At 67.7% G+C, this 103,654-nt stretch carries 87 protein-coding genes and 3 pseudogenes; 42 read left to right on the forward strand and 48 right to left on the reverse strand.

All coding sequences use genetic code 11. From position 1 onward, the window contains the following. The 8 genes from BUB20358_RS07305 to BUB20358_RS07340 all read right to left on the reverse strand — a co-directional run. Positions 1–295, reverse strand: a 295-nt coding sequence (locus tag BUB20358_RS07305; RefSeq protein ID WP_174905060.1) for an iron chelate uptake ABC transporter family permease subunit, incomplete at its 3' end; no start/stop codon positions are given. Between the two features lie 14 nt (positions 296–309). Next, complete coding sequence (locus BUB20358_RS07310; RefSeq protein ID WP_035974660.1) at positions 310–1,218, reverse strand: heme/hemin ABC transporter substrate-binding protein; 909 nt, start codon at positions 1,216–1,218, stop codon at positions 310–312. Next, positions 1,215–2,306 carry a hemin-degrading factor gene (locus BUB20358_RS07315; protein WP_006766572.1) on the reverse strand — a complete coding sequence of 364 codons (1,092 nt, stop codon included), beginning with the start codon at positions 2,304–2,306 and terminating at the stop codon, positions 1,215–1,217. The genes BUB20358_RS07310 and BUB20358_RS07315 overlap by 4 nt, the downstream gene beginning before the upstream one ends. Before the next feature lie 50 nt (positions 2,307–2,356). Further along, on the reverse strand, positions 2,357–4,621 hold the full coding sequence (locus BUB20358_RS07320; protein WP_006766571.1) for a TonB-dependent hemoglobin/transferrin/lactoferrin family receptor: 2,265 nt from the start codon (positions 4,619–4,621) through the stop codon (positions 2,357–2,359). 243 nt (positions 4,622–4,864) lie between these two features. Continuing rightward, positions 4,865–5,092 carry a hypothetical protein gene (locus BUB20358_RS07325; RefSeq protein ID WP_035975390.1) on the reverse strand — a complete coding sequence of 76 codons (228 nt, stop codon included), beginning with the start codon at positions 5,090–5,092 and terminating at the stop codon, positions 4,865–4,867. A 126-nt stretch (positions 5,093–5,218) separates the two neighbouring features. Continuing rightward, a complete protein-coding gene (locus BUB20358_RS07330; RefSeq protein ID WP_035974657.1) occupies positions 5,219–5,602 on the reverse strand; it encodes a DUF6232 family protein in 384 nt (127 codons plus the stop codon). Positions 5,603–5,744: 142 nt separating this feature from the next. Next, entirely contained in the window at positions 5,745–6,005 is a 261-nt protein-coding gene (locus BUB20358_RS07335; protein WP_035975389.1) for a DUF2866 domain-containing protein, read from the reverse strand. A gap of 206 nt (positions 6,006–6,211) precedes the next feature. Beyond that, a complete protein-coding gene (locus BUB20358_RS07340) occupies positions 6,212–7,372 on the reverse strand; it encodes a porin (protein ID WP_006766567.1) in 1,161 nt (386 codons plus the stop codon). A gap of 383 nt (positions 7,373–7,755) precedes the next feature. Between BUB20358_RS07340 and BUB20358_RS07345 the strand changes: the two genes are divergently transcribed. Further along, positions 7,756–8,562 carry a MetQ/NlpA family ABC transporter substrate-binding protein gene (locus BUB20358_RS07345; RefSeq protein WP_035974655.1) on the forward strand — a complete coding sequence of 269 codons (807 nt, stop codon included), beginning with the start codon at positions 7,756–7,758 and terminating at the stop codon, positions 8,560–8,562. A gap of 152 nt (positions 8,563–8,714) precedes the next feature. On the opposite strand, the gene BUB20358_RS07350 is transcribed toward BUB20358_RS07345, so the two are convergent. From BUB20358_RS07350 to BUB20358_RS07375, 6 genes and pseudogenes are all read right to left on the reverse strand, one after another. Beyond that, positions 8,715–9,830: a succinylglutamate desuccinylase/aspartoacylase family protein gene (locus BUB20358_RS07350; protein WP_035974654.1), complete on the reverse strand. Its 1,116-nt coding sequence runs from the start codon at positions 9,828–9,830 to the stop codon at positions 8,715–8,717. A 268-nt stretch (positions 9,831–10,098) separates the two neighbouring features. Next, positions 10,099–10,881 carry an ABC transporter substrate-binding protein gene (locus tag BUB20358_RS07355; protein WP_006766564.1) on the reverse strand — a complete coding sequence of 261 codons (783 nt, stop codon included), beginning with the start codon at positions 10,879–10,881 and terminating at the stop codon, positions 10,099–10,101. A gap of 227 nt (positions 10,882–11,108) precedes the next feature. Beyond that, positions 11,109–12,029, reverse strand: a complete 921-nt coding sequence (locus BUB20358_RS07360; protein WP_006766563.1) for a LysR substrate-binding domain-containing protein — start codon at positions 12,027–12,029, stop codon at positions 11,109–11,111. 448 nt (positions 12,030–12,477) lie between these two features. Beyond that, a pseudogene (locus BUB20358_RS07365) lies at positions 12,478–13,967 on the reverse strand (alkaline phosphatase family protein). A gap of 516 nt (positions 13,968–14,483) precedes the next feature. Then, a complete protein-coding gene (locus BUB20358_RS07370) occupies positions 14,484–15,872 on the reverse strand; it encodes an NCS2 family permease (protein ID WP_006766561.1) in 1,389 nt (462 codons plus the stop codon). Positions 15,873–16,307: 435 nt separating this feature from the next. Then, on the reverse strand, positions 16,308–16,991 hold the full coding sequence (locus BUB20358_RS07375; RefSeq protein WP_006766560.1) for a TetR/AcrR family transcriptional regulator: 684 nt from the start codon (positions 16,989–16,991) through the stop codon (positions 16,308–16,310). A 47-nt stretch (positions 16,992–17,038) separates the two neighbouring features. On the opposite strand from BUB20358_RS07375, the gene BUB20358_RS07380 reads away from it, so the two are divergent. Then, on the forward strand, positions 17,039–17,704 hold the full coding sequence (locus tag BUB20358_RS07380; RefSeq protein ID WP_006766559.1) for an O-methyltransferase: 666 nt from the start codon (positions 17,039–17,041) through the stop codon (positions 17,702–17,704). 166 nt (positions 17,705–17,870) lie between these two features. On the opposite strand, the gene BUB20358_RS07385 is transcribed toward BUB20358_RS07380, so the two are convergent. The 6 genes from BUB20358_RS07385 to BUB20358_RS07410 form a co-directional block, all read right to left on the reverse strand. Next, entirely contained in the window at positions 17,871–18,824 is a 954-nt protein-coding gene (locus BUB20358_RS07385) for a cyclase family protein (RefSeq protein WP_006766558.1), read from the reverse strand. A gap of 24 nt (positions 18,825–18,848) precedes the next feature. Continuing rightward, positions 18,849–19,964 (reverse strand): alkene reductase, encoded by a 1,116-nt coding sequence (locus BUB20358_RS07390; protein ID WP_006766557.1) that lies wholly within the window; start codon positions 19,962–19,964, stop codon positions 18,849–18,851. Between the two features lie 74 nt (positions 19,965–20,038). Beyond that, positions 20,039–20,845, reverse strand: coding sequence for a 2,5-didehydrogluconate reductase DkgB (dkgB, locus tag BUB20358_RS07395; protein WP_035975387.1), 807 nt, complete (start codon positions 20,843–20,845; stop codon positions 20,039–20,041). A gap of 155 nt (positions 20,846–21,000) precedes the next feature. Then, the gene (locus tag BUB20358_RS07400; RefSeq protein WP_006766555.1) at positions 21,001–21,951 is read right to left on the reverse strand and encodes an LLM class oxidoreductase; all 951 of its coding nucleotides are present in this window, start codon (positions 21,949–21,951) and stop codon (positions 21,001–21,003) included. 13 nt (positions 21,952–21,964) lie between these two features. Further along, positions 21,965–22,288 carry a MoaF-related domain-containing protein gene (locus BUB20358_RS07405; RefSeq protein ID WP_006766554.1) on the reverse strand — a complete coding sequence of 108 codons (324 nt, stop codon included), beginning with the start codon at positions 22,286–22,288 and terminating at the stop codon, positions 21,965–21,967. A gap of 28 nt (positions 22,289–22,316) precedes the next feature. Further along, positions 22,317–23,519 carry an MFS transporter gene (locus BUB20358_RS07410; protein ID WP_006766553.1) on the reverse strand — a complete coding sequence of 401 codons (1,203 nt, stop codon included), beginning with the start codon at positions 23,517–23,519 and terminating at the stop codon, positions 22,317–22,319. A gap of 101 nt (positions 23,520–23,620) precedes the next feature. On the opposite strand from BUB20358_RS07410, the gene BUB20358_RS07415 reads away from it, so the two are divergent. After that, positions 23,621–24,565, forward strand: coding sequence for a LysR family transcriptional regulator (locus BUB20358_RS07415; RefSeq protein WP_006766552.1), 945 nt, complete (start codon positions 23,621–23,623; stop codon positions 24,563–24,565). 92 nt (positions 24,566–24,657) lie between these two features. Here the strand turns inward: BUB20358_RS07415 and zwf are convergent, their stop codons facing one another. The 3 genes and pseudogenes from zwf to BUB20358_RS07430 all read right to left on the reverse strand — a co-directional run. After that, complete coding sequence (gene zwf / locus BUB20358_RS07420) at positions 24,658–26,133, reverse strand: glucose-6-phosphate dehydrogenase (protein WP_006766551.1); 1,476 nt, start codon at positions 26,131–26,133, stop codon at positions 24,658–24,660. A gap of 211 nt (positions 26,134–26,344) precedes the next feature. Beyond that, positions 26,345–26,899 carry a hypothetical protein gene (locus BUB20358_RS07425; RefSeq protein WP_123806746.1) on the reverse strand — a complete coding sequence of 185 codons (555 nt, stop codon included), beginning with the start codon at positions 26,897–26,899 and terminating at the stop codon, positions 26,345–26,347. Positions 26,900–27,532: 633 nt separating this feature from the next. Further along, positions 27,533–28,075: pseudogene (locus BUB20358_RS07430) on the reverse strand (substrate binding domain-containing protein); the annotation flags it as partial. Positions 28,076–28,229: 154 nt separating this feature from the next. Between BUB20358_RS07430 and BUB20358_RS07440 the strand changes: the two are divergent. Beyond that, a complete protein-coding gene (locus tag BUB20358_RS07440; protein ID WP_158380427.1) occupies positions 28,230–28,370 on the forward strand; it encodes a hypothetical protein in 141 nt (46 codons plus the stop codon). Between the two features lie 98 nt (positions 28,371–28,468). On the opposite strand, the gene BUB20358_RS07445 is transcribed toward BUB20358_RS07440, so the two are convergent. Then, positions 28,469–29,356, reverse strand: a complete 888-nt coding sequence (locus tag BUB20358_RS07445; protein WP_035974647.1) for a LysR family transcriptional regulator — start codon at positions 29,354–29,356, stop codon at positions 28,469–28,471. A gap of 89 nt (positions 29,357–29,445) precedes the next feature. Between BUB20358_RS07445 and BUB20358_RS07450 the strand changes: the two genes are divergently transcribed. Further along, on the forward strand, positions 29,446–30,414 hold the full coding sequence (locus tag BUB20358_RS07450; RefSeq protein ID WP_035974646.1) for an NAD-dependent epimerase/dehydratase family protein: 969 nt from the start codon (positions 29,446–29,448) through the stop codon (positions 30,412–30,414). Between the two features lie 136 nt (positions 30,415–30,550). Here the strand turns inward: BUB20358_RS07450 and BUB20358_RS07455 are convergent. Continuing rightward, a pseudogene (locus BUB20358_RS07455) lies at positions 30,551–30,820 on the reverse strand (MFS transporter); the annotation flags it as partial. Between the two features lie 419 nt (positions 30,821–31,239). On the opposite strand from BUB20358_RS07455, the gene BUB20358_RS07460 reads away from it, so the two are divergent. Then, a complete protein-coding gene (locus tag BUB20358_RS07460; RefSeq protein ID WP_006766547.1) occupies positions 31,240–32,430 on the forward strand; it encodes a M20 aminoacylase family protein in 1,191 nt (396 codons plus the stop codon). 52 nt (positions 32,431–32,482) lie between these two features. Continuing rightward, on the forward strand, positions 32,483–33,814 hold the full coding sequence (locus BUB20358_RS07465) for an MFS transporter (protein WP_006766546.1): 1,332 nt from the start codon (positions 32,483–32,485) through the stop codon (positions 33,812–33,814). 33 nt (positions 33,815–33,847) lie between these two features. On the opposite strand, the gene BUB20358_RS07470 is transcribed toward BUB20358_RS07465, so the two are convergent. Then, positions 33,848–34,771 (reverse strand): LysR family transcriptional regulator, encoded by a 924-nt coding sequence (locus BUB20358_RS07470; RefSeq protein ID WP_006766545.1) that lies wholly within the window; start codon positions 34,769–34,771, stop codon positions 33,848–33,850. 134 nt (positions 34,772–34,905) lie between these two features. On the opposite strand from BUB20358_RS07470, the gene BUB20358_RS07475 reads away from it, so the two are divergent. Together BUB20358_RS07475 and BUB20358_RS07480 are read left to right on the forward strand one after the other, a co-directional pair. Next, on the forward strand, positions 34,906–35,679 hold the full coding sequence (locus BUB20358_RS07475) for a transporter substrate-binding domain-containing protein (protein WP_006766544.1): 774 nt from the start codon (positions 34,906–34,908) through the stop codon (positions 35,677–35,679). A 47-nt stretch (positions 35,680–35,726) separates the two neighbouring features. Further along, entirely contained in the window at positions 35,727–36,842 is a 1,116-nt protein-coding gene (locus BUB20358_RS07480) for a succinylglutamate desuccinylase/aspartoacylase family protein (protein WP_035974643.1), read from the forward strand. A 209-nt stretch (positions 36,843–37,051) separates the two neighbouring features. On the opposite strand, the gene BUB20358_RS07485 is transcribed toward BUB20358_RS07480, so the two are convergent. Then, positions 37,052–37,837, reverse strand: coding sequence for an IclR family transcriptional regulator (locus BUB20358_RS07485; RefSeq protein WP_035974640.1), 786 nt, complete (start codon positions 37,835–37,837; stop codon positions 37,052–37,054). A 257-nt stretch (positions 37,838–38,094) separates the two neighbouring features. Here BUB20358_RS07485 and pcaF point away from each other — a divergent pair, with 257 nt between their 5' ends. After that, positions 38,095–39,297 carry a 3-oxoadipyl-CoA thiolase gene (gene pcaF, locus BUB20358_RS07490; RefSeq protein ID WP_045552227.1) on the forward strand — a complete coding sequence of 401 codons (1,203 nt, stop codon included), beginning with the start codon at positions 38,095–38,097 and terminating at the stop codon, positions 39,295–39,297. 514 nt (positions 39,298–39,811) lie between these two features. Here pcaF and BUB20358_RS28290 read toward each other — a convergent pair. After that, a complete protein-coding gene (locus tag BUB20358_RS28290; RefSeq protein WP_223296955.1) occupies positions 39,812–40,060 on the reverse strand; it encodes a hypothetical protein in 249 nt (82 codons plus the stop codon). Between the two features lie 294 nt (positions 40,061–40,354). Here BUB20358_RS28290 and BUB20358_RS07500 point away from each other — a divergent pair, with 294 nt between their 5' ends. Then, positions 40,355–41,899 carry a methyl-accepting chemotaxis protein gene (locus tag BUB20358_RS07500; RefSeq protein ID WP_035974636.1) on the forward strand — a complete coding sequence of 515 codons (1,545 nt, stop codon included), beginning with the start codon at positions 40,355–40,357 and terminating at the stop codon, positions 41,897–41,899. Positions 41,900–42,020: 121 nt separating this feature from the next. Here BUB20358_RS07500 and gabD read toward each other — a convergent pair whose 3' ends face one another. Together gabD and BUB20358_RS07510 are read right to left on the reverse strand one after the other, a co-directional pair. Beyond that, positions 42,021–43,490 (reverse strand): NADP-dependent succinate-semialdehyde dehydrogenase, encoded by a 1,470-nt coding sequence (gabD, locus tag BUB20358_RS07505; protein WP_035974633.1) that lies wholly within the window; start codon positions 43,488–43,490, stop codon positions 42,021–42,023. Between the two features lie 77 nt (positions 43,491–43,567). Beyond that, complete coding sequence (locus BUB20358_RS07510) at positions 43,568–44,851, reverse strand: 4-aminobutyrate--2-oxoglutarate transaminase (RefSeq protein ID WP_035975382.1); 1,284 nt, start codon at positions 44,849–44,851, stop codon at positions 43,568–43,570. A gap of 126 nt (positions 44,852–44,977) precedes the next feature. Here BUB20358_RS07510 and pdxR point away from each other — a divergent pair, with 126 nt between their 5' ends. After that, positions 44,978–46,486 carry a MocR-like pyridoxine biosynthesis transcription factor PdxR gene (gene pdxR / locus BUB20358_RS07515; RefSeq protein ID WP_035974631.1) on the forward strand — a complete coding sequence of 503 codons (1,509 nt, stop codon included), beginning with the start codon at positions 44,978–44,980 and terminating at the stop codon, positions 46,484–46,486. 108 nt (positions 46,487–46,594) lie between these two features. Here the strand turns inward: pdxR and BUB20358_RS07520 are convergent, their stop codons facing one another. Beyond that, positions 46,595–47,431 (reverse strand): EamA family transporter, encoded by an 837-nt coding sequence (locus BUB20358_RS07520; protein ID WP_006766538.1) that lies wholly within the window; start codon positions 47,429–47,431, stop codon positions 46,595–46,597. A gap of 111 nt (positions 47,432–47,542) precedes the next feature. On the opposite strand from BUB20358_RS07520, the gene selD reads away from it, so the two are divergent. The 3 genes from selD (at position 47,543) to BUB20358_RS07535 (ending at position 50,597) form a co-directional block, all read left to right on the forward strand. After that, on the forward strand, positions 47,543–48,607 hold the full coding sequence (gene selD / locus BUB20358_RS07525) for a selenide, water dikinase SelD (protein WP_035975381.1): 1,065 nt from the start codon (positions 47,543–47,545) through the stop codon (positions 48,605–48,607). Between the two features lie 70 nt (positions 48,608–48,677). Further along, a complete protein-coding gene (locus BUB20358_RS07530) occupies positions 48,678–49,268 on the forward strand; it encodes a LysE family translocator (protein ID WP_006766536.1) in 591 nt (196 codons plus the stop codon). A gap of 255 nt (positions 49,269–49,523) precedes the next feature. Next, a complete protein-coding gene (locus BUB20358_RS07535) occupies positions 49,524–50,597 on the forward strand; it encodes a purine-nucleoside phosphorylase (RefSeq protein ID WP_006766535.1) in 1,074 nt (357 codons plus the stop codon). Positions 50,598–50,827: 230 nt separating this feature from the next. Here the strand turns inward: BUB20358_RS07535 and BUB20358_RS07540 are convergent, their stop codons facing one another. Further along, entirely contained in the window at positions 50,828–51,082 is a 255-nt protein-coding gene (locus BUB20358_RS07540) for a DUF4148 domain-containing protein (protein ID WP_006766534.1), read from the reverse strand. A 463-nt stretch (positions 51,083–51,545) separates the two neighbouring features. Then, positions 51,546–52,550, reverse strand: a complete 1,005-nt coding sequence (gene ceoR, locus BUB20358_RS07545; protein ID WP_035974629.1) for a putative multidrug efflux transcriptional regulator CeoR — start codon at positions 52,548–52,550, stop codon at positions 51,546–51,548. Between the two features lie 231 nt (positions 52,551–52,781). Here ceoR and BUB20358_RS07550 point away from each other — a divergent pair, with 231 nt between their 5' ends. Genes BUB20358_RS07550 through opcM form a run of 4 tightly spaced genes read left to right on the forward strand, consistent with a single transcriptional unit; the run spans position 52,782 to position 59,668 of the window. Then, positions 52,782–53,642 carry an alpha/beta hydrolase gene (locus BUB20358_RS07550; RefSeq protein ID WP_035974626.1) on the forward strand — a complete coding sequence of 287 codons (861 nt, stop codon included), beginning with the start codon at positions 52,782–52,784 and terminating at the stop codon, positions 53,640–53,642. Between the two features lie 31 nt (positions 53,643–53,673). Further along, on the forward strand, positions 53,674–54,891 hold the full coding sequence (gene ceoA, locus BUB20358_RS07555; RefSeq protein WP_006766531.1) for a multidrug efflux RND transporter periplasmic adaptor subunit CeoA: 1,218 nt from the start codon (positions 53,674–53,676) through the stop codon (positions 54,889–54,891). A gap of 45 nt (positions 54,892–54,936) precedes the next feature. Beyond that, a complete protein-coding gene (gene ceoB, locus BUB20358_RS07560) occupies positions 54,937–58,122 on the forward strand; it encodes a multidrug efflux RND transporter permease subunit CeoB (protein WP_035974624.1) in 3,186 nt (1,061 codons plus the stop codon). Positions 58,123–58,132: 10 nt separating this feature from the next. Beyond that, positions 58,133–59,668 carry a multidrug efflux transporter outer membrane subunit OpcM gene (opcM, locus tag BUB20358_RS07565; RefSeq protein ID WP_035975380.1) on the forward strand — a complete coding sequence of 512 codons (1,536 nt, stop codon included), beginning with the start codon at positions 58,133–58,135 and terminating at the stop codon, positions 59,666–59,668. Positions 59,669–60,165: 497 nt separating this feature from the next. Here the strand turns inward: opcM and BUB20358_RS07570 are convergent, their stop codons facing one another. The 5 genes from BUB20358_RS07570 to BUB20358_RS07590 form a co-directional block, all read right to left on the reverse strand. After that, positions 60,166–61,017, reverse strand: coding sequence for an alpha/beta fold hydrolase (locus BUB20358_RS07570; RefSeq protein ID WP_006766529.1), 852 nt, complete (start codon positions 61,015–61,017; stop codon positions 60,166–60,168). A gap of 285 nt (positions 61,018–61,302) precedes the next feature. Beyond that, positions 61,303–61,632 carry a DUF3579 domain-containing protein gene (locus tag BUB20358_RS07575; protein WP_035974622.1) on the reverse strand — a complete coding sequence of 110 codons (330 nt, stop codon included), beginning with the start codon at positions 61,630–61,632 and terminating at the stop codon, positions 61,303–61,305. A gap of 23 nt (positions 61,633–61,655) precedes the next feature. Then, positions 61,656–63,017, reverse strand: a complete 1,362-nt coding sequence (locus tag BUB20358_RS07580; RefSeq protein WP_006766527.1) for a sigma-54-dependent transcriptional regulator — start codon at positions 63,015–63,017, stop codon at positions 61,656–61,658. Next, positions 63,007–64,890 carry a sensor histidine kinase gene (locus tag BUB20358_RS07585; protein ID WP_006766526.1) on the reverse strand — a complete coding sequence of 628 codons (1,884 nt, stop codon included), beginning with the start codon at positions 64,888–64,890 and terminating at the stop codon, positions 63,007–63,009. Before BUB20358_RS07585 ends, BUB20358_RS07580 begins: the two co-directional genes overlap by 11 nt. Positions 64,891–65,009: 119 nt before the next feature. Next, positions 65,010–66,374 (reverse strand): 2-hydroxycarboxylate transporter family protein, encoded by a 1,365-nt coding sequence (locus BUB20358_RS07590; protein ID WP_035974614.1) that lies wholly within the window; start codon positions 66,372–66,374, stop codon positions 65,010–65,012. Between the two features lie 408 nt (positions 66,375–66,782). Here BUB20358_RS07590 and BUB20358_RS07595 point away from each other — a divergent pair, with 408 nt between their 5' ends. Genes BUB20358_RS07595 through BUB20358_RS07620 form a run of 6 tightly spaced genes read left to right on the forward strand, consistent with a single transcriptional unit; the run spans position 66,783 to position 73,056 of the window. Continuing rightward, on the forward strand, positions 66,783–67,646 hold the full coding sequence (locus BUB20358_RS07595) for a MetQ/NlpA family ABC transporter substrate-binding protein (protein WP_035974610.1): 864 nt from the start codon (positions 66,783–66,785) through the stop codon (positions 67,644–67,646). 11 nt (positions 67,647–67,657) lie between these two features. Beyond that, positions 67,658–69,076 carry an LLM class flavin-dependent oxidoreductase gene (locus BUB20358_RS07600; RefSeq protein ID WP_045552289.1) on the forward strand — a complete coding sequence of 473 codons (1,419 nt, stop codon included), beginning with the start codon at positions 67,658–67,660 and terminating at the stop codon, positions 69,074–69,076. A 19-nt stretch (positions 69,077–69,095) separates the two neighbouring features. Next, positions 69,096–70,286, forward strand: coding sequence for a methionine ABC transporter ATP-binding protein (locus BUB20358_RS07605; RefSeq protein WP_006766522.1), 1,191 nt, complete (start codon positions 69,096–69,098; stop codon positions 70,284–70,286). Further along, positions 70,279–70,935, forward strand: a complete 657-nt coding sequence (locus BUB20358_RS07610) for a methionine ABC transporter permease (protein WP_035974608.1) — start codon at positions 70,279–70,281, stop codon at positions 70,933–70,935. Before BUB20358_RS07605 ends, BUB20358_RS07610 begins: the two co-directional genes overlap by 8 nt. Before the next feature lie 55 nt (positions 70,936–70,990). After that, complete coding sequence (locus tag BUB20358_RS07615) at positions 70,991–71,848, forward strand: hypothetical protein (RefSeq protein ID WP_006766520.1); 858 nt, start codon at positions 70,991–70,993, stop codon at positions 71,846–71,848. After that, positions 71,845–73,056: an acyl-CoA dehydrogenase family protein gene (locus BUB20358_RS07620; RefSeq protein ID WP_006766519.1), complete on the forward strand. Its 1,212-nt coding sequence runs from the start codon at positions 71,845–71,847 to the stop codon at positions 73,054–73,056. Before BUB20358_RS07615 ends, BUB20358_RS07620 begins: the two co-directional genes overlap by 4 nt. 122 nt (positions 73,057–73,178) lie before the next feature. Here BUB20358_RS07620 and BUB20358_RS07625 read toward each other — a convergent pair whose 3' ends face one another. Beyond that, the gene (locus tag BUB20358_RS07625) at positions 73,179–74,024 is read right to left on the reverse strand and encodes a helix-turn-helix domain-containing protein (RefSeq protein ID WP_035975378.1); all 846 of its coding nucleotides are present in this window, start codon (positions 74,022–74,024) and stop codon (positions 73,179–73,181) included. A 176-nt stretch (positions 74,025–74,200) separates the two neighbouring features. Further along, positions 74,201–75,580 (reverse strand): MFS transporter, encoded by a 1,380-nt coding sequence (locus BUB20358_RS07630; protein ID WP_035974606.1) that lies wholly within the window; start codon positions 75,578–75,580, stop codon positions 74,201–74,203. 248 nt (positions 75,581–75,828) lie between these two features. On the opposite strand from BUB20358_RS07630, the gene BUB20358_RS07635 reads away from it, so the two are divergent. Then, a complete protein-coding gene (locus tag BUB20358_RS07635; protein ID WP_035974604.1) occupies positions 75,829–77,406 on the forward strand; it encodes an aldehyde dehydrogenase (NADP(+)) in 1,578 nt (525 codons plus the stop codon). Positions 77,407–77,695: 289 nt separating this feature from the next. Further along, positions 77,696–78,250, forward strand: coding sequence for a hypothetical protein (locus tag BUB20358_RS07640; protein WP_006766515.1), 555 nt, complete (start codon positions 77,696–77,698; stop codon positions 78,248–78,250). 166 nt (positions 78,251–78,416) lie between these two features. Here BUB20358_RS07640 and kdgD read toward each other — a convergent pair whose 3' ends face one another. Then, the gene (kdgD, locus tag BUB20358_RS07645) at positions 78,417–79,331 is read right to left on the reverse strand and encodes a 5-dehydro-4-deoxyglucarate dehydratase (protein WP_006766514.1); all 915 of its coding nucleotides are present in this window, start codon (positions 79,329–79,331) and stop codon (positions 78,417–78,419) included. Positions 79,332–79,560: 229 nt separating this feature from the next. Between kdgD and garD the strand changes: the two genes are divergently transcribed. The 4 genes from garD (at position 79,561) to BUB20358_RS07665 (ending at position 82,910) form a co-directional block, all read left to right on the forward strand. Beyond that, a complete protein-coding gene (garD, locus tag BUB20358_RS07650; RefSeq protein WP_006766513.1) occupies positions 79,561–81,114 on the forward strand; it encodes a galactarate dehydratase in 1,554 nt (517 codons plus the stop codon). Between the two features lie 228 nt (positions 81,115–81,342). Continuing rightward, positions 81,343–81,735, forward strand: coding sequence for a nuclear transport factor 2 family protein (locus BUB20358_RS07655; protein ID WP_006766512.1), 393 nt, complete (start codon positions 81,343–81,345; stop codon positions 81,733–81,735). Positions 81,736–81,824: 89 nt separating this feature from the next. Then, positions 81,825–82,280, forward strand: a complete 456-nt coding sequence (locus BUB20358_RS07660; protein ID WP_006766511.1) for an RbsD/FucU family protein — start codon at positions 81,825–81,827, stop codon at positions 82,278–82,280. 192 nt (positions 82,281–82,472) lie between these two features. Further along, positions 82,473–82,910 (forward strand): DoxX family protein, encoded by a 438-nt coding sequence (locus tag BUB20358_RS07665; protein ID WP_035974601.1) that lies wholly within the window; start codon positions 82,473–82,475, stop codon positions 82,908–82,910. 105 nt (positions 82,911–83,015) lie between these two features. Here BUB20358_RS07665 and BUB20358_RS07670 read toward each other — a convergent pair whose 3' ends face one another. Both BUB20358_RS07670 and BUB20358_RS07675 read right to left on the reverse strand, forming a co-directional pair. After that, positions 83,016–84,326, reverse strand: a complete 1,311-nt coding sequence (locus BUB20358_RS07670; RefSeq protein ID WP_035974599.1) for an MFS transporter — start codon at positions 84,324–84,326, stop codon at positions 83,016–83,018. A gap of 297 nt (positions 84,327–84,623) precedes the next feature. Continuing rightward, a complete protein-coding gene (locus BUB20358_RS07675; RefSeq protein ID WP_035975376.1) occupies positions 84,624–85,760 on the reverse strand; it encodes a branched-chain amino acid ABC transporter substrate-binding protein in 1,137 nt (378 codons plus the stop codon). Between the two features lie 526 nt (positions 85,761–86,286). Here BUB20358_RS07675 and BUB20358_RS07680 point away from each other — a divergent pair. Then, a complete protein-coding gene (locus BUB20358_RS07680; protein WP_006766507.1) occupies positions 86,287–87,081 on the forward strand; it encodes an AraC family transcriptional regulator in 795 nt (264 codons plus the stop codon). A 161-nt stretch (positions 87,082–87,242) separates the two neighbouring features. Here BUB20358_RS07680 and BUB20358_RS07685 read toward each other — a convergent pair whose 3' ends face one another. The 4 genes from BUB20358_RS07685 to BUB20358_RS07700 all read right to left on the reverse strand — a co-directional run bounded on the left by BUB20358_RS07685 (position 87,243) and on the right by BUB20358_RS07700 (position 91,724). Further along, complete coding sequence (locus BUB20358_RS07685; RefSeq protein WP_123806748.1) at positions 87,243–87,770, reverse strand: hypothetical protein; 528 nt, start codon at positions 87,768–87,770, stop codon at positions 87,243–87,245. 261 nt (positions 87,771–88,031) lie between these two features. Beyond that, complete coding sequence (locus tag BUB20358_RS07690; RefSeq protein ID WP_035974595.1) at positions 88,032–88,298, reverse strand: hypothetical protein; 267 nt, start codon at positions 88,296–88,298, stop codon at positions 88,032–88,034. Between the two features lie 972 nt (positions 88,299–89,270). Then, complete coding sequence (locus BUB20358_RS07695) at positions 89,271–89,534, reverse strand: hypothetical protein (protein ID WP_035974591.1); 264 nt, start codon at positions 89,532–89,534, stop codon at positions 89,271–89,273. A gap of 297 nt (positions 89,535–89,831) precedes the next feature. After that, on the reverse strand, positions 89,832–91,724 hold the full coding sequence (locus BUB20358_RS07700) for a bifunctional sugar phosphate isomerase/epimerase/4-hydroxyphenylpyruvate dioxygenase family protein (RefSeq protein ID WP_035974589.1): 1,893 nt from the start codon (positions 91,722–91,724) through the stop codon (positions 89,832–89,834). 255 nt (positions 91,725–91,979) lie between these two features. Here BUB20358_RS07700 and aroQ point away from each other — a divergent pair, with 255 nt between their 5' ends. The 3 genes from aroQ to BUB20358_RS07715 are packed head-to-tail and all read left to right on the forward strand — an operon-like array spanning position 91,980 to position 94,650. After that, on the forward strand, positions 91,980–92,435 hold the full coding sequence (gene aroQ / locus BUB20358_RS07705; RefSeq protein ID WP_006766505.1) for a type II 3-dehydroquinate dehydratase: 456 nt from the start codon (positions 91,980–91,982) through the stop codon (positions 92,433–92,435). Then, on the forward strand, positions 92,432–93,286 hold the full coding sequence (locus BUB20358_RS07710) for a shikimate dehydrogenase (protein WP_006766504.1): 855 nt from the start codon (positions 92,432–92,434) through the stop codon (positions 93,284–93,286). Before aroQ ends, BUB20358_RS07710 begins: the two co-directional genes overlap by 4 nt. 32 nt (positions 93,287–93,318) lie before the next feature. Further along, the gene (locus BUB20358_RS07715) at positions 93,319–94,650 is read left to right on the forward strand and encodes an MFS transporter (RefSeq protein ID WP_006766503.1); all 1,332 of its coding nucleotides are present in this window, start codon (positions 93,319–93,321) and stop codon (positions 94,648–94,650) included. A gap of 75 nt (positions 94,651–94,725) precedes the next feature. On the opposite strand, the gene BUB20358_RS07720 is transcribed toward BUB20358_RS07715, so the two are convergent. Further along, complete coding sequence (locus BUB20358_RS07720) at positions 94,726–95,835, reverse strand: 2-aminoethylphosphonate--pyruvate transaminase (protein ID WP_006766502.1); 1,110 nt, start codon at positions 95,833–95,835, stop codon at positions 94,726–94,728. A gap of 303 nt (positions 95,836–96,138) precedes the next feature. Here BUB20358_RS07720 and phnS point away from each other — a divergent pair, with 303 nt between their 5' ends. Genes phnS through BUB20358_RS07755 form a run of 7 tightly spaced genes read left to right on the forward strand, consistent with a single transcriptional unit; the run spans position 96,139 to position 103,427 of the window. Beyond that, a complete protein-coding gene (gene phnS, locus BUB20358_RS07725; RefSeq protein ID WP_006766501.1) occupies positions 96,139–97,230 on the forward strand; it encodes a 2-aminoethylphosphonate ABC transporter substrate-binding protein in 1,092 nt (363 codons plus the stop codon). Positions 97,231–97,264: 34 nt separating this feature from the next. After that, positions 97,265–98,368, forward strand: a complete 1,104-nt coding sequence (gene phnT, locus BUB20358_RS07730; protein ID WP_006766500.1) for a 2-aminoethylphosphonate ABC transport system ATP-binding subunit PhnT — start codon at positions 97,265–97,267, stop codon at positions 98,366–98,368. Then, the gene (gene phnU, locus BUB20358_RS07735) at positions 98,346–99,266 is read left to right on the forward strand and encodes a 2-aminoethylphosphonate ABC transporter permease subunit (RefSeq protein WP_006766499.1); all 921 of its coding nucleotides are present in this window, start codon (positions 98,346–98,348) and stop codon (positions 99,264–99,266) included. The genes phnT and phnU overlap by 23 nt, the downstream gene beginning before the upstream one ends. Then, complete coding sequence (gene phnV / locus BUB20358_RS07740; RefSeq protein WP_035974586.1) at positions 99,256–100,116, forward strand: 2-aminoethylphosphonate ABC transport system, membrane component PhnV; 861 nt, start codon at positions 99,256–99,258, stop codon at positions 100,114–100,116. The genes phnU and phnV overlap by 11 nt, the downstream gene beginning before the upstream one ends. Further along, positions 100,113–101,417 (forward strand): phosphonoacetate hydrolase, encoded by a 1,305-nt coding sequence (gene phnA, locus BUB20358_RS07745; RefSeq protein ID WP_006766498.1) that lies wholly within the window; start codon positions 100,113–100,115, stop codon positions 101,415–101,417. The genes phnV and phnA overlap by 4 nt, the downstream gene beginning before the upstream one ends. After that, complete coding sequence (gene phnY, locus BUB20358_RS07750) at positions 101,417–102,871, forward strand: phosphonoacetaldehyde dehydrogenase (protein WP_006766497.1); 1,455 nt, start codon at positions 101,417–101,419, stop codon at positions 102,869–102,871. Before phnA ends, phnY begins: the two co-directional genes overlap by 1 nt. Before the next feature lie 4 nt (positions 102,872–102,875). Beyond that, positions 102,876–103,427 carry a phosphonate degradation HD-domain oxygenase gene (locus tag BUB20358_RS07755; RefSeq protein ID WP_035974584.1) on the forward strand — a complete coding sequence of 184 codons (552 nt, stop codon included), beginning with the start codon at positions 102,876–102,878 and terminating at the stop codon, positions 103,425–103,427. Positions 103,428–103,654 lie beyond the last annotated feature (227 nt).

Raw genomic sequence — 103,654 nt, forward strand, 5'->3', positions numbered from 1 at the left:
CCTGCATCGCGGCGCCGGCCGCGCCGAAGCCGGCGCCGACGAGCAGCGCGAGCACGACCCGCGGCGCGCGGATGCCGACGAGCACCGCGCGCGCCTGCTGCGCGGTCGGGTCGCCGCTCAGCGCCGCCCAGGCCTGTGCGAGCGGAATGCGGTACGCGCCGATGCACAGCGCGACGATCGACATCGCGCACACGAGGACGACGAGCACGGACAGCGCGAACGGTGCCGCGCGGCGCGACGCGCCGATACGCGCCGCATGCGGCACCGCAGGGAAACGCGAAACGGAAGCCGGCATCGGACGCTCCGCAATCAGGCGAGCGCGTCGGATAGACGCCGATGCAGCGTCGTGACTGCGAGCGGCAGCCGCGGACCGAAGCCGAGCAGCAACAGTGCATCGAGCGACACCACGCGCTGCGTACGGCCGGCCGGCGTCGCGGCGAAACCGGGTGCGCCCAGCAGCGCGGTGCGGCCGCCGACGGCCGCGAGCCCTTCGTCGGAAATCAGCACGACGTCCGGCGCGGCCGCGGCGAGCGCTTCGGTCGTCAGCGGCTTGTAGTGATCGAAGCCCTGCATCGCGTTGCGTGCGCCTGCGTAGCGGATCATCGCGTCGGCGGCCGTGCGTTGGCCGGCGACGAGCGCCTGGTTGCCGGTGTGGTTCAGCACGAACAGCACGCGAGGCGGCTGCGCGCCGCCGGGCGGCCGCGCGGCCACTGCGTCGCGCGCGGCCTGCCAGTCGCGATCGAAGCGCTGCAGCAGCGCGGTACCCGCATCGCGCACGTCGAGTGCACGCGCGACGCCTGCGATCTTCGCGCGCACCGAATCGGCATCGTGGCGCTCGTCGAACGTCGTCACCGCGACGCCCGCGCTTTTGATCTGCGCGATTGCGGCCGGCGGCCCGGCTTCCGCCGATGCGAGCACGAGGTCGGGCCGCAGCGACAGCAGTCCTTCGACCGACAGTGCGCGCTGATAGCCGACCTTCGGCAGCTGCTTTGCGGCATCGGGATAAGTGCACGTCGTGTCGGCGCCGACGAGCCGATAGCTGCGCGTGTACGCGCCGCCGAGCGCGAACGCGGTTTCCGCGAGCGCACCGCCGATCACGACGACGCGCTTCGGCTCGGCCTGCGCGAACGCACGGCCGGCCACCGCGCCGGCGAGCGCGCCGGCAAGTGTGCGCGCCAGCAGTGCGCGGCGCCGCGGCGCGAACGGTCGCGCGCTCATCGCGCGTCTCCGCGGCCCGCCGGCGGCAGTGCCGCGACCAGCGAGCGCCAGTCGTCGCGCTCGGGCTTGCCGGGCTTGCGTTCGCCGAACAGCAGCGCGACGTGCTCGCGCCGACGGTCGAACAGTTCGAGCGACGTGACGATGCCGTCGCTCGTCGGCTTCTTCACGACCCACGCGGCGGCGATCATGTCCTCGCGCACGTGCAGGTTGAAGCCCGGATCGAGCACGTTGATCCACGCGCCGACTTCACGCACGTTCGCGACCGGCCCCGTATGGATCTGGATCATTCCCGCGTTGCCGACGAACACCATGATCGGCTGGCCGCTCTGCGCGGCACGCTCGAGCACGTGGCGCAGCGCATGCGCGGGCTCGACCGGATACGCGTATCGCGGATCCGCGAGACGCAGCGCCTGCATCCGGCTGACGCCGAAGCGCTGCGTGATCCCGAAGAACTGGTGCGTGTCGGTCATCGCGTCCCACGCGGCGCGGAAACCCGCGACGTCGATGTCGGTGTCCGCGCGCTCGGGCGTCTTCGGCACCGCGGGCGCGACGTCGAGGCCGGGCGTTTGCGACGCGGCACGCCAGCGCTCGACGAACGCGCCGTAGGCCGCATGATCGCTGTGCGCACGCAGATAGACCTTGTGAATCGCATGACCTTGCGCGTCGAAGAACTGCAGGCTCTTCAGCGGGCCGTGCGCGGTTTCGTCGTGCACCGCGAACGCGGACGCCCAGTGTCGATAGAAGATGCGCAGATCGATGTCGCCGAGCGCGAGCCCGACGGGGCCGTCATGACTCATCTGCGCATAGCGGCCGTCCTTCTCGTGCACGGCCGCATCGTTGCGCGTGAGCGCCATCACGCGGCCGAGACGCGGCATTTCCTCGAACATCGCCGGAAAGCGCGCGTCGAGGCGCACGACGTGTTCGCCGACGAACGCGGCGAGCGCTTCGCCTTCGCTGACGCCGAGCGCCTGCGCGACGTCGCGGTTGCGCAGCCGGCGCTCGGCCTTGAGCTTCACGAACGCGTCGCGCAGCGCAGCGGCCGAGCGCGCCGGTGCGGCCGGCTGACCGGAAACGGCGGATTGCATCATGTCGAACTCCTTCATGGGACGGTTGGGATGGGCAACGCGAGCGACGCGCGTCAGAAATCGACCTTCATGCTGACGGCGACCGTGCGTCCGGGCGACGTATACGCGTCGAGCACCTGCGAGTCGGCCGCGATGCCGCGCACGTCCGACCAGTTCCAGTATTTGCGGTCGAACAGGTTGCGGATGCCGACCGTCGCGCTCACGTGCTTGTTGAAGCGGTAGCCGCCGCGCAGATCGACGACGAGCGACGACGGCGGCGCGAAGCATGCGCGGTTCGAGCAGTCGGACCGGTCGATGTCCTTGTCGCGTTTCGCGGCCTGGAACAGCAGATCCGTCTGTACGAACCAGCGTTCGCCGGGCTCGTAGCGCACGCCGAACACGGCCGAGAACGGATTGACCGTGTTCAGCGGCTGGCTGGCCGCGCCGTCGTTCTGCGTCGAACCCTTCGTGAACGCCATCGCCGTCTTCAGCGTGATGCCGTTCGGCATCGCCCATTCGGCGCGGCCTTCGATGCCGTGAATGCGGGCGTCGGCGAAGTTCACGTACTGGAAGACGAACGGATCGTTCGGCCTGCCGTTGCCGGCGATCGTCGTGCGCGCGATGAAGTTGCGGTAACGGCCGGTGAATGCGGCGGCGCTGTAGCGGACGATGCCGTAGCCGGTGCCCGCTTTGCCGCGCAGCCCGGCTTCGAACGTGTCGCTCGTTTCGGGCTTCAGGTTCGGGTTGCCGATCGACGTGTAGCCGTACACGGGATTCGAGAAGCTGCTGTTCACCTGATCGGGCGTCGGCGCGCGGAAGCCGTGTGCGTACTGCACGTACGGAATCAGTGCGGGCGCGATCTCGTACAGTACCGAGACGCGCGGTGACAGCTCGTTCGCGCTCGTCGACACGGCCTTGCCGGTAAACAGCGGATCGTTCTGCGCGGCGCTGAGCCGATACGTGTCGAAGCGCAGGCCGGGCGTGACGAGCAGCCGGCCGTAGCCGATCCGGTCCTGCACGAATGCGCCGAACAGCGTGTAGTCGGTGTCGGGAAATGCCTTGTTCGGGAACGATTCGCCGACGCCGGGCACCGTGCCGTCGCGCAGGTTCGTCACGCGCGATACGCTGCCGTCGACGCCGACCAGCAGCTTGTGCGCGAGCGGACCGGTGGAGAAGCCGCTTTCCGTGAACGCTGCGCCGCCGAACGTGCGCTCCTTGTACTGGTTGTCGCGCGAACGCGAGCGCTGCGTGCCACGCGTCTCGAACGCGTATTGATCCTGTTTCGCGTCCTGGTAGTAGAACTGCACGTGCGCGTTCTGGAACCAGCGGAACGTATCGTCGCGGAAGTCGTAGTCGACGCTGAAGCGGTTGCGCTCGAGCCGGTCGCGAGTCGTGAGGCCGAGCGTGGCCGGCGCGTTGATCGCCGACAGCACGTCGGTGCTCACGCGGCGCTGCACGGTTTCGGCGGTGAACTTGATCGTGTCGCGTGCGGTGGGCGTCAGCACGAGCTTGCCGAGCAGCGATTCGGAATAAACGTCCTGCGGGTTCGACGTCGTGCGCAGCGTGCTGGCCGAGTTGTTGCTGCCGCGCGTGTCGATTTCGTGGCCGCGCCGTCCGTCCGCGATGATCATGCCCTGCACGCGATCGTTGCCGCCGGCGGCCGACACCGTCGCGCCGATGCTGCGATCGGTCGAGTCGTAGCTCGGCCGCAGCGAGAAGTAATACGGGCGGCCGTAGATCGACAGCAGATCGCGCGGATCCTTCGTGATGAAGTTCACCGCGCCGGTCAGCCCGTCGCTGCCGTACAGCGCCGATGCCGGCCCGCGCAGGATCTCGATGCGCTTGAGCATGTCGAGGTCCGAATAATCGCCGCGGCCCGCTTCGAGCGGTCCGAACGAGAATGCATAAGGCAGCCGGATGCCGTCTTCCATCAGCAGCACGCGATTGCCTTCGAGGCCGCGGATGTTGATGCTCGAGTCGCCGTCGCGGCCGCCGCCGAGCGCGGCGCTGCCGGGGCGGTACGCGGTGCGTCGCACCGTGACGCCGGGTTCGTAGCGCAGCGCGTCCTTGATGTTCGTCGCCTGCTGCTCGTCGAGATCGTCGTCGGTGATCACCGATACCGACGCGGCCGTGCGGCTCGCCGCCGTGGCGGTGCGGGTGGCCGTGACGGTGACCGGATCCAGCAGTGCCGCATCGGCGCGCGACGAAGCGGCGACGGCGACAGGTAAAGGCGTGGCGCTTTGCGGCGACGAATCGGCGTAAGCGGGGGCGGCGGACAAGCCGAGCGCGCCGAACAGCGCGGCGCAGATCGGCCGCCGGGCGAGCGGATAGCAATGCACAGGTGGTCTCCCATTGACGAAAACGAGCCCGAAGGCTGGCTGGGTGACGCGTCCACCTGGCTGGCCCGTTCGCGCGGCAGGCGGCGAACGGCGAATTGAAAGGTAACCGACAATTTCGCCAGTCTAAATGAGAATCATTATCGATACAAGGACGACAAGCGCGTCGCAGCGGCGAGCGTTCGCCCGCGCGGCCGATGCGCGCGGCGGCCGGAAATTGGAGAAAACGGGCGCGGCGGGGCGCCGCTAGGACAGCGATTCGATCCGGATCAGCAGGTTGCGGGCATGTGCGACGAACGCGTCGTGCGCGTCGCGCTCAGCGCGACCTTCGAGGCCGGCCTGCTCGGCGAACGCGAGCTGTTCGGAGTAGACGTCGACGAGCGCGCGGCGTGCATCGACGGGAAGTGCGCGGATCATCGACACGAGCAGCAGTTCCTGCGCGCGAAGCATGCCGGACAGCGATTGGGCGTTCATGCCGACCTCCACGGACGATGCGGCGGCGTGCCGCTTTTCCATACTAGGCGGTCGGCGTGCGCAGCGGGAGTGCGGCGGCGAAGCGGTGAAACGGTGAAACGCACGCGCGGCGCGCGACGGCGAAAGTCAGCCGGCGGCGGTCGTTGCCCGCGCATCGCGCACGACCTGCGCGACGCGTTCGACGAATTCGGCATCGACGCTCGACAGTGCCTCGCGCGCGCCGTCCGGCATCTCGACCATCAGGCGATACGTGACGTCCTGCGTCGTCCATGCGAGATAGCCGACGACGACGAGCATCACGCCGACGACGAGCGCCGCGCTCGATGCGCCGATGCCGCCCGCGACGGCGGCAGCCGCGCCGATCAGCGAGATCAGCGACGGAACGACACGGTTCTTCGGGATCTTGACGACATCGACGCGGCGGATGTCACGCAGCGGGAACACCTGCCCGGCGGTCGACAGGCCGTTGCGCGTGACGGTCACGCCGCGTTCGTTGAATGCGTTTTCCATCGTGTGTTGCGTAGACGAAAACGCGCAGCGTAGCAGACTTCGCGGCCGCATCAAACGAGGCCGACTGCCGCACCGCGCGTGCGGGACGGCGGAAACCGGCGTCGAAACCGGTCAAATGGGCGAACGGGGCGGGACGACGACGTCAGAACTGCAGCCGGCCGTCGCCGTACAGCCGGCCCGGCACGTGCGACGCGACGACTTCCGCGATTTCCTCGTCGGTCGACTCGGCCGGCACGATCTGTCGCCGTGCGGGCGCATCGAGATGCATCGTCCATTCGACGAGCCGGTACGGGCGTCCCCACGGACGCTGCATTTCGACCGACACGCGGCAGCTCTGGACGGGCAGCGAATGCTGGTGCGTGAGCAGCGTGTGCAGATGGCTGAAAACGGTATCTTCGATCATCATGGCCTCCGATCCTGTCTTGTTGGCAATCGATGGCGGCGCCGTCGGGCTCTCAAAAAAAAAGCCGCCGATGCTCAGGCGGCCAACAGGGGGGGTGAACGCATCGTCTCAGCCCAGAATTAAGCGAAACTTAAAAGCCCATAAAAAAGCGCCCCGCGTGGAGCGGGGCGCTTGTTGCCGTCGTGATCCGCGGTTGAGCGGATGCTTTAGAACTTGTGACGGATACCGACGCGGGCTGCGATCTGGTTCGACGAACCGTTGCCCGACGTGTTGAAGTAGCTCGTGCTCGAGCCGATCTGCGCCTGCACGTTGTTGCCCGAGGCCTTCTGGTAGATCACGAGGCCGTACACGTCCGTGCGCTTGCTGAGCGCGTAGTCGAGCGCGACGTTGCCCTGGTTCCAGTGCGCCGAGCTGCCGCTCTGCGTCGCGTTCGTGTACGTGTAGCCGGCAGCGGCCGACAGCGCCGGCGTGATCGCATACTTCAGGCCGGCTTCGTACGCGTTGTAGAACGTGCCCGATGCGCCGCTCGCGAGCGGGGTGAACTGCGTGCGCGTCCACAGCAGCCATGCGGTGGCCGGCCCGAAGATGTAGCGGCCGCCGACGCCGTACGTGCGCAGGTCGCGGATGTTGCCCGTGCTGATGTTCGCGATCGTCGTCGAGAATGCCGGCGTGGCCTGGCTCGGGAAGCGGATGTCCGTGTATGCGGCGCCGAGTGCGAACGGGCCGTTCGCGTAGTTCAGGCCGAAGCTGTACGCGCGCGACGAGCCGGCCGTCGTCGTGGTGCCCGACGTCGTCGCCGGTGCGCCCGCGAAGTCGGTCGAGTTCGAGAAGCCGTACAACGCGCCGAACGTGAAGCCGGCGTAGTTCGCGCTCTGGAACTTCACTGCGTTGTTGATGCGGCTCGACGTGAGCTGGTCGACGTCGTTGACGTGGTACGCGTAGTTGCCTGCGACCGTGTTGCCGCCCGTCGAGTAGTTGGAACCGAGGATGTCGGTCGAGAACGAGTACTGACGGCCGAACGTCAGCGTGCCGTACTGCGACTGGCTCAGGCCGACATAGGCTTGACGGCCGAACAGCGCGCCACCTTGGCCGAGTGCGCCCGTGCCGCTGTTGAAGCCGTTTTCGAGCACGAAGATCGCCTTCAGGCCGCCGCCCAGGTCTTCCGTGCCGCGCAGGCCCCAGCGGCTGCCTTGCGCAACGCCGTCGTCGTACTTGAACAGCTTGCCGCTGCCGCCGTTCGCGGTCTTGCTGTGGTTCACATAGCTGATACCGGCGTCGATGATGCCGTACAGCGTCACGCTGCTTTGCGCGTGTGCCGTGCCTGCCGTTGCTGCGAGGATGGCGATGGTCAACAGTTTCTTGTTCAAAGGATTCTCCGAGCGAATGTAATGGCGTGTCCAGTTGCGGTGCCGGCGCTCTCTGCGGGCGCTTTCACGGACCGGCGGCAACTTTATCGGCGGGCCACGTAATGAATGTGACAGCCTGTGTCATATGAAGAATGTGTGGCGCCGATGCGACATCGGCGCCTGCTTGCAGACGGAACGTGCATCGGCGATTCCGCGCATTCGCAGCCACGTTCGCTCTGCAGGCAGGCCCGAATTCTGCCCGGTTGCGTCGCCGGCGGTTATACCGAATTCGCGGGTCTTTCGATCCGGATCAGGAATATGCACATGAAATAAGCTTGGTTGGTCGCGTTCCGGCCCCGTGTCACGATGCGCGCTTCCATCACGACACGGGATACGAGGACACCATGCGACGTTCGATTCTGACCGGGCTGGGCGCGCTTGCCGCGGCGCTGGCTTTCGCGGCGCCGGCCGCGCACGCGGATCCGCAGACGCTGAAGGTCGGCACGATGAGCGGCCCCGACGCGCAGATCTGGACCGAGGTGACGAAGGTCGCCGCGCGCGAAGGGCTCGCGATCAAGGTCATCGAATTCAACGACTACGTGCAGCCGAACGCGGCGCTCGACGCCGGCGATCTCGACGCGAACGGCTTCCAGCATCAGCCGTTTCTCGACAGCCAGATCAAGCAGCGCGGCTACAAGATCGTCAACGTCGGGCTGACCTATACCGCGCCGATGGGCTTTTACTCGAAGAAGCTCAAGTCGCTGAAGGACTTGCCGGCGGGCGCGAAGGTCGGGATCCAGAACGATCCGTCGAACGGCAACCGCGCGCTGCTCCTGCTGCAGAAATACGGGGTGATCAAGCTGAAGCCGGGCGTCGGCACGAACGGCGTGAACGCGACGCCGCTCGACGTCGTCGAGAATCCGAAGAAGATCAGGATCGTCGAGCTCGACGCCGCGCAGCTGCCGCGCGCGCTGCCCGACCTGGACGCCGCGTCGATCAATACCGACTACGCGGTGAAGGCCGGGCTCACGCCGGTGAAGGACGCGATCGCGATCGAGGATCTGCGCGGGCCGTACGCGAACCTGATCGCGGTGCGCGCGCAGGACAAGGACAAGCCGTGGGTGAAGAAGCTCGTCGCGGCCTACGAATCGAACGACGTGCGCAAGTTCATCGAGCAGAAATTCGGCGGCGCGATCGTGCCCGCGTTCTGATCGCGCGGTGCTGTACTGTCCGGCCGCTGCGCCGGACCCGTCGAAAAACGAAATCGCCCGCGCGAAGCGGGCGATTTCGTTGATGTGCTCCGTCGCGTGCCGTCACGCTTCGCGCGGGCCGAGCACGGCCCGACGCTCCGCGGCCCGACCGCTCACGCCGACAGCAGCGAGCCGGTGCGGATCGGCGTCGCGCCGGCGACGCGCGCGACTTCCATGCCCGCCGTCGCGAAGCGCACGACCTGCCGCGCGTACAGCACGCCCGCCACGCTGCTCTTCAGCGTGACGACGCGATCGGTCAGCGGATCGACGATGTCGGCCACTTCCTGGCCGGCCTCGATCATCGCGCCGACCGGCGTGCGGAACACCAGCACGCCGGACACGGGTGCGACGAGCGGGTCGGTGCCGGCGAGCGGCGTGGCCGGATGCGCGAGCGGCGGCAGCGGCGCGGGCGTGCCTTCGATCACGCCGCGCTCGGTCAGGTATTCGACGATTGCCTGCGCATCCTTTTCCGCGAGTTCGTACGACACGTCACGCTCGCTGCGCAGCTCCACCGTCACGGAGATCGAGCCGTTCGGAATCGGGAAGCGGTCGCCGAACCGGCTGCGCAAGTCGGACCAGCAGAAGCTGTGGATCTCGTCGAACGGGTTGCCGACCGAGTTCAGCGCGAGCAGCGACGCCTGCGCGTCCAGATAGCGCGCGAGCGGCTCGACGTCTTCCCACAGGTCCGGGTTCGTATAGAGGTGCATCACCGCATCGCTGTCGCAGTGCAGGTCGAGCACGATGTCGGCGTCGAACGACAGTTTCTGCAGCGCGAGACGCTGCGATTCGAGTTCGGTGCGCGGCTTCTGCTCGTCGAGCGCTTCGCGCATCGCCGCGCGCACCGCGACCAGGTTGCGCTGCGCGTCGGACGTGAGCCGGCCTTCGATGCGCGGCAGCACGAGCGCCGCGAGATCGTGGAAATTGCGGTTGAAGTTCTGCATCGAGCCGAGCTCGAAGCGGCCGAGGTGATCGCCGAACACGTGCTGCGACAGGCCGATCGGGTTCGGCACCGGCACGACGACGATCTCGCCGCGCAGTTTGCCGGCCGTCTCGAGCGCGGCGATCTTGCGGCGCAGCAGCGCGGCGACCAGCATGCCGGGCAGTTCGTCCGCGTGCAGCGACGACTGGATGTAGACCTTCTTCCCGCCGCGCGGGCCGTAGTGGAAGCTGGTGATCTGGCGTTCGGTGCCGATGGCGGGGGAAATCAGCGGGTGGGTCTGCGTTTGCATGGTGAGGGGAGTGCGGCGCAGCCGCGAGTGACCGATGTGCGTGGAACGTCGATTGTACGTTGCCTTCGTCGGCCCCATCAAACCGCGCCCGCCGCATCCGGTTTCCCGTTCCGAATCAGCGGGTTGGCGCGAAAAAAATCACGTCGCGGCCGCCGTGTCCGCATGCGTGTCCACCGCTTTTCGTCGCGCGCAAAAAAAGACGGGCGCCTGCCGGAGCCCGTCTGCGCGAAGGCGGCGCGCACGCGAAGTTGCGCGCCGATGCATCGCGTTACTTGCCGTAGACGTCGAAATCGAAGTACTTCTTCGCGATCTTGTCGTACGTGCCGTCCTTGCGCATCGCGGCGATCGCCGCGTCGATCTTCGCCTTCAGGTCGGTGTCTTCCTTGCGCAGACCGATGCCCGCGCCTTCGCCGAGCGTCTTCGGATCGTCGAGATCCTTGCCCGCGAAGTCGAAGCCCGCGCCGCGCGGCGTCTTCAGGAAGCCGATCTCGGCCTGCACCGCGTCCTGCAGCGCGCCGTCGAGGCGGCCCGCGATCAGGTCCGCATAGACCTGGTCCTGGTTCTGGTACGGAACGACCTTCACGCCCTTCGGCGCCCAGTAGGTCTTCGCGTAGGTTTCCTGGATCGTGCCCTGCTCGACGCCGATCGACTTGCCCTTCAGCGATTCGGCCGTCGGCTGCAGGCCCGCGCCCTTCTTCGTGACGAGGCGCGTCGGCGTGTTGAACAGCTTCGACGAGAACGCGATCTGTTCCTGACGCGCCGGCGTCATCGACATCGACGACAGCACGCCGTCGAACTTGCGGGCCTTCAGCGCCGGAATCATCCCGTCGAAGTCGTTCTCGATCCACACGCACTTCGCGTTCATGCGGCGGCAGATTTCGTTGCCGAGGTCGACGTCGAAGCCGACCACCTTGCCGTCAGGGCCTTTCGATTCGAAAGGCGGGTAGCTTGCGTCGACGCCGAACCGCACGGTCGTCCAGTCCTTCGCGTATGCGGTGCCGGCCGATACGGCGAGCAGGGCTACGGTCACAGCCGCAAGAATCTTTTTCACTCGGTGACTCCTCGTTTTGTTCGATGGGTGCGCGGTTGTGCCGCGCCGTAAGCGTTCGGTCCGGCGCGGCTTCGCGTCGGACTGTCCGTTTCGCCCGCCCGATGCGGGCGCGCGACGTGCGCAAGATTATCAAGACAAAATACCGGCAGGGCGCCTAGGACATGCCCCGATACCGGGCCCCACGGCTGCGCAGCGTGCGGCGCGGCCGTTTCAGAGCAAGGAACGATTCAGCCGAGCGTTTCGTTGACCGCGCGCTGCAGGCACGTGACGAATTGCGACACGGCGGGCGTCGGCAGCAGGTCGCGCCGCGCGATGATCGACAGCTCGAAGCGCGGCAGGGTTTCGTCGAGCTCGGCCGTGCGGATGCCGAGCGGCGCGACCATCGCGGCGAGCGGACGCGTGAAGCAGCCGATCACGTCGGAGCGCGCGACGAGCCCCAGCGTGACCGCAAACGACATCGGCGAGCGCAGCAGCCGCTTCGGCAGCGGCAGCCCGCGCGCGTCGAACATCGCCATCATCACGCTGTGCGGAAACTGCTCGGCGCCGACGGTGACGATCCACTCCGCATCGAGCAATTCCTCTAATCGGCGCGCATGCGCGAGCGGATGACCGTCGCGCATCACGACCGCGAATTCGGTCGACAGCAGCGGCGACTGCGTGAAATCGCGTTCGAGCGCCGGCACATGGTGCATCGCAGCGATGTCGAGCGTGCCGTTGCGCAGCTGCGCGAGCGCGTCGGGCACCGTCACTTCCTCCAGATGCAGGCTGACGTTCGGCATCGAGCGGCGAAACGCGGTGACCGCGTGCGGCAGCGCGGTCAGTGCGATCGACGGCATCGTGCCGACCGCGACGCGCCCCGACATCTCGCCTTTCACCTGCTCGACGGCTTCGACGGTGCGACGCATGTCGCCGAGCAGCTGCTCGGCGCGCGGCAGCAGCGCATGACCGCACGCGGTGAGTTCGACGCCGCGCACGCTGCGGATGAGCAGTTCCGCGTTGAGCGCCGTTTCCAGTTCGCGGATCGTGTGCGTGATCGCGGGCTGCGTGACGCGGAGTTCGCGCGCGGCGGCGCGCAGGCTCTTGTGATGCGCGGCGGAGACGAACGCCTGCAGCTGCGCGATGTTCAGGGTGTGGCGGATGCGGGTCATCGGTCGGGTTGAAAGGTGCGGCCGTGTCTTGAGCGACGTGTCGCGCCTGTGGTCTTCGTTTGCGCATTCTGAACGATGCGTGCGCGACGCGTGCTTCGGCATGTGTGCGGGAGCGCCGTATCGAACCGAATCGTGGCTCGACAAAATTCGCGCTGTGCGCATCGCGATGGCGCGAAGGGTTTCGCCGGCGCGCGCCGTATCCGGTGCGCGGCGCACTGCGGGCTGCGCGCGTCCCTGCACTGAATGCAGCGACGGTCTCGGCGCAACGCAATGCCGGGCAACGCAACGCCGGGCGCCGACGGCGCTGTGTATGAACCGCTCGCGAACGAACGCGATGGTCGAGGCCGCGAGCCGGCACCGCGGCAGCCGCTTCGCTTCCGGATCGCCGAGCGCGGCACTTCGCGACGGCGCCGCGCCTCCGGCAGCCTCGCTCGCCCACACGTGAGCGTCAGCCTCCGGTCGCGAAACCCAGCGCAGTGGCTTTCGCGCGCAGCTCGGCGAAACGCTCGGTCGTCGGATTGGCGGCCATTTTCGACGGATCGATCCCGGACACCGAGCTTGATGGAGCCGGCGCGGTCGCGCCCGCGCACAGTCCGCCGAACGGCCCTTGCGGCACGCTGAACGCCGGCGCGTCGGTGCGCGGCGCGTCGGTGAAGTCCAGCGCATACGCGAGATTGAACGTCGCCGGATCGCGGCCGCGCACGCCGAGCGGCTGCAGCCCGAAACGCCATTGCAACAGTGCGTGGATCGAACTCGGGTCGAACGGATAGCGCGTGACCGTGCCTGCACGAACGCGCGGGCCGAGCAGCGCGAGCGGCACGCGAAAGCCGAGCTTGCCGTCGTTGCCGACCGCGAGCTCGTTGTTGCTGATCGGCCTGACCGGCGGCACCACGTGGTCGAGAAAGCCGCCCCATTCGTCGTAGACGACGATCATCAGCGTGCGGCTCCACGTCGGGCTCGTGCGCAGCGCGTCGTAGACCTGATTGAGAAACGCCTGGCCGTCGCGAATGTCCGCATGCGGATGATCGTCCGCGGAAAGGCCTTGCAGCTCGCCCGCGAATCTCGGGTCGACCATGCAGAACGACGGCAGCGTGCCGGCCGCCGCGTCGGACAGGAACGCCGAGAACGGATGCGAGATGCCGACGTAGCGCGTGCCGTACAGCGCGGTGAACTGCACGTCGTGATAGTAGTAGCGGCAACCGACGTTCGCGTCGCTCAGGTTGTCCCAGATCGTGCGCAGCGACGAGTTGTCGACGCCGTCGTCGAGGCGGTCGGTCGCGCCGCTGTGCAGATAGAGGCGATTCGGAAACGTGCTGGTCAGAATGCCGCTGAAGTAGAAATCGCCAATCGTGTAGCTGTTCGCGACCGCGCTGAAGAACGGCAGATCGCTCGACGTGTAATAGCCGATCGGCAGCAGGTCGCCCTGGTTCTGGCTGGTTCCGGGCGGAGCAGCCAGCCGTTCATCGCGCCCGACGCCAGCTGCGTGCGTGCGCCTTCGTAGCCGTGATTCGGATCCTGAAACGCGCACGCCTGATAGCCGTACGCGGTGTTCGACGCGAGCGGAAACGGCGCGTGCATGGCGCCGAACGCATCGTTGAACTGCTGGTTCGCGGGCATCCCTTCGGCGCCCGGCACCCAGTTCATGAAGTGGTCGAACGAGCGGTTCTCCATCGTGACGAGCACGATGTGGTCGATTCCGGAGCCCGCCGGATCGGGCAAGGCCGGCCGCGGCAGGTTGTAGCGATCGGCCGCGTTCGGCGCAGGCGTATTGCCGATCGACGGCGCCGGCGCGTTGCCGTCGGTGCCCGGCGCGCTGCCGCCGTCGCCGTCTCCGCCGCCTCCACCGCAGCCCGACAGCGCGACACTGCCGGCCACCGCCGCCACGCCGGCGAGAAAGCGGCGGCGGTCGTGATGCGGATATGCGTCCGTCTCGTCCATGACAACGTCTCCTTCGATCAATGCGGCGCTGGCCGACCGTCCGTGCGCCGCGGCCACGAAGCGACGCGCGCCCGCCGCACGGCGCGGCGAGGCCGCGCATCGGAGGCAAACGTCGTGCCTGTCGCGAAGCGGTTCGTGCTCCGCGCAGCCGCGCGCGACGTACCGCGCGCTACGCGGCCGGCAGCGTGCTTGCGGCGAAGCGAAAGCGCGATCGTCGTTCGATGCCGTTTGGGCATTCGCTGTCAAAAAGGAACGTGCAGAGGAACGTGCAGCGGAAACATCGATGCGCGCGCAATCGTCGGCGTAATCGATGCGACGCTGGTACGACGAAAGCGATCGTCGTCGTTCGTGAAGCGCCGGCTTCATCGACGTGATCGACGCCGGGCGTCATGCCATATCGGCATCGCATCGCATCGTCACGACGTGCGACGCACGAAAAAAAGCCTGGAAACATGCGTTCCAGGCTCGAGTCCATCTTCAAGATGGCGGAGGAGACGTCGCCGGCCGAATCGTCGATCAGATCGCCCAGCCGCCGAGATAGAACGTGACGAGCACGACGGCGATCAGCACGGTGCCGACGTTCAGCTTGCGGAACTCGCCGCTTGCGACGCGCCCGATCACGAGCGTCGAGAAGCCGAGCATGATGCCGGTCACGATGTTCGCGGTCAGCACGATGAACACCGCGCACACGAGGCCCGACATCGCGTCGACCATGTCGTCCATGTGCAGCTTGCTCACGCTGCCGAGCATCAGCAGCCCGACGTACATCAACGCGGGCGCGGTCGCATACGATGGCACGAGCGCCGCGAGCGGCGAGAAGAACATCACGACGAGGAACAGCAGGCCGACCATGGCAGCCGCGAGCCCCGTCTTCGCGCCGGCGGCCACGCCGACGCTCGACTCGATATAGGCGGCCGCCGGTGCGCCGCCGAGGAAGCCGGAGAAGATCGAGCTCACCGAATCGGCCGTCAGCGCGCGGCCGCCGTTCACGATGCGGCCGTGCTCGTCGAGCTGGCCGGCTTGTCCGGCGACCGCGCGGATCGTGCCGGTCGCGTCGAACACGGCCGTCATCACGAGCGCGAGCACGCTCGGCAGCACGGCCATCGACAGCGCGCCGCGCACGTCCATCGCGCCGATCAGCGATGCATGACCGGGTGCGCTCAGCGACGGCAGCGCGAAGATGCCGCGGTATTTGACGGCCGGATCGAATGCGAGACCGATCGCGGAGATCGCGATGACGACGAGCAGAATGCCGCCCGGCACGCGGCGTTTCTCGAGCCCGAAGATCGCGGCGAGGCCGACGACCGACATGATCGCCGGGAACGCGGTGATCTGGCCGAGCGACACCGGCAGGCCGGCGCCCGGATTCTTGATCACGAGGCCGACGTCGTTCGACGCGATCAGCAGCAGGAACAGGCCGATGCCGATGCCCGTGCCGTGCGCGACGCCGGCGGGCAGATTGCGCAGGATCCACGCGCGCACGCCGGTGATCGAGATGCCGGTGAACACGACGCCCATCAGGAACACCGCGCCGAGCGCGACCGTCGGCGGCAGCCCCTTGCCGAGCACGAGACCGAATGCGGTGAATGCGGTCAACGAGATCGCGCAGCCGATCGCGATCGGCAGCTTCGCCCACACGCCCATCAGCAGCGAACCGAACGCGCTCGTCATGCAGACCGCGACGAACACGGCGCTCGTGTCGAAGCCGGCCTTGCCGAACATGCCGGGCACGACGAACACCGAGTACACCATCGCGAGAAACGTGGTCACGCCCGCGACGATCTCGCGGCGCTGCGTGCTGCCGCGCGACGAAATGCCGAAGTACCGGTCGATGACGCCCTGGGTGCCGAAGTCCGTTTCTTCGGCGCCGACGCCGATCGTCGGCTGCACCGGGGTATCGCTCATGAGCTTGCTCCTTTATCAGCATGCTGAAACGGCTCGTTGCAAGCCGTCGTCAGGGTTGTCTCGTATCGGGTTGGAATAGTCGGCAGTGTCGCGACGCGCCGCGTGCCGTGCGTCGTTCGTGCGCGGAGCGCGCATCGGAGCGCCGGCGGCGACGTCGCGGCGGGCGACGCGGCGTGTCGCTTCGTCACGTGCGCTTTGCCGTAGCGAAGGTTAGGCGAACGGCCCGGCGCGTCCCATTGGGAGACGAGCATGCAGCGCATGTCGCAGCGCTTATATCGGCGTGCAGCGGGGCTTCGTCGCGAAGAAACGCGTGTATACGCCTAGTTGAAATCCGTTAAGGCGATTATTCGAGTGCGGCGCCGGTTGCCGTCGTGGCGGCAACGGCCGGTGCTCGGGGGCGGACGAGCGGTGTCGCTAGTCGGCCGCGACCGGGCGTCAGCTGCGGGTTTTCCCGATACGTTCGAGATACGCGCAGAACATGTCGGCCATTGCGGCCGAGTAGCGGTCGATCTCGTCTGGCGTGCGCTCGGTTTCCGAGAACGCCTTGCCGCCGGTGGTGAGCGTCGTCTTGATCAGATCGCCGGCGAGCGCGCGCGTCGCGTCCGGCACGTCGGGCAGCGCTTCGCACATGAACGCGTGGAAGCAGCGATCGGCCGCCGCTTTCGCTTCGCGCGCCTCGGGCGCGTCGCGATACAGCGGCGCCGCATCGTCGAGCGCGATGCGCATCCGCGCTTCGTCGCACTCCGACTGGATGAACGCGCGCACGGCCGTACGCAGCCGCTCGAGCGGCTGCTGCTGCGCGTCTTCGAGCATGTCGCGCAGCATGTCGGCGGTTTGCCGCCATTCGTCGTACTGCAGCCGGAACAGCACGGCCGCCTTGTTCGGAAAGTACTGATACAGCGAGCCGACGCTCACGCCGGCCTTCTCCGCGACTCGCGCCATCGTGAAGCGCTGCGCGCCTTCTTTCTCCAAAACCTGAATAGCGGCCTGCAGGACGTCGTCGACGAGACGGGTCGAGCGCGCCTGCCGAGGCTGTTTCCGTGAGGCGATCCGGGTGGTGCGGCGGTCGGTCATGAGCGGCCCGAGAATGCGAATAGTAAAACCTGAATAGTTCGTCATATTCTAGTCGGGCGCCCTGGAGCGCTCAACCGATACCGGAGATCTGCATGACCACCCTGATTCTCGATCCGCTCGCTTCGTTGCTTGCGCGGCTGTTCGACGAGGCCGACGCGTCGTCGCCGGCGACGAACCCGGACTTTGCCCGCCTGTCGCGCGACGAGCAGGCGCGGCTGATGCGCAGCAAGACCGACTACGTCGATCTTTATGCGCGGCTGAAGGACTATCCGCTGCCCGTGTCGCGCGAGACCGGCACGCTGCTCTATATGCTCGCGCGCAGCAGCGGCGCGCGCTCGATCGTCGAATTCGGCACGTCGTTCGGCATCTCGACGCTGCATCTTGCGGCCGCGCTGCGCGACAACGGCGGCGGGCGGCTGATCACGAGCGAATTCGAAGCGTCGAAGGTCGTGCGGGCGCGCGCGAACCTGACGGCTGCGGGGCTTGCCGATCTCGTCGAGATCCGCGAAGGCGATGCGCTGCACACGTTGGCCGCCGATCTGCCCGATACGGTCGATCTGCTGCTGCTCGACGGTGCGAAGGCGCTGTATCCGGAGATTCTCGCGCTGGTCGAAAGCCGGCTCAGGCCGGGCGCATTCGTCGTCGCCGACAACGCGGACTACAGCCCCGACTATCTCGCGCACGTGCGTTCGCCGCAAAACGGCTATCTGTCGGTGCCGTTCGGCGACGACGTCGAGCTGTCGATGCGGATTCGATGAGCGGCGCGTGACGATGCGGGGGACGCAGCCGCGCATCGGCGCAATCGATGCGCGCGCAACGAATGCGCAGACGCGTGGGCGGAAGGACCGGAACGCGCATGCGCGTTCCGGCGGACGGGACGATCGCGGCGACGCCCGCCGCGATCGCAGCGGCACGCGATCGCGATCAGCGGATCGCGACCGGATTGACGTTGACCTGCGTGGAGCCGACGTACAGCGGCTGACCGAGCACGAACAGGAATTCCCACACGCGGTCGCGCACCAGCGCGCGGCTGTCGATCAGTTCGAGGTTGTAGATCCCGCGCTTCGCGAGCATGTACTGATTGATCGGGAATTCGTCGCGGCCGTGCGGGTTCGGGTAGACCTCCGACGCCCACGTGTCGCCGCCGAACGCGACGATGCCCTGATCGGCGAGCCACTTCGCCGCTTCCATCCCGATGCCCGGCTCGACGCCGAGGAACTGCGCGTCGTCCTTGCCGATCAGCTCGAGCCAGCCGGTGTTGAACAGCACGACGTCGCCCTTGCGCAGCGCCAGCCCTTCGTTCTTCAGCACCGCCTGGATGTCCGCGACGGTGAACTCCGTGCCGCCCGGCACGATCGGCTTGCCGTAGTACGCGGTCATGTCGAGCACGACGCCGCGCGTGACGATCGGCGGCACCTTCTCGACGCCGAGCTTCTTCACGCCGTCGACGGTCACGAAATCGGCCGCGCGATTGCCGTTGTAGTACACGTTGTCGATGCCGATATGGCCGATGCCGTTCAACTGCGTGCCGACGCCGGTCCATGCGTTGACCAGTTCGTCGTTGAACGTGAACTTGTTCGGCCCGACGCTCTTGCCGGCCTGCTGGCCGACCTGCACGTTGTACAGCCGGAAGCTGCGGTGGCGGAACGCCGGCAGATTCTTGTCGACCGGCACCGCGAGCGGATACGTGTTGCCGGTTTTCACGAGCGCGACCGCCTGTCTGACGACGTCGGGCGTCAGCAGGTTCGCCGCGCCGATCTCGTCGTTCGCGCCGTACGCGGACGGATACCAGTCGGCCGCGGGCGTGGCGGTTTCGGCGTGCGCGGCCGCGAACGGCAGGAGCGCCGCCAGCGCGGCGCCGATGACGAATGCTTTCATCGCAACACTCTCCCGTGTCGTCGTTTACGCCGCTGCCTGCGCGAGCGTCGGATAGTCGGTCAGCCCGCGCTCGCCGCCGCCGAACAGCGTATTGCGGTCGTGCTGCGCGAGCGGCGCGCCGGCGCGCAGGCGCTCGGGCAAGTCGGGGTTCGCGACGAACGGGCGGCCGAACGCGATCAGGTCGGCCCAGCCGGCGGCGAGCGCTTCTCGCGCGCGTCCGGCCGTGTACTTGCCCGCGTAGATCATCACGCCGCGGTACACGGCGCGCAGCTTCTGCTTGAACTCGACCGGCATCACCGGCGCATCGTCCCAGTCGGCTTCCGCGATGTGCAGATAGCCGACGCCGAGTTCGCCGAGCAGCTTCGCGGCGGCGACGTACGTGGTTTCCGGATCGTCGTCGACGCAGCCGTTCAGCGTGGTCAGCGGCGCGAGCCGGATGCCGACGCGCGACGCATCGCCGGTGCCTTCGATCAGCGCCTGCGCGACTTCGCGCAGGAAGCGCAGCCGGTTTTCGAGCGAACCGCCGTATTCGTCGGTGCGCGTGTTCGCGTTCGAATCGATGAACTGGTTCACCAGGTACCCGTTCGCGCCGTGCAGTTCGACGCCGTCGAAGCCCGCGTCGATCGCGTTGCGCGCGGCGGCGCGATACTGGTCGACGACCTCGCGGATCTCGTCGATCGACAGTGCGCGCGGTTCGGATGCCTGCACGAAGCCCGGCGTGCTGCCGTCTTCGCCGGCGATGAACACGTTGACGCCCTTCGCCTGGAGCGGCGACGACGACACGGGCTGCCGGCCGCCGAGCAGGCTCGTATGGCTGAGCCGGCCGACGTGCCACAGCTGCGCGAACATGCGGCCGTTCGCCGCGTGCACCGCATCCGTCACCTTGCGCCAGCCGGCCACTTGCGCGCGCGTATGAATGCCCGGCGTCCATGCATAGCCCTTGCCGAGCGGCGCGATATACGTGCCTTCGCTGACGATCAGGCCGGCGCTCGCGCGCTGCGCGTAATACGCGGCCATCAGTTCGTTGGCTTCGTCGCCGGGCTGCGTCGCGCGCGAGCGCGTCATCGGCGGCATCACGATGCGGTTCGGCAGCGTCAGCGCGCCGAGCTGCAGCGGTTGGAAAAGCGGATCGTGGTTCATGTCGGATGTCCTGTCAGTGCCGCGGCCGGTCGGCCGCGTGCGGATCGAATCGGAAGCGGCGGCGGTGTGCGCGTTCAGTCCCACAGCGGCGCGAGGCCGGCCGGATCGACTTCGCGGCCGTTGCGCTCGAGCGCGGCGATCTGCGCGAGGTCGTCGTCGGTCAGCCGCAGCGTCTGCGCGAGCAGGTTGCTCGCCAGGTTCTCGCGCTTCGTCGACGACGGAATCACCGAGTAGCCGAGCTGCAGCGCCCACGCGAGCGCGACCTGCGCCGGGGTCGCATGGTGACGTTGCGCGATCGCGCCGAGCACCGGGTCGCCGAGCACCTTGCCGTATGCGAGCGTCATGTACGACGTCACGTGAATGCCTTCGCTCTTCAGGAACTCGACGAGCTTGCGGTTCTGCAGGTACGGGCTCAGCTCGATCTGGTTCGTGGCGATCGCATCCTTGCCGACCGCGTCGATCGCTTCCTTCGTCAGCGCGATGTTGAAGTTCGAGATGCCGATCTCGCGCGTGAGGCCTTGCGCCTTCGCGTCGGCGAGCGCGGTCATGAACGTGCGGACCGACACGCCGTTGTCCGGCGCCGGCCAGTGGATCAGCGTCAGGTCGACGCGGTCGGTGCGCAGCTTGCGCAGGCTTTCCTCGAGGCTCGGCACGAGCTTGTCCGGCGCGTAGTTGTCGACCCAGATCTTGGTGGTGACGAACAGGTCGTCGCGGCGCACGCCCGACGCGGCGATCGCTTCGCCGATTTCGGCTTCGTTGCCGTAGATCTGCGCGGTGTCGATCGCGCGATAGCCGAGTTCGAGGCCGTTGCGCACCGAATCGATCACGACCTGGCCTTGCAGCCGGAACGTGCCGAGGCCGAATGCGGGAATCTTGCTCATCATGGGCTCCTGGAAAAGGTGAAGCGGTTTCGATATGCGGTTCATTCTGGCGCGTCCGACTGATGAGATAAACGCTCGTAGAGGTCAAAAATATTTGACTTCGAATCAAGTATCGGTGTGCGCGTCAGCCGAGCTGTGCGGCAACGGCGCAGCCGTCACGCGACGCGCGTCGTTGCGCTCGCATCCGGATGGAACAGCGGCAGCACGTCCGACGCGATCTCGGCGATCGTCTCGTCGAGCGGACGGCGGTTGCGGCGGAAATGCAGCCCGATGTGCCGCACGCCCGCGTCGCGCATCGACGCCAGTTCTTCCGTCAACGCGATGCGTCCGGCGCGTGCGCCGAAACGATGACGCTGCAGCGGCTCGTGCGGATCGTCCGCGAGATCGAGGTGGATGAAGCTCACGTACGGCTTGTCGCCGGCGACCGCGCGCCAGTTCGCCGCGCGCTGCCGGTGATCGGCCGGCGTGCCCGGATACGCGAGGCAGCCGTCCATGTGTTCGCCGATCCATTCGGGCGTCTGCTGCGCGAGGCCGGCGACGAGCAGCGGGATCGGCGAGCGTGCGGCCGGCAGCACGTCGAGGCCGGCCGGCAGATGCGTGCGCGCGCCGTCGCGCAGCAGCGCGATCTGGTCGCGGAAGTTCGCGCCGCGCGATGCGAAGTCGCGGCCGAACAGCGGATATTCGACCGGCCTGTCGCCGCTCGCGACGCCGAGCAGCAGCCGGCCGCCGCTCAGTTCCTGGATCGTCGCCGCCGATTTCAGCGTCAGCAGCGGCTCGCGCAGCGGCAGTACGACGGCTGCGGTGCCGAGCAGGATGTCGCGCGTGATGCCGGCGAGGTAGCCAAGATACGAGAACGTTTCGAATACCTGCGCGGCATCGCCGAACGCCGGGTCGTACACCGGCACGTCGCGCACCCACAGCGCGCGAAAGCCGAGCGTATCCGCGAGCTGCGCGAGTGCCGCATGGTTTTCCATGTCGGGTACGCCGGGGCGCCGGCCGTCGCGCTGCCGCTTCGCGTCGCCGGCGGGCGACCAGTCGTTGTCGAGCGGCAGTTCGATGCCGATGCTGAAGCCGCCGTCGGCGAGTTTGTCGAGTGACGTGGACATCGTGTTGCTCCGTTCAGAGTGGGCGCAGGCTGCCGTCGAGCCGGTAGAAATCGAGCGACGGCGCGGTGAAGAACGCGCGCGACGTGCCGCCCGCGAAATCGTCGATGTGCACGACCGTCGCGCGGTCGGCTTCCTGCCACGAGATTGCATAGACGTCGCCGGCGACGTGCTGCCACGTGTACGCGACTTCGCCTTTCGCGCCGGCGAACGGACCTTCGGTGATCTCGTAGCGCAGGCGGATGCCGTCGTCCGCATACGCGTTGACCGCGGTCAGGCCGTCGTAGCGGACTTCGTACGTCTTGCCCGCGAACGGCGGACGTCGGGTCGGTGCGTTCATGTCGATGTGCTCCTGTATGCGATCGGGGTCAGTGCGCGAGTTCGACCGGCTCGGCCGTGCGTTCCGGCAGTCCCGCGCCGCGGTCGAGCCGGCCGCTCAGCGCGGTCAGCGCGAATGCGCCGAGCGTGACGACCGCGGCGATCCACGGCGTGTGGCCGAGGCCGACGTTCGCGACGATCAGGCCGCCGAGCGACGAGCCGCCCGCGACGCCGAGGTTGAACGCCGCGATGTTGAAGCCCGACGCGACGTCGACGGCATCCGGCGCGAAGTGGCGCGCCTGCTTGACGACGTACACCTGCAGGCCCGGCACGTTGCCGAACGCGACCGCGCCCCACGCGAGCATCGTGAGCACCGCGAGCCACTTCGCATGAACGGTGAACGTCAGCGCGAGCAGCACGAGCGCGAGCAGCAGGAAGATTCGCTTCAGCGCTTTCACCGGGCCGACGCGGTCCGCGAGCTTGCCGCCCCACACGTTGCCGAACGCGACCGACACGCCGTAGCCGACGAGCACGAGGCTGACCTGCGACGGCGTGAAGCCGGCGATCTGCTCGAGCAGCGGCGCCATGTACGTGAACGCGATCAGCGAGCCGCCGTAGCCGACCGCCGTCATCGCATAGACGAGCAGCAGGCGCGGCTGCGCGAGCACGCGGAACTGGCGCGCGAGCGGCGCCGGCGGCGTCCGCGGCAGCCCGCGCGGCACGAACGCGACCGCACCGACGAACGCGACGAGGCCGAACAGCGCGACGATCAGGAACGTCGCGCGCCAGCCGAAGTGCTGGCCGATGAACGTACCGAGCGGGATGCCGGCGACGAATGCGACGGTCATGCCGCTGAACATCGTCGCGATCGCGCTCGCGGCCTTGTCCTTCGGCACGAGCGTGGTCGCGATGATCGAGCCGACCGAGAAGAACACGCCGTGCGCGAGGCCGGTGAGGATGCGCGCGACGATCAACGACGCGTAGCCGGGCGCCTGCCACGCGACGAGATTGCCGATGGTGAACAGCGCCATCAGCGCGGCGAGCAGCGTCTTGCGCGGCACGCGGCCGGTCATCGCGGTGAGCAGCGGCGCGCCGATCGCGACGCTGAGTGCATAGAGGCTGACGAGCAGGCCGGCCGACGGCAGGCTGACGCCGAGATCGGCGCCGATCGTCGGAATCAGCCCGACGATCACGAATTCGGTCGTGCCGATGGCGAACGCGCTGATGGTCAGCGCAAGCAGGGCGAGTGGCATGATGGGATCCTGGTTCCGGTAAGGGCGGATCGCAGTGTGCCGGCTTTACTTTTGCTGAAAAACTGGTCTATAAACCAAATTGTTTTGATTCCAGGTCAACAATGAAGATCACGCTCGACGAACTCCAGGCCTTTGCCGCCGTGGTCGACACCGGCTCGATCACCGCTGCCGCGCAGCAGCTCGACGTCACCGTGTCGGCAGCGAGCCGCACGCTCGGGCGGCTCGAGGAGAAGCTGAAGACCACGCTGCTGCGCCGGACCACGCGCCGGCTCGAGCTGACCGAAGAAGGGCGCGCGTTCCTGCAGGACGCGCGCGCGATCATCGAGTCGGTCGAGAATGCGGAGGAACAGATGCTCGCGCGGCGCGAGATGCCGTCCGGGCGGCTGCGCGTCGACGCCGCGACGCCGTTCATGCTGCACGTGATCGTGCCGCTCGTGCGCGGCTACCGCGAACGGTTTCCGAAGGTCGAGCTCGAGCTGAACAGCAACGAGGGAATCATCGACTTGCTCGAGCGGCGCACCGACGTCGCGTTCCGGATCGGACGGCTCAAGGATTCGACGCTGCACAGCCGCCGTGTCGGCAGCAGCCGCGTGCGCATCCTCGCGAGTCCCGCTTACGTCGAAGCGCGCGGGCTGCCGCGCAAGGTCGACGATCTGCGCAAGCACACGCTGCTCGGCTTCACACAGCCCGAATCGCTGAACGTATGGCCGATCCTCGGCACCGACGGCGAGCCGTACCGCATCGAGCCGGACGTGTGGTCGTCGAGCGGCGAGACGCTGCGGCAGCTCGCGCTGGAAGGGGCGGGGATCGTCTGTCTGTCCGACTTCATGACTGCGCACGATCGCGATGCCGGGCGGCTCGTGCCGGTGCTCGCGCGGCAGACGCTCGACGTGCGGCAGCCGATTCACGCGGTGTATTACCGGAATACCGCGATTTCGTCGCGGATCGCGTCGTTCGTCGATTACCTCGTCGACGCGCTCGGCGGCGGTGCGGGCAGCGGCGAAGCGGGGGCGCGACGCAAGGCCGCGTGGATGTCGCCGCCATGACGACGGCAGCCGCGGCGCGCGCTGCGGCTGCCCGATAACGCGCCGCGCGGCATCGATGCCGGCGGCGCGCGCTCATGCGCGGTCGTGTGTCGTCATGCCTCTTCGGCCCACGACATGTTGTCGCGCGCGAGCAGCGCCGACGATGCCGCGGGCCCGAACGTGCCGGCCGTATACAGGCGCGGCCGATCGCCGAGCTGCTTCCATCCGTCGAGAATCGGCTCGACCCACGTCCACGCGGCTTCGAGCTCGTCGCGACGCATGAAGTGCGTGAGACGCCCGCGGATCACGTCGATCAGCAGCCGCTCGTACGCTTCCGCGCGGCGCTCCGGAATCGCCTGCTGCAGGTCGAGGTTCAGGCTGACCGGCACCATGTTCATCCCGCTGCCCGGCTCCTTCGCGAGCATCTGCAGCTGAATCGATTCTTCCGGCTGAAGCTGGATCACCAGACGGTTGCTGTAGTGGCGCGGGCCGCTCGGGATGATCGAGAACGGCATGTCGGCGAACTCGATCACGATCTCCGACTGGCGGCGCTGCAGCCGCTTGCCGGTGCGCAGGAAGAACGGCACGTTCGCCCAGCGCCAATTGTTGATGTACGCGCGCAGCGCGACGAAGGTTTCCGCGCGGCTGTCCGGCGGCACGTTGTCTTCCTCGAGATAGCCCTTGACCGGCTGGCCGTCGACCGCGCCGGCCGTGTACTGGCCGCGCACCGTGTCGCGCGCGACGTCGGACAGCGACATCGGCCGCAGCGAGCGCAGCACCTTCAGCTTCTCGTCGCGCACCGCGTCGGGGTCGAGCGACACCGGCGGCTCCATCGCGACGATGCACAGCAGCTGCAGCAGGTGGTTCTGCACCATGTCGCGCAGCGCGCCCGTATGGTCGTAGAAGCCCGCGCGGCTGCCGACGCCGACCGTCTCCGCGACGGTAATCTGCACGCTGCGGATGCTCGGCGCCTGCCACAGCGGCCCGAAGATCGGATTGCCGAAGCGCAGCACCATCAGGTTCTGCACCGTTTCCTTGCCCAGATAGTGGTCGATCCGGTAGATCTGCGATTCCTCGAAATGCTTGCCGACCGAATCGTTGATCGCCTTCGCGGACGCGAGATCGTGGCCGAGCGGCTTTTCGAGGACGACGCGCGAGTGCGCGTCGACCAGATGCGCGGCCGACAGGTTGTCGCAGATCGTCGTGAACAGCTCCGGCGACGTCGACAGATAGAACACGCGGATCGCGTCGCCGCGCGCCGCGTCGGCGAGGCGCGCGTAGTCCTGCGGCGCGTTCACGTCGATCAGCACGTACTGGAACAGGTCGAGGAAGCGGCTCCACGCGTCGGCGTCGAATGCCTTTTCGTCGATGAACGGGCGCGACTGCTCGTCCATGAACTGCCGATAGCCGTCGATGCCCCAGTCGCGGCGGCCGACCGCGATGATCCGCGTATCGGGCGGCAGGTTGCGGTGCAGGTGCGCCATGTAGAGCGCGGGCAACAGCTTGCGGGCGGCCAGGTCGCCCCCGCCGCCGAAGATGATCATGTCGACGGGGCGCTCGGCTGCGGTCTGGGTAGGCTGATTCGTCATGGGCGTGACTCGCGGTCTGGAACGGTGAACGTGAAACGGACGTCGAAGGGCGCCGCGTGGCTGCGCGGCGCGTTGCGGGTGCGGCAAAACGCTAATAGTGCACGGTTTTGACGGATTGCGTGTGCGTTCGCTCCTGCTATGTAGGGATTTGCGACGTTTCGTCCCGTGCGGTCGTGATCGAGTACTTACTTATTGGCCGTGTCGGCGCGGCCTACCGACGGACCTCTTGGTCAGCGGCTCGGGTCGAGGAACCGGACAAGATAGCGTCGTACACACCGGGCGCCGTGAGCCGAAACGTTTGCGCGTCACGTTGATCAACCGCCTCGTCGGCCGGCAGACGCGAAGCGCGAATCGCTTCCACATCGTTTTTTCGAAAGTTTGGCTGTGTGGTGTGCTCGTTCAGTGTCGGCCGCGGGATCACGAGTATCGGCTTATCGCGCACGCCGGCCGGGGCTGACGCGGTCGGTGCATCGTTTCCTCGACGGGAAGGCGGCATGTGCTGCTTGACCGACGCTCGCGGTATCTGGAACGGCTTCAACGACTGTATTTGCTTCAACGACTGTATTTCTTTCTCGATCTTGTCCAGCAAGGCATCTTTGATCTCGAACATCGCCGAATTCTGATCCTCCAACACGCCGCGTACGGAGGTGATGTTGCGGGAGACCGCACTTATAGCGTCCTCATCGAGGTTGATCCCGTTCACTTGATAGAACTTTGCGGTTGATTGGACAGCACGCAGCGTTCTAAGCAGATCGTCGGTACTCACCCTGCTGCGCCGGGTACTTTTGTGGAGGAGCCGAGAAACCGTAACAACGATGCCGGGTCTTGACTCCGAGGACCAGGACGAGTCTCTTTTAAATATCCCTGCGCAGCAAAACATATCTTTCTCCAAATGCGAAACGACCGCGCTCATGCGCGCAAAAAAGATAGCTCGAGAGTCGGCCGCCCGCTGTCACTTTCCGGTCATTTTCACGAGAAGGACGGGCTTCGGCGTCGGAGCCCGATGTCGGAAAGCGCCCGATCGGAATCGTCAGCGTGGGCGAACGGCCTGCGTTCGGTAGCCGGGTCGCCATGCAGTGCTCGCCGCGACACCGTCGCACCTGCACTTCGACGGAATGCCACCGTGCCGCGCCCCGCCGATCGTGTCGCTGCGCGTGCAGCGAAGATCGCGGGTGCCAAGTCGTCGAGGCGGGACAACGTCACAACGGAAGCGCTCGACATCCCTTTGAAGCGGAATTCCGGGTAGCTGTGGACGCAGGCGCTTCCCATGCGGCACAAGCGTCTGTCAGTGCGGACGCGAAGCTTGTCCATGCCGAGCAGAAATGCGGCGCAGTGCGAGCATCGGCGCTAGCAATTGCGCACGCACGATGGCCGTGCGGTCGCGCAGCGCGCCGCAGCGTCACGCGGAAACTTGGCGCCCGGCCCGTTCCGGCACCCCCGGCGCACCCGAGGTCAGCAGGTCGATCATTGCGCGCGCCGCTGCCGACTGGCGCCGGTGCGGCGCGTAGATCACCGAGAACGGCCGCGACCGTCCTCGCAGCTGCGGCAGTATTTCCACCAGTCGACCGCGCGCTTTCCGGTCGCGGACGATGAACTCGTAGCTCTGGCAAATCCCGATGCCTTGTTCGGCCAACGACACCGCACCCAACACGTCGTCGGAAATTTCGATGAACGAGTTCGGCAGCCAGTCCACGTCGCGCTCGCCGTCGCGAAATACCCAGGGTGCGAGGCGGCCCGTACGCGGCATCACGAACGGCAGACACACGTGTCGCTGCAAGTCCTCGAGCGTCTGCGGCGTCCCCATGCGCGCGACGTATTCGGGCGATGCGACCAGGACCAGCGCGGCATCCTCGAGCTTTCGCGCCACCAGGCCGCTGTCGGGCAGATGTCCCTGGCGGATCGCGAGATCGAACCCCTCCGCAATCAGATCGACGTTTCGGTTTCTTCCGGACTTACCGCCCGAGCTCGCTGATCGCACGAATGATCGAAGCCGACGAGATCGCCGCGATGGTCGCGTTGCTGGCCAGCCGTTTGGGCGCCGCGTCCAACGGTGCGGCGGTTCGTGTCGAAGGCGGTACCTTCCGCTCGATCCTGTGATGGCCGGCGGCACCACGTCCGGCCTCGCGGCCATCGCGGCCGTGCAGGCCCGGCCCGGCTACGAAGCTGCGTCGGCGCACGCGCAATCCGGGCGGGTCGCGATCATGCGGCAGTTGCCGGGATGCATCGGCGACGAATGACGCGAATCGCTCGATCGCCGTCGCGCGCCCGCATCGGCGATCGAACCGCGACCGGCGCGCGCAACGTGCGGACGATCGGCGGACGATCGCGCCCGCTGCTAGCCGGCATGGCGCTGCAATCCGTCGAACAGCGCGTCGAACGTCGCCTTGCAGCGAGCGCTGTGGCGCAGGTCTTCATGCATCGTGACCCAGGTCTCCAGCGGAAAGCTGAAAACGTCCGGTAGCACGCGTACGAGCTGCGGATCGCGCCGGGCCAGCGCGACCTGGCAGACGCCGATGCCGGCTCCGGCACGGATCAGCGCGAGTTGCGCGAGATCGCTGTCGCTGCGCGCCGTGAACGCGTGGCGACGCCACTCTACCGGCAGCGTGCTGGCTGCTGCCCGCAGAAACGGCGTTTCCTCGTCGAAGCCGATCAGGGCGTGCTGTGCGAGTTCCGACGGTGCCTGCGGCGTGCCGCGCCGGGCGAGGTACGCGCGGTGCGCATACAGGCCCACTTCCAGGACGCCGACGCGCCGAACGAGCAACGCGTTCTGCTGCGGCCGCGTCATGCGAACGGCGATGTCGGCTTCGCGCAGCAGCAGATCGTGCACGCGGTTGGTCAGCGCGAGTTCGATCCTGAGTTCCGGGTACGTCGCCTGAAGATCCGCGACGATGGGCGGCAGAACTTCGGCGCCGATCACTTCGCTCGCGCTGATCCGCACGGTGCCTTTGACGCCGCCCTGACTGTCCGCAGCCCGCATCAGCGCTGCGGCGGAACTGCCCATCGCCTCCGCGTAGGGCCTGAGCTCGAGCGCCGCCGGCGTGGGCAGCAGCCCCGACTGCGATCGCGTGAACAGATCGAGTCCCAGCGACTTTTCGAGCGCTTCGATGTGCCGGCCGACCGTCGGCTGCGCGAGCCCGAGCGCGCGGGCGGCGCCGGACAGCGAGCCTTCCCGCAGCACGCCCAGATATGAACGGTAGAGTTCCCAGCCAGGTTCCGAAGCCATACAAAAATGTATATCCGCTATGCAGAATTCAACAATTTCATTGTAGCCGGACGCCGTCGACAATACGCCCACACCATAGGAGACTCGACATGCAGACCAGCAAGACGGCTTTGGTCCTGGGCGCTACCGGCGGCATCGGCGGCGAGGTCGCTCGGCAGCTTCGCGACGCGGGCTGGGACGTGCGCGCGCTCACGCGCGGCCGGCAGGCCGCCGCTGTCCGCGACGACATCAAATGGATCGCCGGCGATGCAATGAATCGCGAAGACGTGACGGCGGCGGCGCAAGGATGTTCGGTGATCGTGCATGCCGTGAACCCGCCCGGCTACCGTCACTGGGCGGAGCGGGTGCTGCCGATGCTCGACAACACGATCGCGGCTGCGGCAGCGCAGCGCGCGACCATCGTGCTCCCCGGCACCGTCTACAACTTCGGCCGCGATGCGTTCCCCGAGCTGCGCGAGGATTCGCCGCAGCATCCGCATACCCGCAAGGGAGCGATCCGCGTCGAACTGGAGCGGCGTCTGCGCGCGGCCAGCGTGGGCGGCGTGCGTGCGATCGTGGTTCGCGCAGGCGACTTCTTCGGTCCGAAGCCCGGCAACAGCTGGTTCTCGCAGGGGCTCGTCAAGCCGGGGCGAGCCGTCACGGCGATCAGTGTTCCGGGCCGCGCCGGAGTGGGACATCAATGGGCGTATCTGCCCGATGTGGCGCGCACGATGGTGGAACTGCTCGCCCGGCGCGAATCGTTGGAGCCGTTCGCGGTGTTTCACATGGCCGGGCATTGGGACGCGGACGGCACGCAGATGGCTGACGCGATTCGTCGGGTCGTGACACGCCGCGTCGGCAGGACGCCGAAACTGCGCGCGTTTCCATGGTGGCTGCTCATGCTCGCGTCGCCGATGGTCACGACGTTCCGCGAGATGCGCGAGATGCGCTATCTGTGGCGGGAGCCGGTGTGCATGAGCAACGCCAGGCTGAAAGCCGTGCTCGGCGACGAACCGCATACGCCGCTCGATCAAGCGGTGGAAGCGACGTTGGACGGCATCGGCTGCCTCGCGCAGTGAACGCGGCATCCGACGTCATGCCGCCGCGCCGATTGCCGGCCCTCGCAGCGCGGTCGCATCGGCAGGCGCCTTCGCTCGTTCGCGCGCAAGCATCGCCGACGGCGTGCGTTTTGCGAAACGTAGCGGTGCCGGAGCGGAAAACCGCAGTGGCGAGACTGAACGCGAGCGAGAAGCCAGCCACGCGAACCTCGGCGGGCATGACTTCAGTGAGCGCCACGACCATCGCGCCGTTGTACATGCCAAAGAAGAACGAGAGCCACAGCAGCACGATCAGCATGCGCGCGAAACTCGGCGCGGACGACAGCCAGGACAGCGCCGGATACGACGTGCAGATCGCGAGCACGGTGATGGCAACGAGAATCGCCTTGCGCCCGATGCGGTCCGACAGTGCGCCGCCGATCGGCAAGTTATCGAGGTCCGGAAACGTCGCGACCGGTACCGCGTCCGCGATGCACCCGTGTTCGGCGAACATCCTGGCTTCTGCGTCGCAGGATGCCTATCGAGTCGCGGGTAGAAATGGGTGAGCGCTTCCCGGCCAACGCGCAAAGCCGTTTTCGATTGGTTGTGAACACACCATGTACGACCGGCGTACCGCGCCCGCATCGGATGTCTGTATCCGCAACCAATCGAAAGATGCCTTCCTGTCCAATCGAACGCTGCACAGCCGACAGCCGCTCCCCGTACTAACCCTGATTAAAAAACCTTATCGCGGTGAAAAATTCCGCATCTTATTGAACCGATAACGGCTCGCTATAGTGGCTCGCCTTCCCCGCACGCGACCGTCCGCGTGCGGCCGACATGCCGACGATCAGCAGGAGCCGCTTGATGACCACCGACACCCGATTCACCGAAATCGAGGACCTGATGCCCGCCGCCGGCGGGCTGCGCGACATCCGCCACCACATCCACCATCACCCCGAACTCGCGTACGAGGAACACGAAACGGCCGCGCTCGTCGCGAGCAAGCTCGACGAATGGGGCTGGCAGGTCACGCGCGGCGTCGGCAAGACGGGCGTCGTCGGTACGCTGCGCGTCGGCGACGGCACGCGCAGCATCGGCATCCGCGCCGACATGGACGCGCTGCCGATCGTCGAGGCGACCGGCCTGCCGTATGCGAGCGGCACGCCCGGCAAGATGCACGCGTGCGGCCACGATGGCCACACGACGATGCTGCTCGGCGCCGCGCAGCATCTCGCGAAGACGCGCAACTTCTCCGGCACCGTGCACCTGTACTTCCAGCCGGCGGAAGAGCACGGCGTCGACAGCGGCGCGAAGAAGATGATCGACGACGGTCTGTTCGAGCGCTTCCCGTGCGATGCGGTGTTCGGCATGCACAACCATCCGGGCGCGGCGCCCGGCGTGTTTCTGATGCGGCGCGGCCCGTTCATGTCGGCCGGCGACAAGGCGGTCATCACGATCGAAGGTGTCGGCGGCCATGCGGCGCGGCCGCATCTGACGGTCGATCCGGTCGTCGTCGCGGCGAGCATCGTGATGGCGTTGCAGACGATCGTCGCGCGCAACGTCGATCCCGCGCAGCCGGCCGTCGTCACGGTCGGCTCGATGCACGCGGGCACCGCGAACAACGTGATCCCGAACGGCGCGCGCCTCGAGCTGAGCGTGCGCTCGTTCAGCCCGGACGTGCGCGCGCTGCTCAAGCGCCGGATCGTCGCGCTTGCCGAGACGCAGGCGGCGAGCTACGGTGCGACCGCGCACGTCGAATACATCGAAGGCTATCCGGTCGTCGTCAATTCGGACGCGGAAACGGATTTCGCCGCGCAGGTCGCGCGCGAGCTCGTCGGCGACGCGAACGTGGTCGAGCAGGCCGATCTGCTGATGGGCAGCGAGGACTTCGCGTTCATGCTGCAGCGGCGGCCCGGCTCGTTCGTGCGGCTCGGCAACGGCGCCGGCGAGGACGGCTGCATGGTGCACAACCCGAAATACGACTTCAACGATCGCAACCTGCCGATCGGCGCGGCGTTCTGGGCGCGCCTCGTCGAGCGCTACCTCGCTCCGTGACCGAAGCGGCCGGCGGCCGCCGCTTGCGGCCGCATTCAAGGAGATCCGAACGATGCAGAAAGACCCTCTCGCACTGCATGCCGAGCCGGCGATGCGCGCCGCAGCGGATGTAGCCGACGTAGCGACGGTCACGCGGCGCGGCGCGATCGCGGCCGCGGTGATCGGCAACTGGCTGGAATTCTTCGACTTCACCGTGTACGGCTTCTTCGCGGTGCTGATCGGCAAGCTGTTCTTCCCGTCGAGCGATTCGACGACGTCGCTGCTGCTGTCGGTCGCGACGTTCGCGGCCGGCTTCTTCACGCGGCCGCTCGGCAGCGTCGTGCTCGGCGTCTATGCGGACCGCAAAGGGCGCAAGGCCGCGCTGAACCTGACGATCATGCTGATGGCGCTCGGCACCGGGCTGATCGCGGTCGCGCCGACGTATGCGCAGGTCGGCGTGGCCGCGCCGCTGCTGGTCGTATGCGCGCGGCTGATGCAGGGTTTCTCGCAGGGCGGCGAATTCGGCGCGGCGACGTCGACGCTGCTCGAGCAGGGCGGCGTGTCGCACCGCGCGTTTCGCGCGAGCTGGCAGCTCGCGACGCAGGGCGGCGCCGCGTTGATGGGCTCGGGCTTCGCGGCGCTGCTGTCGAACACGCTGACGAAGGACGCGCTCGAAAGCTGGGGCTGGCGCCTGCCGTTCTTCGTCGGCGTGCTGATCGCGCCGGTCGGCATGTATCTGCGCCGCCGCCTCGCGGACGACGCGCCCGCCGACGGCCATCATGCGATCGAACGCGGCGTGCTGCGCGAACTGTTCTCGCAGCACGCGCGCACGGTGCTGCTGCTGATGCTCACGGTGATGGGCGGCACGGTGTCGACGTACATCCTGACCTTCTACATGCCGACCTATGCGATTCATACGCTCGGGCTGCCGATGAAGCTGTCGATGTTCGTCGGCGTCGCGTCGGGCTGCGTGATGCTCGTCACGTGTCCGCTGTTCGGCTGGCTGTCGGATCGCATCGGCAGCCGGCGCGCGCCGATCTTCGTCGGCCGCGGCGTGCTGGTCGCGCTGCTGTTCCCGGCGTTCTGGCTGATGAACCATCATCCGTCGCTGTCGGTGATCCTGCCGCTGACCGCGCTGATGCTGCTGTTCTATTCGCTCGGTTCCGCGTCGGAAATGGCGCTGATGTGCGAATCGCTGCCGCGCCACGTGCGCGCGACCGGCATTTCGATCGCGTATGCGATGGCGGTGACGATCTTCGGCGGCACCGCGCAGCTGGTCGCGACGTGGCTCGTGAAGACGACCGGCAGCAAGCTCGCGCCGGCCGGCTATGTGGCCGCGTGCGTGGTGCTGTCGTTGATCGCGGTCGCGCTGCTGCGCGAGACGGCGCGCGAATCGATCGATTGACGCGGCGCGACGACAGCGCGCGACGACGGCCGCTTATCGCGGTGCGCGGATCATCCGCAGGTAGGACACGAGCATCGTCGCCAGTTCCTGCGCGGCCGGCGTGAGCGGCACCGCCGCGCGTTGCAGCAGGCATATCTGCTGCGGCTCCGCATGCTCGTGCACGGGCACTTTCGCGAGCACGCCGGCGAACGGCCCGTCGCGCGTCACCGCTTCGGATTCGAACGCGAGGCAGTCGGTCTGCGTGACGAGCTGCAATGTCTCGAACAGTCCTTCGACGGTCGCGACGATCTTCGGCGGCGGCTGGCCGTGCAGGTCGAAATAGGCGAGCAGCCGGTTCACGACCGGGTCCGCGCTGAGGTTCGGCGAGCGCGTCGACACCCATGCGTAGTCGGCCAGCTCCGCGAGCGACGTCGCATGCCGCTTCGGATGGCCGCTGCGGCAGACGACCACCGGCGCCGACGCATGAAGCGGCGTGACGTCGAGATCGGTCGTGTCGGTCTGCTTCGCGACGAGCGCGATCGCGAAATCGATCGCGCTTTCGCGCAGCCAGCCGATCATCATCCGCGACGTGCCGGCCCGCAGATGCACGTGGACCTTGTCGAAGCGCGCACGGAACGCGGTCAGCACGGGCGCGAACGCGTCGATCAGCGGTTCGGTCACGAGGCCGAGCGTGACCGTGCCTTCGTATGCGCCGCTCAGCTGCCGGATCTCGTGCTCGACCTGCTCGCATTCGCCGAGGATCGCGCCGGAGCGCGCCAGCAGCCGCCGGCCGATCGCGGTCGGCACGATCCCGCGATGGGTGCGCGTGAACAGCGTCGCGCCGAGCGCGGCCTCGAGGCCCTGCAACTGCTGCGTGACGCCGCTCTGCGCGAGATCGAGCGCGCGCGCGGCGGCGCGCAGGCTGCCGTGCTCGACGACGGCCTGGAAGATGCGGAGCTGGGACAGCGTGAACGGCATGAGCGGGCGCGGCGCGGTGATCGAAAAGAGTGATCATGATAAGCCCGCCGCGGGTTCCGGCGGCTGCGGGCGCGCACTACGATCGCAGGCAGTCCGGCTCGTGCCGTCCATCCCCGTCCTGCCCTTCGTCGAACATGAAACGCTTCCTCGTCCCGCTGGTTACGCTGTGCATCGGCTGGGCCGCGACGTGCGCGCACGCAGCCGACGCGCGTGCGGTGCGCGTCGGCATCGATCCGACCTATCCGCCGATGGACGCGAAAGCGCCCGACGGTAGCCTGAAAGGCTTCGACGTCGATCTCGGCAACGAGATCTGCCGCCGCGCGCAATTGCGCTGCCAGTGGGTCGAGCTCGAGTTCTCGGGGATGATTCCGGCGCTGCAGGCACGCAAGATCGACGCGATCCTGTCGTCGATGGCGATCACCGAGAAGCGCGAAAAGCAGATCCTGTTCTCGTCGAAACTGTTCCGCTTCAAGTCGCGGCTCGTCGCGCGGCCGGATCGTGGACTCGACAGCACGGCGGCGTCGCTCGCCGGCAAGCGGATCGGCGTGCAGTCGGGCACACAGTTCGAATCGTGGGCGCTCGCGCACTGGGCGCCGGCCGGCGTCAGCATCGTGCCGTACAAGAGCCAGGACGACGTGTTCGCCGATCTCGTCAACCGCCGGCTCGACGCCGCGCTGCTCGGCGCCGTCGAAGCCGACTACGGATTCCTGCGCACGCCGAAGGGCAGCGGCTTCGCGTTCGTCGGCGCGCCGCTCGACATGGGCGATCGCGGCGTCGGCATCGGCATGCGGCAGTCGGACACCGCGCTGAAGGCGTCGATCGACGGCGCGATCGCGTCGATGCTGAAGGACGGCACGTACGAGCGGATCGCGAAGCGGTATTTCGATTTCAATCCATACGGCGATTGAGCGCCGCACGTGCCGATCGCCGCGTTTTCATCCGTACGAGACTTCCGATGCAGATTCGCACCACGCCGCTGCTGTCGCCGTCGATCGGCACGCAGCGCACGCTCACCAGCTTTCATTTCGGGCCGGCCGGTACCGGACGCAAGATCTACGTGCAGGCCGCGCTTCACGCGGACGAGACGCCCGCGATGCTCGCCGCGTTCGCGCTGAAGCGGCGTCTCGCGCAGCTCGACGACGCCGGACGGCTCGCGGCCGAAATCGTGCTCGTGCCGGTCGCGAATCCGATCGGCCTCAATCATCATCTGCTCGGCCAGTTCATCGGGCGTTTCGATCTCGCGAGCGGCCGCAACTTCAATCGCGGCTTTCTGCCGCTCGCGCAGATCGCCGCGAGCGCGCGCGACCGGCTCGGCGACGACGGCGAGCGCAATCGCGCGATCGTGCGCGAGTGCGTCGGCGCGGCGCTCGACGACATCGCGCCGCGGACCGAATTCGACGCGCTGCAGCTTGCGCTGCTGAAACTGTCGCATGACGCGGACGTCGTGATCGATCTGCATTCCTCGCTCGAGGCCGTGATGCACGTTTATACGAGCGACAGCGCATGGCCGGAAGTCGAGCCGCTCGCGCGCTACCTCGGCGCACGCGTGTCGCTGCTCGCCGAGGACTCGGGCGGCTACGCGTTCGACGATGCACATCATCTGATGTGGTCGCAGCTGCGGCAGCATCTGCCCGCGCACACGCCGATGGCGGCCGGTGCCGTCGCCGTGACGGTCGAGTGCCGCGGCCAGCGCGACGTCACGTACGAACATGCGCAGCGCGATGCCGATGCGCTCGTCGACTATCTGGTGTGGCGCGGCGCAGTGCGCGGCGAGCGTGCGCCGCTGCCGCCGCTGGCCGCGCCCGCGACGCCGCTCGCGGGCAGCGAGCAGTTCCATGCGCCGACGAGCGGCATTCTCGTGCATCGCGCGCCGATCGGCGCGACGATCCGAGCCGGCGATCCGCTGTTCGACATCGTCGATCCGCTGACCGATACGGTGACGACCGTCACGAGCCGCACCGACGGCGTGTTCTACATGCGCCGCGCGATCCGCTTCGTGACGGCCGGCGCGCCGCTCGGCCGCGTGACCGGCACGGTACCGGTGCGCACCGGGATGCTGCTCGGCGCTTGACGGGATTCGCGACGGCATGCGCCGCGCACGGCGTGTCCGAGCAGCTGCGAGCGATTTCGTTCTCGTCAAATTGACCGTGCAAATGCACGTCACTAAATTGAGCGACGCGGAGTTCGCTCCGCACTTCGTGAGAAGGACGTTGTATTGGAGTCAGAGAGTTGAGCGGGCGGCGAAAGCCGCCCGTCTTTTTTGGCGCGCGGCGCGCACGCTCATCCGCGCGTCGCGACGAGTTCCGATACGGTCTGCGCGGCCTGCTGCAGCGGGCCGAGAAACTCCTTCACCATCTGCTTCGCGGTGTGCCGCTGCGCGTTGCCGCTGACGTTCATCGCCGCGATGATCTGCCCGCGCCGATTGCGGATCGGCGCGGAGATCGACATCAGCCCGATTTCGAGTTCCTGGTCCACCACCGCCCAGCCTTGCTGCCGCACCTGCGCGATCGTCGCCTTCAGCTCGTCGAGATTCGTGATCGTGCGCGGCGTATGCGCGCGAATCCCGCTCTGCGCGAGCGTGTCGTCGAGCGCCGCGTCGTCGAGCGCGGACAGCAGCACGCGTCCCATCGACGTGCAGTAAGCGGGCAGCCGGCTGCCGATCGACAGGTTGATCGTCATGATCTTGTGCGTCGGCACGCGCAGTACGTAGACGATCTCGGTGCGATCGAGCACGGCCGCCGAGCAGCTTTCGTGGATCTGCGCGGACAGCTGCTCCATCACCGGCTCCGCGAGATTCCAGAACGGCATCGACGTGAGGTACGCGAAACCGAGCTCGAGGATCTTCGGCGTGAGCCGGAACAGCCGGCCGTCGGCCTCGACGTAGCCGAGCGTCTGCAGCGTGAGCAGGATCCGGCGCGCGCCCGCGCGCGTGAGGCCGGTGGCCGACGCGACTTCGGTCAGCGTCTGCTCCGGGCGCTGCGCGTCGAACGCGCGGATCACCGCGAGACCGCGCGCGAACGACTGGACGTACGAGTCGCCGGGTTTCTGAGTATCTTCGGTTGTCATGGACGGTCGGATTGTCGTGCAGCCGAGAAGATAGCGCATGGGGCCGGACACGCCAACCGCGCGCCGCGTGCGCGCTTGACAGGTCGTCCTCGCACTCCCTATGATGCGCTGAACGTTCGATACACGATCTTATGTTCGTATAAAGAACATTTAAGCGCGCGCCGGCGGATGATGCAAGGGCGCGCTTCTTCATTTTCCGGCCTTGCACGAGACCGCGGCCGGCGCCGACGCGCCGATCCGGTCGACAGGAGACACTGATGACCGAAGCTTTTCTGTGTGATGCGATTCGTACGCCGATCGGCCGCTACGGCGGCGCATTGAAAGACGTCCGAGCCGACGATCTCGGCGCGGTGCCGCTCAAGGCGCTGATCGAGCGCAACCGCGACGTCGACTGGAACGCGGTCGACGACGTGATCTACGGCTGCGCGAACCAGGCCGGCGAGGACAACCGCAACGTCGCGCACATGTCCGCGCTGCTCGCCGGGCTGCCCGAAGGCGTGCCCGGTTCGACGATCAACCGGCTGTGCGGCTCGGGGATGGACGCGGTCGGCGCGGCCGCGCGCGCAATCAAGTCCGGCGAAGCCGCGCTGATGATCGCCGGCGGCGTCGAAAGCATGACGCGCGCGCCCTTTGTAATGGGCAAGGCGGCGAGCGCGTTCGCGCGCCAGGCCGACATCTTCGACACGACGATCGGCTGGCGTTTCGTCAATCCGCTGATGAAGCAGCTGTATGGCGTCGATTCGATGCCGGAGACGGCCGAGAACGTCGCGGTCGACTACAACGTCAGCCGCGCCGATCAGGATCTGTTCGCGCTGCGCAGCCAGCAGAAGGCCGCACGCGCGCAGCAGGACGGCACGCTCGCCGAGGAAATCGTGCCGGTCACGATCGCGCAGAAAAAGGGCGATCCGGTCGTCGTATCGCGCGACGAGCATCCGCGCGACACGTCGCTCGACGCGCTCGCGAAGCTGAAGGGCGTCGTGCGCCCGGACGGCACGGTCACGGCGGGCAATGCGTCCGGCGTCAACGACGGCGCAGCGGCGCTGCTGCTCGCGAGCGAGGAAAGCGCGAAGCGCTTCGGCCTGACGCCGCGCGCGCGCGTGCTCGGCATCGCGACGGCGGGCGTCGCGCCGCGCGTGATGGGCATCGGCCCGGCGCCGGCCACGCAGAAGCTGCTTGCGCGGCTCGGGATGACGATCGACCAGTTCGACGTGATCGAGCTGAACGAGGCGTTCGCATCGCAGGGCCTCGCGGTGCTGCGCATGCTGGGCGTCGCCGACGACGATCCGCGCGTGAACCCGAACGGCGGCGCGATCGCGCTCGGTCATCCGCTCGGCGCATCGGGCGCGCGTCTGGTGACGACCGCGATGTACCAGCTTCAACGCACGCGCGGCCGCTTCGCGCTGTGCACGATGTGCATCGGCGTCGGCCAGGGTATCGCGCTCGCGATCGAACGCGTTTGATCGCGCGATACGGCGACGCCGGCGAATGTGTGCGGCGTCGTGCCGGTCAGTGAGTCAGTTCGTCCGGATGGATGTCGTTCGGCTCGAGCGCGTCAGGCGCCGGGTCGGACCGGGGGATTCGCCGACCATAAAACCCGGCCGCCGATGGAAATCGGTCGTGCGTTGCGACTGTGTCGCGCACGTACAGATGCTCGGCGCCCCCCGAGCGCGCATGCGGGCCGGCCGCGCGGCACAGGCGTTCGCTCGCCCGCGACCGCGCCAATCGCGACTCACGTGCAGAAACTTCAGCTGCCGCTTGTCGCGTCCCGTTCCGAGCGACCGCCGCGACCAGCCGCGCATCGTCCAACATTCCCGGGAGCCAGCCGCCGCGATCGTGGCAGTCGAGCAGGATCGCCGTGTCGTGATCGCCTTCGCCATCGGCCCGGCCGCGCACGTCGTAACGCGCCGGCACCGGATGCCGCGCGCCGTCGCGCAGCGCAAACAGACGACGGACGATCTCGCGCCGATCGACGGTCTACACGAGCGGCATTTCATCGCGCACGAGCACGCGCACGCGCGGCGCGATCGTTTCCCGTTCGGCGGCAGTCCGGCGCGTCATGCGCTTGCCCTCCAAACGACTGCCGGCCGCAAAGCGTCGACGTTGTGCGCGATTCGTCGGATAAACGCATAAACAAACCCGGCTTCGCCGAATCGCGAGCGCTCGAACGGTGAGCGTTTCGACGCGCGTCCATTTTCCTGTACCGGAACGGTCGATTCGGTTCATTCAAATTCTTCTTCATTGAAATCGAATTGCGATCGAAGCGGCACGATAAGTCCAATCGTTTCGCTGCATGCAGCGCCGATATGCGATTAAACCAATCGGCGATTATCTCGGGATTATTTGATCGAGATCATTGTCGCGCCGCGCGTGCCGATTCGAGCCGCCGCGCGATTAAGGTTTTCCGTCGAATTGCCGACAGTAAAGACGAGACCGTCGTAAAGCGATAAACGTTTTTCGGCTACTGAGTGCGATCGATCGCACTGCGCGGACCGCGAGGTCCGCCTTTCGGAGCCCTGCATGCGCAACAATCAGCCCGTTACCCAACAAGAATTCGATTTTCCCGACGACGTCACGCTGATGTCGACGACCGACGCCGACAGCGTCATCACGTACGCGAACACGACGTTCGCGCAGGTCAGCGGCTTCGCGAACGACGAGCTCGTCGGCCAGCCGCACAACGTCGTGCGCCATCCGGACATGCCGCGCGACGCGTTCGCCGACATGTGGACGACGCTCAGGAACGGCGAGCCGTGGACCGCGCTCGTGAAGAATCGCCGCAAGAACGGCGATCACTACTGGGTGCGCGCGAATGCGATCCCGATCGTGCGCAACGGCGTGCCGCAAGGCTACATGTCGGTGCGCACGAAGGCGCCGCGCGACGAGATCGACGCCGCCGACGCGCTGTACCGCGCGTTCCGCGAAGGCAAGGCGCGCGGACGCCGCTTCCACAAAGGGCTGATCGTGCGCACCGGGCTGCTGCGCGTCGCGTCGCTGTCGCAGACGATGTCCGTGCGCTGGCGCGTGCACGCGGCGCTGCTCGTGCTCGCGCCGGCCGTCGTCGCTGCAGGCTGGGCGAGCGGGCTCGCCGGTGCGGGGCTCGCGGCGTTCGCGGCCGCGACGGCGGGCGTTGCGACGGCGGCCGGCCTGTGGCTCGACGCGCAGATCGTGCGACCGCTGAAGCGGCTGCACGAACAGGCGCTGAACGTGGCGACCGGCGCAAGCCGGCGCGGCGTGCGGATGAACCGCGTCGACGAAATCGGCATGACGCTGCGCACGATCAACCAGCTCGGGCTGATGTTTCGCTGGCTCGTCGACGACGTCAGCGAGCAGGTGCGCAACGTGCAGCGCGCGAGCAACGAGATCGCGCAGGGCAACGACGACCTGAGCGCACGCACCGAACAGGCCGCATCGAGCGTGCAGCAAACGGCGGCGTCGATGGCCGAGATGACGGCGACCGTCGACAGCAACACGGAAACCGCGCTGCAGGCGAACCGGCTCGCGGTGTCGGCGAGCGACGCGGCCGAGCGTGGCGGACAGGTCGTATCCGAAGTCGTCGCGACGATGCGCGACATCACCGACAGTTCGCGCCGGATCGCCGACATCATCGGCGTGATCGACGGCATTGCGTTCCAGACCAACATCCTTGCGTTGAACGCGGCGGTCGAGGCCGCGCGGGCCGGCGAGCAGGGGCGCGGCTTCGCGGTGGTCGCGGGCGAGGTGCGCGCGCTCGCGCAGCGCAGCGCGAATGCGGCGAAGGAGATCAAGACGCTGATCGGCGCGAGCGTCGATCGCGTCGAGTCCGGCGTGCGGCGCGTGGACGAAGCGGGCAGGACGATGGACGACATCGTCGCGCAGGTGAAGCGCGTGTCGGACCTGATCGCGGAGATCAGCGCGTCGACGGCCGAACAGAGCACCGGCGTCGCGCAGGTCGATCAGGCGGTCGTGCATCTCGACAACATCACGCAGCAGAACGCGGCGCTCGTCGAGCAGAGCGCGGCGGCGTCGGCGGGCCTGAAGCAGCAGGCGACGCGGCTCGTCGATGCGGTGAACGTGTTTCGTTGACAGGCGGCGACGCGCGGAAAGGGCGACGCGGGCACGGCGGAGAGGGGCGCCGGCCCGCGTCGCGACCGCCCGGTTCCGGCCGGGCGGTCGTGGCCCGCGCCGAAGCGCCGGGCCCGAACCGTCAGACGGCCAGACAGAGGTACTTGATCACGACGTAGTCGTCGATCCCGTAGTGCGAGCCTTCGCGGCCGAGGCCCGACTGCTTGACGCCGCCGAACGGCGCGACCTCGTTCGAGATCAGCCCGGTATTCACGCCGACCATCCCGTATTCGAGCGCTTCGGCGACCTTCCACACGCGGCCGATGTCGCGGCTGTAGAAATACGCGGCGAGGCCGAACTCGGTGTCGTTCGCGAGCCGGATCACTTCGTCGTCGCTGCCGAACTTGAACAGCGGCGCGAGCGGCCCGAACGTCTCTTCCTTCGCGACCTTCATCGCGGGCGTGACGCCGGTCAGCACGGTCGGCTCGAAGAAGCCATGACCGAGCGCGTGGCGCTTGCCGCCGGTGACGACGGTCGCGCCTTTCGCGAGCGCGTCCTCGATGTGCGCTTCGACCTTCAGCACCGCCGCTTCGTTGATCAGCGGCCCTTGCGTGACGCCGGGCTCCGTGCCGCGCCCGACCTTCAGCCCGGCGACGGCCGCCGCGAGCTTCTGCGCGAACGCGTCGTACACGGCTTCGTGCACGTAGAAGCGGTTCGTGCACACGCAGGTCTGGCCGCTGTTGCGGTACTTCGACGCGATCGCGCCCTGCACGGCCGCGTCGAGATCGGCGTCGTCGAACACGATGAACGGCGCGTTGCCGCCGAGCTCCAGCGACACCTTCTTCACGGTGGCCGCGCATTGCGCCATCAGCAGCCGGCCGACCGGCGTCGAGCCGGTGAACGACAGCTTGCGCACGACCGGATTCGACGTCAGTTCGCCGCCGATCGCCTTCGGGTCGCCGGTGACGACGCTGAACACGCCGGCCGGCACGCCCGCGCGCTCGGCGAGCACCGCCATCGCGAGCGCGGAGAACGGCGTCGCCTCGGCCGGCTTCACGACGATCGGGCAGCCGGCTGCAAGTGCGGGACCGACCTTGCGCGTGATCATCGCGGCCGGGAAGTTCCACGGCGTGATCGCCGCGCACACGCCGACCGGTTCCTTCGTCACGACGATGCGCTTGTCGCTCGCCGGCGTCGGGATCGTGTCGCCGTACACGCGCTTGCCTTCCTCGGCGAACCACTCGAGGAACGATGCCGCATAGCCGATCTCGCCTTTCGCTTCGGCGAGCGACTTGCCCTGCTCCGTCGTCAGGATCAGCGCGAGGTCGTCGGCGTTTTCCATCATCAGGTCGTGCCATTTGCGCAGGATCGCCGCGCGCTCCTTCGCGGTCTTCTTGCGCCACGCGGGCCACGCGGCGTTCGCGGCGTCGATCGCGTGACGCGTCTCCGCCGCGCCCATCGCCGGCACGGTGCCGATCAGCTCGCCGGTGGCCGGATTGCGGACGTCGAACGTTTCGCCGTTCGACGCGGCTTGCCATTCGCCGTTGACGTAAGCGTGCTGACGGAACAGCGACGGATCTTTCAGTGCGAGGGTTTCCTGGACAGTGCTCATATGAATCGCCTGCTATGAAGATGAAAACGGCCGCTGCCGTCGTCGCGACGGCAGCGGCCCGTTCAGTGGACCGCGCGTCAGGCCGGCACGCCGACCGTTTCCTTCAGCACTTCGTCGAGGATGCCGAGCGCTTCGTCGAAGACCGCTTGCGGAATCGTCAGCGGGAACAGGAAGCGCACGACGTTCGAGTACACGCCGCACACGAGCAGCAGCAGCCCGCGCTCGAGCGCGCGCGCCTGCACGCGCTTCGTGAACTCGGCGTCCGGCTCGCCGGTGCCCGGCTTCATGAATTCGACCGCGATCATCGCGCCGGGACCGCGCACGTCGGCGATCTGCGGCACGTCGGCCTGCAGCGCGGTCAGCTTCGCCTTCAGCGTGTCGCCGAGCTGCGTCGCGCGCTCGCACAGCTTCTCTTCGTCGATGATCTCGAGCACCGCGTGCGCCGATGCGACCGCGAGCGGGTTGCCCGCATACGTGCCGCCGAGGCCGCCCGGCGCCGCGGCGTCCATCACGTCCGCACGGCCGACGACGCCGGACAGCGGCATGCCGCCCGCGAGGCTCTTCGCCATCGTGATCAGATCGGCGAGCACGTCGTAGTGCTGCATCGCGAACAGCTTGCCGGTACGCGCGAAGCCGGTCTGCACTTCATCGGCGATCAGCAGGATGCCGTGCTCGTTGCAGATCTTGCGCAGCGCGCGCACGAACTCGGCCGGCGCCGGATTGAAGCCGCCTTCGCCCTGCACCGGTTCGAAGATGATCGCGGCGACGCGCTTCGGATCGATGTCGGCCTTGAACAGCATCTCGATCGCCTTGATCGAGTCGGCCGTCGTCACGCCGTGCAGCGCGTTCGGGTACGGCGCGTGGAACACGTCGCCCGGGAACGGACCGAAGTTCAGCTTGTACGGCGCGACCTTGCCGGTCAGCGCCATGCCCATCATCGTGCGGCCGTGGAAGCCGCCCGAGAACGCGATCACGCCCGGACGGCCGGTCGCCGCGCGCGCGATCTTGATCGCGTTTTCGACGGCTTCGGCGCCGGTCGTGAAGAACGCGGTCTTCTTCGGGAAATCGCCGGGCGCGCGCGCGTTGATCTTTTCCGCGAGTTCGACGTACGACGCGTACGGAACGATCTGGTACGCGGTGTGCGTGAAGCTGTTCAGCTGGTCCGAGATCGCCTTCACGATCTTCGGGTGGCGATGGCCCGTGTTCAGCACCGCGATGCCGGCGGCGAAATCGATGAAGCGGCGGCCTTCGACGTCCCACAGCTCGGCGTTCTCCGCGCGCGCTGCGTAGAAGTCGCACATCACCCCGACACCGCGCGGGGTCGCGGCGTTCTTGCGGGCCTGCAGGTCGGCATTCTTCACGGTCATCTCCTTGATGTTCTGTCCGGTGAGTAGGGATTCGGGCGCGTCGGCAGCCCATGGGGGCGACTATAATCAGATTTGGCTCCGACAATCAGAGCCATTTCAATAAATAGTTAGGAGCCAATCATGCGCGCTAGCGTGTTGTCGGACTGGCTCGCGCAGCGCCTCGTGCGCGGCGGCGAGCAGCCGATCTACCGGCAGCTTCACCGGCTGCTGCAGCAGGCGATCCTGTCGCGCGAACTGCCGGCCGGCACGCGCGTGCCGTCGTCGCGGCTGCTCGCCGCGGAGCTCGGAATCGCGCGCAACACGGTCACGCAGGTTTACGAACAGCTTGCGCTCGAAGGCTACGTGCATTCCGCGACGGGGCGCGGCACGTTCGTCGCCGACAGCGCGCCCGACGAGATCGTCGGCGCGCCGGCCGATGCGTCGGCCGGCCCGGCGGTCGCGCCGTCGCCCGCGCGGCGGCTGTCGGCGCGCGGTGCGCGGCTCGTCGACGGCGCCGGCGTGTCGAAGCGCCAGGGCGGCGCGTTCATGCCGGGCGTGCCGGACGTATCGCGCTTTCCGGCACGCGTGTGGACGCGGCTGCACAACAAGTACTGGCGCCGCTTGCGTCCCGATCTGCTGACCTACGCGCCGGGCGGCGGGCTCGCGCTGCTGCGCGAGGCGCTGGCCGACTATCTGCGTACGTCGCGCTCGGTGCGCTGCGCGCCCGAGCAGATCGTGATCACGACCGGCATTCACCAGTCGATCGACCTCGCGGTGCGGCTGCTGACCGATCCGGGCGATGCGATCTGGACCGAGGATCCGTGCTACTGGGGCGTGCGCAGCGTGCTGAACGTGTCGGGGCTCACGACGCGGCCGATTCCGGTCGACGACGAAGGGATCGCGCCGTCCGCGGCCGATCTCGCCGAGCCGCCGAAGCTGATGCTCGTCACGCCGTCGCACCAGTATCCGCTCGGGATGGTGATGAGCCTCGCGCGGCGGCGGATGCTGCTCGAGTACGCGCGCCAGCACGGCTGCTGGATCATCGAGGACGATTACGACAGCGAATTCCGCTACGGCAGCCGGCCGCTCGCGTCGCTGCAGGGGCTCGACACCGCCGGGCAGGTGATCTACGTCGGCAGCTTCGGCAAGACGCTGTTTCCCGGGCTGCGGGTCGGCTATCTCGTTGCGCCGGAGCCGCTCGCGGAAAGCTTCGCGACCGCGAGCGCCGAGCTGTATCGCGAAGGGCAGCTGCTGCAGCAGGCGGTGCTCGCGGAATTCATCGCGGAAGGGCACTTCGTGTCGCACATCCGCAAGATGCGCACGCTGTACGGACAGCGCCGCGAAGTGCTGCTCGACGCGGTCGCGCGCCGTTACGGCGATACGCTGCACGCGCTCGGCAGCGATGCGGGGCTGCATCTCGTCACGCGGCTGCCCGACGGCGTCGACGATCGCGCGGTCGCGCAGGCCGCGCTCGAGCGCAACATCGTCGTGCGGCCGCTGTCCGGCTATTACGCGGAGCGCGAGCGGGCGGCGTCGGGACTGCTGCTCGGCTATGCGTGCGTGCCGGAGGACGAGATCGCGCCGGCGTTCGATACGCTCGCCGAAGCGATCGACGCGCGCGCGTTCGGCAGAATCGTGGCGGCGGCTTGAGCGCAATCGCGCGACGGCGGCGGCACTCCGTGGCCAAGTCGTCGTCGGCCGGCTGCTGCGTGGTGCCGAACTCGAACGATCGTCCGTGCGGCACGCCGTGCGCGCGCATCAAAGCCTGATCAGCGCCGCGCCCGCGACCACCAGCGCGCACGCGACGAGCCGCTGCGCGCCCGGCCGCTCGCGCATCACGAACCAGCCGATCGCGACCGCGAAGATCGAACTCGTCTCGCGCAGCGCGGACACCGTCGCGACCGGCAGATGGCGGTACGCGACGATCACGATCCCGTACGCGGCGAGCGAGATCGTGCCGGCGATCGCGCCGTGCAGCAGTGCGGTGCGCGAGCCGAGCACCGCGCGCGGGCTGCCGCGCACCGCGCAGACGAGCACGATCTGCGGCACGCTCCACAGCAGATACACCCACGCGATATAGCCGAGCGCGCTGCCGGATACGCGCGCGCCGATGCCGTCGCAGATCGAATACGCGGCGATGAACACGCCGGTGAGCAGCGCGTACGGCACGCCTTCCGCGGAGAAACGGAACCCGCGCCGCAGCGCGAGCGACATGATGCCGAACGACACGAGCGCAATGCCCGCGAAGCCGAACGGCGTCGGCCGTTCGTGCAGCACGGCGAGCGCCAGTACCGATACGAGCAGCGGCGAGATCCCGCGCGCGATCGGATAGATCTGCCCGAATTCGCCGCTGCGATACGCGCGCACGAGCGTGAAGCAGTACGCGACTTCGAGCACGGCGGACGCGGCGACGTACGGCCACGCTTCGCGCGCCGGCGCGGGCAGCAGCGCGACGCCTGCGACGCCGAACGCGAGATACGGCAGCGACATCGTGCCGAGCTGCACGAGCCGGTCTTCGCTGACGTGCAGGAATGCGTTCCATACCGCGTGCAGCAGCGCGGAACACAGCACGAGGCCGATGAACAGGTGATCCATGAACGAACGCGCGGACGAGGGCGGGGACGGCGGGCCGTCATTATGGGGTCATCGCGCGCGAGCGCGTCGAATTGTCGATAATAGAGCGCTGTTATTCACCGGATGCCGACGATGACCGAAGCCACCCAAGCCCAGCCTGCCGTTCCGCGCCTCACGAGCCTGTCGCACGGCGGCGGCTGCGGCTGCAAGATCGCGCCGGGCGTGCTGTCCGAGCTGCTGAAGCGCGCGACGCCGCCGGCGCTGTTCCCCGATCTGCTGGTCGGCACCGAGACGTCCGACGACGCGGCCGTCTATCGCCTGAACGACGAACAGGCGATCGTCGCGACGACCGACTTCTTCATGCCGATCGTCGACGATCCGTTCGACTTCGGCCGGATCGCGGCGACCAACGCGCTGTCCGACGTGTACGCGATGGGCGGCAAGCCGATTCTCGCGCTCGCGCTGGTCGGGATGCCGATCAACGTGCTGCCGCACGAGACGATTGCCGCCGTGCTGCGCGGCGGCGAATCGGTGTGTGCGGATGCCGGCATTCCGGTCGCCGGTGGCCATTCGATCGATTCGGTCGAGCCGATCTACGGGCTCGCGGCCATCGGCGTCGTGCATCCGTCGCGCGTGAAGCGCAATGCGGCCGCGCGCGCGGGCGACGTGCTCGTGCTCGGCAAGCCGCTTGGCGTCGGCGTGCTGTCGGCCGCGCTGAAGAAGAATCGGCTCGACGATGCCGGCTATGCGCAGATGGTTGCGACCGCCACGAAGCTGAACCGGCCGGGCGCCGAGCTGGCCGCGCTGCCGGGCGTGCATGCGCTGACCGACGTCACCGGCTTCGGGCTGCTCGGCCATACGCTCGAACTCGCGCGCGGCGCGCGGCTCACCGCGCGCGTGCGCTATGCGTCGCTGCCGTGGCTCGCGGGCGTCGACGCGTTCGTCGCCGACGGCGTGTTCACCGGCGCATCGGGCCGCAACTGGGCCGCATATGGCGCGGACGTGCGGCTCGCGGACGGATTGCCGCCGGTCGCGCAGGCGCTGCTCACCGATCCGCAGACGTCGGGCGGTTTGCTCGTCGCGTGCGCGCCGGAAGCGGTCGACGACGTGCTGGCGTGCTTCCGCGCGGACGGCTTCGACCGCGCGGCGGTGATCGGCGAGATGATCGACGGGCCCGCGCGTGTCGATGTCGGTTGATGCGCGGTTTCTTTCGGATGGGGCCGCGGTTGCCGGAAGCGGTGCGGCGGGTTGACGGCGTCGGCGGCCGATGAGCGATTTCGTGTTCGGCTTGACGATCGCGCTGTCGGTCGGGCCCGTTGCGCTGATGATCGCGAACTACGCGATACGCACGGGCACGGCCGACGGCGTGCGCGCGGCGGTCGGCGTCGCGGCTGCGGACGGCTGCTATGCGATCGTCGCGTTCACGATCGGTGCGGCGCTGGCGCGCACGCTCGCGTCGCAGCTGCCGCTATTCCGTATCGTCGGCGCAGTCGTGCTGATCGCGATGGGCGCGCGGATGCTGATGCACGCGCTGAAGGATCGGCGTCGCACGCTGGACGGCGATACGCGCGCGCCACGCAATCGCCCGTTCACGTCGATGTTCTTCGTCACGCTCGCGAATCCGCTGACGATCCTGCTGTTCTACGGCTATGCGACTGCAGCGGCCGGTTCGCATCGGCACTGGCTGACCGGCGCCGCGTCCGTATTTGCGGGCAGCCTGACCGGGCAGCTCGTGTTCGCGTTCGGCGGCAGCGCGGTCGCACGCGTCGTGAAGTCGCCCGCGCTCCTTACGGCGAGTCATGTGCTTGCCGCTCTCGTCGTGCTCGGCTACGGCGTCGCGGGGCTCGCGCGCGCGTAGACGTCGACGAGCTGCGGGCCGGCAGCGCGCTCGTCGCACGTGCGCGGCTTCAGGCTCCGGCCGCTATCCCGCGCATTTCCGCGCGCCGGGGTTGCGGTGCGGGTTGCCGTGGACGCTCGCACGCGTCCGCCGCATCGGCGCCGGAACATCGCCCGCGTTTCGTAGTCCCGCTCCGCACGCCGCACGTGCGTCTATACTCGTCGCGCAGTCTCCGACAGTCGTTCTCACTCAACGTCACCGAAACAAGGAACGCCGATGCTGACTCGCTCCATTCTTTCCGCCGCCGCATTTTCGCTCGCTGCCTGCGCGACCGCGCCGTCGATCGCGCAGGACAACCCGGGCAATGCGGCGAGCGCGTTCGCCGACGCCGGCGCGCATGGCCGCCCCGTCAAGGTCATGATCATCACGATGTTCGGGCCCGAAGGCCAGGCGTGGCTCGATCGTCTCGGTCCGTGGCGCGACATCGCCGTGCCCGGCCTGTCGCCCGACTATCCGGCGGTTCACTGCAACAAGCAGGACGTGTGCGTGATCACGACCGGCATGGGCTATGCGAACGCGGCCGCGTCGATCATGGCGCTGACGTTCTCGCAGCGCTTCGATCTGCGCCGCACGTACTTCCTGATTTCCGGCATCGCCGGCGTCGATCCGGCGCAGGGCACGGTCGGCTCCGCCGCGTGGGCGAAGTATCTCGTCGATTTCAGCCTGCAGTGGGAACTCGACGCGCGCGAAATTCCGGCCGGCTGGAACACCGGCTATCTCGGCATCAATACGAAGAGCCCGAACGACAAGCCGCCGCTCGACTATCGCACCGAAGTGTTCCAGCTGAATCCGCAGCTCGCGGACACCGCGTATGCGCTGTCGCGCAACGTCGTGCTCGCGGACAGCGCGCAGGCGCAGGCCGCACGCGCGAAGTTCTCGTACGCGCCGGCGAACCGGCCGCCGACGGTGATCCGCTGCGACACGTCGTCGGGCAACACGTGGTTCTCGGGCACGCTGCTCGGCGAGCGCGCGCGTCAATGGACGAAGATCCTGACCGACGGCAAGGGCACGTACTGCATGACCGCGCAGGAAGACAATTCGACGTTCGAAGCGCTCAAGCGCGCGGCGAGCGTGAAGCGCGTGGATCTGTCGCGTGTCGCGGTGCTGCGCACCGGTTCCGATTTCGACCGGCCGTACGAAGGGCAGACGAGCGCCGACAACCTGCTGAACTATGCGGACCAGGGCGGCTTCGCGCCGGCGACGGAAAACCTGTATCGCGCGGGCAATCCGCTCGTGCAGGACATCGTCACGCACTGGAGCGAATGGCGCGATGGCGTGCCGCGCCGATGATGGCCGGACGACGGTTCGACGACGTCCGGCCGCGCGGCGACGCGACGATCAGCGCGATTGCGGCGCGGAACGGAACGGCGTCCAGACCGGCGTCGTGTTGTCCCAGTGATCGAGCGGCGAAGGAAGTTGATCGTTCATCGTATGCTCCTGCAACTGACTGACTAATCGGATTTTCGACGAGTGGTTTGCGACGCCGCGCACGGGGCGACCCGCTGCGCGGCGTCGTGCGTTTACCGGCCCGCGCCTGCGAGCTGGTTGCCTTCGGGCGTCGGCCGATACGGCGCTTGCGCGAGCTCGAGCCCTTGCGGGTACGACGTGGCTTTGCGCAGATACGCGAGCGTGCCGTCGCGGCGCGCCTGTTCGACTTCGGCGCGTACTTCGGCGCGCGTGCGCGGACCGTTGTGCGACGTGCCCGAATCGGCGAAGGCGGGCGCGGAGATCGCGAGTGCGACCGCGAAGGCGGAAAGAAGATGGTGGCGGTTCATGGCGTAACTCCTGTCTTGGCGGAGCGCGCTTGCGCGTGGGCTCCGGTTCCCTCGTCGGGAAAGGTTCGATGCGCAACGACGTGCGCGACAGGGTTAACTCTAGGTATCTGTGCGGCCGCGATAAATGCGTGCGACGCGAATTGAATTGTCGTCACGGAGGAACAATCGCGCTCCGTATCGTCGACAGGGTTATTCGAAAAATCGCGCGAACCCGCGTCGGGCGGTGCGTTTACCGATCTGCTCGCGCACGCGCAACGGCTAACGCGCGATTGCCGCAAGCGGCGCAACGGTGTCGTGCGAATCGGCGAAAGATCGACGTGCATCCCACGCGGCGACGGCGCGAAGGCGGGCAACCAGGAAGGAAGGCGGGAAGGCGGGAAGGCAGAAAGGCGCACGAACGGCAAGTCCGTGCGCCGCAGTTCACGCGGCCGGTTTCGCACGGCCGGCCGCGCGTTTCATCCGGTCACGCGACCCACTCGTTGATGACCGGCGTGTCGAGCGCCGGCGCCCGCTCGGCTTCCTCGAACGTGCGCTTGCTGCACGTCGCGTCGAGGCTGCCCTTGCCGCTCAGCAGCGGACAGCGATCGAACACCTCGGCGATCCAGTCGACGAACACGCGTACCTTCGGCGACAGATGGCGGCTGTGCGGATACACGACCGAAATCGGCAGCGGCAGCGGCTTGAAGCCGGGCAGCACTTCCTTGAGGCGGCCGTCGCGCAGATGCGGCAGCACCATGAACAGCGGCGGCTGGATCAGCCCGAAGCCTTCGAGCCCGCAAGTCACGTACGCATCGGCGTCGTTCACCGACACGATGCCGTTCATCTTCACCTCGACTTCCTTGCCGTCGATCAGGAACGCCCAGTCGATCGTGCGGCCGGTGCGGCTCGAAAAATAATTGACGGCCTTGTGCTGGCTCAGATCCTCGATCGTCTGCGGCTCGCCGTACTTCTCCAGATAGGCGGGCGCGGCGACCGACACGCCTTCGAACAGGCCCACGCGGCGTGCGACGAGCGACGAGTCCTGCAACGCGCCGACGCGGATCACGCAGTCGACGCCCTCCTGCAGCAGATCGACCGGACGATCGGACAGCCCGAGCTGCAGGTCGATGTCCGGATAGCGCGTGTGGAATTCGCACAGCGAAGGGATCACGAGCAGCCGCCCGATCGATCCCGGCATGTCGATACGCAACTTTCCGTGCGGCTTCCGATTGTTGTTCTGGAAGCTCGCTTCGGTTTCCTCGACGTCCGCGAGGATGCGCACGCACCGTTCGTAGTACGCGGCGCCGTCGGGCGTCAGCGACAGCCGCCGCGTGGTCCGGTGCATCAGCCGCACGCCGAGGAACGCCTCGAGATTCTGGATGATCGTCGTGACGGACGCCCGCGGCAGGCCGAGCGTTTCCGCTGCCTTGGTGAAGCTGCTTGTATCGACGACGCGAGTAAACACCTGCATGGCCTGAAGCCGGTCCATCACAACCTCCGCAATCTTGGAGTCCGCCTGCATACGGGCGCGGGCGCGTGCCAGCGCTGCATATGCGAGCCGACTTATGAGCCCCCGAACAAAGAGGCTGCGCCTGCCGGATGAGCAGACGCAGCCTGGATTGTTCGGGGGCGTTGAATTGTGTTGCCGGATTATAGGCATTTATCCGGATGTCTGCCGGACCCAGAATTCGCTCCATCTCGAAATGGATGCTGCATCGTCATGGACGCTTCCGAATTCAGCAAATTCCTGAAAGCCGCATTGCCCGCCGAAGCCAGAGCCGGCGCGGCGCTGACGGTCACGGAGCTGGAAATTCCCGGCTACGCGCAGGACATCGCGCTGCGCCTGTATCGCCGCGCGGACAAAACCGGGTTGCCGGTAGTGCTTTACTTCCACGGCGGCGGCTTCGTGCGCGGCACGCTCGACGACGCCGACTTCGCCGCGCGCTTTTTAGCAGAACGCTTACCGGCTCTCGTAGTGTCGGTCGATTATTCGCTCGCGCCGGCCTTTCCGTTCCCGGCTGCGCCCGAGGACGCGTATCGCGCGGCGGTCTGGGCCGCGACGCGCGCACGCGCATTCGGCGGCAATCCGAAGAAGATCGGCGTCGCGGGCCACGACGCGGGCGGCCAGCTCGCGAACTGTCTCGCGTTCATCGCGCGCGATCGCGGCGAAGTGCCGATCGCCGCGCAGGCGCTGTTCGGGCCGATGCTCGATCCGAGCATGACGCGCATCGGCGACGCCGAGCGCCTCGCATCCGACATCACCGCGCGCGAATGCGCGGCGTGCTATCGCGCGTATCTGCCGCAGGCCGCGCAGCGCATGCATCCGTACGCGGCGCCGCTCGAATCCGCGCGGCTCGCGGGCCTGCCGCCGACGCTCGTCGTCACCGCGCAGAACGACGTGCTGCACGTCGAAGCGGAGAAATACGCGGGCTGCCTGATCTCGTCGGGCGTGCTCACGCAGGTGATCCGCTATCCGGACGTCACGCACGCCGCGCTCGCGACGCACGAAGCCGCGTTCGAGGAAGCCGTGCGCTTCTTCCAGTGCCGCTTCCAGGCGCGCCAGGCGAACCGTTCCGAATAACCAAACCAATCCACGTTTACCGGAGATCTACATGGCCATCCTACGCACCTCCCGCTCCCGAATCGCGACCGCCGCGATCGTGACGCTCGCCGTCGTCGGTCTCGGCACGTTCGGCGCAATGCGCGTCAGCGCGAACGCGCCGGACAAAGCGGCAGCGCCGCTGACCGAAGTCGACGTCGCGACCGTCGTGCCGCAGACCGTGACCGACTGGCAAACCTATTCGGGCCGCCTCGAAGCGGTCGAGAAGGTCGACGTGCGCCCGCAGGTGTCGGGCACGATCGTCGCCGTGAACTTCAAGGACGGCGCGCTCGTGAAGAAGGGCGACGTGCTGTTCGTGATCGATCCGCGTCCATACCAGGCCGAAGTCGATCGCGCGGCCGCGCAGCTCGCCGCCGCGCAGGCCCGCAACGGCTACGCGCAGTCGGACTGGCAGCGCGCGCAGCGGCTGATCGGCGACAACGCGATCGCGAAGCGCGACTACGACGAGAAGCAGAACGCCGCGCGCGAAGCATCGGCGAACCTGAAGGCCGCCGAAGCCGCGCTCGAAACCGCGCGCATCAACCTCGGCTATACGCGGATCACCGCGCCCGTGTCGGGCCGCGTGTCGCGTGCGGAGATCACGCTCGGCAACGTCGTGTCGGCCGGCGCGTCCGCGCCGCCGCTGACGACGCTCGTGTCGGTGTCGCCGATCTACGCGTCGTTCGACGCGGACGAGCAGACGTACCTGCAATACATCAACGGCGCGCGCAACGGCCGCAACGTGCCGGTCGAGCTCGGCCTCGCGAACGAGACCGGCTACTCGCGCAGCGGCGTGATCGATTCGGTCGACAACCGGCTCGATACGTCGTCCGGCACGATCCGCGTGCGCGCGCGCTTCGACAACGCGGACGGCACGCTCGTGCCCGGTCTGTACGCACGCGTGAAGGTCGGCGGCAGCGCGCCGCACCAGGCGCTGCTCGTCGACGACGCGGCGATCAACACCGACCAGGACAAGAAGTTCGTGTTCGTCGTCGATCAGCAGGGCCGCGTGTCGTACCGCGAAGTGCAGCCCGGGATGCAGCACGGCAACCGGCGCGTGATCGTCAGCGGCCTCGCGGCCGGCGACCGCGTGATCGTGAACGGCACGCAGCGCGTGCGGCCGGGCGAGCAGGTGAAGCCGCACATGGTGCCGATGACGGGCGGCGACGATCCGGCCGCGCCGCTCGCGAGCACCGCGAAGCCGGCCGCACCGGCGAAGGCGGATTCGTAAGCGGCGCGCCGCTTCGGATCCGCGTTCAACCAGACAGAGCCACACATGAACATATCCAAATTCTTTATCGACCGGCCGATCTTCGCAGGGGTGCTGTCGGTGATCATCCTGCTGGGCGGGGTGATCGCGATGTTCCTGCTGCCGATTTCGGAGTATCCGGAAGTCGTGCCGCCTTCGGTGATCGTGAAGGCGCAGTATCCGGGCGCGAACCCGAAGGTGATCGCCGAGACGGTCGCGTCGCCGCTCGAAGAGCAGATCAACGGCGTCGAGGACATGCTGTACATGCAGTCGCAGGCGAACAGCGACGGCAACATGACGATCACCGTCACGTTCAAGCTCGGCACCGATCCGGACAAGGCCACGCAGCTCGTGCAGAACCGCGTGAACCAGGCGCTGCCGCGCCTGCCGGAAGACGTGCAGCGGCTCGGCATCACGACGGTGAAGAGCTCGCCGACGCTGACGATGGTGGTCCACCTGATCTCGCCGGACAACCGCTACGACATGACGTACCTGCGCAACTACGCGCTGATCAACGTGAAGGATCGCCTGTCGCGGATCCAGGGCGTCGGTCAGGTGCAGCTGTGGGGTTCGGGCGACTACGCGATGCGCGTGTGGCTCGATCCGCAGAAGGTCGCGCAGCGCGGGCTCGCGGCCGAGGACGTCGTGCAGGCGATCCGCGAGCAGAACGTGCAGGTCGCGGCCGGCGTGATCGGCGCGTCGCCGTCGCTGCCCGGCACGCCGCTGCAGCTGTCGGTGAACGCGCGCGGCCGTCTGCAGACCGAGGAAGAGTTCGGCGACATCGTCGTGAAGACGACGCCGGACGGCGGCGTCACGCACCTGCGCGACATCGCGCGCATCGAGCTCGACGCGTCGGAGTACGGGCTGCGCTCGCTGCTCGACAACAAGCCGGCCGTCGCGATGGCGATCAACCAGTCGCCGGGCGCGAACTCGCTGCAGATCTCCGACGAAGTGCGCAAGACGATGGCCGAGCTGAAGCAGGACATGCCGGCCGGCGTCGACTACAAGATCGTCTACGACCCGACGCAGTTCGTGCGTTCGTCGATCAAGGCGGTCGTGCATACGCTGCTCGAGGCGATCGCGCTCGTCGTGATCGTCGTGATCGTGTTCCTGCAGACGTGGCGCGCGTCGATCATTCCGCTGATCGCGGTGCCGGTGTCGATCATCGGTACGTTCTCGCTGCTGCTCGCGTTCGGCTATTCGATCAACGCGCTGTCGCTGTTCGGGATGGTGCTCGCGATCGGTATCGTGGTCGACGACGCGATCGTGGTCGTCGAGAACGTCGAGCGCAACATCGAGAACGGGATGACCGCGCGGCAGGCGACGTACAAGGCGATGCAGGAAGTGAGCGGGCCGATCATCGCGATCGCGCTGACGCTCGTCGCCGTGTTCGTGCCGCTCGCGTTCATGTCGGGCCTGACCGGCCAGTTCTACAAGCAGTTCGCGATGACGATCGCGATCTCGACGGTGATCTCGGCGTTCAACTCGCTGACGCTGTCGCCGGCGCTGTCCGCGATCCTGCTGAAGGGCCACGGCGACAAGGAAGACTGGCTCACGCGCGTGATGAACCGCGTGCTCGGCGGCTTCTTCCGGCGCTTCAACAAGGTGTTCCATCGCGGCGCGGAGAACTACGGCCGCGGCGTGCGCGGCGTGCTGTCGCGCAAGGCCGTGATGCTCGGCGTGTATCTGGTGCTGGTCGGCGCGACGGTGCTCGTGTCGAAGATCGTGCCGGGCGGCTTCGTGCCCGCGCAGGACAAGGAATACCTGATCGCGTTCGCGCAGCTGCCGAACGGCGCGTCGCTGGACCGCACCGAGAAGGTGATCCGCGACATGGGTTCGATCGCGCTGAAGCAGCCGGGCGTCGAGAGCGCGGTCGCGTTCCCGGGCCTGTCGGTGAACGGCTTCACGAACAGCTCGAGCGCGGGCATCGTGTTCGTCACGCTGAAGCCGTTCTCGGAGCGGCACGGCAAGGCGCTGTCGGCCGGCGCGATCGCCGGCGCGCTGAACCAGCAGTACGCGCGCATCAAGGACTCGTTCGTCGCGGTGTTCCCGCCGCCGCCGGTGCTCGGCCTCGGTACGCTCGGCGGGTTCAAGATGCAGATCGAGGATCGCGGCGCGGTCGGCTACGCGAAGCTGTCGGATGCGACCAACGAGTTCATCAAGCGCGCGCAGCAGGCGCCGGAACTCGGTCCGCTGTTCACGAGCTACCAGATCAACGTGCCGCAGCTGAACGTCGATCTCGACCGTGTGAAGGCGAAGCAGCTCGGCGTGTCGGTCACCGACGTGTTCAACACGATGCAGGTGTATCTCGGCTCGCTGTACGTGAACGACTTCAACCGCTTCGGACGCGTGTACCAGGTGCGCGTGCAGGCCGATGCGCCGTTCCGTCAGCGCGCGGACGACATCCTGCAGCTGAAGACGCGCAACGCCGCCGGCGAGATGGTGCCGCTGTCGTCGCTCGTCACGGTGACGCCGACGTTCGGCCCTGAAATGGTCGTGCGCTACAACGGCTACACGGCGGCCGATATCAACGGCGGGCCGGCGCCCGGTTTCTCGTCGGGGCAGGCGCAGGCCGCGATCGAGCGCATCGCGCACGAGACGCTGCCGCGCGGCGTGCGGTTCGAGTGGACCGACCTCACGTATCAGCAGATCCTCGCGGGCAACGCGGCGATCTGGGTGTTCCCGATCAGCGTGCTGCTCGTGTTCCTCGTGCTCGCCGCGCTGTACGAGAGCCTGACGCTGCCGCTCGCGGTGATCCTGATCGTGCCGATGAGCATTCTGTCGGCGCTCACCGGCGTGTGGCTCACGCAGGGCGACAACAACATCTTCACGCAGATCGGCCTGATGGTGCTGGTGGGGCTGTCGGCGAAGAACGCGATCCTGATCGTCGAATTCGCACGCGAACTCGAACACGACGGCAAGTCGCCGCTCGAGGCCGCGATCGAGGCGAGCCGGCTGCGTCTGCGCCCGATCCTGATGACGTCGATCGCGTTCATCATGGGCGTCGTGCCGCTCGTCACGTCGACCGGCGCGGGTTCGGAGATGCGCCATGCGATGGGCGTCGCGGTGTTCTTCGGGATGCTCGGCGTGACGCTGTTCGGGCTGATGCTCACGCCGGTGTTCTACGTCGTGCTGCGCACGCTCGCGGGCGGCAAGATCCACGTGGCCGGCAAGGATTCGGCCGGTTACGGCGTGCCGGCCGCCGATGCTTGAGGACAACAAGATGGACAACATGCACAACACAAACGGCCTGATGCGCTTCGCGAAGGTGGCGGCCGCGAGCACCCTGCTCGCGACGCTGCTCGCCGCGTGCGCGGTCGGCCCCGACTACAAGCGTCCGGACGCGCCGACGCCGGCCGCGTTCAAGGAAGCGCCGACGCTCGCGCCGGGCGAGCAGGCCGGCACGTGGAAAACGGCCGAGCCGGCGGACGATGCGCATCGCGGCGAATGGTGGAAGGTGTTCGGCGATCCGGTGCTCGACTCGCTCGAAGAGCAGGCGCTCGCCGCGAACCAGAACCTGAAGGCGGCGGCCGCGCGCGTCGAGGAAGCGCGTGCGGCGACCCGCACCGCGCGCTCGCAATGGTTCCCGCAGGTCGGCGTGGGCTTCGGGCCGACGCGCGAAGGGCTGTCGTCGGCGTCGCAGTTCCAGCCGCAGGGCACGGGCCCGACGAACGCGACGCTGTGGCGCGCGCAGGGCACGGTGTCGTACGAGGCCGACCTGTTCGGCCGCGTGAGCCGCAACGTCGAGGCGTCGCGCGCGGACCAGGCGCAGAGCGAAGCGCTGTTCCGTTCGGTGCAGCTCGCGCTGCAGGCGGACGTCGCGCAGAACTACTTCGAGCTGCGTCAGCTCGATGCGGATCAGGATCTGTATCGCCGAACGGTCGAGCTGCGCGAGCAGGCACTGAAGCTCGTGCAGCGCCGCTTCAACGAAGGCGACATCAGCGAGCTGGACGTGTCGCGCGCGAAGAACGAACTGGCGAGCGCGCAGGCCGATGCGGTCGGCGTCGCGCGCCGGCGCGCGGCGTCCGAGCATGCGCTCGCGATCCTGCTCGGCAAGGCGCCGGCCGAGTTCGCGTTCAAGGAAACGCCGATCGTGCCGGTCACGGTGAAGATTCCGCCGGGCCTGCCGTCCGCGCTGCTCGAGCGCCGGCCCGACGTGTCGGCGGCCGAGCGTGCGATGGCGGCCGCGAACGCGCGGATCGGGCTCGCGAAGTCCGCGTACTTCCCGAAGCTCGACATCACCGGCTCGTTCGGCTATGAGGCATCGACGCTCGGCAATCTGTTCCTGTGGTCGAGCCGCACGTTCCTGCTCGGACCGTTCGCGGGCACCGCGCTGACGCTGCCGCTGTTCGACGGCGGACGACGCGCGGCCGGCGTGCAGCAGGCGCGCGCGCAGTACGACGAGCAGGTCGCGAACTACCGGCAGCAGGTGCTCGTCGCGTTCCGCGAAGTCGAGGACAACCTCGCGAACCTGCGGCTGCTCGACGATCAGATCCGTGCGCAGAATGCGGCGGTCAACGCGTCGCGCCGTGCGGCGACGCTGTCGCGTACGCAGTATCAGGAAGGCGAAGTCGCGTATCTCGACGTGATCGACAGCGAACGGTCGGTGCTGCAGTCGCAGTTGCAGGCGAACCAGCTGACCGGTGCGCAGGCGGTGGCGACGGTGAACCTGATCCGTGCGCTTGGCGGCGGATGGGGCGATACGCCGACCGCAGTCGGCGGCGCGGCATCGGGCAAGGAGAACGTCGCCGCGCGTTGAGCGCATGTCGCGGGCCGCATGTGCTCGCGTAGCGGTACGACGAACCCCGGCATGCAGGCGATAGCCTGCGTGACCGGGGTTTTTGTTATGTGGTGCGTGCCGTCGTCGACGGATCGGGGGCTGCCGCAATCGAGCGGCAATCGAGCGGCAATCGAGCGGCAATCGAGCGGCAATCGAGCGGCAATCGAGCGGCAATCGAGCGGCAATCGAGCCGTCGCAACTAACGGTCGAGTCCGTGCCGCGCTGGGCTGCGGTGCGTGGCGGCGATACGCCGCCCGCACCGGACATTGAACGTATCGAACGTCGCGTTGAGTGTCCGGCGGCAAGCGGACGCAGCGGTTCGTCGAGCGGATTCGTCGAATGACGTTTTGCTTGCAGAACGCGCCGATGTGCACGCAACGGCAACCGTTGCGTGTGACCAGCACGCATGCCGACGGATCGCGTCGGCAACCGAACGGCGGAAAAGTGGGAAAGGGCGGCGACCGCCGCCCGGATCATCAAGCCGCGACGAACTCGTGCACGTAGCGGTTGAACACCGCAGGACTCGCCGCGTTCATCCCGTGCGACGCGCCGGTCACCGTGTGCCGTTGCGCATCGCGAATCCACTGCGACAGCGTGTCGACGTTGTTGCGGAACATTTTCGGGCTGCGCTGACCGTCGATCAGCAGCGTCGGGCACGCGATATCGGCGGCCGTGTGCCGCGAATACGCGGGCAGCGGATCGCGCAGCTGCTTCGACAGCGTGCTCGCGTTGTCGATCGCCATCGTGCGGAAGCGCGACGTGCTCTTTTTCCATGCGCCGGGCAGGCTGACCGAATCGACGAACATCTCGAGTCCGGCTTCGACGTCACCTTGCGCGATCAGGTTCACCGCGTTCGTGCGCAGCGCGAGCGCGGCGGGCGGCAACGCGGCTTCGCGCGCGCCTTCCTGCTGCAGCGGGCCGCCCGGATCGGCGAGCGTCAGCGTGCGGACGAGATGCGGATGCTGGCGCGCGACGTTGAACGCGATGCTGCCGCCGCGCGAATGGCCGACGAGATGCACGGCGCCGAGATCGAGCGCATCGATGAATTCGGCGAGCTCGTCGACATGGTTCTGCCAGCTGAACTCGTTCTGGATGCCCGCTTCGACGGCCGGCCAGTAATGGCTGAGGCTCGGCGCGATGCAGCGGTAGTGCGCGGACAGCGCCGCGAGCTGCGGATCCCAGTAACGGTAGTCGCACAGCGAACCGTGAACGAACACCATCGGCGCGCCGCTGCCCCGCTCGACATACGGCAGGCTGATGCCCGACGAAAGCGTCGCAAATTGCAGATCGGGGTTCGCGAGCACGGACGGCTCGATTCGCATGTTCATGACTGGAAACTCGATGGGTGCGTCATCACGTCGCAACTATGCCTGACCGCGAGCTGCAAGCAAAACGCATAATTTTCATCGCGACGATCAATTTTATTGATGGGCCGACCGCAAATGCCCGTCGCGTCGACAGCGGCCGGCCGGTTGCATCAATCGTCTGATGATTGGTTCGGGCGGGAAAGATGCGTGCGAGCGCCGGCGACAATCGGGTTGCCGTTGCCGTTGCCGTTGCCGCTGCATTGCGCAGCACGTGCGCTTCGACTGCAGCGAAACGCGGCTTGGGAATCAGCGCACCGCGAGCACCGGCGCGCTTCGGCGTTCGACCGCGAGATCGTTGTCGGCGGCGAACTGCATCGCGAAGTCGAACGCATCCGCGCATACGTCGCGCAGTTCGTCCGACACGAACAGGCATTTGACGCCGCCGTCGACGACCGGCATCGCGAGCCGCGACAGCGCGCACGGATAGCCGGGCCGCCGCTCGCCGACGAACAGCGCGATCACGCCCGCGAGGCGCTCGGGCCAGTCGCTCGGGCGGAAGGTCTTGTGCGCGCGCGTGACGCCGCGGATCAGGCGGCCGTCGACGCGGCCGCGTTCGGTGAGTTCGATGCGATCCATCGGTCGGTGTGTGCTTTGTCGGATCATTCGCCGCCGTCGGCGGCCGCATCGCCGCGCGCGGGAATCCGCAGGTTGCGCAGCTTGTGATAGAGCGTTTTCTTCGGCATCCCGAGCGCGATGCTTGCGTCCGCAACATTCCCGTTGTGCCGCCGCAGCATGTCCTCGATCAGCATCCGCTCGAAGTACGCGAGCTGTTCGGCAAGCGTGCCGCCCGCCGCGCTCGCGCCGCCGGCCGACAGCAGGCTGTCGCCGGTCAGGCCGAGCACGAAGCGGTCGGCGACGTTCTGCAGTTCGCGCACGTTGCCCGGCCACGCGTGCGTCATCAGCTCCGACGCCTGCGCGGCCGACACGACCGGCGCCGGCTGCCCGAAGCGTCGCGCGGCGGCGAGCACGAAATGCTCGAACAGCAGCGGCACGTCCTCGCGCCGCTCGCGCAGCGGCGGCAATTCGATCTGCGCGACGTTCAGCCGGTACAGCAGGTCCGCGCGGAAGCGCCCGTCGGCCGCGAGTTCGGCGAGATCGGCCTTCGATGCGGCGATCACGCGGCAGTCGACCGGAATCAGCTCGTTCGCGCCGAGCCGCTCGACCACGCGTTCCTGCAGCACGCGCAGCATCTTGATCTGCAGCGGAATCGGCATCGTCTCGATCTCGTCGAGGAACAGCGTGCCGCCGTGCGCCCATTCGATCTTGCCGATCCGCTTCTTGATCGCGCCGGTGAATGCGCCGGCCTCGTGACCGAACAGCTCGCTCTCGAAGATCTGCTCGGGCAGCCCGCCGCAGTTCAGCGCGACGAAATGCGCGTCGCGCCGGCTGCCGAAGTCGTGCAGGCTGCGCGCGATCAGTTCCTTGCCGGTGCCCGTCTCGCCGGTGATCAGCACGGACACCGACGTGTCGGCAAGCCGCAGGATCTTCTTGCGCACGTCGGCGATCGCCGGCGACTTGCCGAGCACGAGCGCCTCGATGCCTTGCCAGTTGTGCAGCGCGGCCCGCAGGCCCTGCACCTCGAGCGTGAGCCGGCGCTTCTCGACCGCGCGCGCGACGCGGCCGGCGATCAGGTCGGACGAGAACGGCTTCTCGATGAAGTCGTACGCGCCGACCTGCATCGCGCCGACGGCCGTCGAAATGTCCGCGTGGCCGCTGATCAGCACGACCGGAATCTGCGCATCGACGGCCATCACGCGCTCGAGCAGCTGCAGCCCGTCGATGCCCGGCATCCGCACGTCCGACACGATCACGACCGGCGCGCCGGGCGCGACCTGCGCGAGCGCGTCGGCGGCCGACGCGAACGCGCTCACCGGAAAACCGGCGAGCGCGACGGCCTGCTCGACGCCGATCCGGACGTTCTCGTCGTCCTCGACGACCAGCACGCGAATCTCATCTTCCATGCTCTGTCCTTTGCGGCGTAGCCGCCGCGAATTCGATACTGAACTGGGCGCCGCCCTCGTCGCGATTCGTCGCGGCGATCTTCGCGCCGAACGCGCCGACGATGCGCGACGTGATCGCGAGCCCGAGCCCGAGGCCCTGGCCGCGCGGCTTCGTCGTGACGAACGGCTCGAACAGGTGCGGCAGCACGTCGGGCGCGATGCCCGCGCCGCTGTCGGCGATCGCGAAGCGCACGCGGCCGGATGCATCGGGCGCGTCGGCTTCGATGACGATGCGGCGCACCGGCGCATCGTGCACCGCGTCGAGCGCGTTGCCGAGCAGGTTCACGATCACCTGCTGAAGCTGGCTCGATTCGGCGGACACCATCGTGCCGGGCGGAATGCGCACGTCGAGCTGCACGCCTTCGTCGCGGATCCGCGCATCGTAGATCAGCCGCGCATGCGCGACGGCTTCGTTCAGCGACACGGCCACGCGTTCGACGTCGGGCTTGCGCGCGAACGTCTTCAGCTCGCCGGTGAGCACCGCCATGCCGTCGACGAGCTTGCCGATCCGCTCGAGATTCGCGTACGCCTGTGCGGGCTGGTTGCGCTCGAAGAACGTGCGCGCGTTGTCGCACAGCGTGCGGATCGCGACGAGCGGCTGGTTCAGCTCGTGCGTGAGGCCGGCGGCCATCTGGCCGAGCACCGCGAGCTTGCCCGCATGCACGACTTCCTGCTGCGAATCGCGCAGCCGCTGCTCGGTGCGTTCGCGCTCGGCGATTTCACGCTGCATCCGCTCGTTCGCTTCGGTCAGCGCGGCCGTGCGCTGCGCGACGGTCAGCTCGAGCCGGTCGTTCGCGCGGCGCAGCGCATCCTGCGCGCTCAGCCGTGCGGCGATCGCGCGCCGCCGCTGGATCGCGTAGCCGGCGAGCAGCGCGGCGATCAGGAACGCGCCGGTGACGAACACGAACGCCGTTTGCTGCTGGCGCCGCGCGCCGGCGGTGTCGAGCAGCACCATCAGCGAATCGCCGGCCTGCGGCGCCGGACGCGACATCACCAGATAGCGCGTGCTGCGGCCCGCGCGGCGCGGATCGGGAAACGCGCCGAACCACGCGGCCGCGCTGCGATCCGCGATGCGGCGGTACTGCAGCGCGTCGACGGTGCGGCCTGCGTATTGCCGCGACGCCTGGATGTCGCGCTGCTGCTTCGCGGTGATCGGCCGCAGCGCGGTGAACTTCCATGCGGGCTCGGTCGAGATCACGATCACGCCGTTGCCGTCGACGACCATCGCGGCCACGCCCGGCGCGCGCCACGCGGACTCGAGCGGATTGACGCTGATCTTCACCGCGGCCGCGCCGATCGGCACGCCGCCGTCGCGCACCGCGCTCGCGAAGTACACGCCCGGCACGCCCGTATTGGTGCCGATCCCGAAGAAGCGGCCGCTGCCGCGCGCGAGCGCGTCCTTGAAATACGGCCGGTACGACACGTTCGTGCCGACGAAGCTGATCGTGTCGTTCCAGTTGCTCGCCGCGATCACTTCGCCGTGCAGGTCGATCACGTCGACCGCGCCGCTGCCCGCGTCGCGGTTCACCGCTTCGAGGTACGTGTTCACCGTGTGCGCGAGCGCGGCGCGGTCCTGCGGCGCGGCCTTCAGCAGCGCGCGTACGCCGTCCTGCCGCGCGACGAGCGCCGGCAGGATCTCGAAGCGGCCGAGCTCGCTCTTCAGGCTCGACGCATACAGGTCGAGCCGGTGCGCGCCGGTTTCCTCGAGTCCGTCGATCGCGCGTTCCCACGCGAAGTCGACGGCCGCGCCCGCGACACCGACATACAGCACGGCGGCCGACGCCCAGCCCCACCACGGGATGCCCTTGAAGCTCTTCTGCACGTTCGCCCTCATCGAAGCCCGTTATCGGCGTGAACGGGCGCTGGCCGGCCGGAACGGCACGCGCCGCGCACCGGCAGGGCCGGCGGCGGCGCGTGCGAGGCGGCCGGCGCGACGACGCGCGCGGCGACGCGTCATCCGAAGTGCGCGATCAGGATCAGCGTCACCGTGACGACGATCGCGCCGCCGATGCGCGTCGCGATCTGCGCGAATGGCATCAGCTGCATCCGGTTCGCGGCGGTCAGGATCGCGACGTCGCCGGTGCCGCCTTGTCCGCTGTGGCAGGCGTTCACGATTGCGGTGTCGATAGGGTACATCTTCATCAGGCGGCCGACCACGAAACCGGTGCCCATCAGCGTCGCGACGGTCGCGACGATCGTCACGACGTTCACCAGCGTGAACGCGGCGGTCAGCTTGTCCCACGGCGTCATCGCGACGCCGATCGCGAACAGCAGCGGATACGTGACCGCGGTCGAGAAGAACTTGTACACGACGAACGCGCCTTCCTGCAGCGGCGGCGACACCGCGCGCGCGAGCTTCACGAGCACCGCGAGGAACAGCATCGCGACCGGCGCCGGCAGCCCGAACAGCTTGTGCGCCATCAGGCCGACGAGGTACAGCGTGATCGCGGTGATGCCGGCGCCCGCGATGTGCGTGACGTCGACGTGCCCGCGCAGCTCGTCGCTCTCCGGCGTCATGTCGCCGGCTTCGCCGACCTGCAGGCGGCCGTTGCCGGTGAGATGCGGCAGCCGCTTGCCGAGCATGTCGAGCGCACCCGACAGGATGATCGCGGTCAGGCTGCCGAGCATCACCGACGGCAGCACCATCGCGAACATCTCGCCCTGCGGCAGATGCAGCAGCTCCGAATAGCCGATCGACAGCGGAATCGCGCCTTCGCCGACGCCGCCCGCCATGATCGGCACGACGATGTACAGCAGCGTATGCCGCGCGCCGAGACCGAGCGCGGTGCCGACCGCCGTGCCGACGATCGCCGCGGCGATCGTGCCGACCGCGAGCGGCACGAAGATCTTCAGGAAGCCCTGGATCAGCACGCGGCGATCCATGCTGAGGATGCTACCGACGATGATCGACGCGATGAACAGATACAGGAAGTTCGTCGACTTCGTGAATTCGACGGTGAGGTTCAGCACCGGCTTCGGCAGCACGTGGTAGTACGTGAGCGCCGACGGCACGAACGTCGCGAAGATCGCGGCCGCGCCGATGTTGCGCAGGATCGGCAGACGCTTGCCGAGTTCCGCGCACGTGAAGCCGAAGAACGCGAGCACGGCGATCGCCATCGAGATTTCGCCGGGCACCTTGCCGGTGACCGCGAAGCCGACGATCAGACCGAGCAGGATCACGTAGACCGGCAGCGGGATGATGCCGATGCGGATCTCCATCAGCTTCCACCAGCCTGCGGGCCAGAAGCGTTCGCGCGTGGCGGGGCCGGCTTCGGCGAGCGGCTCCGGATGGGACGGGGTATGGATAGAGGTCTGCAAGACGTGTCTCCTGATGTTGGAATGCCGGCATCGCGCCGCGGCATCGTGTGCGCTCTATCAGGCAACCTCCGTGCCAGAATCCACCGTGCAAGCGCGCTCGTAGATCGTTGATTTGCAAAGGCTTTGTTTCGTCTGCCGAAAGCGCCGGCGGCGCGCGTTCCGGGATTTCGGAATTCGCGCCGCGCGGCAGGCCGAGATTTCGGCCTGCGGCCGCCGCGCGGACGATCGCGCGCCATATCGCCGCGCGCGATTTTCTTCGCACAATCGCTTCGTAGACCGCCTTCCCGCCGCTCTCTATCATCGGCTGATCCTTTTCCGATGCGACGCATGCCGTCCGGAGAACGCCCGTGCGTTCGCCGCGGCGGCGCTCATGCGTCGAATCCGTCTTTGCCCAGGAGAGTGGTTGCCATGCCGCATGCCGTTTTGACGTCCCGTTTCTCGTCCCGCGTGTCGTCCCGCCGCGTCGCGGCGTTCGTCCGCGTGCTGGCCGTCGCGCTCGCGGCGCTGCTGGTCGAGTTCGCGCTGCCGGGCAGCGCGCACGCGGACACCGCGCCGCTGAAGGTCGGCATCTCGACGAGCCCGCAGATCGAAGCGCTGAAGATCGCCGCGAAGGAGGCGAAGGCGCAGGGGCTCGACGTCAGGATCGTCGAGTTCACCGACTGGAACACGCCGAACGCGGCGCTCGCGAACAAGGACATCGACGTCAACTACTTTCAGCACATCCCGTTTCTCGAGAACGCGAAGAAGCAGGGCGGCTACGACTTCGTCGCGATCGCGCCCGGCACGATCATGAAGATCGGCCTCTATTCGAAGAAGGTGAAAAGCTTCAGCGAGCTGAAGGACGGCGCGAAGGTCGCGATCGCGAACGATCCGGTCAACGGCGGGCGCGGGCTGTTGCTGCTGCAGCGCGCGGGCCTGATCACGCTGAAGCCGGGCGTCGACTATCGCGCGACGACGCGCGACATCGTCGCGAACCCGAAGCATCTGAAGATCATCCCGCTCGAAGCGTCGCAGCTCGCGCGTTCGCTCGACGACGTCGATCTCGCGCAGGGCTACCCGAGCTTCATCAAGCTCGCCGGCACGGCGGACCCGAACAGTGCGCTGCTGTTCGACGGCACCGAGAACAAGAACTTCGCGATTCAGTGGGTCGTGCGGCCGGACAGCGTGAACGATCCGCGCATCCGCAAGTTCATCGCGATCTACCAGCATTCGCCGGCGGTACGCAAGGCGCTCGACAACGCGTTCGGCTCGCTGTACGCGATCGCATGGTGACGGAGGCCGACATGGCGAACGGCAAGAAGATCCTGCTCAATGCGTTCAACATGAACTGCGTCGGGCACATCAATCACGGCTTGTGGACGCATCCGCGCGACCGCTCCGCGCACTACACCGATCTCGACTACTGGACCGGCCTCGCGAAGACGCTCGAGCGCGGCAAGTTCGACGGGATCTTCCTCGCGGACATCGTCGGCGTGTACGACGTGTTCGGCGGCGGCCCCGAGCTCGCGCTGCGCGAATCGGTGCAGGTGCCCGTGAACGATCCGCTGCTGCTCGTGCCCGCGATGGCGCAGGTCACGCGGCATCTCGGCTTCGGCGTGACCGCGAACCTGACCTACGAGCCGCCGTATCTGTTCGCGCGGCGCATGTCGACGCTCGATCACCTGACGAAAGGGCGCATCGGCTGGAACGTCGTCACCGGCTATCTGGACAGCGCCGCGCGCGGGATGGGCCTCGCGCAGCAGATCGGTCACGACGACCGCTACGAACGCGCGGACGATTACATGGACGTCGTCTACAAGCTGTGGGAACAGAGCTGGGACGACGACGCGGTGATCCGCGACGCGCATGCGCGCGTGTTCGCGCGGCCGGACAAGGTGCGGCGCGTGACGCACGACGGGCCGTTCTATTCGGTCGACGCAATTCATCTGAGCGAGCCGTCGCCGCAGCGCACGCCGGTGCTGTACCAGGCTGGTTCGTCCGCGCGCGGCGTCGAGTTCGCGGGCCGCCATGCGGAATGCGTGTTCGTGAACGGACAGAGCAAGGCCGCCGCGCGCGCCGCGGCGCTCGACATCCGCGCGGCCGCCGCGCGGCAGGGCCGCGATCCGGCGTCGATCCGGATCTTCGCGGGCGTGAGCGTCGTGACGGCCGAGACCGAACGGCTCGCGCGCGAGAAGTTCGACGAATACCGGCGCTACGCGAGCCCGGAAGCCGGCCTCGCGCATTTCGCGAGCTCGACCGGCATCGACTTCGCGAAGTACGGACTCGACGAGCCGATCTCGTACGTGAAGACGGACTCGATCCAGTCGGCCGTCGACGCGATCTCGCGCAAGAGCACGACCGGCACGTGGACGGTGCGCCGGATGCTCGAACAGATGTCGCTCGGCGGGCGCTATGCGCCGATCGTCGGCTCGCCGTCGCAGGTCGCGGACGAACTGCAGGCGTGGATCGACGAGACGGGCATCGACGGCTTCAACGTCACGCGCACGGTGATGCCGGAGTCGTTCGAGGATTTCGTCGACTGGGTCGTGCCCGAGCTGCAGAACCGCGGCGTCTACAAGGAAGACTACGATCCCGCGCCGACGCTGCGCGAGAAGCTGTTCGGCGCGGGGCCGCGGCTGCCGGCCTGGCATACCGGCGCGCAGCATCGGCCGGGTGCGGCGCGCGACGCCGCGCATTCGGCCGCGCGCGCCGCGCATGCATGAACGTCACGGAGCGGGCGCGATGACGCAATTGTTCGATACGCTGGGTTTCATCGACGCATCGGCCGTGCGCGCGGGCGCCGCCGGTGCGCAATCCGCCGCACGCGACGCGGCCGGCACGCCATCGAGCGGCGACGTGGCGGTGTCGCTCGAACACGTCGGCAAGGTGTTCGCGACGCCGCGCGGGCACGCTGCCGCGCTGCGCGACGTGACGCTCGACGTGCGGCGCGGCGAGGTGTTCGGGATCATCGGCCGCAGCGGCGCCGGCAAGTCGACGCTGCTGCGGCTCGTGAACGGGCTCGAACGCGCGAGCTCGGGCCGCGTGCGCGTGCAGGGCGTCGACGTCGGCGCGCTCGACGAAGACGGTCTCGTCGCGCTGCGGCGCCGCACCGGGATGGTGTTTCAGCACTTCAACCTGCTGTCCGCGAAGACGGTGTTCGACAACGTCGCGCTGCCGCTGAAGATCGCCGGCGTGCCGAAGGCGGAGCGTGTGCGCAAGGTCGACGCGCTGCTCGAACTCGTCGGGCTCGCCGCGAAGCGCGATGCGTATCCGGCGAGCCTGTCCGGCGGACAGAAACAGCGCGTCGGCATCGCGCGTGCGCTCGTCCACGATCCGGAGGTGCTGCTGTGCGACGAAGCGACGTCGGCGCTCGACCCGGAAACCACGCAGTCGATCCTCGCGCTGCTCGCCGACATCAATCGCCGTCTCGGGCTCACGATCGTGCTGATCACGCACGAGATGGAAGTGATCCGCGCGGTATGCGACACGGTCGCGGTGATCGAGCAGGGCGAAGTCGTCGAAACGGGCGCTGTGTGGCGCGTGTTCGGCGACCCGCAGCACGGCGCGACGCGCGCGCTGCTCAGCACGCTCGTGCACGACCTGCCGGCCGAACTCGCCGCGCGCATGCGGCCGCTGCCCGAGCACGCCGCGCTGCCGGCCGGCGCGCAGATCGTGCTCGATCTCCGCTATACCGGCGAGAGCGGCGGCGAGCCGGACGTCGGCGCGCTTGCGGCGGCGCTCGGCGGCTCGGTGCGCTTCCTGCACGGCGGAATCGAGCGCATCCAGGGACATGCGCAGGGGCGGCTCGTGATCGCGGCCGCGCCGGCCGCGCGTGCGGACGATCGCGATGCGCATGCGCACGGCGCGGTCGCCGCGCTGCTCGAACGCGCGCGCCGTCATGCGAACCGTGCGGAGGTGCTCGGCTATGTTTGAACTCTGGTGGCCCGAACTGCTCGATGCGATCCGCGACACGCTGTCGATGGTCGCCGCGTCGGCCGCGATCGCCGCGTTGATCGGCATCCCGCTCGCGGTCGTGCTCGTGACGACCGCGCCCGGCGGCATCTACGAGCGGCGCGGGCTGAACGCCGTGCTCGGCGCGCTCGTCAACGTGTTCCGCTCGACGCCGTTCATCATCCTGCTCGTCGCGCTGCTGCCGTTCACGCGCATGCTGATCGGCACGACGATCGGCGTATGGGCGGCCGTCGTGCCGCTGTCGATCGCCGCGATTCCGTTCTTCGCGCGGATCGCCGAAGTGAGCCTGCGCGAAGTCGATCGCGGGCTGATCGAAGCCGCGCTCGCGATGGGCGCGAAGCGCCGCCACATCGTGTGGCACGTGCTGCTGCCCGAGGCGCTGCCCGGCATGCTCGGCGGCTTCACGATCACCGTCGTCGCGCTGATCGGCTCGACCGCGATGGCGGGCGCCGTCGGCGCGGGCGGACTCGGCGATCTCGCGATCCGCTACGGCTATCAGCGTTTCGATACCACCGTCATGGCGACCGTGATCGTGATCCTGATCGCGCTCGTCTCGGCCGTGCAAATCACGGGCGACCGCCTGGTCCGACGCGTGACCCGGCGTACCTGAGCGGCGCCACGAGCGCCTGCTCGCTCCATCCACGATCCTGAGAGACCGAACCATCATGACCCTGCCTGCCATCGCACCGCGCGAATGGAACGGACAATTCGAGGAAGCGCTGTTTCTGGACGTCGCGCGACGCCATCGTCCCGACTTCCCCGACAAGCTCGCCGCGCCGCCGCGCGAGCCGCAACGCGCGGACGAACTGGCCGCGGTTGCCGACTACTACACGAAGATGGCGTCGCACGACCTGTTCATCGTGCAGGTCGTCGCGAAGGCGATCGACACGCTGTTTCGCGACGATCCGCATTTCCAGCTGATCCTGTCGCGGCAGCTCGGCGACGACGGTGCGCATGCATCGATCGGCCGCGAGCGCGTGGCCGAGCTGACCGGGCGCGACCCGCTGCCCGAAGTCGAGCGGCTCGTCGCCGCGCACTGGGCGCGCATCGGCGACATCGCGGTGCGCGACGTCGCGGGCTTTCTCGCGTTCGAATGGCATTACGAGCTGCACATCCTCGCGAAGCTGTGGATCCAGCGCAAGACGGGCCGCATCGCGGACGGCGCGATGCGCGAGCATGGCGAGAACCGAATTCGCCCGGACGAGGAATGGCATCGCGTGCAGATCGTCCGATGGTGGTTCGAGCGGCTCGCGACGCTGCCGGATGCCGAGCGCGACGCGTTGATCGACCGCGTGATCGCAGCCGACGACGAAACGCAGGCGCGGCTCGACGGCTATCTGCACGACGAGTACGCGCACACCGCGCACGTGTTCGGGGCCGACGTCGCCGACTACCGTGCGATCTACGACGACTGGCGGCGCGAGATCCTGTCGCGGCTGACCGGCCGCGCGCTCGATGCGCTCGTGCCGCTGTCGGAGCGGGCCGGCGCGCACGACGCCGTTCGGCAGGAAGCGGTCGCATGAACGATCCGCGAGGACCGGCGACGCTCGCGGCGGACGTCGCCGCGAACGTTGTCGATGCAACGGCATTGGCTAGCGCGATCGACGCGCTGCGTGCGACCGCCGCCGCGCGCGATCGCGCGGGCGGGCACGCGGCGCACGACAAGCAGCGGCTCGCCGATGCGGGGCTGCTGACGCTCGCGGTGCCGCGCGCGTTCGGCGGACAGGAAGCCGCGTGGCCCGAAATCTACGACGTGATCCGGCGGATCGCGCGCGTCGACAGCGCGCTTGCGCATCTCGTCGGCTTTCAATGTCTGCAGGTGGTCAGCGTCGACGTGTGGGGCAGCGCGGCGCAGCGCGAACGCTATCTGCGCGGCACCGTCGAGCATCGCTGGTGGTGGGGCAATGCGGTGAATCCGCTCGACACGCGGCTCGTCGCGACCGCGACGCCGGACGGCGGCTACCGGCTCGACGGCGTGAAGGGATTCTGTTCGGGGACGCGCGGCTCGCAGCGGATGACGGTATCCGCGCACGATCCGGAAACCGGCCGCACGGTGTTCGGCGTGGTGCCGACCGAGCGCCGCGGGATTACGGTGAATGACGACTGGGATCCGATCGGCCAGCGCCAGACCGACAGCGGCAGCGTGCACTTCGATGCGGTAACGCTCGCGCCGGACGAGGTGCTGCACCGATCCGAAACGCCGCCGACACCGCGCGCGACGCTGCGCACGCTCGTGTCGCAGCTCGTGCTGACGAACCTGTTCGTCGGGCTTGCCGAGGGCGCGCTGACCGAAGCGCGCGACTACGTGCTGGCGCAAGGCCGGCCGTGGATCCATTCGAACGTTGCGCACGCAAGCGACGATCCGTATACGCTGCAGCGCTTCGGCGACATGCGCGTGCGGGCGGTCGCCGCCGCGTCGCTGGCCGATCGCGCGGCGGACGCGCTGCAACGCGCGTGGACGCAGCACGACGCGCTGACGGCCGATGCGCGCGCGGAAGCGGCGCTCGCGGTGTCGGAAGCGAAGATCGTCGCGCAGCGCGCGGCGCTCGACAACGGCGAAGCGCTGTTCGACGCATGCGGCGCGCGTGCGACGGCCGCATCGCTCGGCTTCGATCGGTTCTGGCGCAATGCGCGCACGCATACGCTGCATGATCCGCTCGACTATCGGCTGCGGGACGTCGGCCGGTTCGCGTTGACGGGCGCGTTGCCACAGGCGTCGCTGTATACGTGACGGTGCCGCTGCCGCGTTTCGGCACCCGGCGCACCGATCGCGCCCGCAGCTGCGAGGTTTGGAACCGTTCGCTGCAACATCCAGGATACGCGCGTGCGACGCCGTCGTGCCGCTCGCGCGGTTCAATGCGACGGCAGTGTGTCCGCCAGCTCGCGCATGGCTTCCACCGTCTGCGGATTCGCGGGAAAGAACGCCTCGATCGCGAGTTCCGACAGCGTGACGTCGACCGGCGTGCCGAACACCGTCGTCGTGCTGAAGAACGTCAGCTCGCCGGCTGCCGTGTGCAGCCGCAGCGGCACGGCGATGTCCGCGTAGTCGGTGCGCGCGTGCGCTTCGTCCGATTGACCGGCCGGTGCCGGATAGGCGGCGAGTTCGTCGCGCAGCGCATGCAGCGTACGGTCGCCGCTCGCATCGATCTGTCGTTGCAGCCGATGCAGAATGTGGGCGCGCCATTCGTGCCAGTTGACGATCTGCGGCGCGAGGCCGTTCGGATGCAGGCTCAACCGCAGCACGTTGACCGGCGGCGCCAGCAGCGACGGGTCGGCCTGGCCGACCAGCGCGCCGAGCATCCGGTTCGCGGCGAGCAGCGTCCAGTGGCGATCGACCGCAAGTGCCGGGTAGGGCTCGTGCCCGCGCAGTACCGCTTCGACCGCCTGACGCGCGGCATCGAGCTGCGGATCGGAGAACGGCCGCTCGCGAAAGAGCGGTGCATAGCCGGCCGCGACGAGCAGCGCGTTGCGTTCGCGCAGCGGCACGTCGAGCCGTTCCGCGAGATGCAGCACCATCTCGCGGCTCGGCTGTGCGCGGCCGGATTCGACGAAGCTCAGGTGGCGTGCCGACACGTCGGCTTCGAGCGCGAGCGCCATCTGGCTCAGCCGGCGGCGTTGGCGCCACGTGCGCAGCAGCGGGCCGATGCCGGACGCGCGGCCGGCGGACGGAGGGGGCGAGTGAAGGGCGGTCGAGTTCATGCGCAGATGATAGGCAATCGCGCGTCGGTCGGGGATTACCTGCGACGTAAGCATTTCGGCTTGGCCGGCGGCGGCGCGCTGCAACGCGATCCGCGCATCGCGCGGCCTGCGCCGCAAAGCAAAAACGGCGGCCGCTCGCGCGACCGCCGCCTGCTTCATTGCGCCCGTGACGGCGTTCACGCGTCGCGATGGCGCAGCTCGACGCGCTTGATGTCCTTCACGATCACGAGATAGCTGAACACGGTGACGAGCGCATTGAGCCCGACGAACACGAGCGCGCCGTTGAACGAACCGCTCGCGCCGACCAGATAGCCGATCGCGATCGGCGCGACGATCCCCGCCGTATTGCCGAACATGTTGAACAGGCTGCCCGACAGGCCGATCGCTTCCTTCGGCGCGGTGTCGGCGACGACCGCCCAGCCGAGCGACCCGATTCCCTTGCCGAAGAACGACAGCGCCATCAGCGCGATCACGAGCGCCTCGCTGTCGACGTAATTGCAGCCGATGATCGCCATCGACAGCAGCATCCCGCCGACGATCGGCGTCTTGCGTGCGACGGTCAGCGACACGCCGCGTCGGATCAGCGCGTCGGACAGCATCCCGCCGAGCACGCCGCCGAGGAAGCCGCAGATCGCCGGCAGCGACGTCATGAAGCCGGCCTTCAGCAGCGACATGCCGCGCGCCTGCACGAGGTAGATCGGGAACCACGTGAGGAAGAAGTACGTGAGCACGTTCACGCAGTACTGGCCGAGATAGACGCCGAGCAGCATCCGGTTGGACAGCAGTTGTCGTACGTAGTACCAGCCCGCGACGCGGCTGCCTTCGACGCGCGTGCCGTCGGCGGCGCGCGGCGCGGACCGCACGAGCCCGCCGCCCTGCTCGATGTGCTCGAGCTCCGCGCGGTTCACCGCCGGATGATCGGCCGGATCCTTCACGACGCGCAGCCACAGCAGCGCGAGCGCGATACCGGCGAGGCCGAGCCACAGATACACGTGATGCCAGCCGTATGCGTGCGTGAGCCACGCCATCAACGGCGAGAACACCACCGCCGCGAAATACTGCGCGGCGTTGAAGATCGCCGATGCGGTGCCGCGCTCGGCAGTCGGGAACCAGCTCGCGACGACCTTCGCGTTCGCCGGAAACGCCGGCGCTTCCGCGATGCCGACCGCGAAGCGCATCGCGAACAGCGCGGCGACCGCGAATGCGGCACTGCCGCCCAGGCCGATCGTGCTCTGCAGCAGCGTAAACATCGACCACAGGAAGATGCTGGCCGCGTACACGCGCCGCGCGCCGAAGCGGTCGAGCAGCCAGCCGCTCGGCAGCTGCGCGAGCACGTACGCCCAGCTGAACGCGGAGAAGATGTAGCCCATCGTCACGGGATCGATGCCGAACGCCTGGCGGATCGGCGTGCCGGTGATCGACAGCGTCGCGCGGTCCGCGTAGTTGAGCGTCGTGACGACGAACAGCATCGCCAGGATCCAGTAGCGCACGGCGGTCCGGCGCGCAGTGCGCGCGAGGTCGAGCGGAAGCTCGCGAGGAGGGGTCTGATTGGACATTGAAGGTACGTCGTCGTATGACATGGCTGAAAGTTTATTGACAATGAGCCGTCTCGGTAACCTCGGGTTTTCCCTTTGACGGTCGACGCAGCACCGTAAGAATTTCGTGCTTGTGAAGACCGGATAAGGATTTCGCGCATGTCGTCGCGCGCATTTGCAGATACCGGGAAACGCCAAAAGCCGTCGGCAGACATCATATCTGTTGCGATACAATGGGCGGACCATTCCCGAACCACGGAGCACACCCCATGCAACTGACTGGAGAGATGCTGATCGGCGCCGACGCGGTCGCCGGCTCGGCCGGTACCCTGCACGCGTTCGACCCGACCAAGGGCGCGCCGATCGAGACGCCGGCGTTCGGCGTCGCGACGCAGGCCGACGTCGATCGCGCGTGCGAGCTCGCACGCGATGCGTTCGATGCCTACCGCTCGCAGCCGCTCGCGGCGCGTGCGGCGTTTCTCGAAGCGATTGCCGACGAAATCGTCGCGCTCGGCGACGCGCTGATCGAACGCGCGCATGCCGAAACGGGCCTGCCCGCCGCTCGGCTGCAAGGCGAGCGCGCGCGCACCGTCGGTCAGCTGCGGCTGTTCGCGCGCGTCGTGCGCGATGGGCGCTTCCTTGCCGCGTCGATCGATCCCGCGCAGCCCACGCGCACGCCGCTGCCGCGCGCGGACCTGCGGCTGCAGAAGGTCGGGCTCGGGCCCGTCGCCGTGTTCGGCGCGAGCAACTTCCCGCTCGCATTCTCAGTGGCCGGCGGCGATACCGCGTCGGCGCTCGCGGCCGGCTGCCCGGTGATCGTGAAGGCGCACGAAGCGCACCTCGGCACGTCCGAGCTGGTCGGTCGCGCGATCCGCGCGGCCGTCGAGAAAAGCGGGATGCCGGCCGGCGTGTTTTCGCTGCTGATCGGCCCCGGCCGCGTGACCGGCGCGGCGCTCGTCAGCCATCCGGCGATCCAGGCAGTCGGCTTCACGGGCTCACGGCAAGGCGGCATGGCGCTCGTGCAATTGGCGAACGCGCGTCCGCAGCCGATTCCCGTCTACGCGGAAATGAGCAGCATCAACCCGGTCGTGCTGTTCCCGGCCGCGCTGGCCGCGCGCGCCGACGCGATCGCGACGGGCTTCGTCGAATCGCTGACGCTCGGCGTCGGCCAGTTCTGTACGAATCCGGGCCTCGTGCTCGCAATCGACGGCCCCGATCTCGACCGCTTCGAAGCCGCCGCGGCCCAGGCGCTCGCGAAGAAGCCGGCCGGCGTGATGCTGACGCGCGGCATCGCGGACGCGTATCGCACCGGCCGCGGCAAGCTGGCCGAACTGCCGGGCGTGCGCGAGATCGGCGCGGGCGAGCCGGCGCAGACCGAATGCCAGGCGGGCGGCGCGCTGTACGAAGTCGGCGCGCAGGCGTTCCTGTCGGAGCCGGCGTTCGGTCACGAGGTGTTCGGGCCGTCTTCGCTGATCGTGCGCTGCCGCGATCTCGACGAAGTCGCACGCGTGCTCGACGCGCTCGAAGGTCAGCTGACCGCCACGCTGCAGATGGACGCCGACGACAAGCCGGCCGCCCGTCGACTGCTGCCGGTGCTCGAGCGCAAGGCCGGGCGTCTGCTCGTCAACGGCTACCCGACCGGCGTCGAGGTGTGCGACGCGATGGTGCACGGCGGCCCGTTCCCGGCGACGTCGAACGCGGCGTTCACGTCGGTCGGCGCGACCGCGATCGACCGGTTCCTGCGCCCGGTGTGCTATCAGGACTTCCCGGACGATCTGCTGCCGGAAGGGCTGCAGGAGCGCAATCCGCTCGGGATTGCGCGGCTGCGCGACGGCAAGGCCGAGTGACCGGCACCACGCGCGGGCAGCGCGCGTGCCGATCGCCGATGCATAGGCTGCCGTGAGCCGGTAACGGCGCGCAGAAAGGCGGAAGGGGCTGGTGAGCCGCTTCCGCCTTTTTCATTGCGTCGTGCCGTCGCTCGTCCGCTTCTCGCGCGGTTCGCGCGCGTCGATGCGCGCAGCCGCCGTCGCGCCTTCCCCGTCCCCCGATTTTCTCCTACAGTAGCGAAGCCTCCGGCCGCCCGGCCGCGCAGGCGAACCTGAGAGATCGACAAAAAGACAACGAGGGAACGAATCCATGAACATCAGCAAGCGTGGCGACCACCTGTTCGCGGCGGGATTGTGGAAGACGATCGCCGACGTCGCGCATTCCGCGCGGCTGCGGATCGGCGAATACAGCGAAGGGCGCCTTTTCGCGGACGTGCTGCTCGAACTGGCGCGCGAGTTCGGCGGGGACGGCGCATTCGACATCACGATCAACCGCGGCCGCGCGGTCACGGGCGCGGATGCGCATTCGTCGTTGTTCGGTCGTGCGATCGAGCGCTTCAAGCAAGACATGGAGGCGCTGATCTTCGCGGTTCAATACCGCCGCGGGATCGACGAGCGCGATCAGAAGACGCGTGCCGACGTGCTGACGCAGGCCAACAGCGGGCTGCTGACCGCAAAGCAGTCGGCAACGATCACGGTCGGCCGCGTGTTCGACGCCGTCGTCGATCGCGACGTACTGCGGCAGATTCTCGACAGCGTGCCGAATGCCGGTGCGCGTGACGACATGCGCCGAAAGATCGAGATGGCGCGCACCACGCTGGCCGTCATGCGCCATCGGCTGCTCGACAGCATCGCGCGGATGTGACAGGAGTGCGGAGCGGCGCGGCAGGGCGCCGCACCGGATTGGACATACGCATCGCGGCGGATGCGTGCAGGGCTTCTAACGTGAACGGCCGCGACGCACGCGAGCCGATCGCGACACAGCGCGCCGACGGCGGCACCGAAGAGGGCACCGCGCCGGCCGCATCTGCTTACTGCGCGCCCATCTTCTTGATCAGCACGTCGAGTTGCGCGATTTCGTCTTCGGTCAGGTCGACGAGCGGCGCGCGCACCGGGCCCGCGTCGTGGCCGACGAGCTTCGCGCCCGCCTTGACGATGCTGACCGCATAGCCGGCGCGGCGATTGCGGATCGCGAGGTACGGCAGGAAGAACTCGTCGATCAGACGGCCGACGGTTGCATGGTCGTCCTTCGCGATCGCTTCGTAGAACGCCATCGCCGTCTTCGGGATGAAGTTGAACACGGCCGACGAATACACCGGCACGCCGAGCGCCTTGTACGCGGCCGCATAGACTTCGGCGGTCGGCAGGCCGCCGAGATACGCGAAGCGGTCGCCGAGGCGGCGGCGGATCGTGACCATGCTTTCGATGTCGCCGACGCCGTCCTTGAAGCCGATCAGGTTCGGGCAGCGGTCGGCGAGGCGCTCGAGCATGTCGGCATTGAGCTTCGAATTCGCGCGGTTGTACACCACGACGCCGATCTTCAGCGCGCGGCACACCTGCTCGACGTGCTCGGCGATCCCTTCCTGGCTCGCTTCGGTCAGGTAATGCGGCATCAGCAGCACGCCGCTCGCGCCGAGGTGCTCGGCTTCCTGTGCGTATTCGATCGCGACGCGCGTCGCGCCGCCCGCGCCGGCGAGGATCGGCACCTTGCCCTTGCAGGTTTCGGTCGCGACGCGGATTACGTCCGAATATTCGCGCTGCGTGAGCGAGAAGAATTCACCGGTGCCGCCGGCGGCGAACAGCGCGCTCGCGCCGTACGGCGCGAGCCATTCGAGACGCTCGGCATAGGTGGTCGGGCGGAAGCTGCCGTCGGCGTCGAAGTCCGTCAGCGGAAACGACAGCAGGCCTTGAGAGATGATCTGTTTGAGTTCTTGCGGTGAAGTCATGGTTGGGTCGTCCGTCTAGCGCGAGTGCTGGGTTCGTCGGGAACGGCATACGAGCCATAGTGGCGATGTCGTTGTATGTCATCGTACAACGAGGGAAACAACGACGCAAGCGGTTTGCTGGCGGCTCGATAGTAGGGTCTTTCCGGATAAGGGTTTACTCAGCATCGCCGCTTGGTGTTGAATGTCGTATGATGACTAACGATTTGACCGGACGCTTCCAGGAATTCCGATGACTGCTTCCCCTCTCTACATCCGTGTGCATCCCGACGACAACGTCGCGATCGTCGTCAACGACGGCGGTTTGCCCGAGGGCGCGACGTTCGCCGACGGGCTGACGCTGCGCGAAGGCGTGCCGCAGGGTCACAAGGTCGCGCTGGTCGACCTCGCGGCCGGCGATCCGATCGTCCGCTACAACGTCGTGATCGGCTACGCGCTGACCGATCTGCGGCGCGGCAGCTGGGTCAACGAGCGCACGATGCGCATGCCGGAGCCGCCCGGTCTCGACAATCTGCCGCTCGCGACGCGCCGCGCGCCGCCGCTGCCGCCGCTCGAAGGCTATACGTTCGAGGGTTTCCGCAATCCGGACGGCTCGGTCGGCACGCGCAACATCCTGGCGATCACGACCACCGTGCAGTGCGTGTCGGGCGTCGTCGAGCATGCGGTGAAGCGGATCAAGGCCGAGCTGCTGCCGCGCTATCCGAACGTCGACGACGTGGTCGGGCTCGAGCACACGTACGGCTGCGGCGTCGCGATCGACGCGCCGGACGCCGACATCCCGATCCGCACGCTGCGCAACATCAGCCTGAATCCGAACTTCGGCGGCGAAGTGATGACGGTGAGCCTCGGCTGCGAGAAGCTGCAGCCCGAGCGCCTGCTGCCGCCCGGCGCGATTCCGGTTGCGGCCGACGGCGCGACGGACAACGGCGGCGTCGTCTGTCTGCAGGATGCCGCGCACGTCGGCTTCAACTCGATGATCGATTCGATCATGAAGATGGCCGAATTGCACCTCGAGCGGCTGAACCGCCGCCGCCGCGAGACGTGCCCGGCATCGGATCTCGTCGTCGGCGTGCAGTGCGGCGGCAGCGACGCGTTCTCGGGGCTGACCGCGAACCCGGCCGTCGGCTTCGCGGCGGACCTGCTGGTGCGCGCGGGCGCGACGATCATGTTCTCGGAGGTGACGGAAGTGCGCGACGGCGTCGCGCAGCTCACGTCGCGCGCGGTGAACGAGGACGTCGCGCGCGAGATCATCCGCGAGATGGACTGGTACGACCGCTATCTGCAGCGCGGCCGCGTCGACCGCAGCGCGAACACGACGCCCGGCAACAAGAAGGGCGGGCTGTCGAACATCGTCGAGAAGGCGATGGGTTCGATCGTGAAGTCGGGCAGCGCGCCGATCGCGGGCGTCGTGCGGCCGGGCGAGCGTGCGCGGCAGAAAGGGCTGCTGTACGCGGCGACGCCTGCGAGCGACTTCATCTGCGGCACGCTGCAGCTCGCGGCGGGGATGAACCTGCACGTGTTCACGACCGGCCGCGGTACGCCATACGGCCTCGCGCAGGTGCCGGTGATCAAGGTCGCGACGCGCAGCGATCTCGCGCGCCGCTGGCACGATCTGATGGACGTCGATGCGGGGCAGATCGCGACCGGCGCCGCGACGATCGAGGACGTCGGCTGGGAACTGTTCCGGCTGATGCTCGACGTCGCGAGCGGCAAGCGCCGCACGTGGGCCGAGCAATGGAAGCTCGCGAACGCGCTCACGCTGTTCAATCCGGCGCCGGTGACCTGATCGGCCGGCGCGCACGCCGTGTTGGCGGCGATCGGGCGGGCGCCTGCGGGCGCCCGTTTTTGCTGTGGCGGCGCAGGTTGGCGGGTTCGGGGCGAAGCCGCCGCGCACGTCGGCGCGATTTCCTTACTTCCGACGTAATCGACCGTCCGAGCGAGGCCGGCGACGATAGCGGCACGCGGACCCGAAACCGCCGCGGCAATCGTCCTTCATCCACTACAGGAGCCTCGCATGAACACCGCTCAATCGACCCGATCGACCCACACCGACCTGATCGACCGCTATATCGACGCCTGGAACGAACCCGACGCCGCGCGCCGGCGCGCGCTGATCGACGCGACGTACGCGCGCGACGCCGTCTATCGCGATCCGCTGATGAGCGGCGACGGCCACGCGGGCATCGACACGATGATCGCGGCGGTCCAGCAGCGTTTTCCCGCGTATCGCTTCCGCCGCACGACGGACGTCGACGCGTTCGACCGCCACCTGCGATTCTCGTGGGCGCTCGTGTCGCCGGACGGCGCGGCGATCGTGAAGGGCTCGGACTTCGGCACCGTCGACGCGTCCGGACGCCTCGAATCGGTCACCGGCTTCATCGACGAAATGCCGGCCGCGGCGTCGTGATGCCACGCGGCGCGAACAATACGTGCCCGATGTCGGCCGGGATCGGGTAACGTTACGCGATTCGTTCCTGATTCCGGAGACAAGCCGACATGCTGAAGAATCTCGACCCGCTGCTGCACGCCGACGTCCTTCACGCGCTGCGCGCGATGGGCCACGGAGACGAAGTGGCGATCTGCGACGCGAATTTCCCGGCCGAATCGGTCGCGCAGCACACGGTCGTCGGCCGCGCGCTGCGGATCGACGGTGCCGATTCGGCGCGCGTCGCGCGCGCGGTGCTGTCCGTGCTGCCGCTCGACACGTTCGTCGATTCGCCCGCGTGGCGGATGGAAGTGGTCGGCGATCCGTCCGCGGTGCCGCCGGTGCAGCGCGAAGTGCAGGCCGAGATCGACCGTGCGGAAGGGCGCCCGGTGCCGCTTGCCGGCATCGAGCGCTTCGCGTTCTACGAGCGCGCGCAGCGCGCGTACGCGGTGATCGTGACCGGCGAGCTGCGCGGCTACGGCTGCTTCCTGTTCAAGAAGGGCGTGCTGTTGAGCGACGCGGGCTAAACGCGCGCGGCCGCGCGCATTCCGCTGCCGGCCGCCGATGCACCGCCATGTAAAGTTTTGCTACAAGTGTTGGACGGTGCCGAAAGACCCTCTATGCTGGCCCATTTGCCGCGGGGCGCCGCCGCGCCGCGCGGCGTCGGGCCGTACGGGCGCGCTCGTGCGGGCGGCCGAACTGCATACGAGGAGAAAGGCATGACGCGTTCCGTCGATTCCGGCGTCATTTTTTTCGCACGCCTGGCGCTGGCGGCGTTGTTCCTGTGGGGCGGCGTGATGAAGCTGCTCGGCTACGGCGATTTCGTCGGCTATCTGCGCGGGCTGAGCGTGCCGTATCCGCAGTACGTCGCACCGATCGTCGTCGCGATCGAAGCGCTCGGCGGGCTGCTGCTGATCGTCGGCTACAAGGTGAAGCCGCTCGCGCTCTTGATGGCGGTCTATACGATCGCGACCGCGATGGTCGGACACAATTTCTGGGACGCGACCGACGCGGCGGTTCAGCACGACATGGTGATCCATTTCTGGAAGAACATCGCGATCGCGGGCGGCTTCCTGCTGCTGTTCGTGACGGGCGCGGGCGGCGCGAGCATCGACGGGCTGCGCCGGCCGGCGTCGTCGTACGGCGGCCTGCGCTGAGCGCACGCGCGGCGCCGGTTCGACGAAGCGATACGAAAGCGAAAGGGCCGAATGCCGCCGGTGGCGGGATTCGGCCCTTCGTTCATCGAAGCCGCGCGACGACGCTCAGCGCGGGTGCTTCACGTCCTTCGCATCCTTCGCGAACTGCACGGCGATCGCGCCGAGCACGCAGATCGCCGCGACGTACACGACCGGCGCGAGCGGGTTCGACTTCATCATCAGCGACACGATCACCGGCGTGAGGCCGCCGAAGATCGCATACGCGACGTTGTACGAGAACGAGATGCCCGAGAAGCGCACGACGGCCGGGAAGCTTTTCACCATCACGAACGGCACCGCGCCGATCGTGCCGACCGTGAAGCCCGCGATCCCGTAATAGAGCGGCAGCGTCGACGCGTCGGCGGCCACGCGCGCGAACAGCAGGTAATAGCATGCGGCGAGCACGAGGCCGCCGATGCCGAGCACCCGTTTCGCGCCGATCCAGCCCGCGAGCGAACCGGCGGTAATGCAGCCTGCGGTCAGGCACAGCGTCGCGATGCTGTTCGCGAACAGCGTGGTCGCCGGCGTCAGGTGGAACTGCTTCTGCAGCAGCGCGGGCGTCATCAGGATCACGACGACGATCGCGGCCGACAGCATCCACGTGAGCAGCATCGACACGATCACCGCGCGCCCGTGGTCGCGCAGCACGGCCTTCAGCGGGATTTCGGCGGCGAGCGCCTTTTTCGCCTTCATCTCGGCGAACACCGGGGTTTCGTGCAGCCACCGGCGCAGGTACACGGAGAACAGGCCGAACACGCCGCCGAGCAGGAACGGAATGCGCCACGCGAACGCGGCGACTTCGGCTGTCGAGTAGCGGCTGTTCACGGCCGCGGCGACGAGCGAGCCGAGCAGGATCCCGGCCGTCAGGCCGGCGGTCAGCGTCCCGCATGCGTAGCCGATGTGGCGTGACGGCACGTGCTCCGACACGAACACCCATGCGCCCGGCACTTCGCCGCCGACCGCCGCGCCCTGCAGGACGCGGAACAGCAGCAGCAACACGGGCGCGAGAATGCCGATCGTGTCGTAGGTCGGCAACAGGCCCATCAGCAGCGTCGGCACCGACATCATCAGCACGCTCAGCGTAAACATCCGCTTGCGGCCGAACAGGTCGCCGAAGTGCGCCATGATCACGCCGCCGAGCGGGCGCGCGAGATAGCCGGCCGCGAAGATCCCGAACGTCTGCAGCTGGCGCAGCCAGTCGGGGATGTCGTGCGGGAAGAACAGCTGTCCGATCGCGGGTGCGAAGAACACGAAGATGATGAAGTCGTAGAACTCGAGCGCGCCGCCGAGTGCGGCGAGGCCGAGAGTCTTGTAGTCGCTGCGCGTGAGCGCGCGTTCGGCGGCGCGGGGCACGCCGCTCAATTCGGAAGCTTGCATGGTCAGGACGATCGGTTTGCGGATGTTGTTGTGTCTGTACGAGGCCGCGCATGGAGCGCGGCCTGCATCGTCGCAAAGTGCCGGCGCCGGATAGAGCACGAAACACGCGCCGCCGCACCGGGATCGGGCGCGGCGGGGACGAAGCGTCAAAGCGGGTGGGGGGATTCTACAGGAGCGCGAAATGCGCGACGGCGGTGCGGCTCGGCGAACGCTTCGAAGCGCATCCCGAGCGCGCGGCGCGCAGCGGTACGCGGGGTGCGCCCGCTGCTGCGCCGCGGCCGGACGACGGCGGTCCGGTCAGTTGCCGGCGATCGTATCGACCGGCTTGAACGCGCCGCGCTCGACCTTGTAGATCGTGACCGGCGCGTCCTTCAGGTCGCCCTTCGCGTCGTACGCGATGCTCGGCGCCGACACGCCCTTGATCGACACCTTGCCGAGATACGGCGCGTAGACCTTCGGGTCGGTCGAGTTCGCGTTCTTCATCGCGGTGAGCAGCGCGATCGTGCCGTCGTACGAGTACGGCGAGTACGTGATCACGTCTTCGTTGAAGCGCGCCTTGTAGCGCGCCGCGTAGCCGGCGAAGCCCGGCATCTTCTCCTTCGGCAGCCCGCCCATGTAGACGATCGCGCCTTCGGCCGCTTCGCCGCCGACCTTCAGGAACGTCGGCGAGCGCGACATCTCGCCGGTCACGAACGCCGACTTCATGCCGAGCTGGCGCATCTTGCGGATCATCGGCGACGACTGGGCGTCGCCGCCGCCGTAGAAGATCGCGTCGGGATTGATGCCCTTCAGGTTCGTCAGGATCGCGGAGAAATCGAGCGCCTTGTCGTTCGTGAAATCGCGCTTGACGATCGTGCCGCCCGCGGCCTGCACGGCCTTCGCGAATTCGTCGGCGATGCCCTGGCCGTACGCGGTGCGGTCGTCGATGATCGCGATGCGCTTGAAGTGCAGCGTCTTCACCGCGTACGTGCCGACGATGCGGCCGGCCTGCGCGTCGCTCGTCAACAGCCGGAAGGTCGTCTTGTAGCCGCGCGCGGTGTACTGCGGCGACGTCGCCATCGAGATCTGCGGCAGCCCCGCGCGATCGTACAGGTCGGACGCCGGAATGCTCGTTCCCGAGTTGAAGTGACCGATGATCCCGCTCACGTTGTCGTCGATCAGCCGCTGCGCGACGGTCGTGCCGGTTCGCGGGTCGGCCTGATCGTCCTGCGAATCGAGCTGGAACGTGACCGGCTTGCCGCCGATCGTCGGATTCGTCGCGTTGAAGTCGGCGATCGCGAGCTGCACGCCTTTCTGCATGTCCGTGCCGTAGTTTGACTGCGGGCCGGTCAGCGGTGCGGCGAAACCGATCTTGACGACGTCGGCGGCGCTCGCGTGCGCGCCCGACAGTGCGCAGGCGGCAGCCAGCGCGACGTGCGATACCTTCAGCTTCACTTTCACTTCCCCTTGATGGCGTGGTTGGGCCGCGTCCTGCCTTGCGACCGGCGCGGTAAACCGGGCCACGTGGTGGCCCGGCGGGCCGAGGCGGCGGCCGTACGGGTTCGCCGCACACGATGCAGCTATGCCGGAATCGGCGTGTGCCGCGGCGGCGGGACGTCGTCTCGTGACCGTGGAGCGAAGTCTAGGTAGCGAAAATGCGCGCGTCTTGCGCGTTCGATGCGTAGCCGGCGACGATTTCGGCATATCGTCGATTACCCCGATATGTGCCGATATCGTCATTACAAATGCGCAAACGCGCCAAGACGCGGTACGCGTGCATTTTTAGGATGGCGGATTCGGAGCCGCTTCGATGCGGCGCTGTCGGTGCCGTCGTTGCGCACGCAACGATCGGCCGGCACGCGACGATCGCGGCCCGCCGCTCTGCGTACTTGCGCGGCCGGCGCCGGATCGGTGCGACCTGCGCCGCGCAGCGGTCCTTCTATAATCGACGCCATCAGCCACTCGCTTCGCGGATGCCGGGATGACGACTTTGCCAGCCGTACCGCCGATGAGCCTGTCCGATACGTTGCGCCCGCCGTCCGACAACGCCGATTTCGCGGCGATGCTCGCGCATTTCCGGCTGCTCGAACCGGTGCTCGATGCGCTGCCCGACGTCGCGTTCTTCGTCAAGGACGCAAACGGCCGCTATGCGCTCGTGAACCGCACGCTCGCGATGCGCTGCGGCTACAAGGACAAGCGCGACCTGCTCGGCAAGACGACCGACGAAGTGTTTCCGCGCCGCTTCGGCCGCACCTATTTCGAGCAGGACATGGCGACGATCAACGCCGGCCAGCAGCTGATGGACCAGCTCGAGCTGCACCTGTATCCGGGGCGCCAGCCCGGCTGGTGCCTGACCTGCAAGGAGCCGCTGCGCGATGCGGCCGGCAAGGTCGTCGGCCTTGCCGGAATCTCGCGCGACCTGAAGGCGCACGAAGGGTCTCATCCCGCATACAGCAAGCTCGCCGACGTGGTCCAGCACATCCAGGATCACTACGTGCAGCCGCTGAACCTCAAGCATCTCGCGCAGATGGCCGGGATGTCGGTCGCGCAGCTCGAACGCTACTTCCACAAGGTGTTTCATCTGACGCCGCGCCAGGTGCTGCTGAAGACGCGGCTCGACGCGGCGACCGCGCTGCTCGTCACGCACGACAAGGTGACCGACGTCGCGGCGCTATGCGGTTACACCGATCACAGCGCGTTTACGCGCCAGTTCAAGGCGACGGTCGGCGTGACGCCGACGGAATACCGGATGATGCTGCAGGAGCGGGCGGGGTGATTATGTGTAAATTTGCGGTCGATTTGTCGTAAATTTGCACGTGGATTGTCGCAACTCGGGCTGTGGATAACCCGCTTGGATTTGAGGCGCGTTGGACGACTGGAAGGAAATTGACGTGCCGTCGGCCCGGACGAGTCGGCAGCGGCCGAAGATAGGATGTTCTAGTTCTTGGCCTTGGGGGCCATATCGAAGTCGTAGAGATGCGCAAACAGGCGCTGCCACAGGTTGACGTGGCGAATGTCTTGGTTCTTTCCGCGTGCGGCGGCGATCTCGTTCTGGCAAATTCGCACCAGTGCACCGAGCGTTCGGGGTTCGCCCATCTCAACCCTGAGCATTTCGGCCTGGCATTGGTTGACCCGTTCGTCACTGAGCGAACCCTCGGCCACGATTCGCGCCTCCAGATCGCCAAATGCCTTGGCTAGATCGGCGTGGGTACGAGCACGCTTGGCGTAGCCCGCGACCAGACTCAGGGCCGAGCTAAGCGTGATAACCGCACCGACAATCGAAAGCTGCTCGGTCGACGCGACCCTCGCGATGCTGGCCGCACCACCGACTAGGGCGACGACCTTGGTCAGGCCGTCGCACATATCGAAAAAGCGTTCCCGCTTCTGGTGATAGATGCGGGATAGCGCGCAGCGGTACAGCAGGTCATATCGCCTGTTTCTGGATTTTTCGCTTCCGCTGCTCATTTGTGCTCCTCGGTTACTGATCGTCGTCTGGCGGGTCCGGTGTGTAACTGTCACGTGGCGCGACGTAGTGATCGCGATCGTGCCGAGAGTCGTTGATCCCGTCATAGATTTCGCGTCGCGGCGACTCTGTTTCAGAGTTGCGGTCGTTTGACGGTGGCTGTTGCTTATTGCGCGGGTCGTGTGCCATGGGTCTCCTACCGAAAGGGTGTTAAACACTTTCAGTAGTGTAAGCTAATTCGGCTACCTAGCCCTAAAACCACCTCAATTCGGCGCTTCATCGGGCAGATACTGCTCTGCGTCGACGGCTGTGCTAAAGCCGTTGTTCCCAAAGTCGTGCCGTACCGAAGCGGCGACCCAATCGCCATTCACCCCGTCGCGGAACCCGCCCAGCGTTAAACGGGTTTCCGCGACCGTTTTCGGCTCCCGTGGCATCCCGACCGAAAGCCACTTCGATTGCCGCGCCGGCGCCTTGTGCTTCGCTTTGGCCGCCTTCTGTGCCTGGCCTCGGTCCGGGTAGTTGTACTTCATCGTGAAGGTCGGCTCGCGGCGGAAAGCTTCGACAATATCAAGGTGTTAATAGATTGCGGCACGAGCGTCCGTGCTGGGATGCACGCATTTTTGTAGATGTAGAACGAATGTGCTGACATCCTGCAGCAAGTATGCCTTCAAGATAAGGGGTGAATATGTACATACGCGAAGCCGCCGGACACCTTTTATGGAACAGCATCGATCTACTGACGCAGAGATGCCAAAAGAGTAAGAAAATTCGTACCGCGGATCTGGCGGAGGCTGTCGTGAGGGTCAAGGCTGCAATTGCACAGATGGAGCCCGACGAGAAAATAGACGTCGGCTTGGGGCGCGAGCTGAGAAAGGCCATCGCCGATGCACGCGGGGTGCTTGCCGAGCAGGGCTCGGCGGTATGGTGGCGTAAAGCGAAGTCCCTGAGCATGCTCGACAATATTATTAGGACCCGCTCTGTAAAGGGCGGTAGCCGTCACCGCGTTGAGGTGTCGACGACATCGAGGAATTCGGAAAAGTCAGAGGAGACCGTGAAGTTGATGAGGCGGCAAGCCCCGGGAATGTACGCGGCTCGGTACCGACAAGTGTGGGGCGGATAACAGCCGTCGGAGATTCGACTACCACGAACAACGATCCGTGCCGTTCGTCGGACGCGGGACGTTTTTCCTCAGGACGATTGACCAGCGCCGAACTGATCGTGCAACGCGGATTCGTGTCGGCAACGCTGAGTCGGCTTATCGAAATAGGCTACGTGGCGGACGAAGTTTCAAAACGCCGGACAATCGGGGCGTGCCGGAAAAGCGTATTGCAAGTGCTGCAGATATGGGCTTTCCGGCTGCGGCTAGTCATATTCATTGCAATGATGTCCTCCCGCGACGTGACCGGTGTCGTAGCATGCCGTCAAAAGGCAAAAGGCAAAAGGCAAAAGGCAAAAGGCAAAAGGCAAAAGGCAAAAGGCGGCAATGCGCGACAGCGCCGGCTTCAGCGGTAGCCGAGACCTTTCAGGACGGCCGTGCCGTCGGCGGTAAGACGGAAGCTCGGCGCAGTGTCGGCGTCGAGCTTGACCATTTCGACGAGGCCGGCTTCTTGCAGCGCGGGCAATTCGGGTTTCGCATTCGCGGCGATCGGCGCGTGCAGCAGCACGAGCAACGTCGCGATTTCATGATGGCTGAGCAAGCGGCGCAGCATCGTCTTCTTGCCGGGGGGCGCGGCCGGGCGGCTCGCGGGTGCTTCTACGGCGCTCATCGCTGTCCTCCTTTTTCGAGATATTCTTCGGTTTGGTAGCGGATGGTGCCGACGAAGACTTAAGCGATTCTTAAAACAATGCGGGGCGATGTCGCGATGCGACAGTTCGCGTGTTACTGCGTGTAATGCGGGCCGGAGGGCGGTTCGGAGCTGCCGGCGTCGCCCGTGTCAGGCCGCGCGCGGACAGGCGACGCACCGTGATGGTGCGCCCCAGGCAGCGAGTAGACCGGCATCCGGCACCGACGGCCGACGTGCCGACGCGCCGACGTACCGACCGCGCCTGCCGACGTCGCCCGGCTATTTCCTCCGCTGCGCCTGCGCGGCGAGCCGCACGGCCGCATTCGCCGCGCCGTAGCCGTCGTATCCGCCGCGTCGTTCGACGATCTCGAACGAGAAGCGGTTGTCGACCAGTTCGGTGTACGCGTGCAGGAACTCGCCGCCGCGCTCGTCGCGGTCGTACAGCAAATGGTGCGCGCTCAGCGTGTCGATCAGGTCGTCCGGCAGCGCGTAGCGGGCCGCGAGATCGTCGTAGTAGTTCGGCGGGATTCGCAGGAACGGCACGCCGTCGGCGGCGAACGCGGCGATCGTCTTCACGATGTCGTCCGTGCGGAACGCGACGTGGTTCAGGCCGGTGCCGTGATAGCGGGCCAGCGATTCGGCGACGGCCGTATGGCGATCGACCGACGCGTTCAGCGCGATCCGGACCGAGCCGTCGGCGCTGCGCACCGCGCGGCTGCGCACGAGTCCGTACGGATCCGGCACGAGCCAGCTGCGCTCGGCCTCGAAGCCGAATGCCGTCTTGAAGAACAGGATCCACGTGTCGAGCGCGTCGGCGGGCAGTGCGAGGCATACGTGGTCGATGCCGGTCAGCGGGCCGACTTCGGTCGGACCGTCGATGTCGGTTAGCACGAAGTCGGATTCGTATAGCGTCGGCGCGTTCGGCGCTTCGTCGACGAAATACTCGAGACTTCCGTCCGGTGCCTTCACGCTCGGCAGCACGCGCTCGTTCGGTCCGACGCGGCCCGAAAACGGCGCGTAGCCGAAGCCCGCCGCGCGTTCGAACGCGACTTTCGCATCGTCGACGCGAAACGCCGACGCGCACAGCGACAGTCCGTGCTGCTGGAAGAACGCATCGGCGAACGAGTCGCGCTCCGCGTTCAGCACGATCGACGCAGCGCCGTGCTGGAACAGCGTGACGTCCTTCGACCGATGGCGGCCCGCGAGCCGGAAACGCATCCTGCCGAGCCATTCGCCGACGGTCGCGGCCGCTTGCGCGTCGACCGCGAATTCGATGAACTGGAATCCGACGTGCGCGGGCGCCGCCGGCGGCGCGAACAGCGGCTGATTCGCCGCGGGCGCGCGACCGTCCCGCGCGAGCCGCGCGCGCGTCGATTCTTCCAGATACAGCAGCGAACGGTAGCCGTCCGCGGCCGTCATCGCGGTCGGCGCCGCGCGGAACCCGTCGTTGAAGATCTCGAGCGACAACGGCCCCGTGTAGCCGGACTCGATCACGCGCGCGGTGAAGCCCGCGAGATCGAAATCGCCCTGGCCGGGGAACGACCGGTAATGGCGGCTCCATTCCAGCACGTCCATCGCGAGCTTCGGCGCGTCGGCAATCTGGACGAACGCGATCCGGTCGCCGGGAATGTCGGCGATCGCGTCCGGCGAGTCGTCGAGCGACAGCGTATGGAAGCTGTCGAGCGCAAGGCCGAGGTACGGACTGTTCACCGCGTTCACGAGCTTCCACGCATGCCCGTAGCGGTTGACGACGCGGCCCCACGCCAGCGCTTCGTATGCGGCGACCACGCCCGCCTGCCGCGCTGCCTCGGCCAGTGCGCCGAGCTGATCGACGAGCAGCGCGTCGTCCGCGATCGTGTCGGGCGACACGCTGCTGCAGACCAGAATGCGGTCGGTGCCGAGCGCATGCATCACGTCGAACTTGCGGCGGATGCGGTCGAGATTGCGCGCGAGCTGCGCGGCGCTGACGCCCTCGAAGTCGCGGAACGGCTGAAACAGCACGATGTCGAGGCCGAGATCGGCCGCCATGCGCCGGACGTCGGCGGGCGACCCGTCGAAGTAGACGAGGTCGTTTTCGAAGATTTCGACGCCGTCGAAGCCCGCGGCCTGGATGGCGGCGAGCTTCTCGGCGAGCGTGCCGGCCAGGGACACGGTAGCGATCGAGCGCTGCATGGGCGAATCCTGCGGAGAAGCGGGGGCGCCGCCTGCCGAACCGGCCCTGAATGAACCAGTCGTTGAATGACGCGCGGGCACCATATCCCGAATTTACTAGGTGAATGAAGTGGATTATACAAACTAACTAGATGGTACAAATAAGCGAAAACCCGAAAAGACAGCGCGGTCCTGCGGGCGCACACTAGCGGCCAATCCCGATGTATCGGGGCGGCGTCGGCTGCTTTCCGCCCCCGTTTTTGGAGCAGGATCACGATGAGCAAGCGCAAGGTGCTGGTGCTGAACGGCCCGAACCTGAATCTGCTGGGGACGCGCGAACCCCATATCTACGGTGCGGAAACCCTCGCCGACGTCGAACGGCGCTGCCGCGCGGCCGGCGAGCGGCTCGGGCTCGACATCGAGTTTCGCCAGTCCAATGCCGAGCATCAGCTGATCGACTGGCTGCATGCCGCGCGTCACGACACGCACGGCGTCGTGATCAATCCGGCTGCGTACACGCACACGTCCGTCGCGATCGCCGACGCGCTTTCCGCGATCGCGAAGCCCGTGATCGAAGTGCATATCTCGAACGTGCATCGGCGCGAAGCGTTCCGGCACCATTCGTATGTATCGGCGGTCGCCGAAGCGGTGATCTGCGGCTGCGGCACCGAAGGCTACGAATTTGCGCTGCAGCGTCTGGCGACGCTGTTTGCGCAGGAGGCCGCGCAATGAGCCGTCCGTCGTTTCTGATCGGCCTGATCGGCCAGGGCATCGGCGGCTCGCTGTCGCCGGCGATGCACGAGGAAGAAGGATTCCGGCAGGGATTCGGCTACGTCTATCGGCGCATCGATCTCGATGTGCTCGGCGTCACCGTCGATGCGCTGCCGCAACTGCTCGATGCCGCCCAGCGCATGGGCTACAACGGGCTCAACATCACGCACCCGTGCAAGCAGCGCGTGATCGAGCATCTCGACGCATTGTCGGACGATGCGCGCGCGCTCGGCGCGGTCAATACCGTGCTGTTCAAGGACGGCAAGCGGATCGGCCACAACACCGACTGGTCCGGTTTCGCGAAATCGTTCCGTCGCGGGTTGCCGGGCGCATCGCTCGAGCGCGTCGTGCAGCTCGGCGCGGGCGGCGCGGGCGCGGCCGTCGCGCATGCGGCATTGCAGATGGGCGCGGCCGAGCTGACGATCTTCGACGTCGACGGCGCGCGTGCCGTCGCACTCGCGGGCGAACTGCAGCAGCGCTTTCCGGCCGCACGCGTCGCGTCCGGCGACGACCTCGCGGCCGCGATGCGCGCGGCGACCGGCCTGATCCACGCGACACCCACCGGCATGCTCAAGCATCCGGGCCTGCCGCTGCCGGCCGAGCTGCTTCGCGCGGGGATGTGGGTGGCCGACATCGTGTATTTCCCGCTCGAAACCGAACTGATCCGCGCCGCGCGCGCGGCCGGCTGCGCGACGCTTCCGGGCGGCGGGATGGCCGTCTATCAGGCGGTCGACGCGTTCGAGATCTTCACCGGACGCACACCGGACGCCGAACGGATGTTCGAACACTTTCAGTCGCTCGTCGCGCGCTGACCCCATCGACAAAAAGAGACCAGGAGACGACCATGCAGCACACCACGCACACGAACGCCGCGCCGGCGCAGGCGGCCGGCACGGTCCGCCGCACGTCGGCGCGCTACAAGATTCTCGCGCTGCTCGCGATCGGCACGATGATCAACTACCTCGACCGCACCGTGCTGGGGGTCGCTGCGCCGCAGCTCACGAAGGAGCTCGGCATCAACGCGGCCGTGATGGGCATCATGTTCTCCGCGTTCTCGTGGACGTACGTCGCGATGCAGGTGCCCGGCGGCCTCTTTCTCGATCGCTTCGGCAGCAAGATCACGTACTACTGGTCGATGACGCTGTGGTCGCTGTGCACGTTCCTGCAAGGCTTCGTGCCGGGCGTCGCGACGCTGCTCGCGTGCCGGCTGGGCCTGGGTGTCACAGAGGCGCCGTGCTTCCCGACCAACAGCCGCGTCGTCGCGACGTGGTTCCCGCAGAACGAGCGCGCGATGGCGACCGGCACCTACACGGTCGGCGAATACATCGGGCTCGCATTCTTCAGTCCGGTGCTGTTCGCGCTGATGGGCGCGTTCGGCTGGCGCTCGCTGTTCTGGGTCGTCGGCGCGGTCGGCATCGCGTTCGGCTTCGTGTGGTGGAAGTTCTATCACGAGCCGCGCAACCATCCGGGCGCGAATGCGGAGGAACTCGCGTACATCGAGGCGGGCGGCGGCCTCGTGCAGCGCGCGCGCAAGGACGACAAGCCCGCGCAGAGCAAATTCAGCTGGGCGATGGCCGGCCGGCTGCTGAAGAAGCGCCAGCTCGCGGGCATCTGCCTCGGCCAGTTCGCCGGCAACTCGACGCTCGTGTTCTTCCTGACCTGGTTCCCGACGTATCTGGCAACCGAGCGTCACATGGGCTGGCTGAAGATCGGCTTCTTCGCGGTGATGCCGTTCATCGCCGCGTCGGTCGGCGTGATGTTCGGCGGGATTTTCTCGGACTGGCTGCTGCGTCGCGGCAAGTCCGCCAACCTCGCGCGGAAGCTGCCGATCATCGCGGGGCTGCTGCTCGCGTCGACGATCATTCTCGCGAACTACGTGCAAAGCAACGAGGCCGTGATCGCGATCATGTCGGTCGCATTCTTCGCGCAGGGGATGGCGGCGCTCGGCTGGACGCTCGTGTCGGACATCGCGCCGGACGGCCTGCTCGGCGTGACCGGCGGCATCTTCAACTTCGCGGCGAACCTCGCGGGGATCGTCACGCCGCTCGTCGTCGGCTTCATCGTCGCGTCGACCGGGTCGTTCGTCGGCGCGCTCGTGTTCATCGGCGCGATCGCGCTGGTCGGTGCGCTGTCGTACATCTTCGTCGTCGGCGACATCAAGCGGATCGAACTGTAAGCACCGGCTCCAAGCACGTTCGGTGCACTCGCCCGGCAGCCGATCGGCTGCCGGTTTTTTTTGTTTGCGCGGCGCTTAGGCGCGCCGTACGGCAATGCCGAGCGATTCGGTCGCGTGCGCGATCGCGACGACTGCACGTTTGACGTCGTCGGCGTCGATCGCGCCGATGCAGCCGACGCGGAACGTGTCGAGCCGCGTGAGCTTGCCCGGATACAGGATGAAGCCCGCATCGCGCACCGCATCGTAGAAGCGGCGGAAGTCGTACGCAGGATGATCGGGCGCGTGGAACGTGACGATCACCGGTGCCTGCACGCGCGCGTCGAGGAACGGCACGAAGCCGAGCGCGCGCATCGATTCGACGAGCGTGCGGCAGTTGCGCGCATAGCGTGCGCCGCGCGCGGGCTGGCCGCCTTCGGCGAGGTACTGGTCGAGCGCGGCGCGCAGCGCGGCGACCACGTGCGTCGGCGGCGTGAAGCGCCACTGGCCGGTGCTGCGCAGGTACGCGTACTGATCGTGCAGATCGAGGGCGAGCGACGGCGAGTGGCGTGCGCTCGCGTCGAGCGCATCGCGCCGCACGATCGCGAAACCCATCCCCGGCACGCCTTCGAGGCATTTGCCGCTCGCCGAGATCAGCGCGTCGATGCCGCTGTCTTCGAGCGAAATCGGCAGCGCGCCGAACGAGCTCATGGCGTCGACGATCAGCCGCTTGCCGTGCCGCCGGCAGATCGCCGCGATGTCGTCGAGCGGATTGAGGATGCCGGCGCTCGTCTCGAGATGCACGAGCGCGACGTGCGTGATGCGCGGCTCGCGCTCGAACGCCGCTTCGACCGCGTCCGGATCGACTGCGGCGTCTTCGTCGAACGGCAGCGCGATCGCATCGCGGCCGAGCCGTTCGAGAATCTTCAGTATCCGCGCGCAATACGCGCCGTTGTCGGGCACCAGCACCACGCCGTCGCGCGGCACCAGCGTGCCGAGCGCCGCCTCGACCGCGAACGTGCCGCTGCCCTGCATCGGCACGCACACGTACGCATCGCCGCCGCGCGCGATCGCGACGAGGTCCGCACAGACGCTCGCGGTCAGCCGATTGAACGCGGCATCCCACGATCCCCAGTCGTGTTGCATTGCGTGGCGTGTCGTGGCGGACGTGGTGAGCGGGCCGGGCGTCAGCAGGATCGGGTCGCGCATCGTTTTGCTCCAGCAAGGTTCGAAAGAAACGCCGGACGGCATGTCCGAAGGATGTGCATGATATTGGCGAAATGTGTCATTTATTGGCAATCGGCGCGTTCGTCACGGCTTTGTCATCGAACGCTGTGATCCTTCGATTGCCGCGCGAGACCGTTGCTGCGCGGAGGCGAGGCTAGCCGGTTGTCGGCTTGCCCGGATCGACAACCGCATTCCAGAAGGCCGGAGCCGCGCCGACGCGCGTGCTGCGGCCGACAGAGCCGGACGCGCGCCGGCCGTTTGGTGTTCCGCCTACGGAGAAGTGAGATGACACTGCAGAGTTCCCCGCGCGCCGCTGCCGGCGCGTTCCGCAAGCTCGCGCTGGCCGCCTGCGCGGCCGGGCTGCTGCAAGGCGTCGCGTTGTCCGCGCATGCGGCGAACGCGGTGGTCCTCTACACGGCGGACGGTCTCGAGAATCTGTATCGCGACGTGCTGCCGGCGTTCGAAAAGAAGGAAGGCGTGAAGGTCAACATCGTGACGGCGGGCAGCGGCGAAGTCGTGAACCGCGCGAACATCGAGAAGAATTCGCCGAAGGCGGACGTGATCGTCACGCTGCCGCCGTTCATCCAGCAGGCGGGCCAGATGGGCCTGCTGCAGCCGTACCGGAGCGTGAACTACAAGAACGTGCCGGCGGTCGCGAAGGCCGAGGACGGCACGTGGGCGACGTTCGTGAACAACTATTTCTCGTTCGCGATCAATCCCGACGTCGTGAAGAACCAGCCGAAGACGTTCGCCGACCTGCTGTCGCCCAGCTACGCGGGCAAGGTCGCGTATTCGAACCCCGCGACCGCGGGCGACGGGATGGCCGTGCTGATCCTGACGACCACGCTGATGGGCGAGGACAACGCGTTCGATTACCTCGCGAAGCTGTCGCAGAGCGTGAAGTTTCATACGAAAGGCACCGGCTATCTGAACGTGCTGCTGTCGCGCAACGAAATCAGCGTCGCGAACGGCGACCTGCAGATGGATCTCGACGACGCCGAGCACGGCGCGCTATCCGTCAAGCCGATCTTTCTCGCGGCGAAGGAAGGCGACCAGCCGACCACGTTCCAGCTCCCGTACGGCATCGGCCTGATCAAGAGCGGCCCGAACCAGGACGCCGGCAAGAAGCTGATCGACTATCTGATGTCGACGGAAGTGCAGTCGAAGGTCCCGGACATGTACGGGATCCCCGGCCGCACCGACGTGCCGCTCGCCGGCAAGAACGGCGAAGCCGTGAAGAAGGCGATCGCCGGCGTGAAGCTGATTCCGGTCGACTGGAACCAGGTGATGGCGAAGAAGCCGGTGTGGATCGAGCGCTGGAAGAAGGACGTGATCGGCAGCTCGGGCAAGCAGCTCGACGTCGTCAAGCCGAAGTGAGCGGCGCACGCTGCCCGTATCCGTGAGCGACAGCATGAATCCGGTGGAAACCGCTCTGACCCATCCCGGCGCATTCGGCGCCGCCGAGCCGCACGCGACGCTGCGCGCCGGCGCGCCGGGCGGCGTGCAGATCGAGCATCTGAGCGTGCGCTACGGCGAACGCACGGTGCTCGACGATCTGTCGCTGTCGATCGGCGCCGGCGAGCTTCTGACCGTGCTCGGCAAGAGCGGCTGCGGCAAGACCACGTTGCTGCGCTTCATCGCCGGATTCGTGAAGGCCGACGGCCTGACCGGCACGCTGACTGTCGCCGGGCGCGACCTCACGTACGTGCCGCCGCACAAGCGCAACCTCGGCCTGCTGTTCCAGAGCTATGCGCTGTTTCCGCATCTGTCGGTATTCGAGAACGTCGCGTTCGGGCTGCGCGCGCGCGGGATGGCGTCGGCGGAAGTGACGCGCCGCGTCGCCGACGCGCTGAAGCTCGTGCAGCTCGGCGACGCAGGCCACCATCTGCCCGCGCAGCTGTCGGGCGGGATGCAGCAGCGCGTCGCGCTCGCGCGCGCACTCGTGATCGAGCCGGACGTGCTGCTGCTCGACGAACCGCTGTCCGCGCTCGACGCCAACCTGCGCGCGTCGGTGCGCAGCGAGTTGAAGGCGCTGCACGAGCGCCTGCCGGATCTGACCGTCGTATGCGTGACGCACGACCGCGACGACGCGCTCGTGCTGTCCGATCGCGCGCTGCTGATGCGCGATGGCCGCATCGCGCAGCTCGGCACGCCGCAGCAGCTGTACGACGCGCCGCACGACGGCTATGTCGCGCGCTACCTCGGCCCGGCGAACCTGCTGCCGCCGCGCGTGATCTTCCCGCTCGGCGATCCGCGCCACGACGTGCGCGACAAGGTCGCGTGCGTGCGCCCCGAGCGTCTGACCGTCATGCCGCTCGCGGCCGGCGGCCTGCACGGCACGGTATCGTCCGTCGAATGGCAGGGCGCGGACCTGTCGATCGCGGTCGTGATCGATGCGGCGCCCGACGAACCCGTGCGCGTCACGATGCAGCGCGGCCGCGGCGCGGCGCCCGAGCGCGGCGCGCGCGTTTCCCTGCATTGCGAGACCGACGATGTCGTCCTTGTCGAGCCCTGAAGCCGGTCGGCCGCCGGCCGCGCTTGCATCGGCCGCCGCGCACGCGGCCGTCGCGCGGCGCCGCGCGCGCATCGGCGACCTGCATCTGATCGCACTCGCGATCGTCGTGCTGGGTCCGCTCGTCGTGTATCCGCTGGTGCGGCTCGTGCTGCTCAGCGTGTCCGGCGATCACGGGCTCAGCCTCGCCGCGTATCGGACGTTCTTCGGCAATCCCGACACGCGTCACGTGCTGCTCGCGACGCTCGGCGTGCTGTTCGCGAGCGCCGGCACCGCATCGGTGTTCGGCGTGCTGCTCGCCGCGCTGCTGTTCTTCAAGCCGTTCCCGGGCGCGTCGCTCGTCACGCGCTTCCTCGAGTTGTACGTCGCGTTTCCGTCGTTCCTCGTCGCGTTCACGCTGATCTTCCTGTACGGCTCGCAAGGCGCGATCAGCATCGCGCTGCAGCACCTGCTGCATCTCGACGAGCCGCCGCTCGACTTCCTGTTCGGCATCGGCGGCGTGATTCTCGCGCAGACCGTGTTCTATACGCCGTTCGTCGTGCGGCCGACGCTCGCGTCGTTCGCGACGCTCGACCTGCGCATCGTCGAAGCCGCGCGCAGCCTCGGCGCGTCCGGCTGGATGCTCGCGCGCCGCGTCGTGCTGCCGATCGCGTGGCCCGGCATCGCCGCCGGCACCGTGCTGTGCTTCCTGCTGACGCTGAACGAGTTCGGCATTCTGCTCGTGCTCGGCAGTGCGCGGCTGGTCACGCTGCCGGTCGCGATCTACAGCAGCGCGACCGTCGATCTCGATCTGCCGACCGCGTCGGCCGGCGCGGTCGCGATGCTCGTGCTGTCGCTCGCGCTGTACGCGGTGTATCGCCGGGTCGACCGGCGCGCGACGGGAGGCAACGATGTCCGCTGAATTCGGTATCGGCCGCGCGGTGCCGCGTCATCCGATCGGCTGGCGCGACACGGTGCTCAAGCATGCGTCGCGCGTCGCGCTCGCGCTTGCCGTTTTCGCGTGCTTCTGGCTGTTCGTGCTGCCCGTGATCGTCGTCGCGCTGTCCAGCGTGTCGACGCAGTGGTCGGGCACGATTCTGCCGGCCGGCTACAGCCTGCGCTGGTTCGAGCGGCTCGGGCCGCCCGAATACGACGCGCTGCTGACGAGCCTCGAGATCGGCTTCGGCGTGTCGGCGATCGGTACGATCGTCGGGCTGTGGCTCGCGCTCGCGCTCGAAGGGCGCGACCGGCGCGGCGTCGGCGCAATCGTCGATGCGCTCGTGATGGTGCCGAACGGCGTGCCGAGCGTCGTGCTCGGGCTCGCGGTGCTGATCGCGTATCACCGCAAGCCGGTCGATCTGTCGAGCTCGGCGGCGATCGTCGTGCTCGTGCAGCTCGCGCTGATTCTGCCGTTCTGCTATCGCTGCGCGGCCGCTGCGCTGCGTCCGGAGCTGACCGTGCTGCGCGAAGCGGCCGCGAGCCTCGGTGCGCCGCCCGCGATGGTGCTGCGCCGCGTGCTGCTGCCGCAGCTCGTGCCGGCGCTGCGCGCCAGCGTCGCGCTCGGCTTCGCGCTGTCGCTCGGCGAGCTCGGCGCGACGCTGACCGTCTATCCGCCCGGCTTCGCGACCGTGCCGATCGTCGTGATCGGCCAGGTCGAGCGCGGCTATTACCTGCCGGCGTCCGCGCTGTCGCTGCTGATGCTGGCCGCGTCGCTCGCGGCGCTGCTGCTGATCGCGGCGCGCGTGCCGCGCGGACATCGGGCCGCGCGATGAACGCCGCATTCGCGTTGCGGCTGCCCGGCGACGTCGCATCGAGCGATGCGGCGACCGCTTTCGCAGAGCGATTCGTCGACGTCAACGGCCGCCGCTATCGGTTGCCGGTCGAGCCGACCGTCGTCGTCTGCGTCGACGGTTGCGAATACGACTATCTCGACTGCGCGGTGCGGGCCGGCGTCGCGCCGTTCATCGGCCGGATGATCGCGGAAGGCACGGCGTGGCGCGCCGACTGCGTCGTGCCGAGCTTCACGAATCCGAACAACGTGTCGATCGTGTGCGGCGTGCCGCCGTCCGTACACGGGATCTGCGGCAACTATTTCTGGGATGCGTCCGCGGACGGCGGACGCGGCGCCGAAGTGATGATGAACGACCCGGCCTATCTGCGAGCCGGCACGCTGCTCGCGGCGGCGGCCGACGCCGGCGCACGCGTGGCGGTCGTGACCGCGAAGGACAAGCTGCGCCGGCTGCTCGGCTGGCAGCTGAACGGCATCTACTTTTCCGCGGAGAAGGCTGCGCAGGCGAATCTCGCGGAAAACGGAATCGCCGACGTGCTCGACTGGGTCGGGCTGCCGTCGCCGGACGTCTACAGCGCGGCGCTGTCAGAGTTCGTGTTCGCGGCCGGCGTGCGGCTCGCACAGACCCGGCAGGTCGACTTGATGTATCTGTCGACGACCGACTACGTGCAGCACAAGTGCGCACCGGGCAGCGCCGGTGCGAACGCGTTCTACGCGATGATGGACGGCTACCTCGCGCGGCTCGATGCGCTCGGCTGGGCGATCGGGCTCACCGCCGATCACGGGATGAACGCGAAGCACGATCGCGACACCGGCCGGCCGAACGTCGTCTATCTGCAGGATGCGTTGGACGCATGGTTCGGCGCGCGCGCCGCGCGCGTGATCCTGCCGATCACGGATCCGTACGTCGTGCACCACGGCGCGCTCGGCTCGTTCGCGACCGTCTATCTCGCGGCGGGCGTCGACCGGGTCGACGCGATGTGGCGTATCGCAGGCATCGACGGCGTCGAGCTCGTGCTCGACAACGCGGAAGCCGCCGCGCGTTTCGAATTGCCCGCTGACAGGATCGGCGATCTGGTCGTGATCGCGCGTCGCGACATGACGCTCGGCACGCGCGAGCGCGAACATGATCTGTCCGGGCTGACCGTGCCGCTGCGTTCGCACGGCGGCGTGTCGGAGCAGGAAGTGCCGCTGCTGTTCAATCGCCGGATCGAACGGCGCGATCCGGCGCTCCGTCTGCGCAACTTCGACGTGTTCGATTTCGCGCTGAACCGGGTCGCATGATGATTGCGCATCCTCGCCACGATCACCCGGCATTTCGCGCCGAGACGCTGCGCTGGTGCGGCACGCATGCGGCGCGCTCGCGCAGCTTCGACGTGACGGACCCTTATACCGGCATGCGGGTCGGCACCGCGCCGCTCGCGAGCGTCGACGACGTGCGCGCGGCATTCGACTATGCGCTCGCATACCGGCCGGCGCTCACGCGCTACGAGCGTTCGCAGATCCTCGAGCGGGCGGCCGTGCTGCTGCGCGAGCGCACCGAACAGGCGTCCGATCTGATCACGCTCGAATCGGGCCTGTCGAAGCAGGACTCCCGCTACGAGATCGGCCGCGTCGCCGACGTGCTGAAGTTCGCGTCGGTCGAGGCGCTGCGCGACGACGCGCAGAGCTTTTCGTGCGACCTGACGCCTCACGGCAAGGCACGGCGCGTGTTCTCGCAGCGGCAGCCGCTCGACGGCGCGATCGTCGCGATCACGCCGTTCAATCATCCGATGAACCAGGTCGCGCACAAGATCGCGCCGGCGATCGCGACCAACAATCGCGTGATCGTGAAGCCGTCGGAGAAGGTGCCGCTGTCGGCGTTCTATCTGGCCGACCTGCTGTACGAAGCCGGGCTGCCGGCGCCGATGCTGCAGGTGCTGACCGGCGATCCGCGCGAGATCGCGGACGAACTCGTCACGCATCCGCACGCGGCGCTGATTACGTTTACCGGCGGCGTGTCGATCGGCAAGGCGATCGCCGCGCGCGCGGGCTATCGACGCGTCGTGCTCGAGCTCGGCGGCAACGATCCGCTGATCGTCCTCGAAGACGCGGATCTCGACCGTGCCGCATCGCTCGCCGTCGCCGGTTCGTACCGGAATTCGGGGCAGCGCTGCACGGCCGTCAAGCGGATACTCGTGCAGCGCTCGGTCGCATCCGCATTCACTGAAAGGCTCGTCGAGAAGACGCGCGCATGGAAGTACGGCGATCCGTTCGATCCGGCGAACGATATGGGGACGGTGATCGTCGAGTCGGCCGCGCGGCTGTTCGAGGCGCGGGTCGACGACGCGATCGCGCGGGGTGCGCGGCTGCTGACCGGCAACGTGCGGCGCGGCGCGCTTTATGCGCCGACGGTGCTCGACGGCGTCGATCCGTCGATGACGCTCGTGCGCGAGGAAACGTTCGGCCCCGTGTCGCCCGTCATCGCGTTCGACACGATCGACGACGCGATCCGGATCAGCAACGGCACGCCGTTCGGGCTGTCGTCGGGCGTGTGCACGGACAGCGCGGCGGCGATCGTCCGGTTCGTGAACGAGCTGAACGTCGGCACCGTGAACGTATGGGAAGTGCCGGGCTATCGAATCGAGCTGACGCCGTTCGGCGGCATCAAGGACTCCGGGCTGGGATACAAGGAAGGCGTTCAGGAGGCGATGAAGAGCTTCACGAATTTGAAGACCTTTTCGCTGCCTTGGGAGTGAGCGAATGGCATTGACGATAGAGGCGATCCGCGGGCTGTATCGCGAGCACGGCCATGTCGCGTACAGCGGGGAGCCGGTGACGCAGCTCGAGCATGCGCTGCAGAGCGGATCGCTGGCGGAAGAGGCCGACGCCGACGAGGCGCTGGTTGCGGCCGCGTTCCTGCACGATCTCGGACATCTGCTGAATCGTCAGGGCGAGACGCCGAGCGCGCGCGGCGTCGACGATCTGCATCAGTATTTCGTGCTGCCCTTTCTGCGGCCGCTGTTTTCGGACGCGGTGCTCGAGCCGATCCGGCTGCACGTCGACGCGAAGCGCTGCCTGTGCCGAACGGACGCCGGCTATGCGGAGCGCCTGTCGCCGGACTCGGTGCGCAGCCTGGCGCTGCAGGGTGGAATCTTCAGTGAAGAGGAGGCCGCAGCGTTCCTGCAGCGCCCATTCGCGGACGATGCGTTGCGTTTGAGGCGCTGGGACGATGCGGCGAAGGAAGCGGGGAAGACGACGCCGGATCTCGATCACTATATGGAGATCGTCGCGCGCCAGGCGCGCATGACCTGACGGTTCGGGTGCTTGTGTTTATATGTTTATCGCCCCGCACGCGGCAGTGTGCGGGGCGATAAATTTTTTCGGGAAACCCCTTGCGCGGACAGGAACGTGTGCTTAGAATCACGCCTCTTTCGCGCCACCGGCAACACGGCGGTGCGGGAGGGGGAAGCGAAGCTGAGCGAGGTCATGTAGTAGCGGCCACGCGGAGCCCCGAAGCCGACACGATGGTCACGACGCAG

The sequence above is a fragment of the Burkholderia dolosa genome (assembly GCF_902499135.1).
In the GTDB taxonomy this organism is placed as follows: domain Bacteria; phylum Pseudomonadota; class Gammaproteobacteria; order Burkholderiales; family Burkholderiaceae; genus Burkholderia; species Burkholderia dolosa.

Bases quoted from the DNA above. Each gene is read 5' to 3' on its own strand.
- BUB20358_RS07310 (WP_035974660.1), bottom strand. From the start codon at position 1,218: ATGAGCGCGCGACCGTTCGCGCCGCGGCGCCGCGCACTGCTGGCGCGC.
- BUB20358_RS07315 (WP_006766572.1), bottom strand. From the start codon at position 2,306: ATGATGCAATCCGCCGTTTCCGGTCAGCCGGCCGCACCGGCGCGCTCG.
- BUB20358_RS07325 (WP_035975390.1), bottom strand. From the start codon at position 5,092: ATGAACGCCCAATCGCTGTCCGGCATGCTTCGCGCGCAGGAACTGCTG.
- BUB20358_RS07330 (WP_035974657.1), bottom strand. From the start codon at position 5,602: ATGGAAAACGCATTCAACGAACGCGGCGTGACCGTCACGCGCAACGGC.
- BUB20358_RS07335 (WP_035975389.1), bottom strand. From the start codon at position 6,005: ATGATCGAAGATACCGTTTTCAGCCATCTGCACACGCTGCTCACGCAC.
- BUB20358_RS07345 (WP_035974655.1), top strand. From the start codon at position 7,756: ATGCGACGTTCGATTCTGACCGGGCTGGGCGCGCTTGCCGCGGCGCTG.
- BUB20358_RS07350 (WP_035974654.1), bottom strand. From the start codon at position 9,830: ATGCAAACGCAGACCCACCCGCTGATTTCCCCCGCCATCGGCACCGAA.
- BUB20358_RS07360 (WP_006766563.1), bottom strand. From the start codon at position 12,029: ATGACCCGCATCCGCCACACCCTGAACATCGCGCAGCTGCAGGCGTTC.
- BUB20358_RS07370 (WP_006766561.1), bottom strand. From the start codon at position 15,872: ATGAGCGATACCCCGGTGCAGCCGACGATCGGCGTCGGCGCCGAAGAA.
- BUB20358_RS07375 (WP_006766560.1), bottom strand. From the start codon at position 16,991: ATGACGAACTATTCAGGTTTTACTATTCGCATTCTCGGGCCGCTCATG.
- BUB20358_RS07380 (WP_006766559.1), top strand. From the start codon at position 17,039: ATGACCACCCTGATTCTCGATCCGCTCGCTTCGTTGCTTGCGCGGCTG.
- BUB20358_RS07385 (WP_006766558.1), bottom strand. From the start codon at position 18,824: ATGAAAGCATTCGTCATCGGCGCCGCGCTGGCGGCGCTCCTGCCGTTC.
- BUB20358_RS07390 (WP_006766557.1), bottom strand. From the start codon at position 19,964: ATGAACCACGATCCGCTTTTCCAACCGCTGCAGCTCGGCGCGCTGACG.
- dkgB (WP_035975387.1), bottom strand. From the start codon at position 20,845: ATGAGCAAGATTCCCGCATTCGGCCTCGGCACGTTCCGGCTGCAAGGC.
- BUB20358_RS07400 (WP_006766555.1), bottom strand. From the start codon at position 21,951: ATGTCCACGTCACTCGACAAACTCGCCGACGGCGGCTTCAGCATCGGC.
- BUB20358_RS07405 (WP_006766554.1), bottom strand. From the start codon at position 22,288: ATGAACGCACCGACCCGACGTCCGCCGTTCGCGGGCAAGACGTACGAA.
- BUB20358_RS07410 (WP_006766553.1), bottom strand. From the start codon at position 23,519: ATGCCACTCGCCCTGCTTGCGCTGACCATCAGCGCGTTCGCCATCGGC.
- BUB20358_RS07415 (WP_006766552.1), top strand. From the start codon at position 23,621: ATGAAGATCACGCTCGACGAACTCCAGGCCTTTGCCGCCGTGGTCGAC.
- zwf (WP_006766551.1), bottom strand. From the start codon at position 26,133: ATGACGAATCAGCCTACCCAGACCGCAGCCGAGCGCCCCGTCGACATG.
- BUB20358_RS07440 (WP_158380427.1), top strand. From the start codon at position 28,230: ATGGCCGGCGGCACCACGTCCGGCCTCGCGGCCATCGCGGCCGTGCAG.
- BUB20358_RS07445 (WP_035974647.1), bottom strand. From the start codon at position 29,356: ATGGCTTCGGAACCTGGCTGGGAACTCTACCGTTCATATCTGGGCGTG.
- BUB20358_RS07450 (WP_035974646.1), top strand. From the start codon at position 29,446: ATGCAGACCAGCAAGACGGCTTTGGTCCTGGGCGCTACCGGCGGCATC.
- BUB20358_RS07460 (WP_006766547.1), top strand. From the start codon at position 31,240: ATGACCACCGACACCCGATTCACCGAAATCGAGGACCTGATGCCCGCC.
- BUB20358_RS07465 (WP_006766546.1), top strand. From the start codon at position 32,483: ATGCAGAAAGACCCTCTCGCACTGCATGCCGAGCCGGCGATGCGCGCC.
- BUB20358_RS07470 (WP_006766545.1), bottom strand. From the start codon at position 34,771: ATGCCGTTCACGCTGTCCCAGCTCCGCATCTTCCAGGCCGTCGTCGAG.
- BUB20358_RS07475 (WP_006766544.1), top strand. From the start codon at position 34,906: ATGAAACGCTTCCTCGTCCCGCTGGTTACGCTGTGCATCGGCTGGGCC.
- BUB20358_RS07480 (WP_035974643.1), top strand. From the start codon at position 35,727: ATGCAGATTCGCACCACGCCGCTGCTGTCGCCGTCGATCGGCACGCAG.
- BUB20358_RS07485 (WP_035974640.1), bottom strand. From the start codon at position 37,837: ATGACAACCGAAGATACTCAGAAACCCGGCGACTCGTACGTCCAGTCG.
- pcaF (WP_045552227.1), top strand. From the start codon at position 38,095: ATGACCGAAGCTTTTCTGTGTGATGCGATTCGTACGCCGATCGGCCGC.
- BUB20358_RS28290 (WP_223296955.1), bottom strand. From the start codon at position 40,060: ATGAACCGAATCGACCGTTCCGGTACAGGAAAATGGACGCGCGTCGAA.
- BUB20358_RS07500 (WP_035974636.1), top strand. From the start codon at position 40,355: ATGCGCAACAATCAGCCCGTTACCCAACAAGAATTCGATTTTCCCGAC.
- gabD (WP_035974633.1), bottom strand. From the start codon at position 43,490: ATGAGCACTGTCCAGGAAACCCTCGCACTGAAAGATCCGTCGCTGTTC.
- pdxR (WP_035974631.1), top strand. From the start codon at position 44,978: ATGCGCGCTAGCGTGTTGTCGGACTGGCTCGCGCAGCGCCTCGTGCGC.
- BUB20358_RS07520 (WP_006766538.1), bottom strand. From the start codon at position 47,431: ATGGATCACCTGTTCATCGGCCTCGTGCTGTGTTCCGCGCTGCTGCAC.
- selD (WP_035975381.1), top strand. From the start codon at position 47,543: ATGACCGAAGCCACCCAAGCCCAGCCTGCCGTTCCGCGCCTCACGAGC.
- BUB20358_RS07530 (WP_006766536.1), top strand. From the start codon at position 48,678: ATGAGCGATTTCGTGTTCGGCTTGACGATCGCGCTGTCGGTCGGGCCC.
- BUB20358_RS07535 (WP_006766535.1), top strand. From the start codon at position 49,524: ATGCTGACTCGCTCCATTCTTTCCGCCGCCGCATTTTCGCTCGCTGCC.
- BUB20358_RS07540 (WP_006766534.1), bottom strand. From the start codon at position 51,082: ATGAACCGCCACCATCTTCTTTCCGCCTTCGCGGTCGCACTCGCGATC.
- ceoR (WP_035974629.1), bottom strand. From the start codon at position 52,550: ATGGACCGGCTTCAGGCCATGCAGGTGTTTACTCGCGTCGTCGATACA.
- BUB20358_RS07550 (WP_035974626.1), top strand. From the start codon at position 52,782: ATGGACGCTTCCGAATTCAGCAAATTCCTGAAAGCCGCATTGCCCGCC.
- ceoA (WP_006766531.1), top strand. From the start codon at position 53,674: ATGGCCATCCTACGCACCTCCCGCTCCCGAATCGCGACCGCCGCGATC.
- ceoB (WP_035974624.1), top strand. From the start codon at position 54,937: ATGAACATATCCAAATTCTTTATCGACCGGCCGATCTTCGCAGGGGTG.
- opcM (WP_035975380.1), top strand. From the start codon at position 58,133: ATGGACAACATGCACAACACAAACGGCCTGATGCGCTTCGCGAAGGTG.
- BUB20358_RS07570 (WP_006766529.1), bottom strand. From the start codon at position 61,017: ATGAACATGCGAATCGAGCCGTCCGTGCTCGCGAACCCCGATCTGCAA.
- BUB20358_RS07575 (WP_035974622.1), bottom strand. From the start codon at position 61,632: ATGGATCGCATCGAACTCACCGAACGCGGCCGCGTCGACGGCCGCCTG.
- BUB20358_RS07580 (WP_006766527.1), bottom strand. From the start codon at position 63,017: ATGGAAGATGAGATTCGCGTGCTGGTCGTCGAGGACGACGAGAACGTC.
- BUB20358_RS07585 (WP_006766526.1), bottom strand. From the start codon at position 64,890: ATGAGGGCGAACGTGCAGAAGAGCTTCAAGGGCATCCCGTGGTGGGGC.
- BUB20358_RS07595 (WP_035974610.1), top strand. From the start codon at position 66,783: ATGCCGCATGCCGTTTTGACGTCCCGTTTCTCGTCCCGCGTGTCGTCC.
- BUB20358_RS07600 (WP_045552289.1), top strand. From the start codon at position 67,658: ATGGCGAACGGCAAGAAGATCCTGCTCAATGCGTTCAACATGAACTGC.
- BUB20358_RS07605 (WP_006766522.1), top strand. From the start codon at position 69,096: ATGACGCAATTGTTCGATACGCTGGGTTTCATCGACGCATCGGCCGTG.
- BUB20358_RS07610 (WP_035974608.1), top strand. From the start codon at position 70,279: ATGTTTGAACTCTGGTGGCCCGAACTGCTCGATGCGATCCGCGACACG.
- BUB20358_RS07615 (WP_006766520.1), top strand. From the start codon at position 70,991: ATGACCCTGCCTGCCATCGCACCGCGCGAATGGAACGGACAATTCGAG.
- BUB20358_RS07620 (WP_006766519.1), top strand. From the start codon at position 71,845: ATGAACGATCCGCGAGGACCGGCGACGCTCGCGGCGGACGTCGCCGCG.
- BUB20358_RS07625 (WP_035975378.1), bottom strand. From the start codon at position 74,024: ATGAACTCGACCGCCCTTCACTCGCCCCCTCCGTCCGCCGGCCGCGCG.
- BUB20358_RS07630 (WP_035974606.1), bottom strand. From the start codon at position 75,580: ATGTCCAATCAGACCCCTCCTCGCGAGCTTCCGCTCGACCTCGCGCGC.
- BUB20358_RS07635 (WP_035974604.1), top strand. From the start codon at position 75,829: ATGCAACTGACTGGAGAGATGCTGATCGGCGCCGACGCGGTCGCCGGC.
- BUB20358_RS07640 (WP_006766515.1), top strand. From the start codon at position 77,696: ATGAACATCAGCAAGCGTGGCGACCACCTGTTCGCGGCGGGATTGTGG.
- kdgD (WP_006766514.1), bottom strand. From the start codon at position 79,331: ATGACTTCACCGCAAGAACTCAAACAGATCATCTCTCAAGGCCTGCTG.
- garD (WP_006766513.1), top strand. From the start codon at position 79,561: ATGACTGCTTCCCCTCTCTACATCCGTGTGCATCCCGACGACAACGTC.
- BUB20358_RS07655 (WP_006766512.1), top strand. From the start codon at position 81,343: ATGAACACCGCTCAATCGACCCGATCGACCCACACCGACCTGATCGAC.
- BUB20358_RS07660 (WP_006766511.1), top strand. From the start codon at position 81,825: ATGCTGAAGAATCTCGACCCGCTGCTGCACGCCGACGTCCTTCACGCG.
- BUB20358_RS07665 (WP_035974601.1), top strand. From the start codon at position 82,473: ATGACGCGTTCCGTCGATTCCGGCGTCATTTTTTTCGCACGCCTGGCG.
- BUB20358_RS07670 (WP_035974599.1), bottom strand. From the start codon at position 84,326: ATGCAAGCTTCCGAATTGAGCGGCGTGCCCCGCGCCGCCGAACGCGCG.
- BUB20358_RS07680 (WP_006766507.1), top strand. From the start codon at position 86,287: ATGACGACTTTGCCAGCCGTACCGCCGATGAGCCTGTCCGATACGTTG.
- BUB20358_RS07685 (WP_123806748.1), bottom strand. From the start codon at position 87,770: ATGAGCAGCGGAAGCGAAAAATCCAGAAACAGGCGATATGACCTGCTG.
- BUB20358_RS07690 (WP_035974595.1), bottom strand. From the start codon at position 88,298: ATGAAGTACAACTACCCGGACCGAGGCCAGGCACAGAAGGCGGCCAAA.
- BUB20358_RS07695 (WP_035974591.1), bottom strand. From the start codon at position 89,534: ATGAGCGCCGTAGAAGCACCCGCGAGCCGCCCGGCCGCGCCCCCCGGC.
- BUB20358_RS07700 (WP_035974589.1), bottom strand. From the start codon at position 91,724: ATGCAGCGCTCGATCGCTACCGTGTCCCTGGCCGGCACGCTCGCCGAG.
- aroQ (WP_006766505.1), top strand. From the start codon at position 91,980: ATGAGCAAGCGCAAGGTGCTGGTGCTGAACGGCCCGAACCTGAATCTG.
- BUB20358_RS07710 (WP_006766504.1), top strand. From the start codon at position 92,432: ATGAGCCGTCCGTCGTTTCTGATCGGCCTGATCGGCCAGGGCATCGGC.
- BUB20358_RS07715 (WP_006766503.1), top strand. From the start codon at position 93,319: ATGCAGCACACCACGCACACGAACGCCGCGCCGGCGCAGGCGGCCGGC.
- BUB20358_RS07720 (WP_006766502.1), bottom strand. From the start codon at position 95,835: ATGCGCGACCCGATCCTGCTGACGCCCGGCCCGCTCACCACGTCCGCC.
- phnS (WP_006766501.1), top strand. From the start codon at position 96,139: ATGACACTGCAGAGTTCCCCGCGCGCCGCTGCCGGCGCGTTCCGCAAG.
- phnT (WP_006766500.1), top strand. From the start codon at position 97,265: ATGAATCCGGTGGAAACCGCTCTGACCCATCCCGGCGCATTCGGCGCC.
- phnU (WP_006766499.1), top strand. From the start codon at position 98,346: ATGTCGTCCTTGTCGAGCCCTGAAGCCGGTCGGCCGCCGGCCGCGCTT.
- phnV (WP_035974586.1), top strand. From the start codon at position 99,256: ATGTCCGCTGAATTCGGTATCGGCCGCGCGGTGCCGCGTCATCCGATC.
- phnA (WP_006766498.1), top strand. From the start codon at position 100,113: ATGAACGCCGCATTCGCGTTGCGGCTGCCCGGCGACGTCGCATCGAGC.
- phnY (WP_006766497.1), top strand. From the start codon at position 101,417: ATGATTGCGCATCCTCGCCACGATCACCCGGCATTTCGCGCCGAGACG.
- BUB20358_RS07755 (WP_035974584.1), top strand. From the start codon at position 102,876: ATGGCATTGACGATAGAGGCGATCCGCGGGCTGTATCGCGAGCACGGC.